This is a genomic window from Kordiimonas aestuarii, from assembly GCF_025574465.1.
Taxonomy (GTDB): domain Bacteria; phylum Pseudomonadota; class Alphaproteobacteria; order Sphingomonadales; family Kordiimonadaceae; genus Kordiimonas; species Kordiimonas aestuarii.
Window position 1 is genome coordinate 1 of sequence record NZ_JAOBPP010000013.1, and the last position, 115,343, is coordinate 115,343.

The 115,343-nt window shown below is 55.9% G+C and carries 102 protein-coding genes and 1 tRNA gene (1 of these 103 running past the window's edge); 59 read left to right on the forward strand and 44 right to left on the reverse strand.

Annotated features, from left to right (window positions below):
• Positions 1 to 775, reverse strand: a protein-coding gene (locus OEU85_RS02820) for an IS5 family transposase (RefSeq protein ID WP_262689381.1) whose coding sequence is annotated in 2 segments (ribosomal slippage) — positions 1 to 460 and positions 460 to 775 — 776 coding nt annotated over the 2 segments. Because the reading frame shifts where the segments join, the coding sequence is not laid out codon by codon here. This gene is flagged as partial in the annotation.
• Between the two features lie 347 nt (positions 776 to 1,122).
• On the opposite strand from OEU85_RS02820, the gene OEU85_RS02825 reads away from it, so the two are divergent.
• The 3 genes from OEU85_RS02825 (at position 1,123) to OEU85_RS02835 (ending at position 3,294) form a co-directional block, all read left to right on the forward strand.
• Positions 1,123 to 1,590: a hypothetical protein gene (locus tag OEU85_RS02825; protein ID WP_262689920.1), complete on the forward strand. Its 468-nt coding sequence runs from the start codon at positions 1,123 to 1,125 to the stop codon at positions 1,588 to 1,590.
• 112 nt (positions 1,591 to 1,702) lie between these two features.
• Complete coding sequence (gene msrP, locus OEU85_RS02830) at positions 1,703 to 2,665, forward strand: protein-methionine-sulfoxide reductase catalytic subunit MsrP (RefSeq protein WP_262689921.1); 963 nt, start codon at positions 1,703 to 1,705, stop codon at positions 2,663 to 2,665.
• The gene (locus tag OEU85_RS02835; RefSeq protein WP_262689922.1) at positions 2,665 to 3,294 is read left to right on the forward strand and encodes a protein-methionine-sulfoxide reductase heme-binding subunit MsrQ; all 630 of its coding nucleotides are present in this window, start codon (positions 2,665 to 2,667) and stop codon (positions 3,292 to 3,294) included. Before msrP ends, OEU85_RS02835 begins: the two co-directional genes overlap by 1 nt.
• 8 nt (positions 3,295 to 3,302) lie before the next feature.
• Here OEU85_RS02835 and OEU85_RS02840 read toward each other — a convergent pair whose 3' ends face one another.
• Positions 3,303 to 3,755 carry a MaoC family dehydratase gene (locus OEU85_RS02840; protein WP_262689923.1) on the reverse strand — a complete coding sequence of 151 codons (453 nt, stop codon included), beginning with the start codon at positions 3,753 to 3,755 and terminating at the stop codon, positions 3,303 to 3,305.
• Between the two features lie 112 nt (positions 3,756 to 3,867).
• Here OEU85_RS02840 and OEU85_RS02845 point away from each other — a divergent pair, with 112 nt between their 5' ends.
• The 9 genes from OEU85_RS02845 to OEU85_RS02885 all read left to right on the forward strand — a co-directional run bounded on the left by OEU85_RS02845 (position 3,868) and on the right by OEU85_RS02885 (position 9,840).
• Entirely contained in the window at positions 3,868 to 4,170 is a 303-nt protein-coding gene (locus tag OEU85_RS02845) for a hypothetical protein (protein WP_262689924.1), read from the forward strand.
• Between the two features lie 19 nt (positions 4,171 to 4,189).
• Positions 4,190 to 4,492: a hypothetical protein gene (locus OEU85_RS02850; RefSeq protein ID WP_262689925.1), complete on the forward strand. Its 303-nt coding sequence runs from the start codon at positions 4,190 to 4,192 to the stop codon at positions 4,490 to 4,492.
• Positions 4,489 to 4,887: a CidA/LrgA family protein gene (locus OEU85_RS02855; protein WP_262689926.1), complete on the forward strand. Its 399-nt coding sequence runs from the start codon at positions 4,489 to 4,491 to the stop codon at positions 4,885 to 4,887. The genes OEU85_RS02850 and OEU85_RS02855 overlap by 4 nt, the downstream gene beginning before the upstream one ends.
• Entirely contained in the window at positions 4,887 to 5,561 is a 675-nt protein-coding gene (locus OEU85_RS02860; RefSeq protein WP_262689927.1) for an LrgB family protein, read from the forward strand. Before OEU85_RS02855 ends, OEU85_RS02860 begins: the two co-directional genes overlap by 1 nt.
• 66 nt (positions 5,562 to 5,627) lie before the next feature.
• Positions 5,628 to 6,515 carry a DUF3108 domain-containing protein gene (locus OEU85_RS02865; RefSeq protein WP_262689928.1) on the forward strand — a complete coding sequence of 296 codons (888 nt, stop codon included), beginning with the start codon at positions 5,628 to 5,630 and terminating at the stop codon, positions 6,513 to 6,515.
• Positions 6,516 to 6,611: 96 nt separating this feature from the next.
• Positions 6,612 to 7,919, forward strand: a complete 1,308-nt coding sequence (locus OEU85_RS02870) for a metal-dependent hydrolase family protein (protein ID WP_262689929.1) — start codon at positions 6,612 to 6,614, stop codon at positions 7,917 to 7,919.
• A gap of 74 nt (positions 7,920 to 7,993) precedes the next feature.
• Positions 7,994 to 8,647, forward strand: coding sequence for a hypothetical protein (locus OEU85_RS02875; RefSeq protein ID WP_262689930.1), 654 nt, complete (start codon positions 7,994 to 7,996; stop codon positions 8,645 to 8,647).
• Between the two features lie 51 nt (positions 8,648 to 8,698).
• Positions 8,699 to 9,331 (forward strand): hypothetical protein, encoded by a 633-nt coding sequence (locus OEU85_RS02880; RefSeq protein ID WP_262689931.1) that lies wholly within the window; start codon positions 8,699 to 8,701, stop codon positions 9,329 to 9,331.
• Between the two features lie 32 nt (positions 9,332 to 9,363).
• Positions 9,364 to 9,840, forward strand: coding sequence for a putative signal transducing protein (locus OEU85_RS02885; RefSeq protein WP_262689932.1), 477 nt, complete (start codon positions 9,364 to 9,366; stop codon positions 9,838 to 9,840).
• On the opposite strand, the gene ychF is transcribed toward OEU85_RS02885, so the two are convergent.
• The 3 genes from ychF to OEU85_RS02900 are packed head-to-tail and all read right to left on the reverse strand — an operon-like array spanning position 9,837 to position 12,349.
• A complete protein-coding gene (gene ychF / locus OEU85_RS02890; RefSeq protein ID WP_262689933.1) occupies positions 9,837 to 10,940 on the reverse strand; it encodes a redox-regulated ATPase YchF in 1,104 nt (367 codons plus the stop codon). The genes OEU85_RS02885 and ychF overlap by 4 nt on opposite strands.
• Positions 10,940 to 11,659, reverse strand: a complete 720-nt coding sequence (gene pth / locus OEU85_RS02895; RefSeq protein ID WP_262689934.1) for an aminoacyl-tRNA hydrolase — start codon at positions 11,657 to 11,659, stop codon at positions 10,940 to 10,942. The genes ychF and pth overlap by 1 nt, the downstream gene beginning before the upstream one ends.
• Before the next feature lie 51 nt (positions 11,660 to 11,710).
• Positions 11,711 to 12,349, reverse strand: a complete 639-nt coding sequence (locus tag OEU85_RS02900) for a 50S ribosomal protein L25/general stress protein Ctc (RefSeq protein WP_262689935.1) — start codon at positions 12,347 to 12,349, stop codon at positions 11,711 to 11,713.
• A 383-nt stretch (positions 12,350 to 12,732) separates the two neighbouring features.
• On the opposite strand from OEU85_RS02900, the gene OEU85_RS02905 reads away from it, so the two are divergent.
• Positions 12,733 to 13,533, forward strand: coding sequence for a substrate-binding periplasmic protein (locus OEU85_RS02905; protein ID WP_262689936.1), 801 nt, complete (start codon positions 12,733 to 12,735; stop codon positions 13,531 to 13,533).
• Positions 13,534 to 13,553: 20 nt separating this feature from the next.
• The gene (locus OEU85_RS02910) at positions 13,554 to 14,279 is read left to right on the forward strand and encodes a hypothetical protein (RefSeq protein WP_262689937.1); all 726 of its coding nucleotides are present in this window, start codon (positions 13,554 to 13,556) and stop codon (positions 14,277 to 14,279) included.
• A 64-nt stretch (positions 14,280 to 14,343) separates the two neighbouring features.
• On the opposite strand, the gene OEU85_RS02915 is transcribed toward OEU85_RS02910, so the two are convergent.
• Together OEU85_RS02915 and pgeF are read right to left on the reverse strand one after the other, a co-directional pair.
• Positions 14,344 to 15,276, reverse strand: coding sequence for a ribose-phosphate pyrophosphokinase (locus tag OEU85_RS02915; RefSeq protein WP_394805377.1), 933 nt, complete (start codon positions 15,274 to 15,276; stop codon positions 14,344 to 14,346).
• Between the two features lie 156 nt (positions 15,277 to 15,432).
• Positions 15,433 to 16,194, reverse strand: a complete 762-nt coding sequence (gene pgeF, locus OEU85_RS02920; protein WP_262689939.1) for a peptidoglycan editing factor PgeF — start codon at positions 16,192 to 16,194, stop codon at positions 15,433 to 15,435.
• A 207-nt stretch (positions 16,195 to 16,401) separates the two neighbouring features.
• Between pgeF and OEU85_RS02925 the strand changes: the two genes are divergently transcribed.
• The gene (locus OEU85_RS02925) at positions 16,402 to 17,952 is read left to right on the forward strand and encodes an amidohydrolase family protein (protein WP_262689940.1); all 1,551 of its coding nucleotides are present in this window, start codon (positions 16,402 to 16,404) and stop codon (positions 17,950 to 17,952) included.
• On the opposite strand, the gene OEU85_RS02930 is transcribed toward OEU85_RS02925, so the two are convergent.
• Together OEU85_RS02930 and lgt are read right to left on the reverse strand one after the other, a co-directional pair.
• The gene (locus OEU85_RS02930; protein ID WP_262689941.1) at positions 17,949 to 19,013 is read right to left on the reverse strand and encodes a class I SAM-dependent methyltransferase; all 1,065 of its coding nucleotides are present in this window, start codon (positions 19,011 to 19,013) and stop codon (positions 17,949 to 17,951) included. The genes OEU85_RS02925 and OEU85_RS02930 overlap by 4 nt on opposite strands.
• 4 nt (positions 19,014 to 19,017) lie before the next feature.
• Positions 19,018 to 19,842, reverse strand: a complete 825-nt coding sequence (gene lgt / locus OEU85_RS02935; protein WP_262689942.1) for a prolipoprotein diacylglyceryl transferase — start codon at positions 19,840 to 19,842, stop codon at positions 19,018 to 19,020.
• 166 nt (positions 19,843 to 20,008) lie between these two features.
• Between lgt and OEU85_RS02940 the strand changes: the two genes are divergently transcribed.
• The 3 genes from OEU85_RS02940 to proC all read left to right on the forward strand — a co-directional run bounded on the left by OEU85_RS02940 (position 20,009) and on the right by proC (position 22,020).
• Positions 20,009 to 20,260: an accessory factor UbiK family protein gene (locus OEU85_RS02940; protein WP_262689943.1), complete on the forward strand. Its 252-nt coding sequence runs from the start codon at positions 20,009 to 20,011 to the stop codon at positions 20,258 to 20,260.
• A gap of 308 nt (positions 20,261 to 20,568) precedes the next feature.
• The gene (locus OEU85_RS02945; protein WP_262689944.1) at positions 20,569 to 21,084 is read left to right on the forward strand and encodes a type III secretion system chaperone family protein; all 516 of its coding nucleotides are present in this window, start codon (positions 20,569 to 20,571) and stop codon (positions 21,082 to 21,084) included.
• A 102-nt stretch (positions 21,085 to 21,186) separates the two neighbouring features.
• Positions 21,187 to 22,020 (forward strand): pyrroline-5-carboxylate reductase, encoded by an 834-nt coding sequence (gene proC / locus OEU85_RS02950; protein ID WP_262689945.1) that lies wholly within the window; start codon positions 21,187 to 21,189, stop codon positions 22,018 to 22,020.
• Between the two features lie 5 nt (positions 22,021 to 22,025).
• On the opposite strand, the gene OEU85_RS02955 is transcribed toward proC, so the two are convergent.
• Positions 22,026 to 22,916, reverse strand: a complete 891-nt coding sequence (locus tag OEU85_RS02955) for a hypothetical protein (protein WP_262689946.1) — start codon at positions 22,914 to 22,916, stop codon at positions 22,026 to 22,028.
• Positions 22,917 to 23,452: 536 nt separating this feature from the next.
• On the opposite strand from OEU85_RS02955, the gene OEU85_RS02960 reads away from it, so the two are divergent.
• Positions 23,453 to 25,156, forward strand: a complete 1,704-nt coding sequence (locus OEU85_RS02960) for a peptidylprolyl isomerase (protein ID WP_262689947.1) — start codon at positions 23,453 to 23,455, stop codon at positions 25,154 to 25,156.
• A gap of 2 nt (positions 25,157 to 25,158) precedes the next feature.
• Here the strand turns inward: OEU85_RS02960 and OEU85_RS02965 are convergent, their stop codons facing one another.
• Complete coding sequence (locus OEU85_RS02965) at positions 25,159 to 26,052, reverse strand: LysR family transcriptional regulator (RefSeq protein WP_262689948.1); 894 nt, start codon at positions 26,050 to 26,052, stop codon at positions 25,159 to 25,161.
• A 113-nt stretch (positions 26,053 to 26,165) separates the two neighbouring features.
• Here OEU85_RS02965 and OEU85_RS02970 point away from each other — a divergent pair, with 113 nt between their 5' ends.
• Complete coding sequence (locus tag OEU85_RS02970; RefSeq protein WP_262689949.1) at positions 26,166 to 26,465, forward strand: MarR family transcriptional regulator; 300 nt, start codon at positions 26,166 to 26,168, stop codon at positions 26,463 to 26,465.
• A 10-nt stretch (positions 26,466 to 26,475) separates the two neighbouring features.
• On the opposite strand, the gene OEU85_RS02975 is transcribed toward OEU85_RS02970, so the two are convergent.
• From OEU85_RS02975 to OEU85_RS02985, 3 genes are all read right to left on the reverse strand, one after another.
• Positions 26,476 to 28,350, reverse strand: coding sequence for a methyl-accepting chemotaxis protein (locus tag OEU85_RS02975; RefSeq protein ID WP_262689950.1), 1,875 nt, complete (start codon positions 28,348 to 28,350; stop codon positions 26,476 to 26,478).
• Between the two features lie 198 nt (positions 28,351 to 28,548).
• Positions 28,549 to 29,517 carry a thioredoxin-disulfide reductase gene (trxB, locus tag OEU85_RS02980; protein ID WP_262689951.1) on the reverse strand — a complete coding sequence of 323 codons (969 nt, stop codon included), beginning with the start codon at positions 29,515 to 29,517 and terminating at the stop codon, positions 28,549 to 28,551.
• 192 nt (positions 29,518 to 29,709) lie between these two features.
• Complete coding sequence (locus OEU85_RS02985; protein ID WP_394805378.1) at positions 29,710 to 30,699, reverse strand: aldo/keto reductase; 990 nt, start codon at positions 30,697 to 30,699, stop codon at positions 29,710 to 29,712.
• A gap of 199 nt (positions 30,700 to 30,898) precedes the next feature.
• Between OEU85_RS02985 and OEU85_RS02990 the strand changes: the two genes are divergently transcribed.
• Complete coding sequence (locus tag OEU85_RS02990) at positions 30,899 to 32,881, forward strand: sensor histidine kinase (protein WP_262689953.1); 1,983 nt, start codon at positions 30,899 to 30,901, stop codon at positions 32,879 to 32,881.
• 6 nt (positions 32,882 to 32,887) lie between these two features.
• Here OEU85_RS02990 and OEU85_RS02995 read toward each other — a convergent pair whose 3' ends face one another.
• The 6 genes from OEU85_RS02995 to OEU85_RS03020 all read right to left on the reverse strand — a co-directional run bounded on the left by OEU85_RS02995 (position 32,888) and on the right by OEU85_RS03020 (position 37,431).
• Positions 32,888 to 33,403, reverse strand: a complete 516-nt coding sequence (locus tag OEU85_RS02995) for a hypothetical protein (protein WP_262689954.1) — start codon at positions 33,401 to 33,403, stop codon at positions 32,888 to 32,890.
• Between the two features lie 35 nt (positions 33,404 to 33,438).
• Complete coding sequence (locus tag OEU85_RS03000) at positions 33,439 to 34,305, reverse strand: SMP-30/gluconolactonase/LRE family protein (RefSeq protein ID WP_262689955.1); 867 nt, start codon at positions 34,303 to 34,305, stop codon at positions 33,439 to 33,441.
• Between the two features lie 88 nt (positions 34,306 to 34,393).
• Positions 34,394 to 35,323 (reverse strand): aldo/keto reductase, encoded by a 930-nt coding sequence (locus tag OEU85_RS03005; RefSeq protein ID WP_262689956.1) that lies wholly within the window; start codon positions 35,321 to 35,323, stop codon positions 34,394 to 34,396.
• 249 nt (positions 35,324 to 35,572) lie between these two features.
• A complete protein-coding gene (locus tag OEU85_RS03010; protein ID WP_262689957.1) occupies positions 35,573 to 36,001 on the reverse strand; it encodes a GFA family protein in 429 nt (142 codons plus the stop codon).
• Positions 36,002 to 36,386: 385 nt separating this feature from the next.
• Positions 36,387 to 36,812, reverse strand: a complete 426-nt coding sequence (locus OEU85_RS03015; RefSeq protein ID WP_262689958.1) for an organic hydroperoxide resistance protein — start codon at positions 36,810 to 36,812, stop codon at positions 36,387 to 36,389.
• A gap of 166 nt (positions 36,813 to 36,978) precedes the next feature.
• Positions 36,979 to 37,431 carry a MarR family winged helix-turn-helix transcriptional regulator gene (locus OEU85_RS03020; protein ID WP_394805379.1) on the reverse strand — a complete coding sequence of 151 codons (453 nt, stop codon included), beginning with the start codon at positions 37,429 to 37,431 and terminating at the stop codon, positions 36,979 to 36,981.
• A 310-nt stretch (positions 37,432 to 37,741) separates the two neighbouring features.
• Between OEU85_RS03020 and OEU85_RS03025 the strand changes: the two genes are divergently transcribed.
• A complete protein-coding gene (locus tag OEU85_RS03025) occupies positions 37,742 to 38,971 on the forward strand; it encodes a DUF547 domain-containing protein (RefSeq protein WP_262689960.1) in 1,230 nt (409 codons plus the stop codon).
• Positions 38,972 to 39,126: 155 nt separating this feature from the next.
• Positions 39,127 to 40,308: a DUF547 domain-containing protein gene (locus tag OEU85_RS03030; RefSeq protein WP_262689961.1), complete on the forward strand. Its 1,182-nt coding sequence runs from the start codon at positions 39,127 to 39,129 to the stop codon at positions 40,306 to 40,308.
• Positions 40,309 to 40,414: 106 nt separating this feature from the next.
• On the opposite strand, the gene OEU85_RS03035 is transcribed toward OEU85_RS03030, so the two are convergent.
• Positions 40,415 to 41,725: a M20/M25/M40 family metallo-hydrolase gene (locus OEU85_RS03035; RefSeq protein WP_262689962.1), complete on the reverse strand. Its 1,311-nt coding sequence runs from the start codon at positions 41,723 to 41,725 to the stop codon at positions 40,415 to 40,417.
• A gap of 208 nt (positions 41,726 to 41,933) precedes the next feature.
• Here OEU85_RS03035 and OEU85_RS03040 point away from each other — a divergent pair, with 208 nt between their 5' ends.
• Entirely contained in the window at positions 41,934 to 43,244 is a 1,311-nt protein-coding gene (locus OEU85_RS03040) for an amidohydrolase family protein (RefSeq protein ID WP_262689963.1), read from the forward strand.
• Positions 43,245 to 43,343: 99 nt separating this feature from the next.
• On the opposite strand, the gene OEU85_RS03045 is transcribed toward OEU85_RS03040, so the two are convergent.
• Positions 43,344 to 43,949, reverse strand: coding sequence for a peroxiredoxin (locus tag OEU85_RS03045; protein WP_262689964.1), 606 nt, complete (start codon positions 43,947 to 43,949; stop codon positions 43,344 to 43,346).
• A gap of 326 nt (positions 43,950 to 44,275) precedes the next feature.
• Here OEU85_RS03045 and OEU85_RS03050 point away from each other — a divergent pair, with 326 nt between their 5' ends.
• Both OEU85_RS03050 and OEU85_RS03055 read left to right on the forward strand, forming a co-directional pair.
• Positions 44,276 to 45,325 carry an AraC family transcriptional regulator gene (locus OEU85_RS03050; protein WP_262689965.1) on the forward strand — a complete coding sequence of 350 codons (1,050 nt, stop codon included), beginning with the start codon at positions 44,276 to 44,278 and terminating at the stop codon, positions 45,323 to 45,325.
• A gap of 230 nt (positions 45,326 to 45,555) precedes the next feature.
• Positions 45,556 to 46,056, forward strand: coding sequence for a DUF2147 domain-containing protein (locus tag OEU85_RS03055; protein ID WP_262689966.1), 501 nt, complete (start codon positions 45,556 to 45,558; stop codon positions 46,054 to 46,056).
• 43 nt (positions 46,057 to 46,099) lie between these two features.
• Here the strand turns inward: OEU85_RS03055 and OEU85_RS03060 are convergent, their stop codons facing one another.
• The 3 genes from OEU85_RS03060 to OEU85_RS03070 form a co-directional block, all read right to left on the reverse strand.
• On the reverse strand, positions 46,100 to 46,318 hold the full coding sequence (locus tag OEU85_RS03060; protein ID WP_262689967.1) for a DUF4287 domain-containing protein: 219 nt from the start codon (positions 46,316 to 46,318) through the stop codon (positions 46,100 to 46,102).
• Positions 46,319 to 46,425: 107 nt separating this feature from the next.
• Positions 46,426 to 47,391 (reverse strand): TraB/GumN family protein, encoded by a 966-nt coding sequence (locus tag OEU85_RS03065; RefSeq protein WP_262689968.1) that lies wholly within the window; start codon positions 47,389 to 47,391, stop codon positions 46,426 to 46,428.
• An 88-nt stretch (positions 47,392 to 47,479) separates the two neighbouring features.
• Positions 47,480 to 49,228 (reverse strand): hypothetical protein, encoded by a 1,749-nt coding sequence (locus tag OEU85_RS03070; RefSeq protein ID WP_262689969.1) that lies wholly within the window; start codon positions 49,226 to 49,228, stop codon positions 47,480 to 47,482.
• 303 nt (positions 49,229 to 49,531) lie between these two features.
• Here OEU85_RS03070 and OEU85_RS03075 point away from each other — a divergent pair, with 303 nt between their 5' ends.
• Complete coding sequence (locus tag OEU85_RS03075; RefSeq protein ID WP_262689970.1) at positions 49,532 to 50,014, forward strand: Lrp/AsnC family transcriptional regulator; 483 nt, start codon at positions 49,532 to 49,534, stop codon at positions 50,012 to 50,014.
• 76 nt (positions 50,015 to 50,090) lie between these two features.
• Here OEU85_RS03075 and greA read toward each other — a convergent pair whose 3' ends face one another.
• Positions 50,091 to 50,564 carry a transcription elongation factor GreA gene (gene greA, locus OEU85_RS03080; RefSeq protein WP_262689971.1) on the reverse strand — a complete coding sequence of 158 codons (474 nt, stop codon included), beginning with the start codon at positions 50,562 to 50,564 and terminating at the stop codon, positions 50,091 to 50,093.
• Between the two features lie 290 nt (positions 50,565 to 50,854).
• Here greA and OEU85_RS03085 point away from each other — a divergent pair, with 290 nt between their 5' ends.
• Positions 50,855 to 51,913 carry a calcium-binding protein gene (locus OEU85_RS03085; protein WP_262689972.1) on the forward strand — a complete coding sequence of 353 codons (1,059 nt, stop codon included), beginning with the start codon at positions 50,855 to 50,857 and terminating at the stop codon, positions 51,911 to 51,913.
• A gap of 73 nt (positions 51,914 to 51,986) precedes the next feature.
• Here the strand turns inward: OEU85_RS03085 and carB are convergent, their stop codons facing one another.
• Positions 51,987 to 55,241 carry a carbamoyl-phosphate synthase large subunit gene (gene carB, locus OEU85_RS03090; protein ID WP_262689973.1) on the reverse strand — a complete coding sequence of 1,085 codons (3,255 nt, stop codon included), beginning with the start codon at positions 55,239 to 55,241 and terminating at the stop codon, positions 51,987 to 51,989.
• 17 nt (positions 55,242 to 55,258) lie between these two features.
• Positions 55,259 to 56,440, reverse strand: coding sequence for a glutamine-hydrolyzing carbamoyl-phosphate synthase small subunit (gene carA, locus OEU85_RS03095; protein WP_262689974.1), 1,182 nt, complete (start codon positions 56,438 to 56,440; stop codon positions 55,259 to 55,261).
• A 264-nt stretch (positions 56,441 to 56,704) separates the two neighbouring features.
• Here carA and OEU85_RS03100 point away from each other — a divergent pair, with 264 nt between their 5' ends.
• The gene (locus tag OEU85_RS03100) at positions 56,705 to 57,160 is read left to right on the forward strand and encodes a GatB/YqeY domain-containing protein (RefSeq protein ID WP_262689975.1); all 456 of its coding nucleotides are present in this window, start codon (positions 56,705 to 56,707) and stop codon (positions 57,158 to 57,160) included.
• Positions 57,161 to 57,278: 118 nt separating this feature from the next.
• On the opposite strand, the gene OEU85_RS03105 is transcribed toward OEU85_RS03100, so the two are convergent.
• Positions 57,279 to 57,494, reverse strand: coding sequence for a hypothetical protein (locus OEU85_RS03105; RefSeq protein WP_262689976.1), 216 nt, complete (start codon positions 57,492 to 57,494; stop codon positions 57,279 to 57,281).
• A 104-nt stretch (positions 57,495 to 57,598) separates the two neighbouring features.
• Between OEU85_RS03105 and OEU85_RS03110 the strand changes: the two genes are divergently transcribed.
• From OEU85_RS03110 to OEU85_RS03125, 4 genes are all read left to right on the forward strand, one after another.
• The gene (locus tag OEU85_RS03110; RefSeq protein WP_262689977.1) at positions 57,599 to 58,531 is read left to right on the forward strand and encodes a LysR substrate-binding domain-containing protein; all 933 of its coding nucleotides are present in this window, start codon (positions 57,599 to 57,601) and stop codon (positions 58,529 to 58,531) included.
• An 86-nt stretch (positions 58,532 to 58,617) separates the two neighbouring features.
• Entirely contained in the window at positions 58,618 to 60,573 is a 1,956-nt protein-coding gene (dnaG, locus tag OEU85_RS03115; protein WP_262689978.1) for a DNA primase, read from the forward strand.
• A 43-nt stretch (positions 60,574 to 60,616) separates the two neighbouring features.
• Entirely contained in the window at positions 60,617 to 62,698 is a 2,082-nt protein-coding gene (gene rpoD / locus OEU85_RS03120; protein ID WP_262689979.1) for an RNA polymerase sigma factor RpoD, read from the forward strand.
• Between the two features lie 4 nt (positions 62,699 to 62,702).
• Complete coding sequence (locus OEU85_RS03125) at positions 62,703 to 63,650, forward strand: aspartyl protease family protein (protein WP_262689980.1); 948 nt, start codon at positions 62,703 to 62,705, stop codon at positions 63,648 to 63,650.
• A gap of 85 nt (positions 63,651 to 63,735) precedes the next feature.
• Here the strand turns inward: OEU85_RS03125 and OEU85_RS03130 are convergent, their stop codons facing one another.
• Both OEU85_RS03130 and OEU85_RS03135 read right to left on the reverse strand, forming a co-directional pair.
• Complete coding sequence (locus tag OEU85_RS03130; protein WP_262689981.1) at positions 63,736 to 64,566, reverse strand: flagellin; 831 nt, start codon at positions 64,564 to 64,566, stop codon at positions 63,736 to 63,738.
• A 110-nt stretch (positions 64,567 to 64,676) separates the two neighbouring features.
• Entirely contained in the window at positions 64,677 to 66,110 is a 1,434-nt protein-coding gene (locus OEU85_RS03135) for a zinc-binding metallopeptidase family protein (protein WP_262689982.1), read from the reverse strand.
• A 130-nt stretch (positions 66,111 to 66,240) separates the two neighbouring features.
• On the opposite strand from OEU85_RS03135, the gene OEU85_RS03140 reads away from it, so the two are divergent.
• From OEU85_RS03140 to OEU85_RS03155, 4 genes are all read left to right on the forward strand, one after another.
• Positions 66,241 to 66,459, forward strand: coding sequence for a hypothetical protein (locus tag OEU85_RS03140; protein ID WP_262689983.1), 219 nt, complete (start codon positions 66,241 to 66,243; stop codon positions 66,457 to 66,459).
• 41 nt (positions 66,460 to 66,500) lie between these two features.
• Positions 66,501 to 66,728, forward strand: a complete 228-nt coding sequence (locus OEU85_RS03145; RefSeq protein ID WP_262689985.1) for a hypothetical protein — start codon at positions 66,501 to 66,503, stop codon at positions 66,726 to 66,728.
• A 121-nt stretch (positions 66,729 to 66,849) separates the two neighbouring features.
• A complete protein-coding gene (locus OEU85_RS03150; protein ID WP_262689986.1) occupies positions 66,850 to 68,421 on the forward strand; it encodes a GSCFA domain-containing protein in 1,572 nt (523 codons plus the stop codon).
• A gap of 72 nt (positions 68,422 to 68,493) precedes the next feature.
• Positions 68,494 to 68,570: transfer RNA gene (locus tag OEU85_RS03155), tRNA-Ile, on the forward strand.
• A 319-nt stretch (positions 68,571 to 68,889) separates the two neighbouring features.
• On the opposite strand, the gene OEU85_RS03160 is transcribed toward OEU85_RS03155, so the two are convergent.
• On the reverse strand, positions 68,890 to 69,585 hold the full coding sequence (locus OEU85_RS03160; RefSeq protein ID WP_262689987.1) for a hypothetical protein: 696 nt from the start codon (positions 69,583 to 69,585) through the stop codon (positions 68,890 to 68,892).
• A gap of 142 nt (positions 69,586 to 69,727) precedes the next feature.
• On the opposite strand from OEU85_RS03160, the gene OEU85_RS03165 reads away from it, so the two are divergent.
• From OEU85_RS03165 to OEU85_RS03220, 12 genes are all read left to right on the forward strand, one after another.
• The gene (locus OEU85_RS03165; RefSeq protein WP_262689988.1) at positions 69,728 to 70,849 is read left to right on the forward strand and encodes a hypothetical protein; all 1,122 of its coding nucleotides are present in this window, start codon (positions 69,728 to 69,730) and stop codon (positions 70,847 to 70,849) included.
• Positions 70,850 to 70,925: 76 nt separating this feature from the next.
• On the forward strand, positions 70,926 to 71,066 hold the full coding sequence (locus tag OEU85_RS03170) for a hypothetical protein (RefSeq protein WP_262689989.1): 141 nt from the start codon (positions 70,926 to 70,928) through the stop codon (positions 71,064 to 71,066).
• A gap of 59 nt (positions 71,067 to 71,125) precedes the next feature.
• Complete coding sequence (locus OEU85_RS03175; RefSeq protein ID WP_262689990.1) at positions 71,126 to 72,268, forward strand: DUF547 domain-containing protein; 1,143 nt, start codon at positions 71,126 to 71,128, stop codon at positions 72,266 to 72,268.
• Positions 72,269 to 72,285: 17 nt separating this feature from the next.
• Positions 72,286 to 73,545, forward strand: a complete 1,260-nt coding sequence (locus tag OEU85_RS03180; RefSeq protein ID WP_262689991.1) for an HlyD family secretion protein — start codon at positions 72,286 to 72,288, stop codon at positions 73,543 to 73,545.
• A 2-nt stretch (positions 73,546 to 73,547) separates the two neighbouring features.
• Entirely contained in the window at positions 73,548 to 75,755 is a 2,208-nt protein-coding gene (locus tag OEU85_RS03185; RefSeq protein ID WP_262689992.1) for a peptidase domain-containing ABC transporter, read from the forward strand.
• 706 nt (positions 75,756 to 76,461) lie between these two features.
• Positions 76,462 to 79,203, forward strand: coding sequence for a TonB-dependent receptor (locus OEU85_RS03190; protein WP_262689993.1), 2,742 nt, complete (start codon positions 76,462 to 76,464; stop codon positions 79,201 to 79,203).
• A gap of 102 nt (positions 79,204 to 79,305) precedes the next feature.
• Positions 79,306 to 80,604 carry a glycoside hydrolase family 27 protein gene (locus OEU85_RS03195; protein ID WP_262689994.1) on the forward strand — a complete coding sequence of 433 codons (1,299 nt, stop codon included), beginning with the start codon at positions 79,306 to 79,308 and terminating at the stop codon, positions 80,602 to 80,604.
• 15 nt (positions 80,605 to 80,619) lie between these two features.
• A complete protein-coding gene (locus tag OEU85_RS03200; protein WP_262689995.1) occupies positions 80,620 to 81,528 on the forward strand; it encodes a DMT family transporter in 909 nt (302 codons plus the stop codon).
• Positions 81,525 to 82,874 carry a Gfo/Idh/MocA family protein gene (locus OEU85_RS03205; RefSeq protein WP_262689996.1) on the forward strand — a complete coding sequence of 450 codons (1,350 nt, stop codon included), beginning with the start codon at positions 81,525 to 81,527 and terminating at the stop codon, positions 82,872 to 82,874. The genes OEU85_RS03200 and OEU85_RS03205 overlap by 4 nt, the downstream gene beginning before the upstream one ends.
• Before the next feature lie 2 nt (positions 82,875 to 82,876).
• On the forward strand, positions 82,877 to 84,169 hold the full coding sequence (locus OEU85_RS03210) for a D-tagatose-bisphosphate aldolase, class II, non-catalytic subunit (protein ID WP_262689997.1): 1,293 nt from the start codon (positions 82,877 to 82,879) through the stop codon (positions 84,167 to 84,169).
• Complete coding sequence (locus OEU85_RS03215; protein WP_394805380.1) at positions 84,169 to 85,359, forward strand: sugar isomerase; 1,191 nt, start codon at positions 84,169 to 84,171, stop codon at positions 85,357 to 85,359. The genes OEU85_RS03210 and OEU85_RS03215 overlap by 1 nt, the downstream gene beginning before the upstream one ends.
• A gap of 6 nt (positions 85,360 to 85,365) precedes the next feature.
• On the forward strand, positions 85,366 to 86,352 hold the full coding sequence (locus OEU85_RS03220; RefSeq protein WP_394805376.1) for an N-acetylglucosamine kinase: 987 nt from the start codon (positions 85,366 to 85,368) through the stop codon (positions 86,350 to 86,352).
• A 1-nt stretch (position 86,353) separates the two neighbouring features.
• Here OEU85_RS03220 and agaR read toward each other — a convergent pair whose 3' ends face one another.
• Positions 86,354 to 87,160: a transcriptional repressor AgaR gene (gene agaR / locus OEU85_RS03225; RefSeq protein WP_394805381.1), complete on the reverse strand. Its 807-nt coding sequence runs from the start codon at positions 87,158 to 87,160 to the stop codon at positions 86,354 to 86,356.
• Between the two features lie 1,097 nt (positions 87,161 to 88,257).
• Positions 88,258 to 89,370, reverse strand: coding sequence for a hypothetical protein (locus OEU85_RS03230; protein WP_262690001.1), 1,113 nt, complete (start codon positions 89,368 to 89,370; stop codon positions 88,258 to 88,260).
• 384 nt (positions 89,371 to 89,754) lie between these two features.
• On the opposite strand from OEU85_RS03230, the gene OEU85_RS03235 reads away from it, so the two are divergent.
• The 7 genes from OEU85_RS03235 to hydA all read left to right on the forward strand — a co-directional run bounded on the left by OEU85_RS03235 (position 89,755) and on the right by hydA (position 97,986).
• Positions 89,755 to 90,057: a hypothetical protein gene (locus OEU85_RS03235; protein WP_262690002.1), complete on the forward strand. Its 303-nt coding sequence runs from the start codon at positions 89,755 to 89,757 to the stop codon at positions 90,055 to 90,057.
• Positions 90,041 to 91,408: a tetratricopeptide repeat protein gene (locus tag OEU85_RS03240; protein WP_262690003.1), complete on the forward strand. Its 1,368-nt coding sequence runs from the start codon at positions 90,041 to 90,043 to the stop codon at positions 91,406 to 91,408. Before OEU85_RS03235 ends, OEU85_RS03240 begins: the two co-directional genes overlap by 17 nt.
• A gap of 159 nt (positions 91,409 to 91,567) precedes the next feature.
• A complete protein-coding gene (locus OEU85_RS03245) occupies positions 91,568 to 92,911 on the forward strand; it encodes an NAD(P)-dependent oxidoreductase (protein ID WP_262690004.1) in 1,344 nt (447 codons plus the stop codon).
• An 8-nt stretch (positions 92,912 to 92,919) separates the two neighbouring features.
• Positions 92,920 to 94,194 carry an NAD-dependent dihydropyrimidine dehydrogenase subunit PreA gene (gene preA / locus OEU85_RS03250; RefSeq protein WP_262690005.1) on the forward strand — a complete coding sequence of 425 codons (1,275 nt, stop codon included), beginning with the start codon at positions 92,920 to 92,922 and terminating at the stop codon, positions 94,192 to 94,194.
• Positions 94,195 to 94,221: 27 nt separating this feature from the next.
• Complete coding sequence (locus tag OEU85_RS03255) at positions 94,222 to 95,106, forward strand: nitrilase-related carbon-nitrogen hydrolase (protein ID WP_262690006.1); 885 nt, start codon at positions 94,222 to 94,224, stop codon at positions 95,104 to 95,106.
• 56 nt (positions 95,107 to 95,162) lie between these two features.
• A complete protein-coding gene (locus tag OEU85_RS03260) occupies positions 95,163 to 96,602 on the forward strand; it encodes an NCS1 family nucleobase:cation symporter-1 (RefSeq protein ID WP_262690007.1) in 1,440 nt (479 codons plus the stop codon).
• Position 96,603: 1 nt separating this feature from the next.
• Positions 96,604 to 97,986: a dihydropyrimidinase gene (gene hydA, locus OEU85_RS03265; protein ID WP_262690008.1), complete on the forward strand. Its 1,383-nt coding sequence runs from the start codon at positions 96,604 to 96,606 to the stop codon at positions 97,984 to 97,986.
• Positions 97,987 to 98,112: 126 nt separating this feature from the next.
• Here the strand turns inward: hydA and OEU85_RS03270 are convergent, their stop codons facing one another.
• The 4 genes from OEU85_RS03270 to OEU85_RS03285 form a co-directional block, all read right to left on the reverse strand.
• Positions 98,113 to 98,385 (reverse strand): hypothetical protein, encoded by a 273-nt coding sequence (locus OEU85_RS03270; RefSeq protein WP_262690009.1) that lies wholly within the window; start codon positions 98,383 to 98,385, stop codon positions 98,113 to 98,115.
• A gap of 31 nt (positions 98,386 to 98,416) precedes the next feature.
• Positions 98,417 to 100,060 carry a glutaminase A gene (glsA, locus tag OEU85_RS03275; protein ID WP_262690010.1) on the reverse strand — a complete coding sequence of 548 codons (1,644 nt, stop codon included), beginning with the start codon at positions 100,058 to 100,060 and terminating at the stop codon, positions 98,417 to 98,419.
• Positions 100,061 to 100,137: 77 nt separating this feature from the next.
• Complete coding sequence (locus OEU85_RS03280) at positions 100,138 to 101,490, reverse strand: ammonium transporter family protein (protein WP_262690011.1); 1,353 nt, start codon at positions 101,488 to 101,490, stop codon at positions 100,138 to 100,140.
• 55 nt (positions 101,491 to 101,545) lie between these two features.
• Complete coding sequence (locus tag OEU85_RS03285) at positions 101,546 to 102,643, reverse strand: glutamine synthetase beta-grasp domain-containing protein (protein WP_262690012.1); 1,098 nt, start codon at positions 102,641 to 102,643, stop codon at positions 101,546 to 101,548.
• Between the two features lie 310 nt (positions 102,644 to 102,953).
• On the opposite strand from OEU85_RS03285, the gene OEU85_RS03290 reads away from it, so the two are divergent.
• Positions 102,954 to 104,852 (forward strand): winged helix-turn-helix domain-containing protein, encoded by a 1,899-nt coding sequence (locus OEU85_RS03290; protein WP_262690013.1) that lies wholly within the window; start codon positions 102,954 to 102,956, stop codon positions 104,850 to 104,852.
• Positions 104,853 to 104,879: 27 nt separating this feature from the next.
• On the opposite strand, the gene OEU85_RS03295 is transcribed toward OEU85_RS03290, so the two are convergent.
• The 5 genes from OEU85_RS03295 to OEU85_RS03315 form a co-directional block, all read right to left on the reverse strand.
• Positions 104,880 to 105,731, reverse strand: coding sequence for a hypothetical protein (locus OEU85_RS03295; RefSeq protein WP_262690014.1), 852 nt, complete (start codon positions 105,729 to 105,731; stop codon positions 104,880 to 104,882).
• A gap of 10 nt (positions 105,732 to 105,741) precedes the next feature.
• Entirely contained in the window at positions 105,742 to 107,580 is a 1,839-nt protein-coding gene (locus tag OEU85_RS03300; protein WP_262690015.1) for a hypothetical protein, read from the reverse strand.
• Between the two features lie 18 nt (positions 107,581 to 107,598).
• Positions 107,599 to 108,789 (reverse strand): hypothetical protein, encoded by a 1,191-nt coding sequence (locus OEU85_RS03305; protein WP_262690016.1) that lies wholly within the window; start codon positions 108,787 to 108,789, stop codon positions 107,599 to 107,601.
• A 163-nt stretch (positions 108,790 to 108,952) separates the two neighbouring features.
• Entirely contained in the window at positions 108,953 to 110,173 is a 1,221-nt protein-coding gene (locus OEU85_RS03310) for a tetratricopeptide repeat protein (RefSeq protein WP_262690017.1), read from the reverse strand.
• Positions 110,174 to 110,565: 392 nt separating this feature from the next.
• Complete coding sequence (locus OEU85_RS03315) at positions 110,566 to 111,945, reverse strand: esterase/lipase family protein (RefSeq protein ID WP_262690018.1); 1,380 nt, start codon at positions 111,943 to 111,945, stop codon at positions 110,566 to 110,568.
• Between the two features lie 275 nt (positions 111,946 to 112,220).
• On the opposite strand from OEU85_RS03315, the gene OEU85_RS03320 reads away from it, so the two are divergent.
• Complete coding sequence (locus OEU85_RS03320) at positions 112,221 to 113,189, forward strand: NAD-dependent epimerase/dehydratase family protein (protein WP_262690019.1); 969 nt, start codon at positions 112,221 to 112,223, stop codon at positions 113,187 to 113,189.
• Positions 113,190 to 113,272: 83 nt separating this feature from the next.
• Positions 113,273 to 114,451, forward strand: coding sequence for a glycosyltransferase family 4 protein (locus OEU85_RS03325; protein WP_262690020.1), 1,179 nt, complete (start codon positions 113,273 to 113,275; stop codon positions 114,449 to 114,451).
• Positions 114,452 to 114,453: 2 nt separating this feature from the next.
• On the opposite strand, the gene OEU85_RS03330 is transcribed toward OEU85_RS03325, so the two are convergent.
• On the reverse strand, positions 114,454 to 115,343 hold the 3' portion of the coding sequence (locus OEU85_RS03330; RefSeq protein WP_262690021.1) for a glycosyltransferase family protein. It continues 334 nt past the right edge of the window; only the last 890 of its 1,224 coding nucleotides appear in the window; its start codon lies beyond the right edge, outside the window; its stop codon occupies positions 114,454 to 114,456.

Here is a 115,343-nt window from a genome sequence, read left to right on the forward strand (position 1 = left end):
TAGGTCGTAGACTCATAATTTTTCAACCAGATACAGACTGAAGCCAGTTTTACAGCGGCGAGGAAATTCTCCGGGTTTTTGTCATAGCGCGTTGCAATGCCCCGATAGTGCTTGAGCTTATTGAAGAAACGCTCGACGAGATTACGGTGTCGGTACAGCCATTTACTGAAGGTAAAGGACTGCTTGCGGTTGGCTTTTGGCGGAATATTGGCCCAAGCTCTGCGCGCTGTGGTGAAGGCACGAAGCGCGTCGGTATCATAGGCTTTGTCAGCGAGCAAGATCGCTTCCTCCTTGATGTCCTCAATCAGATCAAGGGCCGGTTTGCTGTCGTGGGTCTGTCCAGCAGTCAGCGAAAGCCTGATCGGCAGACCATCCGCATCGACGAGGGCGTGGATTTTGGTGGTCAGTCCACCCCGGGAACGGCCCATGCAGCCATCGTCCTGATCCCCCTTTTTGCCGTGGCCCCTTGTTGATGCACACGGACACAGCTGCTGTCGATCATAATGATGTCACCGTCATGGGCTTTGCTCACCGCCTCGAACAGTCGGTCCCACACCCCGGCCTTGCGCCAGCGGACAAACCGGTTGTAGCAGGTGGTGTAGGGACCATATCTTTCGGGAATGTCTGCCCACGGCGTTCCCGCCCGAAAGCGCCACAAGATGCCGTTGATCACCCGGCGGTCATCCACCCTAGGCACCCCGCGCGGCTTGTTCGGCAGCAAAGGCTCTATGATCGACCATTCATAATCTGTCAGTTCATACCGGCGGCGGCGCATCAAAACCTCCTCAATGATTTGAGAAGCGTTGAATCATATCTTCGCCTGTTTGGGAATCCCTTTTATGAGTTTACGGCCTAGTGTAACGCTTGTTCAGAATGGAAAAATGACAATGGACAAGTTGTTGGTCTTGGGAGATAGCCACTCGAACGTGATTGTTAATGTCCTGAGAATGCTCCGGCCCGACATGAAGATACTGGGCGGGCAGGTGCCAATTGATTATCGGCAAGCAGATCCTTTTTTTTCACATAGATGCATTTGAGCGGCTGCGTGTTCATGGGAGCGGGCAGGAGAGGCTTACCCACTATCTGGCGCCGGAAAGTCTTTCTGGCTAGGATCTGCTTGAAGTGGATTTTCCTTTTGTTCTATCCCTGAATCTGTTGCAAAAAATTGACCTTCTGTCGGTACAACCCCTCCCTGGGGGAGCATGTGTGACAAGTCACCAATTTGTGTCCCGGCAGATGATGCAAACGATTGTGGATGATATTCATTTCGAGATATTCGATTTTTTCAAAACCCTGAAGAAGGGGAAGAAAAAGGTGGTGGTGGCCATTAATCCGGGCATGCGGAATAATGAGGGAAAGCAAGGGCTGGGCTTTATCAAAGCCAGAACCTGCCGGTTGAAATCCTTGCGTGAACTTCAGGTTTCAGTTGCCGATGTAACCGAACTTACCCGCAGTGCCGATGGTGTGCTCGAACGCAAATATTGGGGGGACAACCCCGACGATAACATCCACGCAAACGCCCTTTGGGGTGAACTGATGGCAGAAGCTTGTCTTGAACAGGCGGGCACCTATAGAGCTGGTCATGAATGATCTGTCGCAAGATTCGCGTCAAACCTCTCGCGCCGCTCACGCACTTGATACCAAGGCGTGACTGGACCTCGACCGGCGGCATGCTAGGTTGAGGATAAAGGAGAGTTGCGCGATGTTCATCAAGAATAGACAAAACTGGCATATCAGTGAAAATGACGTCACTCCCGAACGGCTTTATCTGAACCGTCGGTCTTTTATTGGTGGTGGCGCAGGTGCTGCTATTCTTGGTGCGTCCGGTTTTGCGCCGGGTGTGTTGGCCACGCCTAAGCGCCAGCTTGAGGAATTGAATTTCACCAAAACGGCCTTTGATCCGGATGAAACGCTTACGCCATATGATGCGGTAACTTCCTATAACAATTATTATGAATTCGGCACTGGAAAATCTGATCCAGCCGAGCATGCATGGAGGCTCCAACCAAAACCTTGGTCGGTGAAGGTGGAGGGCCATGTGGCACGACCGGGCATTTATGATTTTGAAGACCTAATCAACATGAATGCGCTGGAAGAACGTATCTACCGGCTGCGTTGTGTGGAGGCATGGTCGATGGTAATTCCGTGGATTGGTGTACCTCTGTCGTCGCTGATCAAGATGTTCGAACCAACGTCTGACGCTAAATATGTCGCGTTTGAAACGCTTGAGGACAAGCAACAGATGCCGGGTGTTAAAAGTTTTTTCAACGTGCTTGATTGGCCATATCGTGAAGGCCTGCGTATGGATGAGGCCATGAATGATCTCGCTTTCATTGCTGTTGGTCTCTATGGCAAGGAATTGCCTAACCAGAACGGCGCGCCCTTACGGCTGGTTGTGCCGTGGAAATATGGCTTTAAGTCAATCAAGTCGATTGTGCGACTTAACTTTGTCGCGGACCAACCCAAAACAAGCTGGAAAAAATCAGCACCTGACGAATACGGGTTTTACTCTAATGTAAACCCGAACGTCGACCACCCGCGTTGGAGCCAGAAACAGGAACGCCGCATTGGCGAGTTCGGACGCCGCGAGACGTTGATGTTTAACGGCTATGAGGAAGAGGTTACACATCTGTATGCCGGCATGAACCTCAGGAAAAGCTTCTGATGGTGTTGCCGACGCGTGTCTGGCGGTTTGGGATTAAACCGGTTGTCTTTGCCGTTGCTCTTATACCGGCAGCATGGCTGGCGTACGAATGGTGGTTGGCGTTTCAGGGACAGCCTCATGATCTGGGTTTCAACCCGAACGAGACATCAAATCGGTTTTCCGGTGACTGGGCGCTCAGGATGCTACTGATTACACTTGCCCTGACACCGCTTACCAAAATTCTCAAATCACCGAAGCCGATTTTGTTCCGGCGCATGTTTGGTCTTTTCGCCTATTTTTATGTTTGCCTGCATATGCTCAGCTACATCTGGCTTGATATGCTGTTCAACTGGCCTGAGTTGTGGGCCGATGTGCTCAAACGTATATACATCACAATTGGTATGACGGCCTTCCTGATGTTGACCCCATTGGCAATTACCAGCACGAAGGGCATGGTCAAGCGGCTGGGAGCCAAGCACTGGCAGCGTCTTCACAAATTGATTTACCTGATTGCGCCCTTGGCTATCATCCACTTTTTTATGATGCGCAAGGGCTTTCAGTTGGAGCCGCTTGTATATGGTGCCATCCTTGCCGTTCTCCTGTTATTGCGGCTTATGCCCGGACGGCGCAAAAAATTGGCAAAAGCCTGAGCGATACATCAGGATGGGCGTTTGGCTATCATGGCGTTACCACGCGTGATCATCACAGTTTCCCCTTTCTGGTTTTTAACTGTGTAAGTGGATTTCACGAGGCCGATATTCGGGCGTGAGGCAGACTCACGTTTTGCTGTTGTTTCACTTTCCACAGACAGAATATCTCCGGGGAACACGGGGCGTCGCCATTCTATGCCGTCCAAGCCAGGTGATCCCATGCCGGCTACTCCTTGTTTTGTCATATGGTCGACCATCATCCGCATCATCATGGCACAGGTGTGCCAACCGCTGGCGCACAATGCGCCGAAGACAGACTTCTTGGCGGCTTCGTCGCTCAGGTGAAAAGGCTGCGGGTCGTATTTTGAGGCAAAATCCAGCACTTCCTCGCGGGTGACTTTATACGCGCCAAAGGCCTCTTTTTGGCCAATGACAAGGTCGTCGTAGAAAATTTTGAACATAAGATGGGCTCCTTGATTCTTTCTATGAACTGGGTGAGTTTTAAGTGAAGTCAAACCGGTTAACGATTAGACAAGTCACTGTCATTATGGTTGCATGCCTTAGGGGGGGCATATGGATAACCTGTCGACGATTCGGAGCGAAGTCGTCAAAATTCTTCTATCCTTTTTATCGGCTCATATTCCGGCCGCCTTTGTTTATGGCTGGTCGGCAAAAAGTGAAAATACCCTGATGGTTGCAGCCGCCATTACCTTGTTCGCGATCTTAGCAACACTGATAGTACTCATCGCGCCGGAAGAGCGTGAGAACGCAGTTGGAGAAGCTGAACGAGCGAGAAAAGCGGGCGACCATGAAGAACAAGCGGCAATGGAGGGCCGGGCCGCTGCCGCGTTGGCAGGCAACAAGGCAGGAAGATGAAGCTTTCAGGGTGAAACAGGTGGCAAATGAAGCGCAGGCGATCGATGCTATCAATGAGGTAATTAACATGGGTGCGACCACTATCACAGCTGCCGTGGAGGAACAGGATGCTGCTACGCGCGACATCACAGCGTCCGTCAAGAGGGCGCCAGATGGCTCCCGCTCGGCGGCTGAGTACGCCAGGCTGGTTGAGGATAAGGCGCGCCAGTCGGAAACGGGTGCGATGACGGTTCTCGCCACCATTGAACGATTGGAAACACTGGCGAACAGCCTTGCCTGCCAGACGAATAACTTCCTTGTGCAGATAAGGTCTGGCGCGTGACGACTGATGCCCCGATATTGAGAACGCTGCGTGAAGCTGCCGAAGGCTTGGCGGGCGTGGCATTTCTAACGCTTGTTGCACTCGCACTTGGCGGCCTAGTGGAAGGTTTTGTCATACCCATACCTTCGTCGGTGTTGGCGATGGCTGTTCTTACGCTGTTTTTCATCTGGAACAAAGGCGTGCCTCGATTTATTGACACAGGAGCTGGGTATCTGTTCCGCATCTTTCCTCTTCTGTTCATTCCGCCGCTTGTGGCGATTGTGGACCTGATGGAATTGCTGAAGCAGCAATGGCTGCTGCTGTTGCTTATTGTCACCCTAAGTACCTTTTTGAGTATCGTGGTGGCGGCGTTGACCTATCAGGCACTGCAACGACACATGCGGGAGCGTGACTGATGCCCGGTCTTTGGCTTTTGCTGACGATGGGCCTGTTTATTATCGCGGACGCGCTGTACCGCAAAGGCGGTTGTAGGGCTTGGTTGCATCCGACGATGTTGCCGACGATTGTTCTCATAGTGCTCTTTTACCTGACAGACCTTTCCTATGTCGGCTTTGTAGCGGAAACGCACATTCTATATGCGGGCTTGCTCGCGGCGGTGGCAGCGCTGGCGGTGCCATTGTTTCGAAATTTGCAGGTGTTGCGGGCGGAAAAAGCTGCAGTGATCGCGGCGATCACGGCGGGATCAGTCAGCGGTGTAGGGACAGCCACAGGCATCATCTGGCTTTTGAATGGACCGGGTGGCCTTTATGCCAGCGTTGTGACCAAGTCAGTCACAACGCCTATTGCTGTCACGGTGGCTGATGCCATCGGCGGCTCACAGGCGTTGGCTGCGGCGGTCGTGATCGTCACCGGTCTCTCCGCCGCGATCTGCGGACCCTGGATTTTGAACCGGTTGGGTGTCGATGACGAGGCTCAGATGGGCGTGGCACTTGGTACCGCAGGGCACGCCATTGGGATGGCTGAAGCCGTGCGCAGAAGTGAGTTAATGGGCGCGTCAGCGGCCTTTGCCATGGCGGCGAACGGGTTGGCGACCGCGATTGTAATGCCACTTTTATGGCGTGTGCTATGAATTCGCTTTGCCGCTTGCCGGAGTTGCGGCAGATTTGCCGCGTAAGAAAAACAAGGCGAGGACCATATGACGCCATTCATCATACGAACCCTGGTATCTTTGATTGCCATCATTTCCCTGGCAGGTACCGCAACGGCGGAGCGCGTAGAGGCGACCTATAATTTTATCTGGAATGGCTTTGTGGTTTTCACCGCAGAGACCGCCCTTGAGCATTCATCCGCCAATTATACCATCAATATGAATGTCAGAACCCGCGGCATTATGCGGCTTTTTAATCGCGGTGAGGGCGACTTGAGTGCCGTAGGGACTATTGGCCCGGAAGGGCAAATATTTGCTCGACATTATGTCTCCAAGGGGCGCTGGGGCGGCGACGATTATCGTAAGGAATTATTTTTTGACGAGACGGGAAAATTCCTCCGCTGGGAACGCGACTGGCCTGATGAGTGGCTCGAAGATTACGAACGTGCGCCTGTTCCCGAGGCCATGCAGCATGGCCCCGACGGCTTGTCGTTTTTAATGTTGCTTCTTGCGGAAAGTCCCCCGGCCGCAACCCGTGTTTTTGATGGTGATCAGGTGATGGAAATCAGGTTGGCGTGCGCCCGGGGGAGCGAATTAAAGGAAAGCCGCCATTCACCGATCAAGGGGGCAGCAACCAAATGCCAGTTTGAATCTGAAACGGTCGCAGGGGAATTGATTGAGACCGAAGAGCAACAAAAAAAACGATTAAAAGAGGAAGAAAAGGCACGAAAGAAGGCCGAACGATACGCCCGTAGACATAAGGGCGAAGACGAAGATGCCGAAGAGGATGAGGCAGGCTTTCCCATCTGGTTCCAGCATATTGAAGAGCTGGGTTATACCCTGCCGGTGAGGGCCAGCTTCAAGTCAAATTGGGGCACGGTACGCATGTACCTGAAAGAACTGAAGACATCCGACGGTTTGCATATAGAGCGATGAGTGCCCATCGTGGTGTGTCACCACTTTGAATTTTGCAAAGCCTGTGACAGACTGCGCACCAAATCAAAGTCACGTTGATATATAAAGGGGAGAAATATGAGGAATATATTAAGGAACGCAGTGGCAGGGCTTACACTTGCAGCTGTGGGGACGTTTGCGGGTGCTGTCAGCGCCGAGGTCACGGTAATTCACGCGGGTGAATTACTTGCCATGCCTGGCAAAGCGCCAAAAAAGGAGCAGACCGTCGTCATTGAAAACGGCAAGATTAAAGCCGTGGAAGAGGGCTATGTGGCAGCAACCCAGTACGGAGATGATGCGAAACTTGTCGACCTCAAGGGCAGTTTTGTCATGCCCGGCCTTATGGACATGCATGTGCATATACAAGGGGAACTGAGCCCCTCAGGCGACAGCGAAACGTTGCGTTGGTCGTCTGAGGATGTTGGCATGCACAGCGTTTATTTTGCCGATAAAACGTTGATGGCTGGGTTTACCACAGTGCGTAACCTTGGCGCACAATCGCCGCAGCATATCTATGCTCTTCGGAATGCGATTGAGCGTGGCTGGATTGACGGGCCGCGTATCGTGGCATCCGGTGGTGTTTCACCGACAGGCGGCCACGGTGACGTGGACGGCATGCGGCATGATCTGCTCGACAAATACACCAGCAAAACTATCTGCAATGGACCATATGATTGTCGTCGCGCCGTTCGCGAGGCTGTGAAATACGGTGCGGATGTGATCAAAATCACCGCGACGGGGGGTGTACTCTCTGACACCAACACAGGCACAGGCCAGCAGATGGCCGATGACGAATTGAAGGAAATCATGGACACGGCGCATAGTCTGGGTCGCAAAGTTGCCGCGCATGCACATGCTGCGGAAGGGATTAATGCGGCTTTGCGCGCTGGCGTGGACAGTATTGAGCACGGTTCCTATGCGGACGCGGAATCGATCAAGCTATTCAAGAAAACGGGGGCCTATCTTGTGCCCACATTGATTGCCGGCGACACCGTGGTGGAAATGGCAAAAAACAGCGATTTCATGTCCCCTGCGATCAAGGAAAAAGCGCTGCGTGTAGGGGGTGATATGCTGAGCCATTTCGAAACCGCGCACAAGGCAGGGGTGAAAATCGCGTTCGGTACCGATAGCGGTGTCTCGCGTCATGGGACCAATGCACGTGAGGCCATTCTGATGCAGAAGGGGGGCATGAAGCCGATGGACATTCTCGTCGCGGCAACGGTGAATGCCGCCGACCTGATTGATATGTCGAGCAGCCTCGGTACTATTGAGGCAGGCAAGCACGCTGATATCATTGCCATGCATGGTAGCCCGCTTGAGAATCTTGAAGAACTGTTGGATGTCGACTTCGTAATGAAAGCTGGCAAGCCCGTTAAAAACAAGTAGCATTGCTGGGCAACACGTAGCCATTAATGTGTGGTGGCTACGCTGTGTCCTACTGGACCGGGAGGCGGCTCATTTTGCTGGCAAAGATACAGGATTCCAGAGCGTTTCTTGGCGCGTTGGCGCTTCTGATTGTCGGCGTGATCATGGCTTTTAAGGTCGGTTTTTTCTTTGCACCGCACATTTTTGGGGACGGCATGCTGACGTCTCGCTGGTGGTGGGAGATCGTTCTTAACCTGCAGATACTTTGTCTGGCGTTTATGTGGTTCTGCCATCATGATCGCATCGTACAGTCCAAAGGCCGATGGCGCTTGAGGGCGATCATCAACTTTGTTGTCGGCATGATATCTGTAGCCTATCCCGTGATGCTTTTGGTCATCGGGGCATATTTGGACTGGTTCCGTACCACGCCGCCAGAAAGTTCGGTTGTGGCGCTTATGCTTGTGGGGTTGGCGTTATGGGCCGTCGGTTCCCTCATAATACCGATTTTTACGACACTTCTTGTCGGGCATAAGAATGTTGGCAAGGCGGGTGAAAGTCTCGGATTGCGGCCCTTCGCCTGGCTAACCGCATTTTGGCCAAGTTGCATTGTCATGCTGATCATCGTATTCGAGGCGATACGAGATAGTGAGATCTTATATATGTTTGTGCCCGTTTTCATGTATCTTCAGGGCGCGTTGCCTTATCTGAACAAAGCGCGGCACGCATCACCGCGAGACAGCGACATATAAACACTTTTGTTACCTTTGTCCTGCTAAGGTTCTGCCATCTGAAAGGGGCTGATGGCATTGAAAGTCAAAGTATCCAACGACCGAGCCATACTTACGGCTATCGCAATGCTGATTACTGGATGCATTCTGTCGTCCATGAGCATTTCCTTTTTTGATTCCATGCGCGACGCCGGTCTCAGCCGTTCGCGCTTGTGGTGGGAAATCGTCCTGAACCTGCAGATCCTGTGCGGGGCACTCGTCTGGTTTTCCTTTGTCGAGCGGATCAAGTCGGCCTCGGGCGCACGCTATTATCTGAGATGTTCACAATTCTTTGTTGCGCTCGTGGCCACGCTGTTGCCCGTTGAAATTGGTTTGGCTGGCGCAGCCATCGGTTGGTTTGAAAATAAACCCGATATCGCTGACCTGAACTGGATGATCCTGGTGTGTTTGTTGATGTGGTTTACGGGCATGGCTATCCCTCTGGTGACACAGCGGCTTACACAGGGACGCTGGCGTGTGCCGCCCTTTTTTAAGGATGTTGACCTACCTCGTATCCTGCTTCGTCTTTCACCGGTCCTGGCCGCGATTGTGTTGACAATCATTGAAGTAAGTCGAGGCGGGGAACTGCACTATTATTACAGTCCATTTCTGCTTTATCTGCAGGGGGCACTTTCTTATTTGCTCAGGGCGTTGCGTTTCGAATGAGCTGACAGCACGCGTATAAAGAAGGCATGCAGATGAAAATATTGTGCGAGAGCAGCGACTACACCGACATTCTGATCAAGAAATCCCTGCTGGAGCAGGCAGGCTTTCTCGTGCACATGGACAATTTTGAAGCAGGCAGTGTGATGCCGCATCTGGCGCTGTCCCTCGGCTTTCGGCTCTGGGTGCCGGGTGAAGAATATGAGGAGGCGCTTGCTGTCCTTCGTGAAGCAGAAGTGCCTGCGGTGGCGGGTGATACAGATGCGATCGACCCGGTTGATATGTGCCCAAGTTGTGGGTCGCAAAATGTTACGCGTTACAGGTCTCCGCTTTGGCTTCCCGTCCTTGTGATTCTGGAAATTCTAATGCCTGCGCCCGGTGGCAATCGCCGTAAGTGCCGCGACTGCGGGCACAAATATAAAACAAGCGGCCCAGAGCTAACCGGGCCACTTGCATTTCTGATCATCGCGATTGCTGTACTGTCGCTGTTTTCCTGGTTCGCGGTCCCTTAGTTCGCGAAACGGAAGTGCAGCACGTCGCCATCAACGACGATATATTCCTTGCCCTCAAGGCGCATCTTGCCGCCGTCCTTGGCGCCTTGTTCGCCGCCAAGGCTGACGAAGTCATTGTAGGCGACAGTCTCAGCGCGGATGAAGCCCTTCTCGAAGTCGGTGTGGATCACGCCAGCCGCTTGTGGTGCCTTGGTGCCTTTGGTGATGGTCCAGGCGCGGGCTTCCTTGGGGCCTACCGTGAAGTAGGTGATCAACTCAAGAAGGTCGTAGCCGGCGCGGATAACGCGCGCGAGGCCGGTCTGGCCAAGGCCAAGCGTCTCAAGAAACTCGCCTTTTTCGTCCTCGTCTTCAAGCTGGGCAATCTCGGCTTCAACAGCCGCTGAGATCACCACGCAGCCGGCGCCTTGTTTGGCGGCCATTTCTTCAACCGCCCTTGAGTAATCATTACCGGTGGCGGCGTTGTCTTCATCGACGTTGCAGATGTAGAGGATCGGCTTGGATGTCAGCAACTGCATCCCCTGCAGTGTCTGTTCCTCTTCTTCGTTGTTTACTTCAACGAGGCGCGCAGGTTGGCCTTCCCTCAGCAGTGGGATAACGCGGTCGATCATGTCCATGATGGCCTTGGCTTCCTTGTCACCGCCCCGTACGCGACGACCAAGGCCATGAATACGACCTTCAAGGCTCTCGAGGTCAGCCAGCATCAGTTCTGTTTCAATTGTCTCGGCATCGGCAACGGGGTCAACGCGTCCGTCAACGTGTGTGATGTCGTCATCCTCAAAGCAGCGCAGCACATGGCAGATGGCATCGGTTTCACGAATATTGGCCAGAAACTGGTTGCCAAGACCCTCGCCCTTGGACGCGCCGCGCACAAGGCCTGCGATATCGACAAAAGAAAGCTGGGTCGGGATAACTGCCTTGCTTTCTGCGATCGCTGCCAGTTTGTATAGGCGTTCGTCCGGTACTGGCACCTGACCTACGTTTGGCTCAATGGTGCAGAACGGATAATTGGCCGCAGCGGCATTTGCTGTATTGGTGAGCGCGTTGAAAAGTGTCGATTTGCCAACGTTTGGCAGGCCGACGATGCCACATTTGAAACCCATTATTCGTCTCCTTTATCCGTCCGCCCCATCAGGGCTTTGAGGACGGCGGCCATCGGGCCATCATTTGATTTATTCTCTTTAGCAGCCACAGGCTTGGTCCCGGGCGCTTTGGTTTTTTCGGTATTGGTTCTCTTGTGGCCGTTCGGGCGCTGAGGCTGCAGCCTACGGGCAACCTCGGTCATGAAACGGGGATTGTCACGATCGGCGAGAAATCCTGCTTCGTTGGCTATCGCGGCCAGCATGTCCTCAAGTGTGTTTTGCTCGGCTTTGGCAAAATCGCCCAGTACATGCCCGTGCACACGAGCTTTGTCGCCAGGGTGCCCAATGCCGATGCGCACACGGGTGAAATCCGGGCCTATATGTGACGAAATGGAACGAATGCCGTTGTGCCCGGCGGCGCCGCCACCAATCTTCACCTTGATCTTACCAAAAGCGAGGTCAAGTTCGTCATAAAACACCACAATGTCCTCGGGTGTCAGCTTGAAGAAGCGCATGGCTTCGCCAACCGATTGCCCTGAGTTATTCATGAATGTTTGTGGTTTTAGGAGCAGGAGCTTTTCGCTGCCCAACCGGCCCTCGTAGGTATCCGCATGCCAGCGTTTTGGCCCTGCCGAAAAATTATGGCGCTCAACAATCCTGTCGAGCGCCATGAAGCCAACATTGTGCCGGTGTTTTTCATAAGCGCTGCCCGGGTTGCCTAAACCGACAAAAAGCAGCATGGGAAACTCCCTCCGGCCAATGCAAGGGGCGCAAAAAGCGCCCCTCAGGTATTAGTCTTCGCTGTCGTCAGCGTCGTCATCAGCTTCGGCATCATCATCAGCTGCATTTTCAGCAGATTTGAGGCCGGATGGTGCAACGATCGCACAGATGACAAAGTCACGATCTGTAATCGTCGGCGTGCAGCCTTTCGGCAGGTTCACGTTGCTGATTTTCACGGAGTCGTTGATGTCGAGCTCGGAAATATCCGCTTCGATGAATTCCGGAATGGAATCAGCAGGAACGTGCAGTTCAATTTCGTGACGGGTGTGGTTGATGACACCACCACGGCGCAGGCCTGGGCACTTCTCTTCACCGACCACTTTAACCGGCACTTCCATCACGACCTCGGCACCCTTGCCAAGGCGCAGGAAATCGATGTGGATAGGAAGGTCAGTTACAGGGTGGAGTTGCAGGTCACGCGGCAGAACGGTTGTTTTCTTTTTGCCAACTTTAACTTCAAACGTGTGGGACATGAAGCCGCCACGGTTGAGCAGACGGATAATTTCGTTCTGCGGGATCTGGATCGATTCCGGGTCTTTGTTGTCGCCGTAGATTACAGCAGGTACTTTACCTGCACGACGCGCGGCGCGGGAGGCTCCCTTACCAATCCGTTCGCGCGGCTCAGCAACGATAGTAACAGCTTTTGCCATTCTATTTCTCCAAACTATGAACTCAGGGCCAGACCATCCGACCCGGAGACCGCCACTTCCTCCAGGGATGCAAGGGCGGGGTTCCCGATGCAGGCGATCCCACAACGGTCGGGCGCGATTTACCGCGAAATGCAGGGAAATGCAAGGCACAAACGCCCGATTTACGATGTAAACGCGGATTCTCGCAGATTCGCCTCTCCTGAGAGCTTCAACGCAGCTCCAAGGGGGGCAGCACGCGGAGAGTGCCTGTTATTGGTGTCGTTACACCTACAGGGGTTGTCTTGCAGGCAAAGGACATGCTTCGTAGTGAAAAATACGGCAGAATAATAGGAATTATACCGACATTGGGCTACTCTGTTAGGAAGTATTTTGGGAGAATATCTGTGGGCACCAAGCTGCTACGGCACGGAATGCAGTTTCTTGCCGTATTTGTGATCATTGCATATGCTAATGGTCTTTCGTTGGCTGACGATAAACCGACCAGGGTTCAGGTTGGTGGATATCAGTTTGAGCCTTTTGTTGAAGGGCAGGGCGGGCTTTCCGTCGCGTTTGCCCGGTTTTTGAATGAACGTCAAAATAGCTATATTTTCGACTTTGTAGAGATTCCTGCACGCCGTCGCTACGAGTTGTTGACCAGCGGACGGATCGACATGATCTTTTTCGAGATGCCTCTGTGGGGGTGGACGGACGTTGCGGCCGAGATTGAGACCACAATACCCCTTATTCGGGGACGGGAAGTTTTTGTATCTCGGGTCGATCATCCGTTAAGGCAGCAGGTTTTTGACGAGCTGCAAAAACGGAAAATTGCAGTAACATTTGGATATCATTACGCGTTTTCCGGTTTTGAGTCTGACCCCGACGATATGCGTGAAAAGTTTGATTTGGTATTTTCGCAATCTCAGCGTCACACTCTGAGGCACGTATTAGCAGGCAATGCAGATATTGCGGTGGTTAACGATGCTTTCCTCGCGCGCGAGCTGAAAACAAATGCAGGGCTTACCGACAAGATACTCATGGCGGACCGAGTTGACCAACGCTATGAACTGCCGTTGCTGTTGAGGCGAGATAGCCCGGTGGAGCTGAAAGCGTTGAATAATATTTTAGCCAAAGTTATAAGTGATGGCAGTTTCAACACCTTCATGGCGTCACAAGGCTTGGCGTCATTTTCTCTGCCCTCCGACTGATTTAAGAGTTTTCTTAGCCCGTGATTAGTTTTCGATTACCGTTTGCGGTCACCATTTTTTTCTCTCTGTTTACAGGTGTTTCGGCCCATTTCCCGGCAAAGCCGGAGATCGGGCCCGCGTTGGTGCGTGTCGCCACTCATGGCCAGGGGTTTTATGCCCATCCGGGCAAGGGCCTCTCGCTCGAGGGGCGAGGCATCGACTATCTTAAATGTGCTCTCGGCAAGATGAACAGACAGTTCGCGGTAACCGTCATGCCGATGGCGCGGTCGAAAGCGCGAGGAAACGAAGGCCTGTATGATATATGGTTTCCGGTGGTTGACGATGGTCGGCAGCACGTATCCGACCATTTCGTTGGACCAATCGGCACCATGAGCCTTTATTGGATTCTTCGCAAAGGGGCGGCGGCCGTCACACTTGAGAGCAAAGTTTCGGCCTTTCCGGGCTCGGCTGCCGCCGCTTTTCTCAAGCGAGAAGGGTATGATTTGCAAAAGGGGTCTGATGACGCCAACCGGATGGTCTTGAGCGTCCTGGAGGGAGAGGTCGATGCGCTCCTGGCACCGGATTTTCGGTCTCTCCTGGCGCCAGGCGCGCTTCAACTGGCGGATAGCCTTGAGTTTCAGTTGCTCACTGAGGATCCGGTGGGTTTCAGGCTGCAAGCCGTGTTCCAACAAAGTTTTCCCGCCTTCAAGAATGCTTTTCAGCAGGCTGTTACAACGTGCCAATCGAGCCTTGGGTACGGCAACTGATAGCCCCGGACAAAAAAGCCCCGACTATAGGGTCGGGGCTTTGGAAATTTTCAGGCGGAAAGCTTTAGTCGAACAGGCTTGAAACACTTGTTTCATGGGCGATGCGATTCATCGCTTCAGCCAACAACGGCGCCACTGTTACAACCCGAATTTTCGGGTTGGCGTTGCACGCTTCGGTCGGGCGGATACTGTCGGTGATGACAAGCTCATCCATCACGCTGTTCTCAATGCGCTCGTATGCCGGGCCTGATAGTACCCCATGAGCTACATACGCTGATACCGAGCTGGCACCGGCGGAATGCAGGGCCTTGGCCGCGTTACAGAGCGTTCCTGCACTGTCGACGATGTCATCCACCAGCACGCAGTGATAATCTTTCACGTCACCAACGATATGCATCACTTCCGAAATACCGGCGCGTTCGCGGCGTTTGTCGATGATGGCAATAGGGGCATCAAGGCGTTTTGCATATGCCCGCGCCCGTACCACGCCACCAACGTCAGGAGACACGATCATGGTTTTCTTGCCCGCGTATTTTTCCTTCAGGTCACGCACAAGCACCGGCATCGCATAAAGGTTGTCGGTCGGGATATCGAAGAAACCCTGGATCTGACCTGCGTGCAGGTCCATCGTCAGTACGCGGTCAGCGCCCGCTGTGGTGATCAGATTTGCCACCAGCTTTGCGGAAATCGGCGTACGCGGGCCGGGCTTCCGGTCCTGACGGGCATAACCGAAATAGGGAATGACGGCTGTAATGCGGCGGGCAGAGGCGCGCTTGAGCGCATCAATACACACCAGGAGCTCCATCATGTGGTCATTAGCCGGAAAGTTGGTCGGCTGGATCAGGAAAACATCTTCACCGCGGACGTTTTCATGAATTTCAACAAAGACTTCCTGATCGGAAAAACGTTTAACCGCCGCTTTGGCAAGCGGCATGTTGAGATAGGCGGCGATGGCTTCCGCCAGTTCCGGGTTTGAGTTCCCGGTCAGGATCTTCATGCCCATAAAGGCCTCCGTGCAATGAAGATGTTGCGTGTGCGGTTCGTTTAACAGCGTGACGCGGGGCTGTAAAGCCGCGAGGGCACACAGGGGCACATTTGAGCGATGATTGGCGCAAAACAGGACTTCACAACACTAATATTACAAAACTTGGCTTCACGCAGACAGCATGATTGCCGACAGTTGGCGGCCGTAGTCGGTTTCTTTACGGTGAGTCGTGCGCCGATAAGAGAAATGATGGCCGCTTGTGTAAGTGTCGACGCTGGTGTTGACGATCTGGCTCAAGCCAGCACTCTTGAGGCGCATTGTCACAAAGCCAGGTAAGTCGAACTGGAAATGATTTTTATCGTTGCCAGAGGTGAAGAACGCTGCCCAATCGGGATCAGCATCGGTAAAACGTATGTAGAAATCCGTGCCGACTTCATAGCTGGCCTGCTGGATGGTAGGGCCTATCGCGGCGACAATTCTGGCGCGTTGAGCGCCATGTGCTTCCATCAGGCTTATTGTGCTGTCAATAATGCCATCTGCGGCGCCCTTCCAGCCCGCATGCGCGGCACCAATGACGCCCGCAGCGCTGTCCTCAAATAGTATTGGTGTGCAATCGGCCGTCAGGATACCAAGGATAAGGCCGGGCTGGTTGGTCACCATGGCATCTGCCTTTGGCCGGTTGTCTCCCCAGTCTTCGGTGACAAATACCGCGGTGTTTCCATGGACCTGATAGCAGCTGAGTACAGGCGTTTCACGGTCGCCAGAGATGATTTTCGCGGCAATTTTGCGGTTCTCAGCGACAGATTTCACCGCGTCGTGTGAGCCCGGGCCGCAATTAAGGCCTTGATATATACCCTCTGACATACCGTCTTCCCGGCTCAGAAATGCATGGGAAGAGTCAAAAGCTGAAACTCTCAAATGTGCGCTCATTATGTGCCTTTGCAATTACCGTGAATGGCGTGGGTCAACTATAGGAAAACACGTTTCAAAAAACAGATATTTTAGCAAAATGGCTGTTGCTGATCTTGTATTGTTTGACAAAGCGCCATCCGCGCTTTCCTGGTTGGCACAGATAGTATGTTGTAATACGTCCAAAAGTTTCCATATATCGATTTGATATAGTGGGGAGCTAACAGAATGAAAAATATTGTGCGGATTGTCGCGAAAGCCGTCGGTGTTGTCCTGGTTTTTGTGGTTGTCCTGTTTGCTGTGGGAGTACTGTGGCCGCTTGATCGCCCTCAACCCGGTATGCAGCATGACCGACTTGTCATTACCGGTGCGGTTGTTGTTGATACCGAAACAGGGCGTCTGCATGAGGGCCATTCGGTTCTCATCGAAGACGGGATTATCAAGGCGGTCGCTGACGGTATCGAAACCGATGGTGCCGTCGTACTGGATGCCCGGGGTCTCTACGCTATTCCAGGCATGTTTGACATGCATGCCCATACCCTGAAGATGGCACCCGAGTTGATGCATCCACTTTTTGTTGCAAGCGGGGTGACTGCGATCCGCGATATGGGGGGCTGCATCGGCATCGAGGATGCCTGGGTGGCCTGTGCTGACGATAAACGGGCGTGGAATGATGCGGTCTTGCGCGGCAGGATGGTGGCACCTAGATATGATCAGGTTACCAGCCTTGCCATCAACGGCGGGTCGGAGATCCCGGACAGTGTGGATAAGGCGCTTGGTGGGGAAACGGCGGATGGCGCCCGGGCAAGGGTCTCCTATGACAAGGCCCGGCAAATCGATTTTCTGAAAACATACACCCAGTTACCGCGTGCGGGATTTTTTGCGCTCGCGGAGGAAGCGCGCGCACAGGATATGTATCTGGCGGGGCATTTGCCGTTTGGTGTGGCGGCATCCGAAGCCGTGGATGCGGGGCAGCGCAGTTTTGAGCACGCGCTTCTGTTTGTTTGGGATTGTTATCCGGGCATGGCCGAGCTTCGCGAGAAGGGCGACCTTTTTGCCGCTTTCACCAATGACGTGCGCGCAAAAATGATCAGCGACCATGATGCCAGTCACTGTGACCACTTGTTTGCAAAAATGGCTGCTGCGGGTACGGCCTTCGTCCCGACACACACAACAAGAAAACTGGATGCCTTCGCGCTGGACCCCATTTTCCGAAATGACGGACGCCTGAAATACATACCGGGCCCCCTCAGGATGTTGTGGCTGGATGATGCCGACGGCATGGCGGCGCGTGCAGGTGCTGGGGGCGAGGAAAGTTACCGCGCAGTCTATGAGTTTGGTATCGAGCTCACCGGGCGGGCGCACAGGGCGGGTGTCGATGTGATGCTTGGCACCGATGCCCCTGATAGTTTTGCATTCCCGGGGGCGGGCATTCATGACGAGTTTGCCCATCTCACACAGGCCGGCTTGACACCCCTTGAGGCGCTACAGGCCGCGACCACTGTGCCGGCACGCTTTCTGGGGCTGGCGGGTCAGGCCGGTGTTATCAAGCCCGGTGCGCGGGCGGATATCATTTTGCTGCGGGATAATCCGCTGGAGGATATTCAAGCGGTGCGGCAGGTGGATAGCGTTGTATTGGCAGGCGCGATATATGACCGCAGTGATCTGGATGCCATGTTGCGCGCTGTTGAGGCGAATGCCGGTAGCTGGAGCATGTGGCCGAAGTTTGCGTGGCAGGTTGCACGCAGCCCCATCATGCTCAAACAGTTCGCGGATTAGAAGCCGGGCGGCGACGACAGGCCCGGCGGTTGGATAGCAAGCGCCTTAAATAGACTGCCCATTTCATCAGGTGCGGTGAGACGCTTTAGCTCGCTGAGAATGCGGGCTTGTCCCGCATCGTCTTCCCGTGCTGCTAGTGCCTGAGCACGCACGCCAAGGCCGATGGCCATCAGGAATGCACCCTGTTCCGTAATCGTGGACGCGGTGGCGCCTTTCTCGCTTGCGGCTTGTGCGAGCTGGTCAAAGGCCACATGGGCGGTGAGGTCCGCAAGACCGGGCTCCGCGAACGGGTCCACATACTCATGTGCCCTCAGTGCCTGAAAGCTGTCACCGGGGGCTGAGTGCGCGTACCCATAGTCGATGATGAGCGCTGCCCCAGGATGCAGCGAAAACCGCATGGCAATATCGCCTGCAATGCTGAGACCAGCGGGGCAGACCTCGGCGACGCTGCCATTTTTGCTGGCGCGCACATGGTCAGGCACCAAGGATAGCTTGGCACTTGCGGGCACGAGGCTTGGCATCAGCTTTTTGCCGCTGGCGGTGACGGCTCGCTCCGCCCACTTGTCGTCCCGCTTTTCAAACTGATGAATCGGCAGTGCGTCAAAAAATTCGTTGGCGACAAGGATTGTGGGGCCTTCGGGGACATCGGTCAGGCGGCCATACCAGCGGGCTGTGGGAACCTTCTCCGCCTGCAAGCTTTTGAGTTGGGCACTGGCTTCGATGAACACCACGGCTGCGGCGTCGTGAAAACCGGGTACGCTGCTGGTCGCACGTAACATGTCGGCCATCAGGGTGCCGCGACCGGGGCCCAGCTCAATCAGGTAAAAGCTTTCCGGTTCTCCCATGGTGACCCAGCGATCAGCGCACCACAGGCCCAGCATCTCGCCGAACATCTGGCTGACCTCGGGGGCGGTGATAAAATCACCGTCCGCACCAAAAACCGTAGCGGATTGATAATATCCGTGCTGCGGGTGCATCAGGCACTCCGCCATATAGTCCGCAATGCTTATCGGCCCATCATGCGCAATACGTCTGAGCAAAATGTCTGTGAGTGCGGTCATCGGGTCAGTCTCTACCTCGCGCACGTCGGATGCCAACAGACATCAGCCAGGCAGCAAAGAGAAACATGGGCACACTTAACATTTGCCCGCGCGAAATGCCGGCGGTCAGGCCGAGGTGCGCATCGGGTTCCCGCACAAATTCCACCAGGATGCGCGCGAGGCCATAGCCCAGGAAAAACACACCGGCGATAAAACCGGGTGCACGCTTTGCCAGCGGTGTTTTGTGATAAAGAAATTGCAGGATCAGGAACAGCAGCAGTCCTTCCCCGAACGCCTCGTATAGCTGGCTGGGATGGCGTGGCACACCAAGAGGATCGCCGGGGAAAATCATCGCCCACGATACATCGGTTGGGCGGCCCCAAAGCTCACCATTGATGAAATTGGCGATGCGCCCTGTGAGGAGGCCGATGGGCGCGACAATGGCGATAAGGTCAGCTACGCGCATCAGGTCCAGCTTGTGCTTGCGGCAAAACAGGATGATGGCAAGCACAACGCCAAGGGCACCGCCATGGAACGACATGCCGCCATCCCAGAGGCGGAAAATGGCAATTGGGTCTTGGACATAGGCGGGAAGATTATAGAACAATACATAACCCAGCCGGCCACCAGCAATCACGCCAATGATGGCCCAGGTGAGAAAGTCATCCACATGTGCAGGCGAGAGCGGCGCACCGGGTTTTGACGCCTTGCGGCGGATAAACCACCAGCCGAACAGAAGCCCGGCGATATAGGCGAGGCTATACCAGCGGATCGCCAGTGGCCCGATTTTGACAAGGACCGGGTCAATCTCGGGATACGCGATGACAGCAAGTGTGTTGAAGAGATCCATGCAACATTCCTAGCTTTGTTATATGCCGCCATGCTTCGCGCGGTTGCTCATGCAAGTCAACAAGAAGGCGGATTTTATAAAACGCGAAGAGACGTGCGGCAACTCGCCCATTGCAATTCCATGCATTTTCGCCCATATGAAAATCACCAAACCAAAGGAACGGTATATGCAGACCAGCAACAAATTCTTTGACGATATGGCCAAACTCGCGACCGGTGCCATGGGTGCCGCACACAGTGTGAAAGGCGAAATGGAAGAGCATTTCCGCGCCTGGCTTGATCGTCAGCTGGCGGGCCTCGACCTGGTGAGCCGCGAGGAATTTGAAACCGTGCGGGACATGGCTGAAAAAGCGCGGCGCGAAAATGAAGACCTGCGCGCGGAACTTGAACTGCTCAAAGCTAAGTCGGCAAAAAAATAGTTCCGTTTGCGCAACAATCTTGCGAACTATTATTTGCATGAAGAGTGGAATCTAAAGGCTTGCCTAAGCGACATTAATTGCCAGATTAGAACGCTGCTTCATCGTCTTATCCACAAGAAAATTCCGGAAATTCATAATTCTCCCTTGCCACAGACTCCTCGCTTTGGCACGCTAGATATAGTGTTAAGTCAGATTAAGGGAGCCAGATCTCGTGATTCTGGTACTAAGACGACCACAGCGCTAACCGGCGAAACCTGAGATCGCCGGTCCAGCTGAGCCCGGCGGCCTCATCTCAAGGGGGAAACGAGATGACGACGACATTAAGTACCGGGCATTCCGAAGTCCTGAGCCAAAATCCGGTTGACCTTGCTGAGGAGCTTGCCGGCGCCAATGACTGGAGCGTCGAGCGACACGGTGAGGACGAACTGACGATGTTCATCTCCGGCCAGTATACCGACCTTCAGTTCAGGGTCTTCTGGCGTGAAGACTTCAAGACACTCCAATTCGCCTGTCTTTTTGACCTTCGTGTGCCCGAGGGGCGCCGATCCGATATTTACCAGACCATCGGCCTTATCAACGAACGTATGTGGATTGGCCATTTCGAGTATTGGGCCGAAGAAGACGCACTCCTGTACCGCCATGCCAGCCTCGCGAACGACCCGCTTCTTGGGGCCATTGGCGAAGAACACATGAGCACAATGGTTGAAACGGCGCTTGGGGAGTGTGAACGCTTCTATCCGGTTTTCCAGTTCGTCATGTGGGGTGGCCAAACGCCGGAGGAAGCCATTGAATCAGCGATGCTGGAATGCGCGGGTTCTGCCTGACGCTATATATGCGCTGCTATCCTCTTGGCGGACAAGGGGCCATGTCATAGAATACGGGAAGAGGTTGCTCTTCCCGTTTTTGTTATGTTCAGGAGACTTTTGATGCAGGGGTTTAGCGCTGATAAACCGCTTTTGCTTATGGGATGTGGCCATATGGGGCATGCGCTTGCCATGGGTTGGTTGCGTGCAGGGCTCGCGCCTGAGCATCTTTATGTCATTGACCCGGGAGCAGAGCCAAGTTGTTTACCCGCAGTGGCTGAGGGGCACTTTGTAAAAAACACTGGTGCTCTGCCACGCGGCCTTAAGGCACGGGTGATCCTGATCGCGGTGAAGCCGCAGGTGATGGGCGGTATCCTGCCACTGGCGGCGCCCTTTGCCCATGATGGTACTTTGATTATCTCGGTTGCGGCAGGTGTGTCGCTACAGGTGTTGGAGGACGGCATCGGTGTGGATGCAAGTTATGTGCGGGCGATGCCAAACACACCTGCTGCCATTGGCGCTGGCATTACGGGGCTGACTGCGCGGGTAGGGATCAGTGATGAAGACAAGGCGCTGGCGCGAGAACTTCTTCATGCTGTTGGCGAAACCGTATGGATTGCGGACGAGGTGGACATGAATGCGGTGACCGCTGTTTCGGGTAGTGGCCCGGCATATGTATTTCATCTTGTTGAATGTATGGCTCACGCGGGTGCGGAACTCGGCCTTGATGTGTCAACCTCTATGCAACTCGCGCGGCAAACCATTATCGGTGCGGCGCGGCTGATGGATGAGGAGTCAGAAGTGAGCGTGGCTGAGCTGCGCCGAAGGGTTACCAGTCCTGGCGGGACCACGGAAGCCGCGCTTAAGGTCTTGCGCCACCCTGATAAAGGGCTTGTGGATCTTATGGTGCGGGCGGTGACAGCCGCCAAGGCGCGAGGTGAGGAACTGGACGGCTAGGCGCTCTATTGTTTTGACGCCATGGTCATATTGTTGCTTTCGCTTGGCTGCAGCCAGTATTCGTCAGGAATGTTTTTTGTGCGCTCGCTCATGTTTGGGGTATCGATCCAGAAAATTGTCCTTGGATGGGCTTTCAGTTCCAGGAATGCAGCTTTGATAACCGGATGGCTGTTGAATAGTTTGATGTATGTGCCGTTGTCATATGCGGCGCGCAGACCACGTTCCACGATGGCGGCAAGGTGATGTTTCTCGCGTGGCACATAAAAGAAGGTATCATACTTGTAGGCCAGCATATAATTGGGTTCAAGTATGAGCGGGGTGGCCTTGTCCGCGCCCTCGCGGGCAATCTCTGGCATCGCTTCATTCATGCCACGCGGAAAGGCCAGGAAGCGTCCCCGCTTTAACATTCCCCATAAGGCCTCCGATGGCGCTGAGACCACCTCAAGCCCGGCGTTCCTCATGATATCAGCGTCGGGCCATGAATTATTGGACCCCAGAGTCACCAACCGTTGAAAGTCTGCAAATGTGTGGACAGTGGTGAAGATGGAATCATTTTCTGCCTGTATTGCCAGAAAGCGGTACCCAAGCAGCCCGCGTGAAAGCGGAATGTTCACTTGCGTGAAGTCCCGCTCGCGTTCGCGGGAATATCCCGAATAGAAGATATTGAATTTTCCACTTTGCATTTCACGCAAAGTACGGGACTGGGTAACCGGATGTTCGAAGGTTTCGATGCTGTGATCGCCGCCTTCCGCTTTAAGAGCCAGATGCAATACCTGAATAACGAAGCTGTCATCGCCGTCATAGACAGGAATGCGGAACTCCTCTGCGAGAGCGCTTTTCGAAGCTCCCGTGAGCAAAAGTGACAGTATAGCTATAAGGCGGTGTGCTTTTCTCATGTTTTCAACTGTGCAGGGGCGGGCTTGTTATTTTCCACACTGTAGCAACTAAAACGCAGTGCCGTAAGCCATTCCGTTCGTCGCCGGTTTTCCTGATGAGAAAAAAAGAGGCCCCGGCATTTCGCCGGAGCCTTGGTATAAGTTTGTCAACATAGGGAGGTTCGTCGTGTCTCTACTCAAGAGACGAAAGTAAAAGGGCCGGCCCCGGGGGGGAAGTGGGGGGAGGGGGGAGGAACCCCGGGGCCGACCTTTATGACGGAAAACCGTCAAACTCTAAAACTAACCGCCGCGGAGCGATGGCCGGGGGGGAGATCGGGGGGAGTGATCAAGGCCGGTGCTCGTTGGCGTTGACGGGTATATATGCCCCACCCGTCAAATAGAAAACCCATTTTTGTGTCGTGGCAGCCATGCGTTTTTTGCATGTCACATACCTGACACATGATTGATTAACGAATGGCTTGCCAGCGCAGAAATATGTTGCTGCCGTCTTGGCCAAAAAGGCTATAGTCTACAAAGAATTAGCGGGGGAGATTGCCATGAAGCTCAAGCATGCGGCTGTGTCTGTGTTGTTAACACTTGCATGTCCATCGTTGTCATTTGCGGACAAAAAAAATGTTGAGGTTAACGAAATTAATGATTTAGAGGCTCGTTTGTGGGCGGCCACTGACCATCGGGATGGCCAGAATCCCGTTTTTGACGAAGCACTCGCCGCTGAAAAATACCAAGCGCTTGTCATGCTCGGCCAGATCGGTGGTGATGCCTGCGAGAAGATTATCCCTTACCTTGTCTCCAACGATGGCGCCCGGCCCCATGCGCGCAAGGGGGCCATGCTGTGCCATAACGATGGCCTGTCGGAGCCGCTGATGACCTATACAGCCCCTCTCCGCGACAAGGGCGAGATCGACTATCTTTTACCGGCGCTGGGGTTCTCGGGTGGGGAAGCCGCGCGTCCTCTTCTGATCGACAGGGTCAATGCTGTGCTGCCCGGCAAGCCCTTTAATGTGGGCTACCCAGATAACGCACGCACACTGCCGCTCTTTGGCTTGCTGCAATCGGTCGTTTATGACCGGCTGGCACCCGATGCCGTCCCAGAGCTGGATTTTGGCAACCTTCTTAGTCTCAGTCAGGAGATGGGGACCGCGGAGATGGCGGCTTACCTGCTGACGCGCTTTACCAAGCTTGACAGCGTGCTCAACAGGCTCGACGTGGAGGACGCGATTGATTTCGCTGACAATGACCCAGTGCGCATGTCGCTGACGCGTGTATTACGGCAATTCGGCGATGAGGCCGGGCCAAAACTGGTCGAGCTTGCGAACGGAAGCTCCAAAGCCGTTGCGATTGAGGCACTGCGCGCCATGGGCCAACTTTCCGACGAGGTGACGCTGAAGTATCTCGTGAAAGCGACGGGCAAAGGGGACGTACACCGCAGGCAAGTCGCTATCGCGGCCCTTGGCGGTCGCGACAAAGGCGAGGCCGTTGTGGTCAAAAAGCTGAAAGAGCTGGTAGGCGAACACAACTCCTGGCTTGCCGCTACCGCACTTGAAAGCCTTGTATTTCATGCCAATGCTGAGGCTGTCCGCTATGCGGAGGGCTGGCTTTCGGCAGACGAGTATTACCGCGCTTTCAAGGCGCTTGGTGTGCTTGGCCGCTCTGACGAAGGAAAGGCGGTACTGCGAGGCTTTGTGGAAGAGAACGCGGGCACGGCACGCGGACGTGACGCGGCGATCACTCTGGACCCGTCAATAGAGGCGAAAACCACGCCGCGCGCGACACCACGCTTTGACGAGGTGCAAACTTCGCTTGGTCGTGAACTTGTGCTCCAGACGACAAAAGGCACAATCTGCATATTGCCATCAGACGATGCGCCTTTTGCCGCCCATAGCTTTATGGAACTGGCAGACGCGGGCAAGATGGACGGCATGATCTGGCTCAGGGTGATTCCGAACTTTGTTGCCCAAGGCGGGCTTGTGGCCGATACCTCAACAGATGACTGGGGCAGTATCCGTGAAGAATGGTTCGACAGCGACCACCGGATCGGCACGGTCGGCCTGGCGACGGCAGGCAAGGATACGGGTAGCACCCAGTTCTTTATCAATACCGCACACAACATTCATCTCAATAACCGATATACCGTTTTCGGGCATGTTGCTGAGGGGCTGGACGTGGCGTTTGCGCTGGAAGAGGGGGATATTATTGAAAAGGCCTGGACAGCCGCGGCTCCTACTGCTGCCTGCAAATAGTATCAGAGGATATTACTCTCGGCCCTGATCTGGCGGACCATGAAGTCACGGAACAGGGCTACACGCAATGACCCCCGGAGTTCAGGCGCATAACAATAATAGGCGTTAAACGGCGTGCCTTCGACCTTGGGCAACACCCGTACCAGTTTCTTGCGGTCATGCACCAGATAATCAGGCAACACGGCGATGCCCATGCCTGCCTCCACGGCATGCAGCACGCCATAAAGGTTATCGATCTGCAGGCGCGGGATACGGGGCTTGCGGGGGTCGCCGACCGTCAGGAGCCAGTTCAGCCCGCGGATTGTAGGCACATTCGTAAGGCCAAACGTGATCAGGTCATGACTGTCGAGATCATCGGTTGTCACGGGCGTGCCACGCCGGTCGAGATATTCCGGGCTGGCGTATATGTGGCTGTGGAAGGTGGCAAGTGGCCGCTGGATCAGGTCCGCTTGTTCGGGCTCATGCAGTCGGATTGCGGCATCAGCCTCGCCGGCGGAAAGGTCAAGGTCGGCATCGTCAAGAATCAGCTTTATGTTGATATCGGGGTATTCGGTCATGAACTGTTCAAGATGTGGGGTCAGCCAGACGGCCCCGAAGGTTACCATGGTGGTGACGCGCAATAGTCCCGAGGGCCGTTCGCGGCTTTCCATCAGGCTGCGCTCGGTTTCCTCGATGCGCAGAACCACTTCACGCGCGGTGTTATAGAGTTCCTGTCCCTCCTGCGTGAGCACGAGCCCGCGTGCGTGACGCGTGAAGAGCGAAACATTAAGGCTTTCCTCAAGAGCGCGGATCTGGCGGCTGACGGCGGATTGGCTGCAATTGAGGCGTGCCCCGGCGTTGGTGAAGCTGCCGCTTTCTGCCACTGTATGAAAGATGCGTAAGCGGTCCCAATCCATATTGTCCCTCCCGGCGGCTCATGTGATTGCAGATATTGCTGCAAGCCTTTGTTTTGCATACTATATGATGCACCATATGGGGCAAGTCCAGATTAACGGGGCAGGAGCGCACGGTGAGCAACAAGTCAATTCTTGAGCAGGCGTCGGCCTATTTCAAAAGCCACCACCCGGGGCTGGCTGCAGAATCCATCATATGTTTTCTGGTGTTGATCGACCTTGGTGAACCCACAGTGGGTGAGATTGCTCGTGCAGTGGGCATGACCGAACCCCAAGCCTATCAGCATATCTCTACCCTGTCTGCGAGCGGCGCGGGCCTGATTGCCCTGGTGAATGCAGGGGACGGCAGGAACATCATTACCCTCACCGGACCCGGTCAGGCAGCCAGAGCGGCGATCTTGTCCGCCCTGGCATGATGACCGGGTTTTAGGGTTGCCGCTGTTGGCTGCGATAGAGTTGGATGCCTTCCTGGGCATGGCCATCGGCAATGCTGATATTATCCGTCAAGTCTTTCAGGTTGCTGTTGATATCAGCAACAGCGCCGGCTGCGGTATTCATATTGGCTGAAATTTCCCGGGTGACGGTGCTTTGCTCTTCAATGGCGCCCGCGATGCCCGCGACACTGCCCTGCACATTGTTGACAGCCCCATTGATCGAGGTAAGGCGCGTGATCACATCGCTTGAGACGTCCTGCATCCGTTCAATCTCGCCTGAGATCTGACTGGTGGCAGCAGCTACCTGACCAGCAAGGTTTTTCACCTCACTGGCGACGACCGCGAAACCCCGGCCCGCCTCGCCGGCGCGTGCAGACTCGATGGTTGCGTTCAGGGCAAGCAGGTTGATCTGCGCCGCGATGTCATCAATAAGGGTGACAATCTTGTTCATCGCCTCAGCGGCTTCGCTCAGCGCCTTGGTCGATGTGTCTGCGGCGTTTGTTTCGTCGGCGGTTTTTTGCACCGCGTTTCGCGCCATGCTGACGCTGCTGGCAATTTCCTGGAAAGAAGCGTCCAGTTCCTCCGCTGCGGCGGCAACGGTCTGAACCATGGCCTCTGTCTGAGTGGAGGCACCGGCCGCCGAGCCGGATTTGAGGTTGGCCGCGCTGATGGACTGAACGATATTTTCGAGCTTTTCGTCCACGATGGCGGCGATGCGCGCAGTTTCCCGGCGGGCCTTCACAGCATCGGTTATATCGGCAGCGAATTTGACCACCTTGAAGGGGCGCCCATCCGGTCCGACGATCGGGTTATATGTTGCCTGCAACCAGACGGTATCGCCGTTTTTGCCAACCCGCTGGAACTCACCGCTCTGGAACTGCCCGTCCTTGAGGGATTTCCAGAAAACGCCATAGGCTTCGCTGGCGGTCTCCTCCGAGGAGACAAAAATCTTGTGATGTTTTCCTGTAATCTCGTCCAACGAGTAACCAACCGCATTCAGAAAGTTTGCGTTTGCCATCAGAATGTTGCCGTCAAGGTCAAATTCGATGATGGCTTGTGCCTTGTCCAGTGCGGCCAGTTTGCCTAGATAATCGGCGTTACGAAGTTTGTCTGCTGTGATGTCGCTGGCAAATTTCACCACCTTGAGGAGGGTGCCATCACGGTCTATGATCGGATTGTATGTTGCCTGCAGCCACAGGTCAGAGCCATCGCTTTTTTTCCGGCGATATTCACCATTCTTGAAACTGCCGCTACGTAACTCCTGCCAGAATTCTGCATATTTGGCTGAGTTTCTGTCTTCCTCAGACACAAAAATTCGGTGATGTTTGCCCTGTATATCTTTGAGGCTATAGCCAACGGCATTCAGGAAATTGTCATTTGCTGTGATGATCGTACCGTTCAGTTCAAACTCGATCGTGGCCTGCGCGCGATCAAGGGCTGCGAGTTTGCTTTCAGCATCGATATTGTGGTGTTCGGCTGTTGTTATATCGGTCGCGAACTTGATGATTTTTTCAACCTTGCCCCCTTTGTGGCGGACGGGCACATATATAGCTTGAAGCCACAGTTTGCGGGTGTCTTTCCCGATACGCTGAAATGTTCCTGTCCGATACTCGCCACGCCTGAGCGTTTCCCAGAAGCCTTTATATTCAGCACCAGTTCTTTCGGTATCATCCACAAACATGCTGTGGTGTTTACCGATGATATCGGCACGGGTGTATCCCAAGGTTTCCAGAAAGAGATCGTTGGCAGCCAGAATGGTACCGTCCGGCTTGAATTCAATCATGGCTTGCGATTGAGACAGGGCTTCAATGGAAGCCGCGGCGCCTCGATCGGTTGCACGATTAAACTTTTTTATTGTGTCGAACACTCATTTTTCTCCTAAAGCGAGAATAGTTAAACTATTTCAGGCATTTAGTGTTGTTCGACCCCCCCGTTGGTTAGGCACCATAAGCGCTTACACTATAAAAATGCATTAATATTTATGTTAAATTTTATCTATTTGCTGCGGAACGCAAAAAGGCGGCGAAAACCGCCTTCTATATCTATTGATGTTCGGACAGCGGTGTTATTCAGCCGCTTTCGATGCGCTGTGATGCAGCTCCGCGATATATTTTTCGGCTTCCAGCGCTGCCATGCAGCCCATGCCCGCGGCGGTCACTGCCTGACGGTAGACTTTGTCGGTAACGTCTCCCGCGGCATAAACGCCCGGAATATCGGTCTGGGTGCTGTCCGGCTTCTTGATCAGATAGCCCTCATCATCCATTGGTAGTTGATCCTTGAAGAGTTCAGTCGACGGTTTGTGGCCGATGGCGATAAACACACCGTGTACCGCAAGGTCTTCTACCGCGCCGGTTTTTACACTTTTCAGTTTCACACCCGTCACACCCAGCGGGCTTTCGGTGCCGACAACTTCATCAAGCACGGTGTCCCACTTCACTTCGATGTTTTTGGTATCAAAGAGACGTTCCTGCAGGATACGTTCGGCGCGGAATTCATCCCGGCGGTGAATGATGGTCACCTTGGAACAGATGTTCGAAAGATACAGGGCTTCTTCAACGGCAGTATTGCCGCCGCCTACCACCACGACATCCTTGCCGCGGTAGAAAAAGCCGTCACATGTCGCGCAGGCCGATACGCCATACCCGTTGAACTTCTGCTCGCTTTCAAGGCCCAGCCATTTGGCTTGCGCACCGGTCGAGATCACGATGGCGTCAGCGGTATAGACCGTGCCACTGTCACCAACCGCACGTTTTGGCGTGGCCTTGAGGTCCACTTCGGTGATCAGGTCATATACGATATCGGTGCCGACGTTTTCTGCCTGCTGGCGCATGGCTTCCATCAGGTCGGGGCCTTGAACCGCTTCCGCGAACCCGGGGTAGTTCTCAACATCCGTGGTGATAGTGAGTTGGCCACCTGCCTGCATGCCGGTCACGATCGTAGGTGACAGGCTGGCGCGGGCAGCATAAATCGCGGCAGTATAGCCTGCCGGGCCAGAACCGATGATAAGAAGGTTGGTGTGTTTTGTTTCAGCCATTTCTGGTTTCCTACAACATATCGCGCGGGCAATCCTGCCCCCGAACGGGTTCAATCAAGTCTTGGCTACTACATAAAAGCTGCCCCGGCATTTGCCAAGCACTTGAAGCCCATCACGCAATGGAATGTTTCGATCAGGTTGATCGACGAACCAGATAAGAGGGCGGGAGGGGCGATTGGCCCCTCCCGTTTTTTAGACGTCGATGATCGCCATGCCCATGTCGCTGTACCGGTTGCCAGCCACACGGTCAGCCAGCGGCGCCAGTGCGGCACGGTCGTCTTCTGACAGGCTGACTTCATAAGCGCCTAGGTTCGCCTTGAGGTTCGCCAGCTTTGTGGTGCCGGGAATGGCGACGATGTGTTCTCCTTGCGTCAGTACCCAGGAAAGCGCGATCTGTGACGGCGTCACGCCCTTCCTTGCTGCAATCCCGATGACCTCATCCGCCAGTGCGCGATTGGCATCGATATTCTCTTTGCTGAAACGTGGCACTGTTACAGCCCGCCAATCTTTGTCGCCCGGTTCTTTGCCACGCTGGAAGGCGCCGGCAAGCATGCCGCGACCAAGGGGAGAGTAGGCGACAAGGCTGGTGCCCAGTTCCTTGAGCGCGGGGAAAAGTGTCTGCTCGATCCCGCGCGTGAAGATGGAATACTCGGATTGTACCGCTGCGATGGGGTGCACGGCAGCGGCACGTTTCAGGGTATCACCCAGCACTTCGGAAAGGCCAATCGCACCAACCTTGCCTTCTGTCACCAGCTCCGCCATGGCGCCTACTGTCTCCTCCACCGGGGTGTCGGGGTCCAGTCGGTGCAGGTAATAGAGGTCTATATGATCGGTTTGCAGGCGCTTGAGCGAGCCCTCGACAGCGCTACGGCAGTTTTCAGGGCTTCCGTCAAGACCACCCGGCTGATCTGGTTTCGCTACAACCCTGATGCCAAACTTGGTGGCGATTTTCACTTTATCGCGGCGGTCCGCGAAGGCCTTGCCCAGCAGTGTTTCATTGGTGTGGGGGCCATACATTTCTGCGGTGTCAAAATGGTCCACTCCCCGTTCGGCGGCTTCGTGCAAAAGCCTGATGGCCGTGGTCTTGTCGGTTGGTTCGCCGTAAAACGCGGAAAGGCCCATGCAGCCGAGGCCGATGGCGCCTACAGCCATGTCCGACCGGCCGATTGTCCGTTTCTCGATAAGTGATGTCATCATATCCTCCATGCGTTGAGAAAACAAAAGTGGGCCTCATGTCCTGGCCTTCAATGGCGCAGCGCAGTATCGGGCATGCCTTCGCAGCATCCGGTATGAATATATGCGGAAGGCGGCTCCGTTTCGTTTGTGCTGGTGCCCGCGCGTGGCAAGCGATAGGCTAAAAGGGGTGGATGAGGGGAAGACAGTGCCAAGAATTTGGGTTCTTGTATTGCTGATGATTTTACTGGGTGGGCTGACAGTGTTCTCGCCTTTCACGCTTTATCAGCCCCACCATGGTGACGGTCAGCACCTTGCCCATGATTGGTATGCCCATGATGGCAAACTGCTGGCCCCTGAACTGGCGGTGCGGCAGATAGATGATGCCCGGCTGGTGGATGACTTGCCGGACTTCATTCGGGGGCAATCCGGCCCGGACGGCGCCTTTGGCAGCGTGACCTATGTACGAAAGCTCGCGCTGAGGAAGCAAGAGAACTTCGTTGTGCCAGGAAAGATCCGTAGTGTTTACCGTTATTATGCCGTCTATCCGCAAGCTGGTGGCAATGACCGCGTTGAGCTTTTGGGGCAGAACGGAGACCCGTCCACCGAGCAGGCCGAGCAACATGCGTTCGGACCGCCCGGGCCCCTGCAGCTTGACGCCACACAGCCTGAGCTTTTTCTGGTCATTCAGGTTTCCAATGCCTCGCACTTTCAGGCGGGCCTGCTGACGGCACCGACCCTGCGGCAAGGCGCTGCGGCACTGCGCACCGAAAACGGGCGGCTTGCGGCCATTATGGTTTATGCGGGGCTGTTTGTGGCCATTGGCTTGTATACCATCCTGCTTGCGCTGTGGCATGCGGGCGAAAGTTATTATTACAGCGGCGGCTTTGTGCTGGTCCTGATTGCGATCCGCCTTGTGCTGCTGCAGGACTATGAATGGCTTTTTGTCAGCGATGTAAGCTATTCGCTCTCGCTGAGGCTGGAATATATAAGCTTTTTTATCATGCTGCCCTTCTTCTACGGGCTGGCTTACGGCTTGTTTCCAGACGAGGCAAGTAAAGGCGGCATGCTCATGCTGTTTTCCGTTGGCGGGCTTTTTACCCTTGCGGCGATATTTGCGCCGCTTGATTGGATGATCAATACCCGGAACGTCTATATGCTGGTGGCGGGTATCACGGGTATCATGGTGCTGCTTGCCTTTTTAAGGGCACGGTCCAACGGCCGTACCGGCGCCAATGTGGCGCTGGTAGGCTGGGCCATCCTTGTCATAGCGATGATCGCGGACGCGCTTGTCACGTCCACCGGGGTGCTTGAGGGCATGGAAAGTGTACCGGTGGCGACCGTTGTGTTCGCAGTTATCCTGATGTGGCTTTTCACCCTGCGCTACCGGCAGGAACAAGCTGAGCGTGGTGCCCTTTCCAGCCATTTGGCCACGGCGAATGCCGAGTTACAGGCCCGCGCGCATGATCTGCACCAAGCCCAGAAGCGCGCGGCCGATGCGCTGCAGATCAAGTCCAGTTTCCTCGCCAATATCAGCCATGAGATACGCACGCCCCTGAACGCAATCATCGGTTTCTCCGACCTGCTGATCTCCCAGACCCATAGCCCGATTGACGGCAAGAAACTCAGGGATTATCTCCAGCTCATCCGCAATAACGGGCAGGAACTTCTGGTGTTGATGTCGGATATTCTCAGTGTGTCCGACCTGGAGGCTGGCCGCTTTGAGGTTTCACACGACCCGCTTGACCCGGAAGAAGTGGTCACTATGGCGGTGAATCTGCTGGCCCCGGCGGCGCATGAAAAACACCTGTTCCTCGATGCGCAGGCTGAAAGCGCTCTGATCGAGGGAGATATCCGTATCCTCAGGCAGGCTGTTATCAAGGTGCTTTCGAACGCGGTGAAATATGCCCCCGCAAACGGTGTGGTTACGGTGCGTGGGGCTGTGCATGAGGGTGCCTATTGTGTGCGGGTCACCGATACCGGGGCAGGTATGTCGCGTGAGGAGGTTGACGCGATCATGTCTGTTTTTGGCCGCGCGGGCGATGCCTACACAGCTGACGGCAGCGCCGTTGGCCTGAGTGTTGGTTTGCCGCTGGTCAGCAAGCTGTTGTCCCTTGTTGGCGGAAAGCTTGAGGTGGAATCTATCCCTGATGTCGGCACCACAGTCTCTATTACCTACCCCTTGAGCTAAGCTGTATCAGTCGATGACAGGCACGGCGTCTGGCGCTTCTTCATAGCGAAACTCGCTGATTTCGCCCCATTCACCGTCTGTTTTCAGCTGTGCCCAGCCGTGCATCTCACCATCCTTGAGCATGTAGGCGGAGCGGGTTTCGGTTGGGCCTGACTTTGCCCCGCGCACAAACTCGTGCACCTCAATCCCGCCCTCAACCGGGGTAATGATCCCATCGGTGTAAAAGCTGGCTGTTGTCACATAGCGGAAGATGATTTTCTCCTGCTGACCGTCCCAATGGATCAGGCTTTCACCGGCATAGGAGCCACCGTTGACGCTGTGGGTAATGCGGACCGCACGGCCGTGCATCGCCCATTCCCACTTGGAAATGTCAGTGGCATTTTCGGAGCCGTCGACGCTGCCGCTGGCCGTACGCCAGGTTTTACCGGCAAACGGCGAAAGGGCGGCAAGTTCCTTGATGGGTTCACCGGCGACCGCGGAGAAACCTGACAGCACCAGAAGGACAATAAATAGGGTACGCATGGTTCTGCTCCGTATCTCAAGGGTTGGGCGGGACGTTACTGGAAGGTCAGCCGATAGGCGGAAACCTTGTGTGTGCCGTCCGCGGGTATGCGCGGCATGATAAGGAGGCCGGTGACATAATCATACTGGAAATCGACGGCGTCGAACGTTTCTTCGGAGATGGGAACCGCAATACCATCTGCGCCCAGGCGCCAAAGCCTGCGGTCATTGACCATAGAGAAAATGAAGGCTTCACCGTCCCATGCAATGCCGTCGATGTCGCGCACGTTATCCTGCAGGGTAACGGGGCCTTCTGCCAGTGGTTCGCCTGTCACACGGTCCCATATCCATATCTGCCAACCACCGGTCAGCAGCATGTCGCGTGCCACATAAAGCCCGTTCACGAGGTTGAGCGCGGTTGGATTGTCAATGAAGGGTGTCAGGGCATCGTTGTCGAGCCTGTAAACCGCTTTTCGGCAACTGCCCGAGACATATACCGTGCCGTCTTCGGCAATGGCGACATCATTCAGGCAGGGCTCTGGATCGGGGGCCGGATACCGCCCGGTGATTTCCCGGGTGGTGACGTCAACTTTAACCAGTTGATTATAATCAGCAAAATATAAGGAGTTGCCATAGAGCGCCATGCCTGTGGGCGCGTTAAGCCCCTCGATCCATTTCTCGTCGATCATGCGACCTGACATGGAAAGGCGGCTTATATATCCCTTCCCGTTCTGGCCGTAGCCCACGACGTTGGAGACATAAATGACATTACGTTCTTCGTCCATTGCGACGGATTCAGGTTCGAAAAGGCCGGCATCCACTGTCCAGATATGGCGGATGGTGGCATGGTCAGCGTGTGTCTGTCCACAGGGCGCGATTAAAAACGCGCCAAGCAGGGTGGCAAAAATAGTGATGCGAAACATAATCTTCCCGGAACTCCAATCCCACGCACCAGCATAAGCATCCTATCTCAAATTGAAAAGACACCTTCTGGTTTAGCCGCCGGGTTTGTTATGGCAGGCGCGCACCCAGACTGGCTTCGACCACGCGGTACCAGTCAGCGCGGCTGATCCTGACACGCGCGGCCGAGGCGGCTTCCTTGATGCGCGCTGGCGTCTGCGTGCCGACAATAGGCACCACCCGTGCCGGGTGCATCATGGCGAAGGCGAGCGCAGCTGCCGCGCGGGTTACGCTGTTTTGCGCCGCAATTGCATCCAGGATCGCGGCAACAGCATAAAGCCTATTGGCTTTCTCCTCCTCGTCTGTCTTGCCGTGGATCAGCAATCCGCCGGCAAGGGGCGACCATGCCAGCGCCAGCGCGCCGGTTTCCTGACACTGGTCAAAGGTGCCGTCCAGAAGGGGGCCAAGTTCCATTGCAGAGAATTCCGGCTGGTGTGACGCCAGCGGAAAATCAAGGTTTGCTTGCAAGGCGCGGAACTGGCTTGGGCTATAGTTGGAAACCCCCGCTTCGCGGATCTTGCCCTGGGAGCGCAGGGTGCTGAGGGCGTCTGCGACTTCTTCAAACGGCGCGAGCATGTCGGGCCGGTGAACCTGGTACAGGTCGATGGTGTCGGTCCGCAGGCGTTTCAGCGATGCCTCACAGGCCCGCATCAGATATGGTTTGGTTGAATTATAGGGTACGCCGGGCTCAATGCCGCCTTTGCTGGCCAGTACCATATCGTACCTAAGCGCAGGCTGGGCCTTGAACACATCCCCCAGCAATGCTTCCGCACTGCCAAAACCCGCGGGGTTGTCGATGCCGTAAATGTCCGCGGTGTCGATCAGGGTCATGCCGCACGCGATCGCGGTTTCGATTTTGCGTTGCGCTGCCGCCACATCGGTACCTGCAAACCGCCAGCAGCCATAGGCGATGGGACCTATGGGCAGGCCGGACTGGCCCAAGTTATGTTTTGGGTAGGTATGCATCATGGGGTCGGGCATTTATTTCGGTCTCGTAATAAAGTGAAATTGTGAATATAATTCAGTGGCTTACGGACATCCAATTGTGAAGCCATGGTGGTGGTTGTGCCACCAGGGGTTCGTGGCCAGTATCCTCGTGTTTGACAGCGCTGTCAAACGAAGCAAGGCCTGAGTCAGGCAGTTTTAGCGATAAACTGCCAGGGGTGTGGGCTTTAAGCAGCACCGAAGCGCCGCATGGTTTCCGCGGCAGCTATAGGGAGAGGGGCAGGCTCAGCGATAGTCGCCGGTGAACTGGCCATCCGAGGAGCGGTCAAATTGCGGATAATCGTCTGAAATTTCAATAAAATCCGCCTTTTCGCCAACGAAGATATGCCCCATGACTTTAAGCCCCGTAGGGCCGTCAAGGCTACCGGCCAGGATGCCGGTATCGGGGTAGTCGAAGGGCTCCCAGAACAGGCTGGAGCCACAGTTTTTACAGAAGCCGCGGCGGGCCACGTCGGAGGATTTATACCACGCCAGACCTTCGTCGCGTGTCAGGGTGATGTCGGCTTTTGGTGCCTTGGTATGGGCACCAAAACTGCCGTGCAGCTTCTGGCACATGCTGCAGTGGCAATTCACCACATCACGTATTTTTCCTTTGATTTCAAAGCGTACCTGCCCGCAAAGGCAGCCGCCCAGAGTAACCCGGTTATGTGTCATGTGACCTCCCTGTCGTGAAGGCAATAGATGGGAAGTCACCGCGAAAATTTCAAGAAAAACGCCTGCACAGATCTGTGCGAAAACTGTGTGGAAAGTGTGCGGAAAATGCCGGTTTCTGTGCGAAATATGCGCGGAAACCGTACGGCGTTATATGGGCCGAGAAAAAAGCGCCGCGCACAAAAAAAATCAGCGGAGCCTGATGGCGATTATAGCACAAAAATGGGCTGATGATACCCAGTGCGATGCTGTCGGCAAAGTGGGGCATGCATGGCATGGTCGGGCACGCCACACTGATGTGCTAGTGCTGAGGAGCCGCTACGATTTTAGGCACGCCGCGGCCGGAAAGCCGCGGCATGTGCTGTTGGCCTGGTCGCCGGGCAACGCCCTAGACGATATTCAGCGTCACGTCGATATTGCCACGGGTAGCGTTCGAGTAGGGGCAAACCTGATGCGCTGCGGCCACCAGTTTTTCTGCTGTCTCCTTGTCCAGGCCGGGCAGGGAGATATTATGCTCCACCTCGATGCCAAAGCCGTTCGCGATCGGGCCAATGCCCACTTTTGAACTGATGGAAACATCATCCGGCACTTTGATGCCGGTCTTGCCGCCAACGGCTTTCATCGCGCCGATGAAACAAGCAGCGTACCCTGCGGCAAAAAGCTGCTCGGGGTTGGTGCCGTCACCACCCGCGCCGCCAAGGCCCTTGGGGGTGGAAAGTTTCACGTCCAGCGCACCGTCGTCAGATGATGCCTTGCCTTCGCGGCCGCCGGTTGCTGTGGCATGGGCGGTATAGAGTGTTTTGTCCAGTTTCATGGTCTGTCTCCTTCGGGGTTATTATAAATCTTTGCCTATTAAATAGTGCGCGATTTATATTCCTCAACTCATTGTACGGACGCTGGCAGGTGCCTGTGGCAATCTGGTGTCATCGGCCGGTTTTTCCGGCCCGCAGGCCGGGGTGGTTCGGGTTATGTGCTTCGGTTTATTCCCCCGCGTGGCTCATGAGGTCCGCGCGCAGGGATTTGAGCTGGTCCCGCAGCGCGATCAGCTCTTCGGGCGTGCAACCAGTGGCCTGAAAGGCTTCCATCGGCGCTACGCCGGCGTCGTCCCTGAGGGCCTTGCCCTTATCTGTCAGGCTGACAATCACCTGGCGTTCGTCCTCAACGGCGCGCACGCGGCTAACCAGCGCCATGGTCTCCATGCGCTTCAGGAGCGGCGTCAGGGTAGCGCTGTCGAGGAAAAGCCGTTCGCCAATCTCGCTCACCCTCTGGCTGTCCCGTTCCCACAAGACCATCATCACCAGATACTGCGGGTAGGTCAGGCCAAGGTGTGTCAGCGCCGGGCGGTAAACCTTCTTCAGCGCGTTAGACGCCGAATAAAGCGCAAAACAAAGCTGGTCATCAAGCTTCAGCGATAATGCCTGTGGCCCTGTCATCTGTTTTGTCTCCGCCGTTTTGCCGGGCACCATGCCCTGCGCCATGGGAGTTATATAATCGTGCACGATTTAATTTCAAGAGCATGGCGTTCTTTCGGCGTATATTTGTCAATCAGCCCTTCTGCCGAAGCCCTTGATCGCCACAGTCGTCACTCCCGCGCAGGCGGAGTCCAGTGTGACGGACGTAAGCGCGATGTGGCTATCTCCGGATTCCCGCCTGCGCGGGAGTGACGGAGGATGCTCAATCTTCACTTTCCCTGTATTTAGTGCTTAAATACAGGGTAGGGACAGCAGGAAGAGGGGAAGCATCATGCGATACTTATCCGGGAAAATTGTGGCTTTTGGCTTTATGGCGATGGTCGCGGCGGGCACCGCCAGCGCGGCGCAACAGAGGGCCGATGACAGCGCCCGTGCGGACAGCCGCGAGACGCTGGATGTGACTATCAATTATGATGACGTGACCGGACTCCTCAAAAACATTGTGCTGGTCACCGGGCAGTCCACCCGCGAGCGTGCAGCCGATATCAAAAGCAATATCGGCACCCGCTTCAAAGCCAAGCGCAATGTCTACACGGCCTATGAGGGCAACCGGTTTTATGCTGCCGCGCTTGAGGAAGAAGACGCCTATGAAGTGGTCAAACAGATCCGCATGAGCCTTGAAAAAGTGCTCGATAAAACGCCGATCACCCAGCTTTCGACCAATGAGCAGGTGGCCTATTGGCTGAACCTGCATAATGTCGCCTTCCTTGAAGAGCTGATGCGTCACAGCCAGAACAATATGCAGGAGCTCCTCTATGGTGAGGACAGCATGCTGGACCGCAAGTTCATCACCATTCGCGACACCAGTATTTCGCTGAACGACATTCGCTATAATATTCTTGCCCGCAGCCTGTCGCACGAACCGTTGATCATCTACGGGCTTTATGAGGGAGTTATCGGTGGGCCGAATATCCGCAAGGAAGCCTTTACCGGCGAAACGCTGTATGCCCAGCTTGCAGCCAATGCGACGGAGTTCATCAACTCCAACCGGGGTACCTATCTCAAGGGTGGCCGGACCGTGCGGGTTTCAAGCCTTTATGAGCGCTACAACATGTTTTTCCCTGATTTCCAGAAAGACCTGAAAGCGCATCTGTTGAGCTATCTGTACCAGGGTCGGGTCCGCAACAACATTGAGCGCGCCAGCTTCTTGAAACCGGACGTGGATGACTGGACGGTTGCCAGTGTGCGCGGCAACACGCGCGATTATGGTGGCGCGCTGCAAACCAATGGTTCAGCGCTGGCCACCGCGCAGATGTCCGGCATCAATGATGTGCCCGTCAATATCGCCAGCACCCTGGTGACAGATATGGCGGACGTGGCAGAGAACCACATGCGTTTCTCGCCCGAGCAATTGAAGATGCTGATGCAGTTGAACCGCCAGCGTGCCAACCGCACGGGTAATGTGAATATTGAAGAAATTCAGGAGCCTAGGAACCGCACGGCGGGGGAGGGCGCACAGCGGCCCGAACCCGAGCCGGAGGACGATGAGGGCGGGCAATAGCCTGCGGGTATTGATATCCGGGGTTTGATGTGGTCGGAGCAGGCAGGTGCTCCGGCCATTTTTTATTTTATTCTGTTATATTATAGCTTTTTATTGACGTCTTACCGTGTAATTTTTACGCTTATAGTAGAGATTCACTGCGATCCGGGGGGATAATGAAAAAGCTTCTCACATCAGTAATGGTCATGATCTGTGCCTTTTGCGCAGCAATTGCCAGCAATGCGGGGGCTGTCGGCGCGGCGGATGACGGCCCGGGTGCTGCTGCGCCGGGTCATCTGCCGTATCATATCAATTATGACGACCTGACAGCTGTTCTGGAGAACACGGTGCTGATCACCGGTTTGTCGAACCGAGAGCGCGCGCCTGATATCAAGGCATCGCTTGGCTCTCGGATGAAAGCCAAGCGGAACGTTTATACCGCCTATGAGGGCAACCGCATCTGGCTGGAAGCCCTGGAGGAAGAGGGCGTGCTAGTGGTTCTGGCCATGATCCGCAAAAGCCTGGAGAGGGTTCCGGACGACGTGCCCATTACCAGTTTCAGTACCGCGGAGCAGATCGCTTACTGGCTGAACCTGCATAACGTCGCCCTGCTGGAAGAGCTGGTCCAGCATAGCCAGAATAATATGAAGCGGCTGCTCTATGGCCGTGACGGCATGATGAATAAAAAGCTGGTGACTGTGCAGGGTGTGCCATTGTCGCTGAATGACATCAGGTTTGAAATCGTGGCGAGACGGTGGCCTTCGGACCCGCTGATTATCTACGGGTTTTATGAGGGTGTTATTGGCGGGCCCAATATTCGCAAGGAGGCCTTTACCGGCGAGAAACTGCACACGCAGCTAAACGCCAACGCCTTTGAATTTATCAACTCAAACCGGGGTACCTCTCTCAAAGCTGGGAAGACCGCGCGTGTCTCAAGCCTGTATGAGCGTTACGCAATGTTTTTTCCCGATTTTCAAAAAGACCTGAAGGCCCATTTGCTGGCTTATCTTCAGCCTGGCCCTGTCCGCGACAAGGTGGAGAAGGCGCGCAGGCTTGCGCCGGAGGTGGACGACTGGAGCGTTGCCAGTCTGCGCGGCAACACCCGCGATTATGGGGGTGCCTCGCAGAAAAATTCCTCTGCACTGGCGACCGTGCGGATTGCCGGGTCGACGAACGCGGCAATGAATTCATCAATGCTGGCTGACAGCCTGGCGTCCACGGTGCGTAATTTCTCCCGCTTCTCGCTTGAGCAGGAACAGCTTCTCCTGCAACTGAACAAGCAACGCATGGCCCGGACAGGCAACGTCCGCATCGAGGAATTGCAGGAAATTAAGGAACGGGTAGAGAAAAACGAATAAGCCCAAGTACTTATACCTGCAAGCCCTGTTGTGTTTCTGGGTTGATGATTGTGGCGCATGGGCAGAAACAACCCCGGGGGATGCCCGGGGTTGGGGTGGTTGTCTTCTAGTCCTGCCGCATCAGGCGGTACAGCAATACCGCCGCCCGCGCGGTAGCGAACTTCTGTTTCTCAAGGTCCAGCCATTCTTCAGGTGTGTGCCCGCCGCCGCCATAGCCGCCAAGGCCGTCCATGGTCGGCGTGTGGGGGGCGACAAAGCTGGCATCCGCCGCGCCGCGTTTCTCCGGCGGGTACGCCGTCAGCGGGCCCTCGCCCAGTGCGACGTTGATATCGCTGAGGGTGGCCAGCATGGCGCGGTTGGCATCGCTTTCCTGCATGGCGGGATAGCTGTCCTCGAAGGTGATTTCCGCACCGGTTTGTGGCAGGTTCGCGGCGACAATTTCGCGCATTTTGGCGCGGGCGCGCTCCTTCTGCTCTTCACTCATGAACCTGAGGCCGCCGTGCACCACGGCTTTCTGCGCCACCACATTGTCTTTGCCGTACGCGTTTTGTGCGGCGGTGTTCTCTCCTTCCTCGACAAAGGTACCGCCCGCGATGACCCCGGGGTTGAAGGTCAGGCCATGTTCGCCCTGAACCTCGTTATAAAACCGGTGCAGGATGCGTGATGCTTCAAAAATGGCACCGGCGCCCACCCGCTCGCTGAAGACACCGCTTGAGTGCGCCCGCACGCCCGACGTGGTCAGCGACCAGCCGGATGACCCGCGCCGTCCGATCACGGCCATGCCCTCGGTGCTGCCTTCAAAATTAAGCGCAAAGTCGCTCCATTTTCCGGCGTCGATCAGATCCTTGCGGGAAATATCAAGCGGCTTGCCGGTCGATTCCTCATCACCGGTGAAAAAGACGGTATAGCTGCCACGGTCCAGATGGCCGGCGGTCTTGAGCGCCTTCAGGGCATAGAGCACTATGGCGTCACCAGCTTTCATATCGGCGATGCCCGGGCCGGTGATGCGGTTGCCGTCGCGCTCAAACTTCTGGAACGGGCTGGCAAGGGGGAAGACGGTATCAAGGTGGCCGATCAACAGCGCTTTTTTTCCTCCATCACCCATGTGGCGGGCGACAAAATGGCCGCCACGGTCCATCTCCTCCGGCATGGATATCCAGCCGGTCTCGAACCCCAGCGCCTTGAATTCTTCATTGAACACCGCGCCAACCTTGCGCACGCCCGCCGGGTTGCGCGTGTCGCTGTTGATGTTGACAATTTTTTCAAGGAAGGCGATCTGGGCGTCAAAATCCGCCTCGACCGCTGCCACAATGGCTTGTTCTTCTGCGTTCAGGCCGTCTTCGGCGATGGCAGGCATGGCGAGGCTCAGGCTGAGGGTGGTTGCGGCCAACAAATGGCGCATAGGCATGGCTGTCATGGTTAACTCCCCTTTTTTCTGGATGCACCCACGCTAGCGCGCGAACGGACGCTATGCAATTCTCCAGTGATAAAACGGGGCGTGGTCGCGGTGTACGGCATGCCAGCCGGGTGGCAGCGGAATTTCTGCCTTGCAAATAGAGTGCGCTGAACCAAGGTTTATTCAGGGGACAGGCATTAGAAACTGCTCCCAATGCGAGGAGGAACTTATGAAACTTCAATCTATTATTGCTGCGACACTATCATTGACAGGAATAGCCGCATCAGCTGTTTCAGCTGAAGACCTGCTGCTCACCGGCGCCCATATCATTGACCCGGAAAGCAGGGAGGTCGCGGTAGGCAATCTCTTGATCAGGGACGGCAAGATCGCAGGCCGCCCCGATGGCCGACCGGCAGGGTTTGCGGGCAGGGTTGTGGCGCTTGACGCTAAGTGGGTCATGCCCGCCTTTGTGGACCTGCACACTCATTCCTTTGGCGATGCTGTGCCGGGCGGCCGCCCGGACGGTGTTGGCACACCCGTGATCGCCAATCATTATCTTTACGCGGGCACAACAGCGTTTCTTGACCTGTTTGGCCATGAGCAGGGATTGATGGCAATGCGTGCCAGCCAGCGCGCCGGTGAATTTGGCGGTGCGGACCTTTACGCCAGTTTGTCGTGCCTGACGGCGCCCGAAGGCCACTGTACGGAATATGGCGTGCCCACGCGCACCATGAGCAGCCCTGAAGAAGCTCGAGCGTCGGTCGCGGACCTTGCGGGCAACAAGCCGGACGTGGTGAAGTTTGTCTATGCGCAAAATGATGACATGCCGTCCATCGATAAGGCTACGCTGGTGGCAGGCATTGATGAGGCCAGGAAACACGGCATCAAAACGGTTGTGCATGTGCAGACATGGCAGGATATGCGGGACGCTGTCGCGGCGGGCGCGACCGCGGTGACACATACACCCAAGGGGGAAATGCCTGCCGATATCCCGGCGCTTCTGGTGGCGCACGGCACCGTGAGTATCCCGACCATCACGGTGCATAACGAATATCTGAATTATTTCTTCGACTCCGCCGTTCTGGAAGCGCCGCTGGCACAGGAACTGGCCTCAGACCGCGTAAAGGCCGCCTACCGGGATGAGGGCATGATCGCGCGCTATAAGCCAAGCTATGATGAACGTAAGGCGCGCAACATGACCACGCTGCGCTCGGTGGGCGCGCTGGCTGAGGGCGGGGTGACGGTCCTGCTTGGTACAGACGGTGGCAATTGGGGCACGGTGCAGGGCTATTCGGTGCACCGGGAGATGATCAAACTGTCGGAAGCCGGTCTCGATAACTGGCAGGTGCTGGCCGCGGCCAGTACGGGTGCCGCTGACTTTCTCGGCCTTGATTACGGTGTGGAAGACGGCGCGCTGGCAAACCTTGTGGTGCTTGACGCGTCGCCCCTTGACAGCATCGTCAATACGCAGGCCATCGCGCTGGTGGTCAAGGATGGTGAGGTGGTGGACCGCGAAACGCTGTTGGCCCAGCCGGAATGAATGCCCCAGCCGGTATAAATCCCTGAGCCGGGATAAAGCCAACAAAAAAAGCCCCGGAATTTTCCGGGGCTTTCTTGTGTTTGCTTGGAAACGTCAGGCTTAGAGGTTGCCCGCGTTTTTACTGAGGTAGGCAGCAACGCCGTCAGCGTCGGCTTTCATGCCTTCGTCGCCTTTGTTCCAGCCAGCCGGGCAAACTTCGCCGTGCTCTTCATGGAACTGAAGCGCTTCCACGAGGCGGACAAACTCGTCCACGTTACGGCCAAGTGGCAGGTTGTTGACAGTCTGGTGCCAGACGAGGCCGTCCTTGCCAACAAGGAAGGTGCCGCGCAGGGCAACGCCGTCTTCCTCGATCAGCACGTCATAGTCGCGCGCGATCTGTTTGGTGATGTCAGCAACCATCGGGAAGTCAACAGGGCCGAGGCCGCCTTCCTTGGTTGACGTATTGCGCCATGCGATGTGGCTGAACTGGCTGTCGATGGAGCAAGCCACAACCTTGACGCCAAGTTCCTTGAACTTTTTCATGCGGTTGTGGAAGGCCAGAATTTCAGACGGGCACACGAAGGTGAAGTCGAGCGGGTAGAAGAACAGCAGGCCATAGTCGCCGTCCAGATACTCTTTAAAGTTAAATTCTTCGTTGATGCTGCCATCTTCCATGACGGCTACAGCGGTGAAATCAGGTGCTGGTTTAGCTGCGAGAACGGCCATGCGTCCCTCCTTGATCATGTGTGAAAATAAAGGTTCAAACTGAATAGGCTCGGGGACATCATCTGCCTTGCGGCGAAACATCCCGTCAGCCAGCGAGGCCCACTTTATGCTTCCTGAGCGCAATTGCAACCGGGTTTGCTCGATTAGTATTATTCGTTAAATCGATTACTCATGTTTACTATAAGTGTAATGTCCACTTTATAGCGGGGTCATGCCGAATTGACAAGTGACATATGCAGTCGCGCATATCGCCGTGGCTCTGGTTTTTGGGCGCCTGTGTACTTATATGGTAGAGAATTCAAAAAAAATCCGGCGGGGGATGAAGCTTGGAAACGCTTGATGATGTGCTGCGTTATGGCTCAATGAGCCTGCTTTTGTGGCTTTCGGTGCTGGTGCTGCGCGATTTTTGTGGTCACATCCGGGGGCGGCTGGCGGTTGCGCTTGCGATCAGCGAAATTGCCTATCTTCTGTGCTCACAGAGCAATGTTACCATCATTGGCCTTGAGCCCGACGTGGCGCTTTTTCCACTTTGTTTTCTCAGCGGTGTTATCGCGTGGCTGTTTTGCCTGTCGCAATTTGATGATCATTTTGAGCTGAAGCCCTGGCACTGGGGTGTGATCGGCCTGAAGCTTCTGGCTGGCAGCGGGCTGGCGATCAGCCATTTCACCGGGGACGATGCGCTGCACCAGACAGGCATGGTGCTGTCTGGTGCCGTTGCGGTGGGTATCCTCTTTCACCTTATCTATATGATCTGGCAGGGGCGGGCGGATGACCTGATGCCCGCGCGCATGAAGTTTCGCAGCGTGTTTGTCATCTCAGTCGTGGTTATTTCTCTCGGTATCATGATTGCCGAGGTGTGGCTGATTGACATGGGTTGGAAGCTTTATCTGCTGCCGCTGCAATCGGCTTCGTTTTTCTGTATCACCTTTTTTGTCTTGTGGCGGGTTTCGGGCCCTGAGGGCATTGACCTGTTTGTCTTTGGCGACGCCGCGCGCGAAGAGGTGCCAAGGCCCACGCGGCCGGAAGACCGCCATGACGTGAAAGCCCTTGAGGGCCTGATCGCGCGGGAAGCCTATCTGGAGCCCGGGCTGACCATTACAGCCCTCGCCGAGCAACTGCAAATGCCTGAGCACCGCCTGCGGCGGCTGATCAACCAGCATCTGGGCTTCCGGAACTTTTCGGATTTCCTCAATCACTACCGGGTAACGGCTGCCCAGGCGCGCCTGGCTGATGCGAATACCCGCCATGTCCCGGTGCTGACCATTGCCATGGACCTTGGCTATGGCTCCCTCGGCCCCTTCAACCGGGCTTTCAAGGAACGCACCGGCTTGACGCCGTCTGAATATCGCAGGCAAGTGCTGGCACGCGCTGCATAAGCGTTCAAAACCCCTTGTCGATTTCTGCAAAAGCTTGCCGATTATTTAAAAATCAGTCCGATTTCGAAATCGGCAAGTCGCCTTTTGCGTCTTGTGGCTCAATCGTCTCCAGCGAAGCCGCGGCACTACCGGCCCGATAGGTTTGACCCCGATAGGTCAGGCAACAACAATCGGACCTCGCCAGAACCGCGCTCGCTCATATTGGCATGCTGACAGCGAGGAGATAGATCATGCGCACATCAGGTAACAGCAACAATTCTACTATGAAATTTGGGATGGTCTCCCCGGGCACCAAGGCTGCTTTTGTCGGGATAGCGATCGCGGTGGGGGCTTTGTTCCCGTCCGCGGTAAGCGCTGGCTCGGGCGCGGAAGCCGATGTGTCCGACCCCACCGGGTTCTGGCAAACTTCCGGTGGGGAAAGAATGATCGAGGTGGCGCCATGCAGCGGCAAAACTGCCAAGCTGTGTGGCACCATCTTGTGGGCCGAGGATGCGGCGGAAGTCGATGCGGTCGTGCTCAAGCGTTTCCGCCTGATCGGTGATATGTGGGCCGGTGGCCAGGTCTACACGCCCGGCAAGCGCCGGGGCCAGAATGGTCGCCTGACCCTTCTGGATGATGGTAAGCTTGAAGTCAGCGAATGCAAGCGCGGGCTTTGCACCAATGAGGTCTGGGTCCGGGTGGCCGAGACCGAAGTTGCGTCCCGCCGCGCGAAACTGATGGCGCAAAACTAAGGCTTTGCAGGCTTGCCATAGGCGGGTTCGCTGTTGAACCCGTCTATTCGCGCTTGCCTTTCAGGTAGGCGTAGATCGCCATGGCGTGTCCGTGGCCCAGCTCAAAGTCTTCCTTCAGCCAGGCCACGATTTCGCCCGCCTTCACACCGGGGCCCAGTGCGCCCGCATGCGAGAAACCCCTCGCGTCAACCAGGCGCTGGAAGTCTGCCAGGCTGTTGCCGGTCGTTTTCTGGATATTGGTCAGATAACTCTGGAATGACATTGTCCGCTCGCTGCTGTTTCAGGGTCGCCATTCATTGCATACGCCATATATAAGTTGATATCACCCTATCTATGGCTGTTTGCCAGAGTGTGCGGAGGGTGTGGCTTTTATTGTGCGCGGGTAACGGTATAGCCAAGTTGCTCCAGATGATCCTGCACCGACCCGTCGCCCGCCAAATGCCCGGCGCCGACGGCGACAAAGATGGTACCTTCACCGTCCATCAGTTCCTTGATCTTCATCGCCCAGGCCCGGTTCCTGTCCACCAGCAGGCGGTCACGCAGGCTTTCCTGCCCTTCCATGGCACCATTAAGCTTGTGGGAAAGGGCATCGATACGGCCCGCCTGCCAGTCAAGCGTGATCTCGTCCAACAGATCGGGTTCCTCAATCATCTGCCTGAGGCCATCTTCAAAGAACTTCAGTTCTTCCTCGGGCGTCATGGCACCAAACAGGCTGACCTGCTGTTCCATGGTCTCAAAATAACCAAGCATCTTGCCGTCGGCGACAGCTTCTCGCCACAGGATCTTGTCCACACCTGCTTCAGGGTCACCGCCACGAGCCTGTACCTGCAGGGCACCAATGCTGACACCGGCGAGCCATGGTCGGTAGGCTTCAAACTGTTTCATGGTGTCTTCAGGCATGCCGAGGGCTTTTAGTGTAGCTTTGAAATCGGCCTTGCCCTGTTTGCTCAGCTTGTTGGTAAAAGGCACATTTGACCGGTTGATGCCGTGTTTCATGATCAGCGGCTGCATCATCTTGGTATCGGCCTGCACGACGGGCGCTTCGCTATAATAAATCCCGGCATCCTTGAACGCGGCGTCAACCTTGGCGGTGCGCCATTTTAGCGCCGGGTTAAGGATATGCACCGTGCCAAATAGCCAGATTTCACTGTCTTCGTCCGAAAGCCTCCAAAGGGCTGGCTTCGGCATGCTCGCGGGGACTGTCTCCTCTGCTGATGCCTGATCCGCCAAACCAGGCTGGCCGAGCGCAAACCCCAGAAGCAGGGGAAGCACAAGCACCAGATATAGATACGCCGCTTTTGGCATATGGCGGGCAAGGGGACGGGCTGTCGTCATGGTGATGTCCTGATTATTATATGGCTATATGCTAGGCTCGCCCGCGATCATGGCCAAATCAAGGAGTGGTGAAGGCGGGAAGGGCGGCTTAACCCCGGCGTAGCTGGTCCTTGAGGGCCCGCACACATGCCATCGCGATTTCCGACTGCAGGCGCAGTTGGGTGCCATGCCCGGCATTGGCGGCTTCACCGAGGCGTGTCAGCGCTTCTTCAAGAAGCCCAAGTGTCGCTTTCACTTCCGCTGACAGATTTTCGGGCAGATTTTCGGGCAGGTTTTCCGGTGGGTTTTCCGGTGGGTTTTCCGGGGGCGCCGTTTCGGTGGCAGGCTTTTCTTTGACCGCATCGGCCTTTACCTGATAGCGCCTGGCTTCCTCCGATGGTGTCAGGGGGGCGTTCAGGGTTTCGGCCACAGCTTTGCGTACCACGGCCGCGGCCATGCTGCCAATCGCATTGCTTACCGGGCTTGTGCGGCCTGCCTTGTCACGCGCCTCACGCGCCGGGTGTTGTTCATTGCGGGCGGCGGCGCGGGCAGCTTTTTCGGTGGCGATCCTGTCTTCCCGGTCGCGCTCCAGCACACGCTGTTGCACGATGTCTGCCTTTTCAGCGAAGGCGGCCCGTTCACGCCGTGGTGCAGGCTGGGGGTCGTCCAGGAACAACGGGTCCTCATCACCATAATCGGGTACTGCGACGTTGCCGGTGGCAATGACCGGGGTCAGTACACCTTCGTAGCCCTCAAACACACCACCAGCGCCGAATAAAGGTTCGGCTTCAAGCGTCCAGTGCTGGTGGGTTTTGCCCAGGTCAGGCAGGTGGATCGGCGCATCATGGATGGTGCTTCGGCGCTGGAAGGCGCGGGTCACCGGATGCCCAAGCTTGATATTGAGGCCGAGAAGGTCCAGCATGCCCATGCCCAGGGCCGCGTCAATGCTGCCAAGAAGCTTGCAGCCATAAGGCGATATGGCGGTGATGAAACCGTCGCGGTCGCTGCGCCAGCACCAGCCGCCGGGGCCAGGGTCCCTTAGCGGCTCCTCATTGTCCCACGCGGCGGGAATGGTGTCGTCGCCAGTGATCCCCTCCGGTTCCGGGTTCGGGTCTTCGGGATGGTCATCCTGCGATGCTTGCTCCGTCGCGGCTGGGGAGGCCTCGCTGTCGGTGTTTGCCGGTTCGTCGTTGGCGGCTTCAACCATGCGGGTGTCGCCCATGCGGGCACCACTTGAAACACGCTCGGCGATCAGGTCTTCATCGGTGCGCAGGATGCGCAGGCTTGCGGTTTTTTCGGGGTGCAGTGCGGTGACCGTTGCGGCCGGTTGGTCGCTGCCGCCTTCGCGTGCGCCAAGGTCGTCGCGCCATAATGCCAGGGTGGAGCGGCTGTCAAAGGGCGGTGCGGCCGGTGCGGCGCGCGCCAGCGCAATCCATACATTGGCTGACAGGTCGCTGCGGGTGGCGATAAGCTGGTGATGCTCACGCCCCGTCTCGCGGACCAGGGCGATGACATCGTTTTCATCAAACGGTGCAAGCGTCAGCAGGGTTTCCACAAGGCTGGCGCGGTCGCGGCATATCCTGAGCACAAGGTCCATCGGCGGGTTTGACTGGTGGGCCAGAAGCTCGGCAACCGTGCGGCGGCTTTCGCTTTCCACATGCGGCAGAAGGGCCTCGATAACATCAAGGAGCTGGGCGCGTGTCGGCTCTTTTGCCGGGGCTTTGCCAGTGAGGAAAAGGTCAACAAGGTTGCGGAACAATGTCGTGCGGTCTTCGCCGTCGCGCTCACGCGCGTAGGCGACCAGTTCCCTGATCCGACTGTCAAGCGCATTCATGTCGAACGCTGACGCTTTGCCCACTTTTATACCCACTTCAACTGACACACATCACTACACACACGTGGCAATGTGAAGGCCGTCTCGTCCCGATTTGTGACCAGTAATTAGCTTACTGTTGAATTTTTTGAGTGAGGTGAATATAGCTCCCGAATCACCCTGCGCGCATATACTACCCAATTTGATTCATGATGCCAGCGTTGATTAAAGTTAGAAATATAATTGTTTGAATTTGGAACTTTATTTCCGAAACCTGCTTCTGTAGTATGCAAATCAGCCGTCCCTGTATCCCAGCCGGCTAGAGAGTTTTTTCAAGGAGTTTATCTGATGGGGCGTGTCAAACTTGATGCCGTCGACCGCAAAATCCTGTCGTGTCTTCAGTCTGAGGGCCGAATTACCAACGTGGAACTCGCGGAACGCGTAGGCATCACAGCGCCTCCTTGCCTGAGGCGGGTGCGGGCACTTGAGGAAGAAGGTTTCATCAAGGGCTACCATGCCGATCTGGATCAGGAATCCCTGGGCTACGGCCTGACAGTGTTTGCCATGGTTGGACTTCACAGCCAGGCCGAAAGCGACCTGCAGAAATTTGAGCATCAGTGCGAGGGTTGGCCGATGGTGCGTGAATGTTTCATGCTCAATGGCGAGATCGACTTCATTCTTAAAATCGTTGCGCGTGACCTTGCGGCATTCCAGCATTTTCTGACCAGTGAATTGACACCGTCACCCAATGTGGCAAGCGTGAAGACATCGCTGACGATCCGCACAAGCAAACACACGCCGGGTGTGCCATTGCCCGAGGTGGCCGGTTAAGCTGTTGCCGGTTGCAGCCAGAAAAAAAGCCCGCGTGTGAGAGCGGGCTTTTTTGCTGTCGAAGAACAATCGGTTCCTATTTGAACTCAATCTTCAGGATTTCATAATAGCGCTCGCCGCCCGGGGTTTTCACCTCAACCTCGGCGCCGACCTTGCGGCCGATAAGCGCGCGGGCGATTGGGCTTTGATAGCTGATCTTGCCCTTCTTCACGTCGCCTTCATCGCCGCCGACAATCTGGTAAACGACTTCTTCGTCGTCTTCGTCAACGAGCGTCACCGTCGTGCCGAAGACAACCTTGTCGCCTGACAATGCGGTCGGGTCGATGACCTGGGCACGCGACAGCTTGCCCTCAAGTTCCATGATGCGGCCTTCGATGTGGCCCTGGCGCTCTTTGGCGGCGTGATATTCGGCATTCTCCGAGAGGTCACCGTGGGCGCGGGCTTCCTCAATGGCCTGCACCACTGAGGGGCGCTCTACGGATTTCAAATTCTTCAGTTCTGCAGCCAGACGGTCATAACCATCCTGAAGCATGGGGACTTTGTCGTTCATTTATCCCGTCCAATTTCTCTTATTATCGTTCTCTGGGGCTTTTGGACCCAGCGTATACAAAACAGGAGCGCCGACCCAGAGGGCCGGCGCCTTTCAAATCCTCATAGCCACTTTTCGGCTAAAAATCAAGCCTGAAGCGGCTTTGCGCCATTGCGCCTGTTCGCGTTCAGGGGAAAAACGTAGCCCATTTGGGTCATGTCGGAATCCGGGGTGCGAAATACAACATCCCCAAGGTGCGGGCAGTGCCGGAAACTTTGACAAAACAAGGCCACACAAACGGAGCTGGAGCGATGACTGACCAAGCAAAGTGCGATCTCAAAATTTCCGATCTTCAAGGCATATTCGATTTTGCCTATCAAATTATCGGATCATCCGAATTCAGTTGGGATGAACTTCTGGAGCGCCTCCTCGTGTTCCCTCTCGATGAGGAAACCAGGGAGACACTGACGGAATCCATCGAAATTATCAAAAATGACCCCACTCTCGTCGATCTGTCACAAGAGACGGTGAATGAATATCTGGCGGAGTATGGTGATATCCCGCTGTGCGAACTGGCAGAGAATATCGAAGGTGGTTCTGATGGCTCGGGTGGTGACGGCACGGATACCCTGCCGGGGGACATCAACACACTTTATGAACTGATCCAACAGGGCACCAACGGCAACGACGAACTGTTCGGCGATGCCATCCGCGACTGGATTCAGGGCGGTGACGGTGATGACACGCTTGCAGGCGGTGACGGGGCTGACCTCATCATCGGTGGTGACGGGGACGACCTGCTTTATGCCGACGGCCTCAATGAATTTTTTGACGCGCTCGCTAATATCGCAAACGAAATCTGGGCGGGACTTGGCAACGACCAGCTCTTCAGCGGTGACTCGGGCGACATTATGGGCGGCTCGGACGGGGACGATTATCTTGAAGGCAATGCCGGGGATGACACGCTTTATGGCGGTGCCGGGCTTGATGAGCTGGACGGCGGCGCCGGGGATGACGTCATGTATGGCGGTGCCGGCAACGATTTCCTTGAAGCGCGTGAGGGTAATGACACGCTTTGGGGCGGCGCGGGTGACGATAATATGAACGGTGGTGACGGCGCGGACACCTTTGGCTTTATTGCGGGCTCGGGGGATGACGAGATATGGAGCTTCAATGCGGACGAAGACACCCTTGATCTCTCCGCGACCGAGTTTGATTTCACCGATATCGATGATGTCGTGGCACAGGCTAGTGCAGCCACAAACGCACAGAATGTTGCCGGTGTGATGATCGACCTTGGCGGCGGCAACGGCATCTGGCTTGCAGAGTTCGATATTGCGAACGTGGCCGATATCAACGTCGTCTTCTAGGGCGCACAGGCCCAAAACAAAAAAGCCGACCTGGGGTTCAGGCCGGCTTTTGCTTGTCTCGTGGTCCTCGTGGTCAGGCGGCATAATCCTGCAAGCGTTTTACATCCAGGGTCTTCCCGCGCAGGGCCTTCAGCGCCTGAACCGCGGCTGCGGCCGCCGCCATGGTGGTGAAATACGGCAATTTCATCAACAGCGCGGTGTTACGGAGCGCATAGCTGTCCTTGATGGCCTGCTTGCCTTCGGTGGTGTTGAACATCAGCTGTACTTCGCCGTTTTTCATCACATCCAGTACGTGCGGGCGCTGGCCATCCGTCACCTTGAACACGCGCTTCACTTCAAGGTCATTGGCCTTGAGGTAATCGGCGGTGCCGCCGGTGGCGATCACGTCATAACCCATCTCAAGCAGGTCCTTCACCAGTGGCACCAGCGCATATTTATCGCTGTCGCGCACCGAGACAAACACCTGGCCTTCGGTTGGCAGCTTCACACCGGCTGCAAGCTGGGATTTGTAGAACGCCATGGCAAAGCTCTGGTCGATGCCCATGACCTCACCGGTGGATTTCATCTCAGGGCCGAGAAGCACGTCAACACCCGGGAAGCGTGCCCAGGGGATCACCACTTCCTTCACCGCCACATGTTCGGTGACCGGGTCTTTGAGCTCAAATTCCGTCAGCTTGGCACCGGCCATGACCTGCGCGGCGATGGCTGCCACGGGGTAGCCGACAGCCTTGGCGACAAAGGGCACCGTACGGCTTGCGCGCGGGTTGACCTCAATCAGGTAAACCTCACCATCCTTCACGGCAAACTGCACATTCATCAGGCCGATCACGTTCAGTCCCCTTGCCAGCGCTTCTGCCTGACGCTTCACCTCGTTGACGATGCCAACGGGCAGGCTGTAGGGCGGCAGCGAGCAGGCGCTGTCGCCTGAGTGAATGCCTGCTTCCTCAATATGTTCCATAATGCCTGCGATATGGATGTTGGTGCCATCCGATAGCGCGTCCACATCCACTTCAATCGCATCGCGCAGGAATGCGTCAACAAGCACGGGGCTGTCGCCTGATACCTGCACCGCTTCGTTGATGTAGCGGTCAAGGCCTTCCTGATCGTGCACAATTTCCATCGCGCGGCCACCCAGCACATAGCTTGGACGCAGAAGAACCGGGTATCCGATACGGTCGGCAACCTCAATGGCTTCCTTGTGACTGCGGGCAAGGCCGTTTTGCGGTTGCTTCAGGCCAAGGCGTTCGACAAGGTTCTGGAAGCGTTCACGGTCTTCCGCGAGGTCGATGGCGTCCGGGCTGGTGCCCAGGATCGGGATATTGGCAGCTTCAAGTGCATGCGCAAGCTTAAGCGGGGTCTGCCCGCCAAACTGCACGATCACCCCTTTGACGGTGCCAACTTCCTGCTCCTTGCGGATGATCTCGATCACGTCTTCAGCCGTCAGCGGCTCGAAATACAGCCGGTCAGAGGTATCATAGTCGGTTGAAACCGTCTCGGGGTTGCAGTTGACCATGATGGTCTCATAGCCTGCGTCAGAGAGCGAGAAACACGCATGGCAGCAGCAATAGTCAAACTCGATCCCCTGGCCGATACGATTTGGCCCACCGCCAAGGATGATGATTTTTTCGCGGTCGGTCGGGTTGGATTCGCATTCTGCCACTTCGCCAGCCGCAAATGTCTCATAAGCAGAGTACATATAGGGTGTGCGGGCGTCGAATTCAGCGGCGCAGGTGTCGATACGCTTGTAGGTCGGGCGCACGCCCATGTCGTGGCGTGCCTTGAAGACGGCGGCTTCCGGTACACCGGCAAGCTGGCCGAGGCGCGCGTCTGAGAAACCCAGCATCTTCAGTTTGCGAAGCTGGCGCTCGTCCGACGGCAGGCCATTGTCCGCCACGGTTTTCTCGGCGTCCACAATGCCCTTGAGTTGACGCAGGAACCACGGCTCGTAGTGGGTGATGGCGTTGATATCCTCAAGGCTCATGCCTTCGCGGATCGCCTGTGTGATGCGCAGGATACGGTCGGGCTTGGCCACCGCCAGTTCGCGGCGGATTGGCTTCATGTCGCCGGAGCCCGGCACATAACCCTCGAACGTCACCTCATTAAGGCCTGTCAGCCCTGTCTCCATTGAGCGCATGGCTTTCTGCAGGCTTTCGGAGAAGTTGCGGCCCACGGCCATGGCTTCACCAACCGATTTCATCGATGTGGTCAGCACTTGCTGGCTGCCGGCGAATTTTTCAAACGTGAAACGCGGTATCTTGGTCACGACATAATCGATGGTGGGTTCGAACGACGCGGGGGTGACGCCGGTGATGTCGTTATCCAGCTCATCCAGGGTGTAGCCAACTGCCAGCTTGGCGGCGACTTTCGCGATCGGGAAGCCAGTGGCCTTGGAGGCCAGCGCGGACGAGCGGCTGACACGGGGGTTCATCTCGATGACGATCAGGCGGCCATTTTCCGGGTTCACGGCAAACTGCACGTTCGAGCCACCGGTTTCCACGCCAATCTCGCGCAGCACGGCCACCGATGCGTTCCGCATCATCTGGTATTCCTTGTCCGTGAGCGTCAGGGCGGGGGCCACGGTAATGCTGTCACCGGTGTGCACGCCCATGGGGTCGACGTTTTCGATTGAGCAGATGATGATGCAGTTGTCGTTTTTGTCGCGCACCACCTCCATCTCATATTCTTTCCAGCCGAGGATGCTTTCCTCAACCAGCACTTCGTTGGTGGGGGAGGCATCGATGCCCGAGGCCACGATCTCCAGGAACTCTTCCTTGTTGTAAGCCACCCCGCCGCCGGTGCCGCCCATGGTGAACGAAGGCCGGATAATCGCAGGCAAACCAGTGAGTGTTTCCATGATCTCAACCGCTTCGTCGACCGAATGCGCGGTTTTGCCCTTGCAGACCTCAAGGCCGATTTTTGACATGGCTTCGTTGAAGCGCTTGCGGTCTTCCGCTTTGTCGATGGCGTCCTCCGAGGCGCCGATCAACTGCACACCGTATTTCTTCAGCGTCCCGTCCTGCGACAGTGCGAGCGCGGTATTCAGGCCTGTCTGGCCACCCATGGTGGGCAATACCGCGTCGGGGCGCTCTTTCTCGATAATCTTGGCGACCACCTCGGGCGTGATGGGTTCCACATAGGTGGCGTCTGCAAGCTCCGGGTCGGTCATGATGGTGGCGGGGTTCGAGTTCACGAGGATAACCCGGTACCCCTCTTCCCGAAGCGCCTTGCATGCCTGCGTGCCCGAATAATCGAACTCACACGCCTGACCGATCACAATGGGACCGGCGCCGATGATCAGAATGCTTTTGATGTCGGTTCTTTTGGGCATTGGTGGTCCCTTATGTCTTAGGCTGCGGTTTTATGTTTTTGGATCATGTCCATGAACTCTTGGAACAGATAGAAGCTGTCCTGCGGTCCGGGGCTGGCTTCGGGGTGCTGCTGCACCGAGAAGATCGGCTTGTCGGTGCATTCAATGCCGCACACGGTTTTGTCGAACAGCGAGATATGGCTGATTTTCACGTTATCCGGCAGGCTGTCGCCGTCCACACTGAAGCCGTGGTTCATGCTGGTGATTTCCACCTTGCCGGTGCGCAGGTCCTGCACTGGATGGTTGGCGCCGCGGTGGCCCAGGTGCATCTTGTAGGTCTTGCCGCCAAAGGCAAGCGCCAGAAGCTGGTGACCAAGGCAGATGCCGAAGATTGGCAGGCCGGTATCGATCAGCTTTTTGATGACCGGCAAGGCATAGTCACCGGTAGCTGCCGGGTCCCCCGGGCCGTTGGCAAGGAAGATGCCGTCCGGCTTATGTGCCATGATGTCGTCAAAGCTGGCGGTGGCGGGCACAACGGTCACCCGCGCGCCGGTCTCGGCGAGGCAGCGCAGGATGTTGTCTTTCGCGCCATAATCAACCGCCACCACATGGGCCTTGGGGTCCTTGAGGGTGCCGTATCCATTTGCCACTGTCCACCGGGTGCTGTCCCAACTGCGTTCTTTGGTGCAGCTAACGTCTTTGGCGAGGTCCATGCCTTTCAGTCCCGGCCAGTCTTGCGCTTTTTTCATGAGCGCGGGCAGGTCAAATGCACCGGCTTTATTATAGGCAACCACACCTGAGGGTGCGCCCTTGGCACGGATAAGGCGTGTCAGCTTGCGCGTGTCGATGCCCGAAATGCCAACGAGGCCAACGCTTTCTGCCCAGTCGTGTAAATGCCCTTCCGAGCGGAAGTTGGCCGGGTCGGTTACATTTTCGCGCACCACAAGCCCGCGTGAGGCCGCGACATCGCGTTCCATGTCCTCATGGTTGGTGCCGACATTACCTATATGCGGGAAGGTGAAGGTGATGATCTGGCCCGCGTAGGACGGGTCGGTCAGAATTTCCTGATAGCCGGTCATGGAGGTATTGAAACAGACTTCACCCACGGCGTCGCCCTCTCTACCAAAACCATATCCCCAGAAAACAGTGCCGTCACCGAGCACAAGAACAGCAGTGATATCGTCTGCCGGTGGTTTAGTGGGTAGTGTGGATTCGGTCATGGGGGCGTTTTCCTCCTGCCTCTCGGGTCACACATATCCCTTGATTATCAAGGGGTTAGCTGCGAAAACTGCCCGCGTTAAGCGGTTGCTTGGCTGCAGCCAAATTGACGGGACAATAAGCGTAAGCCTCTGGCTGGTCAAGTAAAGATTTTATAAAAATATCTAATAAAATCAATGGGTTAAAAGGACCCTTCTTGTTTGCTTCAGATGCTGGCTTCAGGTATGATCTCGCCTTCCTTTTCGTGGAATTAAGGTGACAGGGCAATGTTACGGGACGAACTCAATCAGGCGATGAAAGCTGCAATGCGGGCGAAAGAAGCGCGCAAGCTGTCGACAATCCGCCTCGTGCTGGCGGCGATTAAAGAAAAAGATATTGAGCTCAGGACCGCCAACGCGGATGAGCGCGACGACGATGCCATGATCACCGACATCCTCTCCAAGATGGTCAAGCAACGCAACGACAGCATCAAGGCTTATGAAGAGGGTGGGCGGTGCGAACTGGCCGAACGTGAGCGCGAAGAGATCGCGACTATTCAGGAATTCCTGCCCAAGCAATTGTCGGATGCCGAGATTACGTCTGCGTGCCGTGAAGTGGTGGCGGAAATCGGCGCAGAGGGCCTAAAGGACATCGGCCGCTGCATGGCCGTGCTCAAGGAGCGTTATGCAGGCCAGATGGATTTCGCCAAGGCCAGCGGTATGATTAAGAAGCTGCTGAGCTAGGCGTCCTGCCTTACCCAGAGATAAAAATGATGCCGGAGCAGGGTTGTCCTGTCTCCGGCATCAGTCGTTCCGGGGGTGAGCCGGGCTGTCGTATGCTGTGGACTGTCGTGAACGGGCGTTAGTCGTAGTTCTGGATGAGCGAAAGCGGTGTGTCGAAGGACGGCGCTGCACGCTTGTGGCGCGCCTGAATAGCGCGCGAACATTCCTCAACCTTGTCCGCCTTGTTGATGATGCGGGTGGTGTAAAGCACGGTCTCGTCCTGCGGGGCCAGCAGGGTGGCCAGTTTGCTCCAAAAGCCTTTTTGCTCAGTTTTGCTGTCGTATTTCTTAGTCATTGTTTGTCTCCTCGATCGCTGTTATCGTTGATTTTGTGCGTATACAGGTTAATTACAAATTCGTTGTTTTAAGTCTGAGGCTTAGATTTTTTAAGGCTATATAAATGAGGTACAAGCTACAGTCGCTCTCAGGGTTAATGGCCTTTGATGCGGCCGCGCGACTTGGCAGCCTGACACTTGCCGCAAAAGAGCTTGGGCGCACGCAGTCCGCCGTGAGCCAGCAGGTCAAAACGCTTGAGGAGCAACTGGGGGTCGCGCTTTTTGCGCGCCGCCCGCGGGCGATAGAGCTGACAACTGCCGGGCGCACGCTCGCGCTCGCGGTATCACAGGCGCTGGAAAATATAGACAGGTCGGTCGCGGACATCAGCCGTAAGCGCGAGGTGAATGTGATCCGCCTGACCGCCTATCATTCTTTCGCGCTTCTCTGGCTCATCCCACGCCTCGCAAAGTTCAGCCTCAAATACCCCGAGATTGATGTGCGCCTGAATGCGGATGACCGCATCATCGACCTCGTGGCCGAGGGGTATGACCTCGCCGTGCGTGGGGGACGTATTGGCCGCCTGCCCGACGGAGTGACCTCGATCCGCGATGAGGTCTATATGCCGGTCTACGCGCCGCAACTCGCGCCGGGGCGGGACCTGACGATTGCAGACCTCGGCGATTATCCGCTTCTTGGCTATAGTGATGGCAGCTACTGGCGGCACTGGTTTGAACTCAATGGCATGGCGGACCGCGGATTTGAAGTCAGCCGCCGCTACAGCCATTCAGGGCTTCTGGTGCAGGCAGCCATGGTGGGCGGTGGTGTTGGTATTGCGCCGCTCACGAACGCGGCGGACGCGCTTTTTGACGGACGGCTCAAATGTATCCGCGGCGAGCCGTTCCGGAGCGGCCAGTGTTTCTACCTTGTGCCAGCCGAGCGGCCGATGCCGAAACAGGTGGAACTGTTCACACGCTGGATTCGCGATGAGATGGTGGAAATGGAAGGCGAGCTTGAGGAAATGATATCGAACGGAGGCCAGACTTTCCGCGCCTTGTAGCCTCGGGCGGATTTGGCTCTATTCTCACGGCGTACCATGCGTTAGAAGGAGAGCCTTCCATGTATGAGCCGGTGGTTGGGTAAAGAATGGCGCTGAGCCCGCAATTTCTTGATGAGTTGAAGCATCGCTTCACCCTGTCCGACGTGGTCGGACGGCAGGTGAAGCTTGTGCGGCGCGGGCGTGAGCATTCGGGCCTGTGTCCCTTCCACAATGAAAAATCGCCGTCCTTCACCGTCAATGACCAGAAGGGTTTCTACCACTGCTTCGGTTGTGGCGCCCATGGCAGCGTGCTTGACTTTGTCATGAACACCCAGGGGCTGGAGTTCATCGAAGCGGTGGAAATGCTGGCGGGCGAAGCGGGCATGGATGTGCCCAAGCCAAGCCGTGAGCAGATTGAGCGCGACAAGAAACGCTCTACCCTCGCCGAAGTGATGGAAAGTGTCGCCAAATGGTATATGGCGCAGCTCAAGGGCCAGATCGGCCGTGCGGCCTATGATTACATCAAGGGGCGGGGCCTGACGGACGAGACGTTAAAGCGCTTCCAATTGGGCTACGCGCCTGCGAGCCGCACCGCGCTCAAGGACGCGATGATCGCGCGTGACATCGGCGAGGACCAGCTTATCGAGACCGGTATGTTGATCAAACCCGAGGGCGGCGGCGCATCCTACGACCGCTTCCGCGACAGGCTGATGTTCCCGATCACCGACCGGCAGGGACGGGTGATCGCTTTCGGTGGGCGGGCGCTGAGTAAAGACGCCAAGGCAAAATATCTCAACAGCCCTGAAACCACGATCTTTCACAAGGGCGCTACCTTATATAACTGGGCCAATGCCCGTGCGGCGTCCTATGACGCGGGGCAGGTCATGGTGGTTGAAGGCTATATGGATGTGATCGCGCTGGCGCAGGCGGGCATTGACTATGCCGTGGCGCCGCTTGGCACCGCGCTGACGGAAGAGCAGATATCGCACCTGTGGCAAATGGCGGATGAGCCGATCCTGTCTTTTGACGGCGACAACGCCGGTATGCGCGCGGCGGGCAGGGCTGTTGAACGGAGCCTGCCCATGCTCAAGGCTGGCAAGTCGCTCAGGTTCATTATCATGCCCGAAGGTGAGGACCCGGACAGCCTTGTGCAAAAAGAGGGCAGGCAGGCGATCGAGAAGTTGATCGACAACGCCAGTCCCTTGGTGAACGTGCTGTGGAACAACCTGACGGGGGGTGTGGCCGCTGATACGCCGGAACGGCGCGCGGGGCTTGAGAAAAAGATTTTTGGCGCGCTTTCGGAGATTGAGGACGAAAACGTCAAGAAACTGTACCAGAGCGAGTTTCGCAACCGCATCTGGGACCTGTTCAGGCCGGTGCGCAAGTCGGGCGGGGGGCAACGAGGCCAAGGCGGTTTTCAGAGTGGAGGATTTCAGCGCAGCGGCTTTCAGGGCAGCGGTTTTCAGGGCGGGCGTGGCAAGGGCGGGTATCGCCCGCGGGAACCGCTGGCGACCGGTCTTCTGGGCCAGACATCCATCGGGCGCGGGCGTGGCATAAGCCCGGTCACCGACCGCATTGAAAAGGTGATTATCCTCACGCTGGTGTACCATCCCGAGATCATGATCAAACATGAAGAGGATGTGGCCCGGCTTGAGTTTACCTATCCGGGGCTTGACGCCATACGCAATGCGCTATTAGAGAAGGCCGCGCTCGCGGAAAGACTTGACCATGAGGCGGTCATTACCCATTTGGAAGACAGGCCCGAAATGGTGACTTTACAAAAGCTCATGAATGAACGCGGATTACGCGATGATTGGTTCGCCTGGGACGATGCTGCGCTCTCTGACGCGTTGACAGGGTTTGAGCATATTGTCTCGCGATTCCAGCATATTACAGCAGCGCATGCAGAATATGTGCAGGCGGAAGCCGACTATGCGGCTGAAATGACGGACGAAAATCACGCACGGTTTGTGGCAGCACAAGAGGCCTACCGTGCACTGGAGGAAAAAGAAGCCGATAAAGATGGCTACCGTCTCGAATCAGGACGGTTTTCTTTCAATTAATATGGTATAGACTGCGATTCGCGCAGATCTGGAGAGAAAATACATGGCAAAAGATGCGAATCAGGACGACGACAAGGACACCGGCGGAGAAGAAAACGCCTCTGGCCCGATCGTCGATTCTGCGGAAGCTGCTGTCAAAAAGATGATCGCCAAGGCGAAGGAGCGGGGCTACATCTCCTATGATGAGCTCAATAACGCCCTTCCGACCGAGGAAATGTCATCCGAGAAAATCGAAGACATCATGACGATGCTGTCCGAAATGGGCATCAACGTCATCGACGGCGACGACCCTGACGAACAGGACGGGGAAGCCGAATCGAAAAAAGATGAGGACGAGGACGAACAGGAAGAGTTCAAGCCCACCGACAAAAAGGAAGCGGGTGACCGCACCGACGACCCTGTGCGCATGTATCTGCGCGAGATGGGCTCGGTAGAACTTTTGTCCCGTGAGGGCGAAATCGCTATCGCGAAGCGGATCGAAGCTGGCCGTGCGACGATGATCGAGGGGCTGTGCATGAGCCCGCTCACCTTCCGCGCCATCATCGAGTGGGCCGAGCGTCTCGAAAATGAAGAGATGCTGCTGCGCGATATCATCGACCTTGAAGCCACCTTGGGCAAAGAGCCCAATAGTGCCGATCTTGAGGACGAAGACGGCGGCGACGTGCTGAAGGAAGGCGCTGAAGGCGAGGCCGCTAAAGGCGCGGACGGCAAGGAGCCTGCCAAGGCCGAAGACAGCAAGCCGCAAGAGACGCCCGCTGTGCGCTCGAAGTCTGACGAAGACGACGAGGAAGACGGTGACAGCGACGGTGAAGCCAAAAGCAGCGATGACGATGAGGATGACGATGACGAGGAAGCGGCGATGTCGCTTTCCGCCATGGAAGCGCACCTCAAGCCGGAAACTATCGAGAAATTCCAGCTCATCACCGCGACTTATAAAAAATATGCCAAGCTGCAGGACGCGCGTCTGGCGGCGGCTGTATCCAACGATACGCTGTCCACCCCGCAGGAGCGCCGCTTCAAGAACCTGCGCGAGGATCTGATTGCGCTCGTAAGCTCGGTCAAGTTCAACAATATGCGTATTGAAGAACTGGTGGATGAGCTTTATGGCCTGAATAAACGCCTGATGAGCTTGTCGGGCCGCCTGTTGCGCCTTGCAGAAAGCCACAAGGTAAGCCGTATTGCGTTCCTTGAGGAATATCAGGGTAACGAACTTGAGGAAGACTGGGCCGAGCGTGTCGGCAAGCTCAAGGGCAAAGGCTGGGCATCGTTTGTGGCTGGCGAAGCGGTTGCCATCAACAATATCCGCGATCAGGTGAGCGAAGTTGTTGGCCGTACCGGCCTGCATGTGGCTGAATTCCGCCGGATCGTGCGCACGGTACAAAAGGGTGAAAAAGAAGCCCGTATCGCCAAGAAAGAAATGGTGGAGGCCAACCTCCGCCTCGTGATTTCGATCGCGAAAAAATATACTAACCGTGGCTTGCAGTTCCTCGACCTTATTCAGGAAGGTAACATCGGCCTGATGAAGGCGGTGGATAAGTTCGAATATCGCCGGGGTTACAAGTTCTCGACCTACGCCACATGGTGGATCAGGCAGGCAATAACCCGCTCGATCGCCGATCAGGCGCGCACCATCCGTATCCCGGTGCATATGATCGAGACGATCAACAAGCTGGTGCGTACTGGACGCCAGATGCTGCACGAGATTGGCCGTGAAGCGACGCCGGAAGAACTGGCGGAACGTCTTTCGATGCCGCTTGAAAAAGTGCGCAAGGTGATGAAGATCGCCAAGGAGCCAATCTCCCTTGAAACACCCATCGGTGACGAGGAAGACAGCCACCTTGGTGACTTCATCGAAGACAAGAACGCTATCCTGCCGGTTGATGCGGCGATCCAGTCGAACCTGCGTGAGACCACCACGCGCGTGCTGGCATCCCTCACCCCGCGTGAGGAACGTGTGCTCAGGATGCGGTTTGGTATCGGCATGAACACCGACCATACGCTTGAGGAAGTGGGCCAGCAATTCTCGGTAACCCGCGAACGTATCCGCCAGATCGAGGCCAAGGCGCTGAGGAAGCTCAAGCACCCAAGCCGGTCGCGGCAGCTCAGAAGCTTCCTCGATACCTAAGGGCATGGACAGACAAGAAACATCAAATGGGGGTAGCCTTCGTTGGCTGCCCCTTTTTGTTTTAGGCCTGTTTGCCTTCACACACAGCCTGCAAGCCAACGAGTATGTGTCGGTGGGCGACAATCATGGCCGTCGCCTTGTGGATGTGCAGGTGGACAGCTATGGCAGCTTCCCGTTCCTTGTCGACAGTGCCGCAAGCCATACCGTGTTCTATGAGCGGCTCGTGAAGGAGCAGGGGCTGACCCCCATCCCCAGCCGGGCCGCGGCGGTTATTACCGCGACAGGGGAACGCCGGATGGATTACTACCGCCTGCACACCTTTGCCGCCTTTGGCGAAATTATGCGCGTTGACCGTACCATCGCGATGCCGGACCCGGGCGGCGGCGCTGATACACCATACGGCATCCTGGGCATGGATTTCCTGCGAGGCAGCGTACTTGTCGTGATTGGCGACAGTGTTCGCTTTTATGTCGACGGCGCCGCGTTCAAACCTGATGAAGACGAAGGCTATGACTGGCAGCGTATTGGCGGCCGGACCGTGGGTAATGGCTCCGTCGCTGTGGATGTCGGTGTGGCCGGGCTGGTGGTGCCCGCAATCATTGACACCGGCGCGGCGGTTACCGTCGTGAACCGCAAGGCGGCGGACAAGCTCCGGCAGCAAGGGACAAGCGGGGTAGAATTCCGCCGTACGACCTTGTCAGCAGCCGGTGGCCGGATGCGGGCGGAAAGCCTGCGGGTCGAACGGCTGCAAATGGGCGAACTCATATTGCGGGACCGGGATATCCTGTCGTCCAACCTGCCTGTCTTCACCACCTATGGTGCATCGCGGGTGCCCGCGATGATCCTGGGCGCTGATATCCTGTTCAGTCGCCCGATTGCCATCGATTTCGGCAATCACGCTCTTTATATCGGTAAACCCAGAGCGAGCGCAGCTGAGACCGCGCAAGAATGAATCTGAATATTAAACTGGAATAAATCCGGACATAAAAAAGCCCGGCACGCTCGCCGGGCTTGGAGTACGCAGAGGGTGACCACTATCAGCTTTCAAACAGGCCAAGGATAGAGGCAGGCTGTTTGTTCGCGATCGACAGACTTTGGATACCCAGCGCCTGACGGACCTGATTGGCCTCGAAGCTGGCGTTTGTGGATGCAAGGTTGGCGTCCACAAGGTTACCGATGCCTTTTTCGGTGGTGTTTGAAAGCGCTTCGGTGAAATCCTTGGTTTCCTGCAACCGGCTGGACCCTGAGCCGATCTCAGCCAGCGCATCTGAAACATTCGCAAGCGAATCTTCGATCGCTGTTACGGCGGCTTGTGCGTCCGTCAGCGTAGCAATGCCCTGTGCGGCGGATAGCGACACGTTCCCGCCGCCCAGCGACAGGTCTTGCGCCGCCACGGTCAGGCTACCGTCCCCTTCCGCGCCACTGAGGGCGACAATATCGTCACCACCGGCCTTGACCGCATTGGTGCCGTTGAATTCAGCGCCGTCGACGATACCGCTGATCTGGTCGCGCAGCGCGGTGAACTCGTCGTTGAGCGACTGGCGGCTGGCGTCGTCCAGCCCGGGATCGGCGGCCTTGACCGCTTTTTCCTTCAGCTCCAGCAACAGTTCAGACACGCCTTGCCCGGCAGCAAGCGCCACGTCGGATGTTGAGACCGCGCGGTCGAGCGAGTTTTTCACGCTGCCAAGGCCCGCGAGGTCACTTTCCAGCAGTTGAGAGACCGCGAGGATCGCCGCGTTGTCCTTGACGTCGTTCACCTTTTTGCCTGTGGCCAGCTCCTTCTGGTCAGTGCGCAAAAGCGAGTTTGTTTTGTTCAACGAGCGAACGCCCTGCAAACCGCCGGCGTTTGTATTGATTGATTCAACCATTTCAGCACCACCTCATGCGCCCCTTGGTCCCCACCAAAGGGCTGTAAGTTACCCAACCGCCAGTATGACAGAAATGGCTGGGTTTTTGAAGCGGTACGTAAAATTGTGCCCTATTTGTCGTAGCTTATGAAAGCCGTGATCCCTTCCTTGAGCGCGAGCACGTCCATTTTGTCGCTGACTGCGTAGGGTGTATGGATCGACAGCACTGGCACACCAAAGTCGATGGTGTCGATATTATAGTGTGCCAGTTCCGAACCAAGGGTACCGCCGCCCGCGCGGCCGACTTTATAGGTGGTGGTTTGCCACGGCACCTTGCGCTCATCAAGTGCAGCGCGCGTCCAGGCGGTGAACTCGCTATTGGCATTGAAGCCGCGGCCATACAGCTTGATGTTCACCCCGAAACCGAGGCGCGGTGCGTTTGTCAGCTCCCACACGCCGGGGCTCATGGGGTTTACACCCGGGTTTACATCAATCGACAGTGCCTTGGATGCACGAAGGGTGCGCGCAAGCAGGGGCTGGCGGTAGCTGTCGCCGACCTCAGCATACAAAAGTTCACCCACAAGGTCGGTCAGGAAGGTCGAGGACGCGCCTGTCACATTCACGTTGCCGCTTTCCTCATTGTCGGCCAGGTGGATGAGTGTCGTCTGTGGCGGTGTTTTGATGTCTGCCGCAGCCTTCAGGCTTGCGAATGCGGCCAGGCGGTCATCTTGCCCATAAGCGGCGGTCAACCTGCGGTCAAAACCCACATCGCGCGGGCGGGTGGCGGGCACAAGCGAGAGTTCGGCCGAGACAAGGTCGGCTGCGTCAACATCGTAGGTTTGCTTCAGGTGCTCAAACACCCAGTCAGCGACAGCGGTTTCGCCGTGCGGGCCGGTGGCCGCGATAGGGTCAAGGTCTTCATGCTCAACAACCTCGCGGGCGTTTTTCTTCATCTGGTCGCGCGCAGTGTGCGGCGACAGGTCCGGGATGATGAAAATGGGGTCGTCGGCATCAAGCCCGACAGCCACATTGATCACCTTTCCGTCCTTGCGGTCGATACGGCCCACGAGCGCAAGCGGGATATTTGTCCACTGATAGGTTTTGATGCCGCCGTGATAATTGGTCTGAAAGAGGGCAAAGCCCTGCGCATTATCGACGGGGCGTCCCTTCAGTTCAAGCCGTGGGCTGTCGATATGGCTGGCAACCAGCCGCACACCCTTGGCGATATCCTCACGCCCACCGATGATCAGTGTCAGCGCCCGGTCGCGGTTATGGATATAATAGCGGCTGCCGGGGGCGACGCGGGTGCCTTCCGTCCATTCTTCGAAGCCCATGTCCTTCGCCATGCGGATCGCTGACGCCACGGTCATCAACTCGGTGCGGGCGCCGTCAAGGAAACGGGCATAGTCTTTCGCGAAATCCATTGCGCTGTCGCTTTTGACCGTGTCGGCCTCTTTCCATACACTCTCGCAGGTGCCCTGGGCACACGGCGCGGCGATTGCTGGCTGCGTGCACAGGCTCGCGCCTAGTATCAGGGCGGTGATAAAGGTGGTTTTGCCGGTCATGGGTTCCTCCTGTCGATTTGCTCTTCTTTGCCTGTCTTAGAATGAGAATTCAGCCATTGCAATCACGTTGGGCTGACCCTATATCGGATTGATACAAGGGGTATAACAAAAGACAGTGGAGGGTGACGCCATGGGCGTATTCGGGATGATTACATCCGTAGTTTTGATTGTCATGATCGCGGTCGTGACAATGGTCAGCATTTCTGCGAAGTCGAAAACCGGCCGCACGCGAGAGCAGGACAAGGCCAGAGACAAACGTATCGCAGCCCTTGAGGAGCGGGTACGTGTGCTTGAAAAGCTTGCCACAGACAGGAGTGCGCGGCTCAAGGAAGAGATCGACGCGCTCTAGGCCAAAAAAATATACAGAGACGACAACGCGAGGACAGACAGATGGAAGACGGCAAGATTTTTGTGCTGATGATCATTTTCGGATCATTTATATTCGCAGGTTTCAGCCAATGGATGAAAGCGAAGACTGACGCGATGAAAAAAGCGACCCGTGAGGGTGACAGTGAACTCCGCCGCGACGTGCGGGCGCTTGAGGAACGGGTGCGGGTGCTGGAACGCATCGCGACAGACAAACGCTCCCGCCTGAAGGAAGAGATCGACGCGCTTTAGAGGCTTGCTGCAAATCCATGTGACGGTGGTGTGAAGGCGTTTGGCTTTACACCCCAATATGGTCAGTATATGCATGCAGGGCACATATCCGGTTGCGGGCAACTAGACAGCACAGGTGCTTATGAGTTTTGAACCAGACCCCGGAATGCTGACGCCCGCAGCAACAATGCTTGCGCCGGACAGAGACATATCGCTAGCCTTTCATCACAGCAGTTTTGATCGCCTTGCACCCCTATGCAGCCCGGAGACGCGGCCTAAGTTCCAGATTGATGGTCGTAAGCCGATCTTTGTCTTTGGCAGCTGTTTTGCGCTTGAGGTTGCTTCCCGCCTGCGTGACATGGGTAGCGAAGTCGCTGACTTCAACTTTCTAATGACTGCAGATGAATGGCATTCCATTCCTCAGGTCATCGTCAATAAGTTCACCCCGGCGGGCATCCATAATGAAGTGAGTTGGTGCCACGGCATCCTCACGCGCGGGAACGGTTTCCGCGAAGCAGATACGGACGACCTGCTTTATGACATTGGTAACGGCTATGTCATTGACGGCGGGCTGATGGGCTTCCGGCCAATCCGTCGTGATCGGGCAATCGAGCGGCGGAAAGCGCTTTTCGAGTATTTCTCGAAAGTATTTGAGGTTGAGACGGTGGTGATCACCCTGGGCCTCATAGAGAGCTGGTGGGATAGCAAGCGCCGCCGTTTCCTTGAGGAAGCTCCGCGCGATAACAGGCTCCTGCAGCTCTATGGCGATCAGTTCCATTTCTGCAAACTGGATTATGATCGGTGCCGGGCCTATCTGCTGGATATTTTCCGCTTGATCGATTCTATTGGCAAACCCAAGAAAATTCTCATCACTACCTCGCCGGTGCCGATTGCACGGACCTTTACGGACGATGATATTATCGTTGCGAATTCTCATGGCAAAAGCGTGCTCCGGGCCGTGTGCGGCGACCTGGTGGCCCGTCTGCCCAACGTGGCATATTTCCCTTCCTATGAAAGCGTTGTGCTGACGCGGGACTGGAGTGTCTATGCTCTCGATCGTCGTCACGTTGCGCGCAAGGATGTTGCGCGCATTATTGCCAAGGTAATCGAGACATATTTTACCAATGTGCCCGAGCCACAGCAAAAACTGATCGCAAGTGTGCTGGCTTTCCATAACGGGGCATTAGACCGGGCTCTGGAGCTGGCGAAAGAGGCTGTGTCCTTGCGGCCGTCATCGCTGGAAGCATGGCACCAATTGGCACAGTGCCATGACAGCATGGGTGCCTATGGTGAGGCCGCGGTTGCGTTTGAGCGGGTCGCCGGTCTCGCGCCAGAAAACGCGCTATCCATCCAGATGATGGCGATTGGCCACTGCAAGGCAGGGACGGCCGATCGGGCAATCGACCGTGTAGAGGGTTTTCTTGCGCGCTATCCCGGCACACCTGTGGTGGAATATGCTCATATGCAATGCCTCCATGCGCTGGGGCGTTTTGATGAATGTATGAGTTTGATCCGGCGTCTTGAAGACCTGAGAATCCTGCGAGCAGAAGGATATACCGTTGCGAGCCAAATCCATCAGGCGCGCGGTGATCTGCCTGCCGCCCTCAACGCGGCGCAAAAAGCGGCCTCAATGAGTTGGCAAAGTGCTGATACGCTTGAGCGGGTAGTCGACCTTGAAATGCTTATGCGGGATGTCGCGCGCCGCGAAGGTTGAGGCGCAAGATATTTCCCGCATTTTTGGGCTACCCAAGCCGCGATCCATTTGCTAAACGAGGCCCCGTGGTTGGGGCCTGTAGCTCAGTTGGTTAGAGCCGGCCGCTCATAACGGCTTGGTCGGGGGTTCGAGTCCCTCCGGGCCCACCACATGAGTGAGAGTTCTCAGAAAAAGCTGGAAATTTCTCAGAAAAAGCCGGACACCGAAATGGTGTTCGGCTTTTGACTTCAGCCTATTCGATCCTGGAACGCTTCAAGCGCACGGCGACATTTGCGGCTTTTGTCTATGCATCTGCCTGTCCGTTTGTGGCGAAAAGCAGATATTGGTGAAGTGCGGATATCCAATAAAGGAATAGTCGCGCTCTGGCCGATAGGTGACTTTCAGTCACCCCCCGCGATATAGGCGCTCCCGCCAGAAGAAGTCTTATACAGATATTGGTTATGCATCTGAATCCGTTGCCTGCCCTGCTTACTGGGGTGAGTTCAGCTCGTTAGACACAAAGCGGTGACGAAGATTTGTCAAACTGCCGTTCTTTACCTCCAGCTCACGGATATAATCGATCAATTCCGCCGTTATGTGTGTATGGGTTTCTAGCTTGTCACCATCAGCAGAAAACTCGGCGACAGAGAGATTAAGGACGTCGCCATCATTCTGTGCAGCATAGCGTTCAACAGCACCTTCAATATGGCGCACCCACACTTCTCTATGCTCATTAAGTCCATCTCTCAGTGTTTTTTGAACGCGCCCTAGCAGCTCAATATATTCACGTGTAAGCGCTCCAACATCCAGCTCATCTTGCTCTGAGTTTAATTCCGATAAAACTTTCTTCAGTCGATCGTTTTTTTTGATTTCAGTGATAATTATCCGCCCACTAGTTGAAAAACGTCTTTGGGAAGTTAATTCGCCATCAACTTCAATTCTTCGAGAATGAAACCAGGCTCCATGCAGTGGGGCAGAGTGATGCTGGGCATGGTTTCTGAGCTGCTCCATAAAACGATATGCGAAGCTGCCCTCATATGCTTCACTGGCCGCTGTCTTAAATACTTCCACTATCCCTTCAATTTCCAGTTTTTGTAGTCGTCCATATACATGGTCCAGATAAGCTCTGCAGCTTTGCAAAAGGTTAGATAGGCGCCGCGAAAATGTCCGACGATACTGCTGCATCGCTGCATAGGAATATCCTCGTACCTTCGTTTGAGCCGAGAAAGTGGCTCGCCTTTATCGATAGTCAAAGTATAATTTTGTAGACATTAAGTTTATATTTATGCAACCTCAGATTAAGTGATTCGATCTCTGGGGGAGAGATATGCAACTTCTGTTCACCGCGCAAGCCGGGGATATGCATGCGTCTGCTGTGGCTTATGTGCTTAGGCTGGCGGGGCATGATGTCAGTTTCTGGTGCACGGACGATATTCCGCAAAAGCAAACGGGTTCAGTTTATCTGGGTAATGATATTGCGCCAGTGATCTCCTGCCAAAGTCCTGATATCACTACAGGAAGTATGGAAAATTTTGATGTCGTATGGCACAGGCGCCCGTCAAGGCCTGTTATGCCTTCACATATGCATCCCGCCGATGTGCCGGTGGCTGAACAGGAGTTTGGGTATTTTCTTGCCGGCCTGAGGAATTGCCTTGCCCCCTATGCGCGCTGGGTGAACCCACTACGCTCCTATGATATCTCAAGTGACAAATTATTACAACTAAAACTGGCAGTGGGGTGTGGTCTCAATATTCCGGAAACCCTGGCTTCGCATGACCCTGAAGCAATCCGTGCCTTTGCGCGAAGGCATGAAAGCGGAGGGCTTATTTTTAAGACCTTTGCACCAGCTAACTGGAGGTTGTCGGACGGAGGCATAGCCGCGGTTTATACAACACTACTGTCTGACGATGACCTGGATGATGATTATGCGCTGCGCCATGCACCTGGCATATATCAGCCCTATGTGCCCAAAGCCTATGAATTGCGGGTCACTATGTTTGGTCGCCATGATGTTAGTATCAAAATCAATAGTCAGAATTCTACTGTCGGCAAGATCGACTGGCGAGGGGAAGCGAACGAGGCGCTCGGTTTCACGCTTTATGAGTTGCCAGCTGTCGTGCGGGACGGCTGCATTCTTCTTATGGAGAAGTTGGGCATCGTCTTTGGCTGCTTCGATTTCATCGTCACCCCGGACAGGGAGTATATTTTCTTAGAGGTGAACCCGATGGGCAACTTCCTGCCCATAGAGGACAACTGCCCTGAAAGCCGCATGCTTGAGACTTTCTGCGCATTTCTTATCGGCGGCGAGGGCTCCGCACAGTACGGCATGGCGGGCGTACCGTCTTTCCCGAGCCTCAAGCAGAACCAAGATTTTCAAGCATGGGTCGAGGCTCTCAAATCGCGCCATATCGTTGCTCCCTATCGAGTAACTATGGAGGCCGCTGAATAAACCAATAGTATAAAAATGCTTGCAAAGGTTTAGTTCTGAGTAAGATACTTAACCAACTCTCATAGGGAGAAACAAAATGGACAAAAAACAGCAAAACCGTATCGCAACCCGCCGCATGGCGCGTGAACTGACGGTGGAAGAAATGAAGACCCTGAAGGGTGGTGGGGTTACTCCGCCAATTCATGACGAAATGGCGCCGGATCACGTTTATCCGTAATCATGTTGCAGGGCGGGATTCCGCGCCCTGCACATCTTTGTTTTTTTAGGAGTTGGACGGTGATCTCGGTAGTAAGAAGTATTTTTGTATGGATGACTTGTGTCGCAGCTACGCCTGCCTTTGCATCTGAGCAACTCTTCGAACCCAGCAAATATGCTGAATCCGAGTCCATTAGTATCTCATACGACGACTGGTCGTATGTGCTGAAGGCGACGGTGTTTGAGGCCGGGCGGTCCGACCGCAGTTATGCCGCGCCGCCGGAGCCCGGTGTCGGTCGCCGCATTATCAAAGGCAATACCGCGAGCACTCGTTTTGAGGGCAACCGGCTTTATTTCCCTGCTTTCGAGGGTAAGAATCTTGAAGCCGTGCTGCGTATCCGCGCCGAGCTAGCCGCAATGCCAGACGCGGTGCCGATGGCGGAATGGACCAAGAACCAGCAATTGGCCTACTGGTTGAATCTCTATAATGTCACGCTCATTTCGGAGCTGGCAAAGCGTTATCCAGAGCAGGAGTTACGCTCGCTGCTGTACGGCAAACGCGGGCTTCTGGACAGGAAGCTCCTCAAAGTGGCCGGAGTGAAGCTTTCCCTGAACGATATTCATCATCACATCATCCTGGAAAACTGGGATGACCCACTCGTAATCTATGGCCTGTTCCACGGCTATGTGGGCTGCGCGAACATCAGGCCCGAGGCCTATACCGCCGACAAAGTGTGGGAACAGCTCAAGGAGAACGCGATTGATTTCATTAATTCGAACCGAGGGGCCCGAATGCGCGACGAAGTGCTTGAGGTCTCGACGCTTTACGAAGAGAATGCGGCGCTTTTTCCAAGCGTGGAAGCTCTCAAGTCTCATATTGCAGCCTATGCAGATCCGGCCTTCGCTACACGGGTGCAGGGCGCTTCACAGATCAAGGCCAGCGTGAAGGACTATTATATTGCCGATCTGTTTCAAGGTGTTGTCAACGACACAAATCCGAATGAGGGCAATGCTAGCGCCGTCGTGCACGGCCTTCGCGGCAGAGACGCCACGTTAGTGGCTGATATGTTTGTTTCAAAAATGCGGCCCTTGGGCTCCGGCAATATTCCTCAAGTTGCATTAGAATATCTTGGTAAAATACGAGAGAAAAAAGCAGCTCGGGAGGGTCAGGTTAGCGTCGAGGAATATGTCGCTTCCGAAGAAGAGGCAAAGCCGGACGAGTGAGCTGGGGTGGGGAACATTTGAGCGACGGCAAATATGACATCCTCGATCGGGAAGCCATGCTTTTTGGTCATCCAACCCTGATGGAGCGCATCGGCGGTTATTTCCTTGGGGCTGCGTTGCTTTTATTCCTGATCTTCGCGGCGACACTTAAAACGCCGGAGAAAATTAGCCTGCCCGTGGTGATCAGCAGCAGCCCTAATGCCGGGCTTGGCGTTGCGCCCCGCGCTGGGCGTATCGAGGCGCTGTTGGCAGGTGAGGGAGATAAGGTGGCAGCAGGTGCGCTGATTGCGGTGCTGGCCAGCCCGGCAGATTTCCAGCAAGTGCTGAACCTCAAAGACTGGCTGGTGGCTTCCCTGCCGCATGAGCTGGCTATGGACGTACCATTATTCCAGCACCTCGGTCCGCTTCAGGCGAGATATGAGAGCCTTCGCCAGGCGGGAGCTCGTTATGAGCGCACCCACGACCCGGAGCCACACACACAGGCTCGTGCCGCGCTCCAGACTGAGCAGCGGCGGCTTGAAACGGTTCAGGGTCTGTTGGTCGAGGCAGGGGTGATCGCGGAAGAAAAACTTGTGGCACTGACCGAGGAAGCGGAAGTCCGTCGCGGCTTGTTGGCGAAAGGTGTTGGGAGCAGGCTGGCGGTGCAGGCAATCGAGACCCAGATTCTCGACCAGAAGTCCCTGATCATCGCAAACAGGCAGCAGCGTGAAGAAAACGCAATTGCCCTGGCCCGACTGGTAAAGCAGCTTGCTGACCTGGAGTGGACCCACAGGCAGGAAACTGAAGCAGCCCACATGGAGCTTGCCGAAGCTTATACGCTGCTGTTGGCCGAGATCGGTGACTGGGAGCGCGAAAATCTGCTGCACGCCAGCGTGGGCGGCAGCCTACTTTCCTTCGGTGACTGGAGCGATCAACGTTTTGTCGTTGAAGGAGAGCGACTTTTCATCGTTATGCCCGACCAGCAGCAACTGTATGCGACAGGGGCGTTCGACGGTGCAGGCGGTGGGCAGGCACATGTCGGCGACAGGGTTCTTGTGTCGCTTGACGACTATCCTTCGCGCCGTTTTGGCAAACATGCCGGAGAAGTTGAGACCCTCTCGTCCGTGGTGGTCGAGGGTAAACGATATGTGCGTGTGGCGCTACGGGGCGGACAAGGGCAGGCCGGTGAGGGGCTTATCCTGTACAGGGAAGGCATGACCGGCATGGCAGAAATCGTGACAGCGCCGGAGAGCCTTTTGTCACGCCTCTGGAATACCTTCCGTCCGGAGGAAACCTGACAATGTTTACTTTCCGGAGCCATCCGCATTTCCGTCAACGTGATGCCATGGATTGTGGTGCCGCCTGCCTGCGCATGGTGGCGGAAAGTTTCGGTATCCGTGTCCCCTATGACCAACTGGTAAAGGCGACCCACAAGACCCGACAGGGTGTGTCGGTTCTCAACCTCTGCACCGCCGCCGAGCAATATGGCCTGCATGCCAGGGCCATGATGTGTACGGTGGATGACCTGAAGGAAACTCGGTCTTTCCCGACGGTGTTGCACTGGAAGCAGAATCATTATGTGGTGTTGCATGATATCCGCCGGGGTATTGCATATGTCTCGGACCCCTATGCCGACGGTGTTGTCAAACTGCCGCTTGATGAGCTTGAACGCCACTGGACCTCCATCAGTGAGGACGAACAGAGGTTTGGTGTCAGTATATTCTTCACGCACGCAGGCAACCGGCAGACATTTGACGGCGATAGGCCGGAGCGCCTTGGTTTGCGCACGGTGCTGCCGCTCCTGTTTAGGGAACGCAGGCCTCTTACGCAGCTTATACTGGTTATGGTCGTTGGCCTTGCCCTTACCGTGGCCTTGCCGCTCTTCACACAGGCGCAGGTAGACGCAGGTGTCGCACTTGGTGACATGGGCATCCTCAAAGTATTGCTCATCGGTCAGTTTCTTGTGCTGGCCGGGCAGGGTGTCGCTCTCTTTTGCCGCCGCTGGATACTGGTCTATGTATCATCGCGCGTGAACCATACATTGATTACACGCTTTATGGCGCGGCTCCTCAACCTGCCGATGAAGTTCTTCGATGAGCGCAATTTTGGCGATATCGTCGGGCGGCTCGGTGACCATATGAAAATCGAGCTGTTCCTGAATTCAAATGCCTTCGAGATTGTTTTCACCCTGCTGTCGGTCCTGCTCTATGGCGTGTTGCTGGCAAGCTACAGCGGGCTGATTTTACTGACTTTTATGGTTGGCGTCTGCTTTCTTGTTTTCTGGACCTGGCGCTTCATGGCTTTGCGCCGCTCGCTTGATTTCAAGCGTTTCGGCCTGATGGCGGAAAGCCAGTTTCGGGAGATGCAGCTTGTCTCCGGCGCACAGGAGATGCGGCTGAGTGGTTGCGAAGCATTGTACCGTGACGAATGGCAAGCGACGCGGGCCGGGCTCTTTCATGTCGGCATCCGGGCGATGAAAGTAGAACAGTGGCAGCTTGTTGGTGCGACCATGGGGCTTCAGCTTATGGCGGTTCTATGCGCCTTCATTGCTGCGAGCCTTGCCATATCCGGTGAGCTTACGCTTGGTGCCATGATGGCGATCAGTCTTGTCATCGGCCAGCTTTCTGCGCCGCTGCTGCAAAGCCTTGAGTTCCTTAAACTTGCGCAGGATGCGTCGATTGCAGCGGAACGCATAGAGGATGTCTATGCCACCGAGACGGAGGTTGAGCAGCAAGGCCATATTGTGAGTGAGCCCGTCCCGGTCGTTACCGGCGATATCGTGCTAGAGGATGTTTGCTTCCGCTATGACGACCCCGATGCGAATCCTGTTATCGATCATCTCTCACTGCGGATCCCCCATGGCAAAACGACTGCAATCGTGGGACAGAGCGGCTCCGGCAAGACCACGCTTCTGAAGCTGTTGTTGCGTCTTTACGACACGGAGGCGGGAACTATCCGGGTGGGAGGTCTCGACCTCCGGACCGTTGATATCCGTGCGTGGCGGGCGGGCTGCGGTACGGTGATGCAGGAAGGGTTCATTTTTTCCGACAGCATTCTACGCAACATTACTTTTGAGAATGAAATAACGGACATGCCGCGCCTCGAAAGCTGCCTGGATATCGCCTGCGTGCGCGAATTTGTCGAGAAATTGCCTTACGGTCTGATGACACGGGTCGGTAATGACGGGCTCGCCCTCAGCACCGGGCAAAAGCAACGCATACTGATCGCGCGTGCGCTTTACAAGGACCCGACTTTCCTGTTTTTCGATGAAGCAACCAGCGCGCTCGACACGGAGAATGAGAAAAAGATTGTCGAGAACCTCGACAGGACCCTGACTGGTCGCACCCGTGTCGTTGTTGCACACCGCCTGAGCACTGTGCGCAAGGCCGACAATATCATCGTGCTCGAATGCGGGAGGATTGTGGAGCAAGGCACGCATGAGAGCCTCATCCGGTCCCGCGGACGATATTACGGCCTGGTTAGCGATCAACTGGCGTTATCTGAGTGACGTCGAACTTTACGTCATTTCGCGATAATATCTTGGAAGCCTGTCACACAGGGTATATCTGGAATTTCCATGTATTTTCGAAAATATGATGGAATTTCCGGTTTTATCTGAGAAAACGTCCACCTATCTCTGAGAAATTCAATCCAGAAATGGCGGAAGCACCAGAGACGGTGTCCAGCTTTTTCTGAGAACTGTCATTGATGTCCGTTCTCAATGTTATTGAGACAGTTCTCAAAATAGTGAGATTTTCCAGCTCTAGATAGTATGAGTGCACGATAAAGCGTCATGGCGACGGCGTAATGGGCTTGGATACCGTAGAACAGCACGCGCGATCCCACTTCGTTCGAAGTGGTATTTTAGCAGGTTGCCTAGGTATTGATGCTATCTTCAAGTTTGAGGCGTGGCTGTGGGAGAAGGGCTATGGGCGTCATCAGGAACGATATTCCGCCTCATGCCATGTAGCGATTCTCAGAGGGCTTCTTTTTGAGATGCTTGCGGACGCCCGGTCCAAAAGCTTCAATCGCATCCTCTTATATTTCATTTTATATCATTTTGAGACTTCATAATATTTCGTTGTGAATATATTTGCATCTCAAGAAGGTTTCATTATCGTTTGTTTCGGGAGGAGGCGCCACCTGTCCGTGTGATGCAAGCACGGCGTCATTTGGCCCTTCAAATGATAAAACACCGGAAACAGGTGGGGAAAATGGTAAGAAAATTCTCTGATCTGGCCTCGCGCACCGCACTTTGTGGCGTCCTCGGGCTCAGCTTTTTCAGTCAAAACATTCTCGCGCAGGATACGGGTGACAGCCCGGAGGACATGCAGCTCGAGGAAATTGTCGTCACCGGCAAACGCGCGAGCCTTGAACGTTCGCTTGCGACCAAGCGCGACGCGAAGCAGGTGCTGGATTCCATCTCGGCCGAGGAACTGGGCAAGTTTCCCGATGCCAACGTCGCTGACTCACTGCAGCATATCACCGGCATCACCATTTCGCGTGCCCATGGCGGCGAAGGGCAATATGTCACTGTGCGCGGCCTGCCGCCGCAATACAGCATCGTCACCCTCAATAATCGCGTGCTGGCAACGGATGACGATGGCCGCGATTTCGCCTTTGATGTGCTGCCGTCCGAAGTGATCTCGGGCGCAGACGTACTGAAATCCGCTTCCGCGAGCGCGCTTGAGGGCAGTATCGGCGGGTCCGTCAACCTGCGGTCCGCCCGCCCGCTGGACCGTCCGGGCTTCAACGCCACTGTGCGCGGGGAGGCGGACTATAACACCCTGTCGGAAGACCTGGGGTACAAGTTCTCCGGCGTGGTGAGCCAGACCTTCTCCGACGATACGGTCGGCGTGCTGTTCGGGTTTACCTATTCCGACAAGACCACCCGTTCCGACGGCCTTGGCGAAATGCACTTCAACCAGGACTGGCCGTCCGCAGGTGATGTGGGTGCGGAAGCTGCGCTTGGTGACGCCGATGTGCTCACCTCGCCCTGCTGCTATTCTATTGGCACATGGATCGAACAGAAGAAGCGCTGGGCAGTTTCGGGCGCGCTGCAGTTCCGCCCGAACGACAGGTTCGAGATGACCTTTGACGGCTTGTTCACCCGGCTTGACTCACCTGCAGTGGGCTACACCGAAGCTTTCTACGTAGAATACTATGACGAAAGCGATGCGGGCGAATATGGCAACTGGAGCGATCTTGTCATCGATAACGGCCTTGTCACCGGCATGACCGTACACGGTCTGGTGCCCGAGCAGGTAACGCGCAACGAACACCGTGTGGTTGATACCTATCAGGTGGGCTGGAACGGCAAATATGACGTGTCGGACAGTTTCCGTGTCACAGGTGACCTTTATTATTCGAATGCCAAACGCCTCTCGGGCGGCAAGGACAGTTGGGTTGTGGCGGGCGCGGCGGGCGACCATACCGGTTATTTCAGCCTGAACCCGAACGGCCTGCCCAGCATCATCATGGAGCTTGGAGACGGGCGCACGCTTGCCGACCTCGGCAACGACGACTACGGTGTTCACTGGGCGGAGCTGGGCGGCACAGATGTGCATGACGAGGTTTACGGCTCTACCCTAGACCTTGAGTTCACTCCGAATATGGATGTGGTTTCCGCCATCAAGATTGGCGGCGCCTATACAAAGCGGAACAAACGCCGCGATACGGTCGACAATCTCGAGAACGCCTGTAACTACTGTGACTACCCGTTCACTTTCGGTGACGTCGGCGTTGATGTGGTGCGCCCGATGCCGATCGATAATTTCATGTCCGGGGTGGACGGTGATTTCCCGCGCACTTTCGTCGTGTTCGATATCGATGCCTACTGGGAAGCGCTGCGCGCATCCGACGGGCAAACCATCAACGGTGTAACCTATCCCGAAAACTATTCAGACCTGATGACGCCGGTTCGCAATGCCGTGAAATCCTACGCGGTTGCTGAGGAAACATGGGCCGGGTACGCGCAGGTGGATTTCGAAGGTGACAACTGGTTTGCCAATATCGGAGGCCGCCTTGTACACACCAAGACCAGCGTCGATTACGCGGTGAACGAGATCACCAGTATCGTGTTTCAGGACAGCGGTGGGGCCACCAGCCACTATGAGGTGACCTATAGTGAGGCGGTGCCCCAGTCCGACAGCGGCAGCTACACCAAGTTCCTGCCCAGCCTGAATGCGGGCTATTGGCTGCGGGATGATCTGATCCTGCGCTTCGCGGCCGCGAAAACCATGGCGCGGCCGTCCCTCAACCAGCTCGCACCCACCCGGGAAGACTATGCCTATGATGGCGACTTCTCGATGTATGTCGACGGCAATGTGGACCTGCAGCCGATCACCGCCAAACAGATGGACGTGGCGCTTGAATGGTATCTCAAGGAAGGCTCGGCGCTGACGGCAGCGGTGTTCTGGAAGGATATCGACGGTTTTGTCACCTCGCAGGCGACCTATGACGTGCCGATCGCGGGTCAGGATTTCTATGTCGAGCAGCCGGTCAACGGGCAGAGCGCCAAGGTGACGGGTTTCGAGGTCGGCCTGCAGTATTTCTTTGAGAACGGTTTCGGCGTGGTTGCGAACTATACCTATACCGACACCAAGGCGAAGATTGACGGCGTGGAAGAGGGGCTTGAAGGTGTCTCCAAGCATGCCTACTCGCTCGCCGGCATCTATGCGAACGACAAGTTCGAAGCCATGGTATCGGCTGACTATAGCGGCAAGACCATTGTCTCCCTCTACAGTCCGATCGAGGGTGTGCCGTCAACCGGCGAGGCTGTAACCTGGGTCTCCGCGTCCTTCAACTATCACCTGACGGATGACATCGACGTCTATGTGAAGGGCAACAACCTGACAAACGCGCAGGAACGGGCCTACCTTGGCGACCCGCGCCTCGTCTCCGGGTTCGAGAGCTGGGGCCGCAGTTTCTTCCTTGGCGCGAGCTATAATTTCTGAGGATCGCATGAGGCGGGGTCTCCCACTCTCCCCGTCGTTTCCTCAACCACAGGGCCGGCACTTCGGTGCCGGTCCACGTGATGAAAGACCTGTTGGAGCAGCATGATGACCTTACTGAAAACCGTTCGCCTCACCGGCATGGCAGCCTTGGCGGCGCTTGCACTCGGAAGTGGAGTGCACGCGACAGAACCCGCCTCGCCTGAGAAGATAACGAACTTCGAAGCGCTGAACATGAGCAATGGACTGGCGAAAACGCCGCCGATGGGCTGGAGCAGCTGGAACGGTTTTGGTGTCGCCATCAATGAGAAACTCGTTATCGAGACCATCGACGCCATGGTCGAAAACGGCATGCGCGACGCGGGGTATGTCTATGTAAATCTTGATGACGGCTGGCAGCGTTATGAGGGCAGCCGCGAGGATCACCCGCTGGAATATGACCCCGAGAAATTCCCGCGGGGCATCAAATATCTGGCGGATTATGCGCACGAGCGCGGCATGAAGCTTGGCATCTATTCCGGCCCTGGGAAGGACACCTGCGCGGGCTATACCGGCAGCGCGGGCCATGAGGCCGAAGACGCAGCCATGTTCGCGAGCTGGGGCATCGATCACCTGAAATATGACGCCTGCTGCTCCCACGTGAATGAAAGCGCGGAAGTCGTGCGGCGGGATTTCCTCACAATGTCCAAGGCGCTGATCGCGGAGAAGCAGGATGTGGTCTACCATACCTGTCACTGCGGCTGGACCAATGTCTGGGAATGGGCGGGCGACATCGGCGCCAACCACTGGCGCATTGGGCAGGATATCTCGGACGATTTCGATTATCCCGAAAACCGGGAGCAATATTATTTTGACGTGCTCGACATGATCGACCGCGGCGTGGAGCTTGGCCGTTATGCCAAGCCCGGCCAGTGGAACGATTTTGACATGTTGATCGTCGGCCTTGACGGCAAGAGCAAGACGCTTGTGGGCGCAGGTGCCTCGAACATTGAATACCGCACCCACTTTTCCATGTGGGCGATGCTGGCCTCGCCGCTTCTTGTCGGCTCGGACATTCGCGACCTTGACCGCTACACGCTGGAGACGCTGACCAACAAGGAAGTGATCGCCATCAGCCAGGACGCGCTTGGCCTGCAGGCGGAGAAAGTGCGCGACGACGGCGACCATGAGATTTACGCCAAGGAACTGTCGGACGGCAGCTGGGCAGTCGCGCTTCTCAACCGCAACGGCACGACGGTAGACATGACGGTGAGCTGGAAACGCGACCTTGGCCTGCAGTGGGAGAGAGCGACCGTGCGTGACCTCTGGGACCATGAGGACAAGGGCACCTACGACATCCCCTATACGGTCGAGGTCATAGGGCATGAGGCCAAAATCCTGCGTCTCAGCAAACCGGCGAACTAGGGCGGGAAGAGAAACATGACCTCCAAACCCTGGCTTGTCTACGCCCTTGTCACCGTGATCTTCTGGGGCCTGTGGGGCGCTTTCACCGGTATCTCGTCCGAGCATGGCTTCCCTGAAACCCTGGTTTACTGCGTCTGGGCGGTGACGATGGTGCCGCCCGCGCTGTGGGCGCTTGCACGCATCAAATGGCAATTGCAATATGACGCAAAGTCGATTTTCTACGGTTGCATCATCGGCTTTCTCGGCGCCGGCGGGCAGATGGTGCTGTTCCACGCGGTGCAGACCGGTCCGGCCTATCTCATCTTCCCGGTGATTTCGCTCTCGCCTGTAGTCACAATTGTATTGTCCTTCTTCTTTCTCAAGGAACGCACGACGGCGCTGGGCTTTGTCGGCATCCTGCTCGCACTCATTGCGCTGCCGCTTTTCGACTATAGCGGCACGGAAGGCGTGGCGGACTATGGCACAAGCTGGTACTTGCTCGCGCTCATCGTGCTGGGGGCATGGGGTGTTCAGGCCTTTTTCATGAAGCTTTCGAACGAGAGCATGCATGCCGAAAGTATCTTTTTCTACATGATGGCGACGGGCCTTGCGCTTATCCCCGTCGCGCTTGCGATGACCGATTTCAGCCAGCCGATCAACTGGGGTTTCGGCCTTGGCGGGCCTTATTTTGCCGCGCTCATCCAGATCCTGAATTCCATTGGCGCGCTCTGCCTCGTTTATGCCTTCCGGTTCGGCAAGGCCATGGTGGTTTCTCCCATGACCAATGCCGGTGCCCCGCTCACGACCGCGATCATCTCGCTCGCGCTTCTTGGTGTGGTGCCGGGCGGCTACCGCCTGGCGGGTATTGTGCTCGCGCTTGTGGCCGCAGGCCTTCTGGCGGCGGAGCCCGAGGAAGCCCATCCGTTGCAAGGCGAAAACGAATGACGCACGCGGGACCAAATCGCAGGCAGTTCCTCGCTGGTGCCGGTGCTGTGGGCACGACCCTTGTGGCGGCGCGCGGGGTAACGGCTGCGCAAAGGACGAACGCCGGGCCGCTCCGGGCCAATGCGCTCGACGAAGTGCGCTTTGGCCTGATCGGGGTCGGTGAGCGCGGGTTTGATCACGTGCGAAGCCTCATCATGCTTGACGGCGTACGCATCGTCGCGCTCGCGGACCTGTATGACGACGTGCTTGAAAAATCGGCGTCGGAGGTGGAAAGCACGCGTGGCTACCGCCCCGATCTCATCAACGGGGACGAGCACGCCTACCGCCGCCTGCTCGACCGTGACGATATCGACGCCGTGATCATCTCAACCCCGTGGTCATGGCATGTGCCGATGGCGGTGGAGACGATGAAAAGCGGCAAACACGCCTTTGTCGAAGTGCCCGCCGCGCAAACCGTTGAAGGTTGCTGGGCGCTTGTAGATACAAGCGAAGCCACCGGCAAACACTGCATGATGCTGGAAAACTGCTGCTACGGCAGGTCCGAGCTGATGGTGCTGAATATGGTGCGCCGCGGCCTTTTGGGGGAGCTGACCCACGGCGAAGGCGCCTATATCCATGAACTGCGCTTCCAGATGAAGGATATGGACCGCCACACCGGGTCATGGCGTACGCCGTGGCACACAAGGCGTGACGGCAACCTGTACCCGACCCACGGTCTGGGCTCCGTCGCGCAATATATGAACATCAACCGGGGTGACCGGTTTGACTATCTGACATCCGTCAGTTCCCCGGCCCTTGGCCGCGCGGCCTATGCGGCGGAGATTTTTCCCGCCGGCCACCCACGGCGGCAGGCGCACTTTATCGCGGGAGACATGAACACCACCCTGATCAAGACGGTGATGGGCCGCAGCATCATGGTGCAGCACGACACCACAACCACGCGGCCCTACAGCCGGTTGAACCTCATCCAGGGCACAAAGGGCGCCTTCGCGAGCTTCCCCGACCGTATCGCGCTTGCTGGCGCGGAGGATGAGCATGCCGATTGGGACACCGACATGGCGCCTTGGCAGGCACGCTTTGATCACCCGCTCTGGACGGGAACGGCGGACCTCGCCGCACAACACGGGGGGCACGGCGGTATGGACCTCGTGATGATGTGGCGCATTGTCGCCTGCCTGCGCGCAGGTGAGGCACTTGACCAGAGCGTCTATGACGCTGCCGCATGGTCGGCCATCGGCCCCTTGTCGGCGGAGAGTGTGGCCAACCGCAGCAACAGTGTCGACATCCCGGATTTTACCCGCGGTGGCTGGGAAACAGCAAAGCCGCTTGACGTTGTAGGAGTATGAGTATGCAGGTGATGCAGGATATCGTATCCGCGCACAAAGGCGGCAGCCCGGTCGGCATCTATTCCGTCTGTTCGGCGCACCCGCTGGTGATCGAGGCGTCCCTGAGGCACGGCGAGGCCACGGACAGCATCGTGCTGATTGAAGCCACATCCAATCAGGTCAATCAGGACGGCGGTTATACCGGCATGCGCCCGGCCGATTTTGTCGCGCGGGTATATGCCATTGCCGACAAGGTCGGGTTTGACCACAAGGACATTCTTTTTGGCGGGGACCACCTGGGCCCCAACTGCTGGCAGCATCTGGATGCGGATGAGGCCATGGACAGGTCCGACGTGCTGATCGATGCCTATGTGCGTGCAGGCTTCAGGAAAATCCACCTGGATTGTTCCATGTCCTGCGCGGGCGACCCGGTGCCGCTGACAGACGAGATTGTCGCGTCCCGTGCCGTGCGCCTGTGCAAGGTTGCGGAAGCCGCGTGGAAGGGCGTGGGCGGCGAACCGCCGGTCTATATCATCGGCACCGAAGTGCCGGTGCCGGGCGGCGCGACCGAAGACCTGGACAGCCTTGCCGTCACCTCGCCCGAAGCGGCGGAAGCCACCATCTATGCCCACAAGCGCGCGTTCGAGGGCGCAGGGCTTGCCTATGTCTGGCCGCGCGTGGTGGGGCTTGTGGTCCAGCCGGGGGTGGAGTTCGACCATCACAAGGTGGTGGATTATGTGCCCGGTGAGGCCAAAGCACTCAGCCGATTTATCGAACAGTTCCCCACGATGGTGTTCGAGGCGCATTCAACCGATTACCAGAACCCCTCCGCGTTGGCGGCACTGGTACGCGATCATTTTGCCATACTCAAGGTTGGTCCGGCGCTCACCTACGCGCTCCGGCAGGCGCTTCTGGCGCTTGATATGATCGAGCAGGCACTGGTGGCGCCCGGGGATGCGGCGAACGTGCGCCAGACTGTCCTTGATGCCATGAAAGGAAACCCCGCCCACTGGCAGAAATATTACGCTGCCGAGGGGCCGCAACAGCGCCTCGATCTTGAATATTCCTACAGCGACCGCATCCGCTACTACTGGGCCCAGCCCAAGGTGGAGGAAGCTGTGGCCAAACTGGTGGCGAGCCTGAATGCCTCACCACCCCCCCTGACGATGATCAGCCAGTATATGCCCGAAGAATACCGCGCGGTGCGGGAAGGGCGGATCGGCAATACAGCCGAAGAGTTGATCATCCACCGGATTGAAACCGTACTTTCAATGTATTCCGCCGCCAGTCAGGCCGAAGCGATGGACCCCGCATGATGTATTTGAATATTCCCGAAGATGTCCTTGAAAGCCAGAACGCCGTCTGGACCGCCCGCGAGATTTCACAGCAGCCCGAGACCTGGCAGGAAACCGCACACTTGCTCGCGAAAGTCCGGCCCGCTCTTGACGGTTTTCTCAAACCCCTTCTTGACGATCCCCGGCTGAGGATCATCCTCACAGGCGCCGGAACATCCGCTTTCATCGGGGAATGCCTTGAGCCTGTGCTGGCGTCGCGGCTGGGGCGCCGTGTGGATGCGATCGCTACGACTGACCTCGTTTCCGGGCCGGGAGACTATTTCCAGGCCGATATACCGACGCTTCTGGTGTCCTTCGGCCGGTCGGGCAGCAGCCCCGAAAGCATGGCTGCTGTTTCCCTTGCCGACGAATGCGTCGAGAGAACCTACCATCTGGTGGTGACATGCAATACGTCGGGCGAGCTCTATACCTTGTGCCAGAAGCGGGCCAACTGCTTTGCCATCGCATTGCCTGAGCGCACCCATGACCGCAGCTTTGCCATGACCTCCAGTTTTTCTTGCATGATGCTGGCGGCACTCGGCACCTTCCTGCCACAGTTTACGACAGAGGCGAACATTGCAGCGCTGGCTACTGCCGGCAGCGCCGTGCTCGAGCATTTCGGCGGCGAGCTGCAGAAGATTGCCGACATCAACTTTGAACGTGTGGTCTATCTGGGCAGCAAGGGCTTGAAGGGTCTTGCACGGGAAGCATCGCTCAAGCTGCTCGAACTCACGGACGGCAAAACGGTCACCACCTTCGATAGCCCGCTTGGCTTCCGGCACGGCCCCAAAACCATCATCAACCGGGAGACACTGGTGATAATGTTTGTCTCGAACGATCCCTATACCCGGCAGTATGATCTCGATCTTCTTGACGAATTGCGGGCGGATGGTGAAGTTGGCCGGGTGATCGCGATCGTGGCGCAGGCATGCCCTCGTGTAATGGCAGGCGATTATATGCTGGTGGAAGGGTTGCCGGACGCAAATGATACGTTGCTTTTATTCCCCTACATTCTGTTTGCACAGGTTTACGCCTTTTATCATGCGCTTTGCCTGGGAAATGCACCCGACAGCCCCAGCGCCTCGGGTACCGTGAACCGGGTGGTCAAGGGCGTGACAATCCACGACCATAGCGGTAAGGCCAAGGGACGGGCAGTCTCGGAAGTCGGATAAGGGAACATGCGCGTGTTTATCGGAGTTGATGGCGGCGGAACCAAAACGGCCTTTGCGCTTGTGAGCGCGGAGGGGCATCTGCTTGCCCGGCATGTCGGCCCGACATGTTCCTATCTGAGCGCCGGCTATGACGGGGCGAAGGCGGTGCTGGAACAGGGTGTGAAGGCCCTGTTGGCTCGTTCTCACATCCCGCTGGCAGACGTTGAGTTCGCCTTTTTCGGCTTGCCGGCTTATGGCGAGGACAGCGAGACATCGCCGCTTCTGGACGCGCTGCCAATCGACCTCTTTCCTCTCGGCAACTACCGCTGCGACAATGACATGATCAATGCCTGGGCAGGATCACTTTCCTGCCGGGACGGTATCAATATCATTGCAGGCACCGGCTCCATAGCCTATGGCGAAAATGCCGGGAAATCGGTGCGGTGTGGCGGCTGGGGCGAACTGTTTGGTGACGAAGGCTCTGCCTACTGGATCGGCCGGGCTGGTCTTGCGCGTTTCTCGAAGATGAGTGACGGACGCTGTCCGCGCACGCCGCTTTACGATATCTTTCGCCGCCATTTTGCTGTGCGGGATGATCTTGATATCTCCGGCATCGTCCTTGGCGACTGGCGTGGGGAGCGGAACCGGATTGCGGCCCTTAGCCAGCTTGTCGCAACGGCGGCCCGGGCGGAAGACGGTTACGCACTCGGTATCTTTGCTGACGCGGCGACCGAACTGGCCTCAATTGTTGACAGCACAAGGCGGTCGCTGGAATTTACGGAAGAAGAGACCGTTCCGGTGTCGTATTCGGGTGGTGTGTTTGAGGCCGGCGATCTCATCAAGCAGCCATTCCGCAGGGCATTGAGGGCACGGTATGCGCATTATGAGCTGGTGGAGCCGCGCTTTGCACCTGCTGTCGGCGCGGCCATCTACGCGGCGAAGCTTGCCGGGGCTCCGCTTTCTGCGGAAGCGTTAGGCGCTCTTTCCGCAGATACACTCGCCATCGCCAGCTAGCTTATTCCACCGGATTCGTGGTGATCACCTCGACGCCCATGTCACGCAAGCGGTGGGCAAAATCCGCGGGGATATTGGAGTCCGTGATAAGCCGGGTGATGGCGACGGGGTCCGCAATCTTGTGAAGGCATACGCGGCCGAATTTCGAGCTGTCGGTCACCACAATCACCTCGTTTGCGGCCTGGCACATCATTCGGTTGAGCGAGGCCTCGGGCTCATAATGCGTGGTGATGCCCTTGTCGATATCGAAGCCATCCACGCCGAGGAAGAGCTTGTCGATCAGCAGGTTCTTCATCGCATATTCGGCCTGTGTGCCATAGAAGGCCATATTCTTGCGCCTCAGGCTGCCACCCAGCATGATGAGTTGCAGCTTTTCGCAGCGCGTCAGTTCCGACATGATGCCGAAATCGTTGGTGACGGCGACAATTTCCATGTCGTCGTCGATACTCGCGGCAATCTTGTGCGTGGTGGTGCCGGAATCAAGAATGATACTGTCCCCGGGGGAGATATAGCTGGCGGCCAGTTTGCCGATCATGCTTTTCTCATCCGTATGACGCTGCTGCTTTAACTCCAGCGCGGCTTCGCTTCGGGGGCCGTGGCTGTCGTTCAGCAGCGCACCGCCATAGGAACGGGTTGCGATGCCCCGCTTGGCCAGAAACTCGAGATCCTTGCGGATGGTCTGCGTCGACACCGAAAAAATATCCGCCAGTGTCAGTACCTGTACGCTGCCTTGCCGGCGCAGCATATCGATTATTCGTTCGCGTCTGCTGCTGGTGTCCCGCACTGCCTGCAATTCCCGTAAAGCCAGATATCCTACTGCCAGTTATGGCGTGGGGCTTGAAGGTATAACCTCTGTTTGGGGATGTAAATTCAATACTCGAAGACCGCACAGACCTCAGTTCAGTTTTAGAGCATTGTTGCGGGATAGCTTTTTGGATAGACCTTGGGGAATTTTGGGCGTTTGAAACGAGATGTTTAGCTGCTTCGATACGCTCAAGCTACGCTGGGGTGTTTATAAGGTATTGAAATATAAGGGGGTATGGTGCTGGTGCCAGGTATGTTCGCGGTGCTTTCAAGCGATATACAGAGGATGTGTCGCCCGCGAAGCGTGGAGAGCGCTGGGAGACAATTCGCCTGACCTCACTGTCGAAGGACCCGCTTAGCAAGGTCAAGATGCCCGAGCTTACCATGCGATACTTGGCAGAATTTCGGGACTAGAGGCTGAAAACGGCCAGCGGTTCGATGGTGAACCGGGAACGGATCCTTATATCTGCTGTGCTGGCCACCGAGCTATTTCAGTGTTCGATAGAGGTCGATCCCCTCAGTAGAAAGTTTGCTTGCGGCTTCTGTGTTTTCGGAAAGGTCCGTCAAGTTGTGGTTGATGTCACTAACCGCTCCTGATGCTGTCTGCATGTTGGAAGATATCTTCTGAGTCACAGCGGATTGCTCTTCGATGGCCCCCGCAATATCCTTCTCACGTTTCTCCAAGGCAGTCTCGTGTAGGGGCAATATGAATTTCCAACTAATTCTGAGAACCATTGCAAATTTCCAGATATTTGTGAGAAAACGTCCACCTATTTCTGAGAATAGCATAAGGGAAATGGCGGAAATGCAGGTGGCCGTGTCCAGCTATTTCTGAGAACCCTCATTGAGAGTTCTCAGAAAAACCCGGAAGATTCGCAGAAATACCTGGGTTTTCTGAGATGCCACTTTCCAAAATCCGAAAAGTTGTTTTTTACAGTGTTGGGCGGGCCACATGCCTGCCGACCCATCATCGCTCGATCCTCCCGCTTCTGACAGAAACAAGTGAATCAGAGCCTCAAACAGCATTCAACAAGAGTTTTTCAACGAAATAGGTCATTGTCGGTCAGGATGCGGATATTGAGGGGAATACCAAGGCACCGTTCAGGCTGTTTCCCGCACAGGTTCCCTTTGGTTGAGGCTCTGGTATATTTCGGGCAAGGGATACAGAAAGATCCTGCCGAGCACCTCCAGCATGTCGAGCCATCGTTCAAAGGCGGTCGGCGAGGTCAGATATTGGGCTTCCGGCACAAATTTGCTCGACCAGCCCCCACTGTAGAGCCGGCATTCCGAGCAATCGATGTCAGGCGTACAGCATTTTGGCGTTATACTTTCAAGCTGGGCGTTGTGATAGCGCAAGGGGCGGCGTATACGCGACGCGCAATTGGTGGCAACGCCTTCTTCATCAAGTTGATACAGTGGACCGGGCTTGCAAATCCAGTCGGCATAAGCTTCCGAAAACAAAACTGTGTCGGCGAAATTATCGAGAGACCAATAAAAGCTGTCCTTCAGCCTTTTCAGGCCATCATCATCAAAAACCGGCGCGCCCCGGCTGGCGGCAACCCGGTAAAAACGGTTGTCAGGTGCCTGATGCGCCTGAATTTTTTCCATATAGGTCTGCGTCGGCGAGAAAATGCTGAACGTAAGCGGGATGCCATGGTCCCTGCACATTTTAAGTACCTCTGGCACAGTGTGCAGGTTCCAGGGAGACAGGGTGAACAGCATGATGGCGCGTGGATCGCCTTCATAGTTGCGCAGCGCTTTTTTTAACACCGACCCGCCCCGCAACTGGGTGTCGGTTTCCTTGTCACCCCATACAGATACCCCGATCCGGAACGGAATGTCCTTGTCGATCGGTATTGTGCCGTTGGTGCCGATCTTGCCGTAAGGAATTCGCCCAGCGGCGGCCCGAAGTCGGTCTTGCTCCAGCGCGGGCTCCGCCCCGACAAAATAAGCCATGGAGACATTCCGCAGCTGCTCAGCTTCAAAAAACGCCTGCCAGGATTCGATTTTCTGTTCATCCTGTCGGGCGTTTCTATCCTTGTTCTCAAAATAATAACAACCTTCGCACCACAGGTTGCACCGTTGGCTCATTTCATAAAAGGCAGGTACCCTGAAAGCCCTCACTACCTGTTTGGCAAGGTCATGGCGGACAGCCAAATCGGGACGGGCGTCAAGAATCCGGCGAATAGCTTCCAAGGTTTCACGGTAGTTCACGAAAGTATACTTTCCCAAATGGCTGCTTTTAACCGGTGAACAGCGCCCCCCAATATCTTGGTCAAAAGCTTTAAAAAGTCAAAGCGGCGCAATTAGATAAGATTATCATACAAGTAGGCATAAATTCTGTGGCAGATCAAGCTATGTGCAGATGGAACAGCCAGTTATCAGCACCATGCCTGCCTGTCAGGGTCGTGGGGTCCGGACGTAAGGTATCGCCAGGCATAAGCGCGCCTCAGATTCAGGCTTTCCGGCCTGCCGATGACCAGGCGTTCCAGTTTCAACAGGTAAGCGACAGTCCATCCTTTAAGACAATCCGCGTCGCAGGACGAATTAATCGATAAGGTGATGTGCGCGACCTCAAGAACAGCGGTGCCGTGGGTCATGGCGGCTGACCATTTGCCTTGTGCGGTGGTCCTATCGGGGATTCTCGTGCCCGGCGCGAAGGGTGATGGCTATTATATGGTAGGCACCATGAAAATACCGGGAATGTTGATTGAAAGATCAAGAGAGCTAAACACGCTGGCAAAAATGACAAATCAGCCCGGCAATCAACCGTTTATTATTATCCTGTTGAAATATCGGTCCTTGCTGAAATTAGTTTTTGAAAACGAGCAGGGTGCCTTAGGGTGGGCTAAATTGAGGACCGACAATTTGAGAGATTGTTACCATGATAGCCCAAGCTGATCAGGTTGGACGTGCAAACCAGCGTGCCCGCGCGGCCGCAGGTCAGCGTGACTGGGTTACTGCTGCCGAAATGTGGGCGCTTTGGCGGCAAGAAAACCCGGCGGATGCTGAAGGGTATCTGGGGGGCATGGCCGCACTGCGTGGCCAAATGGATTCCGGGATGGAAAAAGAGGCATGTGCAAAAGCGTTCCGGTCTTTTGCCTTGGCTGTCACAGGTGTGTCAGTTGAAGACCATATCCGAATGGGCGACTTTGCACGCCATCTGAAGGATTGGAACACGGCAGCCCGCATATATGCCGCTGTGAGGGCAAAATGGCCGGGCAGGCCCGAGCCGTATATCGCCGAGGCGCGCTGTCTGGAGAAACTGGGCCAATATGATCAGGCTTTTTATGTGCTTAGCTTGAAATTACGAACTGGCGATCCGGCCTTCCGGGACAAGGCGCGTGGCCTTCTTGCCGAATGTTTCAGGCAAATCGGACAAAACAGGTATAGGCACATGGTAGACGGCGTCGCACATGACCCGGCACGATATAGCGGCGCCAAGGTCGTGCTGCTTATGTATGCCGATGGTGAGCCTTATAGGAGCACAGCGCGGAAGCTGAAGGACTCGTTCCTCAAGCTTTGCCGGTTTGATTGCGAGGTCAGGATACTGGATCAGGTGGCAATACAGAAGCGCCCCTGGTTCGCTGAGCTGGAGCGCTGCAAAAATAATCCTGAACAAATTGGAAGCCGGGGCGGGTTCTATAATGCATGGAAGGCCTATATCGTGAGAGATACCCTGAGGGACGTCTCCGAGGGTGATATGGTTTATTATGTCGATGCTTCGCGCCACTTTCTTCTCGGCTTTTACGAGGACATCAATTCGCTGTTCCGGCTGCAACACGATCATGATGAAACCCTGTTCGCAGGCGCGTTCAATGCGCGGCTCTCGCATGGTATCGGATGGATGGGGGACCGGCCCGAACTATATGACGCGCTCGGGCTAGCGCAAGAGTATGATACCTACATGGCCTATCCTGCGCGGCTCAATTCATCTTTCCTGCTCAAGAAAAATGCTGCCACGATGGCCTTTGCTGAAGAATGGGCCTTGCATGCGGTTTACGAAACCATATCGCTTCATCATACCGCCGATCAGGCTATTTTTTCGGCGCTGGCTTATAAATACGGATTTTACGGCTACAATATTCAGGCGGATTCCGTGGCACAGTTTTTGGAAGATTCGCCCCATGTGTGGGCGAAAGACCCAAATGTCGTGCATCGCATGGTCAATTCCTGTGTACCCTATTATGAGCTGTTTCGCGACCCGCGTCGCCCTGAGTTTTGGCCGGGCAATCTGGCGATATGTGTCTGACGTGCAGCGGGGGATGTTGACGGCGCTGTGATAACGACACTGGGCTTTGGTCACTGGCCGACTATGCAATGGCATCGGATCGCAAGCACGCTACCTATTCTTGACTAAACAGTCAGGAATAGGTAGCGTGCTATCGGGAGTGATCATGTGGGGGTACTTATGACGCATAAGCTATGCGCTGCCGCTGAGGGTGTGGTCCTGACGGATGACGAGATTGCAGCCAATTTTGGCGACCTGCACAAACCCCTGAATGCGATTCAGGCTATGGCTGCTGCCGACCACTGCATCTATTGTTATGATGCGCCGTGCATTACGGCATGCCCCACCTCCATCGATATCCCCACATTCATTCATCAGATACGCACAAAAAATGTGGACGGTGCCGCGCGCACAATCCTGAGCGAAAACATCATGGGCGGCACCTGTGCCCGCGCGTGCCCCACCGAAGTGCTGTGCGAACAGGCCTGCGTGCGCAACCATGGTGGCGAAGAACCGGTCGAAATAGGCCTGCTGCAACGCTTTGCGATAGACCACTTGATGGCCAAGGGGGGCAAGCACCCGTTTGAACGCGCGTCCGCCACGGGCAAACGCATTGCTGTGGTTGGTGCGGGGCCTGCCGGGCTTTCCTGCGCGCACCGTACCGCCATGCTTGGGCATTCAGTAACAATATTCGAGGCCAAACCCAAGGCGGGCGGATTGAATGAATATGGCTTGGCCGCCTATAAGATGATTGATGACTTTGCCCAGCGTGAGGTCGACTTCCTTATGGGAATTGGCGGGATTGAGATTAACTATGCCCACCCGCTGGGCGGCAACCTCTCCCTGAGGGAGCTGCGCGACACCTTTGATGCAGTTTTCCTTGGCGTCGGGCTTGGTAATACCAACAGGCTTGGGCTTGACGGCGAGGACAAACATGGCGTCCTCGACGCCATCGACTTCATCGAAGAACTGCGCCAAAAGCGCAAGAAGGCCGACATGACGGTCGGCCAGGATGTCGTTGTCATTGGCGGCGGTAATACGGCGATTGACGCGGCGGTGCAGGCGCGCGCGCTGGGTGCGGCCCATGTCACCCTTGTCTACCGACGCGGCGAAGATGCCATGGGCGCTACAAAGTTTGAAATTGATCTGGCGCGCACCAACGGCGTGGTGGTGGAGCCTTGGGCCAAGCCGACGGCCATTCTTGGTGGCAAGGCGGTCACCGGTATGGTGTTTGAGCGCACGGCACGGGATGCCAAATCTGGCAAATTGTTCGGGACGGGGGACACCTTTGAGGTGAAAGCCGACATGGTGTTGAAAGCCATTGGCCAGAAACTGGATGCGACCGCGCTTGACGGGCTTGACCTTGCCGCAGGCAAGATTTCGGTTCTTGATGGCTTTGTGACGAATATATCCGGCGTTTTTGCTGGTGGTGACTGTGTAAAATCTGGTGAGGACTTGACGGTACAGGCGGTGGAAGACGGCAAGCAAGCTGCTCACGCCATCGACGCCTATTTAAAAAGCTAGGAGCGGACATGGCTGATCTCGGATGTACGATTGCCGGAATTGAGAGCATTAATCCCTTCTGGCTGGCCTCAGCCCCACCGACAGATAAATATTATAACGTGGTGCGCGCGTTTGAAGCAGGCTGGGGCGGTGTGGTCTGGAAAACACTGGGCGAAGACCCGCCTGTCGTGAATGTCGCCAGTCGATACGGTGTGCACCATGATGCGGGCCGCGGCGTTATAGGCATCAATAATATCGAATTGATCTCCGATCGTCCGCTTGAGGTAAACCTGCGCGAGATTGGACGTACCCGCAAGGAATGGCCCGATCGGGTGATCATCGGTTCCATGATGGCGCCCATTGACGAACAGGCTTGGAAAGAGCTGGCAATCAAGATCGCAAATTCAGGCGTGCATGGTATAGAACTGAACCTCGGTTGCCCGCACGGCATGTGCGAGCGTGGCATGGGCTCTGCCATCGGGCAGGTGCCCGACATGGTGGAACAGACCACGCGCTGGGTGCGTGAAGCGGTGGACCTGCCGGTTTTCACCAAGCTGACGCCCAACATCACCAACATCCTGTGGGCGGCTGAAGCGGCGAAAAAAGGCGGGGCGCATGCGGTCTCGCTTATCAACACCGTAAACTCGATTGTCTCTGTCGACCTTGACGCAATGGCACCAACACCTGTTGTGGGCGGCAAGGGAACGCACGGCGGCTATTGTGGGGCGGCGGTCAAGCCCATCGCGCTTAATATGGTCGCTGAGATCGCACGGTCGCCTGACACCCGGGGCCTTGATATTTCAGCCATCGGCGGTATCGAGAACTGGCGCGATGCTGCGGAGTTTATCTCACTTGGCGCCAACGCGCTTCAGGTGTGCACGGCGGCCATGCTCTATGGCTTCCGCATTGTCGATGACATGATCGCGGGCCTGTCTGCCTTCATGGACGAAAAAGGCTATCGCAATATTGAAGAATTCCGAGGGCTGGCGACCAGAAACACGGTTGACTGGAATGCGTTGGATATGAACTTCGACACCAAGGCCTTCATCAACCCGGACAAGTGCATCGAATGCGGGCGCTGCCATATCGCGTGCGAGGATACGAGCCATCAGGCGATTGAATATCACGTTGCCGCCGACGGCAAGCGCAGTTTCACGGTGGTGGATGAAGACTGCGTGGGCTGTAACCTGTGCGCCATGATCTGTCCGGTGCCGGATTGTATCGAGATGCGGCCCGTTGATAACGGCAAACCCTATGTTTCCTGGCCCGAACACCCGCTCAACCCAATGAAAGCGGCACAATAAAGCCATAAAGCCTCAGGAGGACGATACATGACAATGAATTCACCGGCCACGCTCAGGGGCGGCTTGATCCAGATGGCTCTCAAGGCCTCAACCGACAATGACCCCGAGACGATCCGCAAGGCGATGATTGACGCACACATCCCGCTCATAGAAGAAGCCGGAGAGAAGGGTGTGCAGGTTCTGTGTTTTCAGGAGGTTTTCACCCAGCCGTATTTCTGCCCAAGCCAGGATGCCAAGTGGTATGAAAGCGCCGAGCCTATCCCGGGCGGCCCTACGACAAAGCTGATGCAGGAATACGCTAAACGCTATAAAATGGTCATCGTGGTGCCGATCTACGAACGGGATGATGTGACGGGCATCTATTACAACACCGCGGCGGTCATTGACGCTGACGGCAGTTATCTGGGCAAATACCGCAAGACCCATATCCCGCAGGTGGCAGGTTTTTGGGAAAAGTTTTTCTTCAAGCCTGGCTCATCGGGCTGGCCGGTGTTTGAAACCCGGTATTGCAAGCTTGGGGTTTACATATGTTACGACCGTCACTTCCCCGAAGGATGGCGTGCGCTGGCGCTAAATGGGGCCGAGTATATTGTGAACCCGTCGGCGACTGTAGCGGGCCTGTCGGAATATCTCTGGAAGCTGGAACAACCGGCCTCCGCCGCTGCAAATGGATGCTGGATCGGGGCGATCAACCGTGTCGGCCACGAAGGGCCATGGGATATTGGAGAGTTTTACGGCCAGAGCTATTTTGTCAATCCGCGCGGGCAGATTGAAAAATGTGCCAGCCGGAACGAGGATGAACTGATCATCCATGATATGGATATGAGCATGGTTCAGGAAGTGCGAAATGGTTGGCAATTTTTCCGCGACAGGCGGCCAAGCACTTATGGGCGGCTGACAGACGGAGAATGATTTGAGGGCCCCGACCTTGGGGAAGGCCAGGGCTTTTGTTTTATCGGAGGGGGAATATGAGCAAGTTCGACGCAGACCTGTGGAACGAAGATCTCGCGCCCATAGCTGACAGCGCCCGCACATGGGACTGGAAAGCCTTTGCCGCCCTCTGGGTGGCGATGGTGGTTTGTGTGCCCACCTATATGCTGGCAGGTGGGCTTGTCTCCGAGGGCATGTCCTGGTGGCAGGCGGTGCTTACTGTGCTCTTGGGCAATGCCATAGTGCTTGTTCCCATGATTCTGATCGGGCACGCAGGTGCCAAACATGGGGTGCCGTTCCCGGTGCTGTTGCGCTCCGCCTTCGGGACCAAGGGTGCGCGCATCCCGGCCATGGCCCGTGGCCTTGTAGCCTGCGGCTGGTTCGGCATCAATACATGGGTTGGAGGTTCCGCGATCTATGTGATTGTCAATGCGCTGACAGCGAATGGCATTGCAGGCGATGCGCTGCCCTTCCTCGGCATCAGTATAGGGCAGTTCCTGTGCTTCATCGCCTTTTGGGCCATGCACCTCTATTTCATCAAAAACGGTACGGAAGCGATCCGCTGGCTGGAGACATATGCCGCGCCTTTTCTGCTGGCGATGGGGCTTGCACTGCTTGGCTGGGCATATGTCAATGCAGGTGGTTTTGGTGAGATGCTTTCCACACCGTCCCAGTTTGTTGAAGGTGGTGCCAAGGAAGGGCTTTTCCTGCCCACCTTTATCGCGGGGCTTACCGCTATGGTCGGCTTCTGGGCGACCATGGCGCTCAATATCCCTGATTTCACCCGTTTCGCAAAATCGCAGCGGGATCAGATTATCGGCCAGGCCCTTGGCCTGCCGCTACCGATGGCGCTCTTTGCATTCATCAGCGTCGCCGTGACATCAGCCACGGTGACGGTATACGGCGAAGCGATATGGGATCCGGTTGTGCTGGCGGGCCGTATGGGCGGCTTTGGCGTGGTTGTCGCGTTGGCTGCACTGGTAATCGCCACTTTGACGACCAATCTGGCCGCCAATGTGGTGGCACCGGCTTATGGCTTCTCCAACCTCAGCCCGTCCAAAATCAGCTTTACCATGGGGGGCTATATTACCGCCGGTATTGGCATTGCCATCTTCCCGTGGCAACTGCTGGAAACCGCGGGCGGCTACCTGTTTGTCTGGCTGGTTGGCTATTCGGCGCTTCTCGGGCCCATTGCGGGTATCCTGATCGCCGATTATTTCCTGATCCGTAAATGCAGCCTCGACAAAGACGCGCTGTTTACCCATGAGGGAGGCTATGGCCCCTGGAACAATGCGGGATTGACCGCTCTTGTGATCGGTGTGTTGCCCAACTTGCCAGGCTTTCTGCATGCGGCGGCCATCATTGACGCGGTGCCAGCCGTCTTCGATGCCATCTATAGCTATGCCTGGTTTGTGGGGCTTTTTGTGGCCGGCGGGCTTTATCTCATCGTGGCGAAAAAAAACCTAGTGGGGATGTGACATGACACTCGTGATCCGTGGTGGAACCATAATTAACGCCGACGCCAGCAGGCGCGCCGACATATTGGTTGAGGATGGCACCATCAGGGCCGTGGGTGATGATCTGGAGGCGCCTGCGGGTGCGGAGGTGATTGACGCAGGCGGGCAATATGTCATGCCGGGCGGCATTGATCCGCACACTCATATGCAATTACCGTTCATGGGCACCGTGGCAAGTGAGGATTTTTATACCGGCACTGCGGCAGGGCTTGCCGGCGGCACCACGATGATCATCGATTTTGTTATCCCAAGCCCCGATCAGGCGTTGATGGAAGCATACCAGACCTGGCGCGGTTGGGCTGAGAAGGCCTGCGCGGACTACAGCTTCCATGTGGCAGTTACATGGTGGGGAGACGGTGTTGCCGACGACATGGGTACGCTTGTGCGGGAAGAGGGCATCAATAGCTTCAAGCATTTCATGGCCTACAAGGGCGCGATCATGGCTGAGGACGAGGTGCTGTATAACAGCTTCTGCCGTGCGCGGGAGCTGGGCGCTATCGTCACCGCACACGCGGAGAATGGTGAGCTTGTTTACCAGTTGCAGAAAAAGCTGCTGGCGGAAGGCCGTACAGGCCCTGACGCGCATCCTCTGTCGCGCCCGCCCGCCGCAGAAGGTGAAGCAGCCAACCGCGCCGCACGCCTTGCCGAGGTGATCGGCGTGCCGCTCTATCTGGTGCATGTGTCCACCGAGGATGCGCTGGATGAAATTGTGCGTGCGCGCCTCGCGGGCCAGCGAGTTTACGGTGAAGCGTTGGCGGGGCATTTGCTCATTGATGACAGTGTTTATAAAAACCCTGATTTTGACGCAGCCGCGGCGCATGTGATGTCGCCACCTTTCCGGGCCAAGCTGCATCAGGACGCGCTGTGGAAGGGCTTGCAGTCCGGCAATTTGCAAACAACAGCGACGGACCATTGTTGTTTCTGTGCCGACCAGAAAGCCATGGGCAAGGATGACTTCACCAGAATTCCCAATGGCACAGCCGGCATCGAAGACCGTCTCGCGGTGCTGTGGACACATGGCGTGAACACGGGGAGGCTGACGAAGGAGGAATTTGTCGCGGTGACCAGCGCTAACGCCGCCAAAATCTTTAACATCTACCCGCGCAAGGGCCGTATCGCGGTGGGGGCGGATGCAGATATCGTGGTGTGGGACCCGGCGGCCAGCAAAACCATATCTGCCAAAACGCACCACCAGAATGTGGACTACAATATTTTTGAAGGCATGCAAGTGACTGGATTGGCATCCCACACCATCAGTCAGGGCAAGCTAAGGTATGCAAACGGTGACCTGCGTACCCACAAGGGTGATGGCCGTTATATCAAACGCCCCGCGTTTAAAAGCTGATGTGAGTCCCCGGTCGAAAAAAAGAGGCTGCCTGGGGAAGGCAGCCTCAAGGGGCAGCATGTCAGGGAAATACGCACCACCCTTCGGAGGTCGTAAGGGGACATCCCTGACGGGGTGTTATCTGATTTAACCGCGGGAAGGCTGCGTCTCGTCGTCTTTACTCAGCTGAATTTGGGCATTCACGCAGGATACGCTGCGTTTGAACGGTGGACGTAGTGAAATTGTTGCGTTGTAGTCCGGGCCCAGTGTGCAGGCAGACACATTTTCACCAGCATTCACAGTCTGCTGGTTAGTTGGTTCCGCCCACGCCGGATATTTGTATGGTTTTGCGTGGGCTGCGGTGGCAAGAAATACGGCTGTCATGGCCGCAAGAGCATTCATGGCTTTCATGTTCGACATTGTTTTGGTCCTGAAAATTGAGAAGGTTTTATCAAGCGGCTGCTGACTTTTTTAACCGCTGCTCGATCTCACTATGGTTGTGTCGGTTTGCGTCTTCCACCGGGGTGGCTCCCCAACGGTCTTTTGCTTGCGGGTTTGCACCACGGGCAAGCAGGTAGGCGACCGCCAGTTCCCGTCCTTCTGCGGCTGCAAGATGGAGAGGGGAACGGCCGTCATAGTCTGCCGCGTTGATATCGGCACCATGGGCAACAAGCCGGGTAATTTCGGCGAGGTCGCCAAGGCTGGCGGCATGGATAAGCTGGTAGGTAAGGTCGCTGCGGTATAGTTCCTGCGACCGGATCGGATCTTTCTTGGCCTCGCCTTCGGAAAGGCCGTCATAGTTGTGGAAGCTATAGCGCTCCACCAGCTTACGGCAAAATTCAATGCCCCGCACGCTGTTGCCAAGCTTGTCCAGGCGTGGTGACCAGATGGCAAAGCCCATCCGGTTCGGCACCACCACCATCAGGGCGCCCGACACGCCGGACTTGGCGGGTAGGCCGATGGTAAAGGCAAATTCGCCGGAGAAATCATACATGCCGCATGAATACATCAGCGACAGGCAATGTTTGACGGTCTCGCTTGAAAATACGCGCTCGTTCGTCAGAGGGTTCACCCCTGCGTTGGCAAGCGTGGCCGCGGCGATGGACATGCGTTCTGCGGTGGTTTCGATCGAGCAGGACTGGAAGTAGAAATCCAGCGTTTGCAGGAGGTCCGTGTGCGCCGGAAACGCCTTCTTTTCCTGCATGAAATAGGCAAGCGCGAAATTGCGGTCTGCTGTCGCTTTTTCTGAAAGATAAACCGGGTTGTTGTAGCCCGGAGCCGCACCACCAGAAAGTGCTGTCCATGTCTTGATGACATGATCGAAGCGGTCAGAAAGCGGCAGGTCGGGATGGATCAGAGAACACGACATGATCGCGCCTGCGTTGATCATGGGATTATGCGGCAGGCCCCGGTCATTTAGCGCGAGTTCATTAAAGCTGCGACCGCTCGGTTCCCGCCCGACGTGCGCGTGTACCTTTTCCTCGCCGTTTAGAGTCAACGCCATGGCATAGTTGATGGGCTTGCAGGTGGATTGCACACAAAATGGCACATCCTTGTCACCGAATGAGGCTCGCTGGCCATCGATAGTGCACACCCCCATGCCAAACTGATCGGGTGCTACTCTTGCGAGCTGCGGAATATAATCGGCTACCGCGCCGTCGCGTATTTCCCGGCAGTCTTCAAACATGGTGCTCATTTCATCGCAGAATTCGTTGAAGCGAGGCACAATGAATTGGTCCTTGGCGATACGGTTAAGGAACCCGATGTCATGGCCAAAGAGCTTTGTAAAGGACTCCAGATCGATCGCTTCATGGGAGCGTTTGAGCGCTTCCAGCGTGTCCTTTACGCGCGGATCGTCGGTGTGGATACCCTTGCTGTTGAATGCCGCCAAAAGGCCATCGCGAGGGATGAAGCCGTCTCGCGACCGATCAAGCGCACGAAAGATCTTGGTTATCTCTTCTGCAGCGGTTGACGACAGAAAAGGTGCTGTCGCATCATTTGCTGCATTCGCCTTGACATGAGGCGACCGCTTTTTCTGGTTCGCGGTGCGTTTTGGCGCAGTCTTCTTTGCTGTGTTTTTTACCGAGGAAGCCATGATCTGTCCTTCGTGCGAGAGTTTTCATGCAGGACGGCCATATGCCGTCCTAGTGTTATTTGTCTGCCGCGCTTCACTTAGCGGCTTGGCGCTTCTGAATCGGTCTGGTCGCGTGTCGTTTGCGAAGAAAGTGAGTTTTTATCTGAAGGAAGCAGCGCGTCGATGAAGTCGAAGTTATAGGCACGGGTGCCCATTTCAGCGAGGTCGGCACCAACTTCCTCTGCCTGTGTGTCGAGACGAATGCCAAAGGACAGTCGCATCACCCACCAGATCAGGAAGCTAAGCACAAAGACAAAGGCACCGATGCTGGCAACACCAAACAGTTGCACACTGAGCGAGGCACCTTCGTTGGTGACAGAAGCTACCACGGTGCCCCAGATGCCGGCGGCAAGGTGTACCGGCACGGCACCAACGACATCGTCGATACGGAAGGATTCAAGTAGCCAGGCTGCAACCAGCATTACCAATCCGCCACCGGCACCAATCAGGAGCGCTGCACTGATCGAGGGTGCCGATGGTTCCGCTGTGATGGCGACGAGGCCCGCGAGGGCGCCGTTCAGGGTGAGCATAAGGTTAGGCCGCCTGAACAGGAGCTGTGTGGCCAACAGCACAGCCAGTACACCACCGGCCGCGGCTGCGTTGGTGTTGGCAAATATATTGGATATAGCGATCGCATCTTCCACAGAGGAAAGCGACAGTTGTGAACCGCCATTAAAGCCCAGCCAGCCGAACCAGAGGATCAGCACCCCGATTGCCACCTGAGGAGCCGACGAACCCGGAAGCGGCTTCGGGCGACCTTCACTGCAGAACCGACCTGTGCGTGGCCCAAGTAACAGGGCGCCGGCGAGGGCTGCCCATCCGCCCACGGAATGCACAACGGTTGAGCCTGCAAAGTCGGTGAAGCCGAGACGCGCCAACCAGCCGCCGCCCCACGTCCATGAGCCCACAACAGGATAAATAATACCGGTCAGAATGGCAGCAAATGTGAGAAATGGCCAAAAGCGGCTGCGTTCGGCGAGAGCACCGGATACGACGGAGGCTGCGGTCGCAACAAAAACCATCTGGAAAAACCAATAGGCATTCGCAGCGTGACCGCTGCTGAGGTCGCCACCAAGGGCTGCGGTGTCATCTGGTATCCATGTCCCAGGAGTGCCTGGGGCAAACATGATATTATAGCCGATAACGTAGAAGGTTATGCCAGCGATTGCGTACAGGCTGATGTTTTTGGTCAGGATTACACCCACCGACTTGGAGCGTACCGAGCCAGCCTCAAGCATGGTAAATCCTGCTGCCATGAACATGACAAGCGCACCACAAAGCAGCATCAACAGAGAATTTAATACAAATGATGTTTCACTGGACATGGCCGCATAAGCAGGGCTTGCGACGAACAGGCAAGCAGCACCACCTGCGAGAAATTTCTTAAGCATAACAAAACTCCAAAATAAATTGAGCTGCGCCCACCTGAGGTGGGCGCAGACAAGCTTATGCAGCTACAGATTCAGGGTGATTTCCGCTTTGGAGAATGGCCTCGATGGCGGCCTGCTCGATGTCACAAACGGTGGCAGCGATTTTTGCTGCGACTTCGTATGGGTCAGCGTTGGCGCCTGGGCGACGGTCCTCAAAGTAACCGTGGCCTTTTTCCTGAACGGGAAGCGGGATGCGAATGGAGGCACCACGGTCCGCTGTACCGGCACGGAACTCGTTGATCGAGCATGTTTCGTGTTGGCCTGTCAGGCGCTCAGCAAGGCCATCACCATAAATGGCGATGTGCTCGGCGTGTTTGCTGCCAAGGCGCTCGACAGCTTTTTCGATTGCCTTCATACCCTCTTGCGCGCGGGTGGCTTCGGTGGAGAAGTTGGTGTGCATGCCTGCGCCGTTCCAGTCACCTTTGACCGGTTTGTTGGCAAAAGAGACGCTCACGCCGTGGTCTTCAGCTACACGGTGTAAAATCCAGCGTGCGAGCCACACATGGTCTGCGACGTTCAGGAGGCCAGGGTCTTCATTACCAATGCCGCGGAAGCCGATCTGGAATTCCCATTGGCCTGGCATGACCTCTGCGTTCAGGCCGTAATACAGCAAGTCTGCGTCAAGACATTTTTGAGCGTGTTCCTCCGCAATGGCGCGGCCAAAGGCAACGTCCGCACCAACACTGCAATAATAGGGTCCTTGGGCGTCAGGTTCACCGCTCACAGGCCAGCCGAGGGGACGTTCGTCCTGAAACAGTGTGTATTCCTGCTCAAAACCAGCCCATGGGCGTTGACGCTCGGCGCCGGCTTTCAGTGTCGCGCGGAGCGACGCTCGGGTATTGCTTTCGTGAACCTTGCCAGCGGCGTCGTAGACTTCACAAAGCACAAGATAGTTGTTGCCTTCGCGGAAGGGGTCACGAACAACGCAAGCTGGTACCAGCAGGCAATCGGAATCAGATCCTTCAGCCTGACCCGTGGAGGAGCCATCAAAGCTCCAGATCGGGAAGTCTATGGCTTTGGGCGATGCATTGTCAGCGCGGACAAAGCGGGTTTTGGAGCGAAGCTGACGGGTAGGTTTGCTGCCGTCGAGCCAGATATATTCTGCAAAAGACATTTTGTTTCCTTGTCAGTTTATTTCGTCAGTTTATTTCCGCCGTACGTCAGACCGGAACATGTCCATATCGGTGTGGGGACCCCGATGGTTTGGACAAGTGTGTCCGGCCTGACGTCGGCTTGAGGGGAAATAACCAGAAGCCGCGCAGAAAATCATAAGGAAGGTTTGAAAAGGTTCTGATTTGTTTCGCTCGAAACTGATTTTTGGAAAATCTTTATTTTTCAATAAGTTGTATTTATTGCAATTGATTGTAACCTCAGTTATTAAGGAGTTCTTAAGTAGCCAGCAGCGACGAATTGCGGAGATTTGCATGTCTCAGGATGGACATTCGGGTCGACAGATCATCGGCATGTCGAGTATGGACATCTCTGTCGACTTGGTGAACGAGGTTGTCACTTTGAAAGACAAGCCCGTGCACCTGGGGCGAAAGTCGTATCGTTTGCTGGTGGAGCTGATGCTCAGGCCGCAAGCGCTGCTCTCCAAAGATGCGCTTATTCTAAAGGTTTGGGACGGCCGTGCGGTATCAGACGCAGTCCTGACAACAGCCATGCATGAGGTGCGACGTGTTCTGCGCGATCAGGCGCGTACCCCTAAATATATAGAAACCGCCCACGGTCGTGGGTACCGTTTTTTGCATTCGGTGGAGACACTGGAAGATTCAGGCGATCTGGATGAGCTCGGGGAGCGCTCCTCCGCTGAAGGCGCGCCCTATTTACCGGTGTCGGACACATCATCCCCGGATCTGGTGGCCAGCGGTTTTTCGCGTAGCAAACGAGCTTTGGAGATTACAGCGTTGGGCGCCTTCATTCTGGCCTTGATTGCCTTCATCGCCTTGGCTGGAAGCAACCCCAACGATGGTGGCGCGGGTACGGATCGCCGTCCGCAAAAACTCGTCTCAGAGGCGGGTGACGACAAACCTGTTCGGGGGCGTCCCGCAGGATTGACTACCGATGGTACGGACGAGGCAGGCAAGGTGGCGACCAGCACAAGCATCGCCGCCTATGACGCTTATTACCGTGGGGTGCGTCTTTTTGAAAACGCGAACTATGAAGAACAACTGCTGGAATCATTGGCTGCCTTTGAAGAGGCGCTGGTGCTTGACCCCCAGTTTGTACCTGCGTTGGCAGCGAAGGCCAAAACATTGCTCGCGATAAATTGGGCGGGAAGCTTTGATCCGACATGGCGCGTGCGGGCACGGAAAACGCTTGACGAGCTTGAGGCAATAGCGCCTGAAAGTGTCGAAACGTATCTCACCAAAGGTTATTATCACTACTGGGGGTTTCGGGATTATCAGGCCGCCAGCGCGGCGCTGGAGCAGGCGGCTGCGGTGGCGCCCAAACGCTCGGAGGTTTGGGAGTTGAAGGGCTATGTTGCGCGTCGGCAAGGCAAGTTCAAGGAGGCTGCGGCTGCGCTCGAGCGCGCCTATGAACTGAACCCGACCAATATAACGCTTCTCACGGAAACCATAGAAACATACGCCCCCCTTGGTTTTTTTAATAAGGTGGATAAGCTCGTGCAGGCTGCGCGGGTCCTCGACCCAATGTATAACGATCTCGTCTACACCGAAGCGGTAATCTGGGCCATGCGCGGCGCGCCTACGAAAGCCTACGCGGCCGTGACGAGCAAAATGACCGCGCCGCCGTCCGATCACGGTATCTGGGTTCTGGAATATGCACTGCTGACAAGGGATGCCGGGCTGATCGAAGAAGCGTTGGCTGGTTTGCCGAACGCGACGGATGTCAATGTAGATAGACAGCTATATGCAGACAGGCTTGTAGTGGAAGCATATATGGCTCTCGGTCGGGGTGAGGACGCAGCAGAAAAACTCAACCTGCTGGCAGAAAAAGTTGCTGAACTGTTTCCTGACGGAAGCTTGCGTTGGCACCCAAACGGCGCATTCACGCCAGTTGACCTGCCGGGCCTGCAGCAAGACCTGACAAAAGTTGAGCGGATTGTTAAAGATTATGAAGCATTTGTTTCCAATGATCTGTGGCAGTCCCGGCGGCATTGGTACGCTATCGCGCGGGCCTTCGTGCGGGCAGGTTCACCCGACCGGGCCTTTGATTATATTGACCGGCTCACCGCCGTTTATGGCCCGCAATATTATCTTCGGTTTTCGGTAGATCCAGCCTTTGACAGTATTCGCGACCACAAACGTTATGCTGCGTTGAAAGCAGACTTTCATAAGTGGGAAGCCGACCAGCCCTGAGACCGGTCGCTTCTGTCGGGCAGGTGCTCACGTGCCTTCGCATGCCTTGGTATAGGTGTTGCTTGCCGGGGCCGGTGTTGCTTGCCGGGTAGCTTGATCTACCGTGATCGGCAGTTGTGTACCGGAGGGTGCCCCCCAATAGGTCTCAACCATCGCCAGATAGACACCCGCGCTGTCCAAAAAGGCCTGCGCCATTCTATTCGTATTGCTGCAGTAATAAGCCTTGATATTATCCGGTACTCCACCAAAATCCGTGGCCACCTTATAGGCTTGGGTAACAGCGGCCTTCATGCCGACCAGAGCATCCGCGATGGTGGTGAGATCTCGCGCTTCCTGCTGTGTCGCGCCATCGGCCATGTTAATGCCTGAAAATAGTGACGACCCACCCGGGCTCATAGAGCGCCTCGTTTCCTCATAGCCTGCGTATGGCGGGATCAAGGGCAGCAGGAAACAGTCCCGGTCTGGACTGTTTTCGCCCATCTTCTGACAGAGCGCCTTGCCGTCTTCAACCACGTTACCAAGGGCGGTGTTTACCGAGGGATCATAGCTTTGCCAGTAAGCCATTGCGGCGATGCGGTAATAACTTAGGGCTTCAGGGAGAGTGTCAGACTCGGCTGCTAGTTTCTGGGCTTTGTTGGCGGCCTGATTGCCGATGTCGGCAAGATTTACAAAATCAAGGGACTGCACACCAGCAGGGTCGCGTTTGTCTGTGGGTATTTGCTGTGCATGTGCCTCAGCTTGCCGGTGACGAATGCGTTGCTGGATGCCTTGTTGCAGGTCATTGTCCAGTTTGATGATATTTGAAGCTGTGCGCACCTGATCGATGGTGACACAACCGCCAAGAGCGATAGCGAGGACTAAGGGAGCATATGTTTTCATTGCTTGTCTCCTAGGACGCAGCCAGTGCGGCAGAGATGTCGCTGTCCGTTGGCAGGGTTCCGGTCGCAAGTACCTTGCCCAACAGAAGGCGGATAAGTTTTTTGACAGTATCGGCGCCGAATGTTTGCGGGTCAGCTTGGGTTCTATCGTTGATGTCTTTGATGAAATTTTTCACCAGATCAGGGTTTCCGGCCGCCGCGCTGACGTTTCCGCCAAGTCCATGGACGACCTCAATGATAGCGTCGCGCAGGGTGTTGCCAAAGAGGCGCGGGCTGCCTGCACGCCCGCCGTCACTCCATGCCTCGCCAGCTACAGTCAGTATCGATTTGATCGCCGTGGTTGCCAGCGAATTTGCGTCGGTACCAAAAAGTCGACCGGGATTGGCGGACGCTTCTTCAACTGCCGCCGCAGCGATTTTGAGCCATCCGTCGCTGGTCAGTAGCAAGTGTGTGTCCGCGGCCATCGCTTTGGCTATACCGCTGGCAATGTCCTGAAGTTCCGGCTTGTCAATGCCAAGCATACCGGGCGTCTGGGCCGCCTGCTGCAACAGAATGCGACCGAGATCGAGAAGTTCTTTTTCGTTGAAGATGCCAAGCGCCCCAGAATTGCCGCTGGTTATGGCGGCGCTTAGCGAACCGGTCACTTGCTCAAGCGCCTTTTCAGCTACTTTTTCCCAGGGCTCATCGGGGTTCAGTTTTAGAAGCTTCGGCGCATTGCTGCCGACCACCTCGATGGCCATCGCGGCAAGCGCGGTACCCACCTGACCCTTGAATGTCGGGTTCTGGCTTAGCACTGTTGCCGTGCCTTTCAACAGGTCCCTGAAAAGCTCGTTTTTCGGGCTGTCGCCCGAGATGAACAGTGAGGGGTTGTCGACCGCGACCTTAAGCCCCGATTGATAGAGCTGAATGAGGCCTTCCTTTTTGAACTGGTCGAGCACATTGCCGTCGGCGGCGGTTGATTGCAGTTCCGAGAAGAGGGCGGTGGTCACGGCACCGAGAGCTGTGTCGTTGGCGAAATCCTTGCCGAGATAGTCGCTGGTATTTTCAGCGAGTATCTTGAATGCGGCTTCGGCGGCTGGCCCCGCAAGAGCATCGACCAGGTCGCGGTATACCATCTGGTCGGTAATCGATGTTGGCATCGCGTCGATGATAGGTTTTGTGACGCCCGCCACCAGCTTGGCGATGTTTTCGTTTTTTATTACCAGCGACGTATTGGCTTCCAGTGTACCGAGCCCAGCGCGCAGGAAAATGCCGAGGACACGGTCCGTAAACCCGTCCCGCGGTCCCATATCGCCGACATCGTTGGGAATAAGTTCATTCATCTGCTTGGCAAATGAGGTGACGAGCGTCTCGCCCTTGCCTCCGATACCAAAAAGGGAAGGGTTGGTGCCGACAAACTCAAGACCTACGTCTGTAATTGTCAGGGCCATGCGTGCCCATGCGCTGGGTGGTTTCCGTGATTCGCGCCATTGTTCCACCATTCGGCCGCCTGCGAGCATTTCAGCTTCACGTTGGGCATCGACGGCGTCTTTTCCGTCGGCTACAAGCTTTTCCTGCGCTTGGTTTTTCAACATCAGGGCGCTGCATTGGTCAATAATGCTGGGGCTGATCGGCGAGATGCGAGGAACCGGTGTCTCCTTCCAGTAGTTTTTCAGGACAGGGTCAGCCTTGATGACATCTGGATGCGCCCGGAAATAGGCCACCACGGTCTCGCCGGTTGAGGAGGCTGGCCAGCTGAGGTCTGGCAGGAAAATCGCCCGGTCGCGTGCATGTTCTGCATAAAGGTTCACGCCCGCCTGTCCGGCCCGCAATACGGCTTGGATACCTGCGATGATCATTGAGAGCGACATATCCGTTCCTTTCTACGCCTAGAGGCGGAGTGCCTTGGGCCCGCGCCAGTTCTGGCTTGGCGGCTTCTCTGTGTGCGCAAGGAGGTTATTTGCCCGAGTTACGGTTTTAAACGCGTCCCGGGCTGCGCTTTTGGCGACCGTTTCCTTGCTCAACGCTTCGGCCGGTACGTTTGTGCCGCCGTCTTGGGAGGCCTTGCTGGTCAGGGCTGATGCGACCTGAGTGACGGCCGATAGCCGTTGGATCATGTCGTACCAGAAGGGACCACCCAGTCCGATCAGCAAGCCGGTTGCAATGGTGGTGAAAAGCCACGCCCAGAATGCCTTGCTTAGGAAGTCAATACTATCCCTGGAGACGGTCTGATTGGGTGACAGGAAGTTATTGATGTCGCTGCCGTTAAACAATTCATTGTCTGTCCAGCCGAAAGGCAAACCCAAGTCTTGCGCATCAGCAATGCCCTTTCGCAGGTCTGCCAGTTTGTCTTCAATTGCTTTAAGTTGTGACTCCGAGACGGACTGCCCGTTGCTGGCGGCACGTGTGGCCGCCAGTTGCGCCTGGTAGTTGGCGGTGGCCGTGTTGGCGTGATTGATGATGTCCGTGGTCAATGTTTCGTCGTTTTGGAAGGCGCGGACGAGGGACACCACATTGGCGTTCATTCCCAGTGCAAAAAGCACGGCGATAATCACTGAGATAATCTGCGAACGGCGTTTGAAGTAGGCTGAAACCTGGCGCCCATAGTCCTCAAACCGTGTGGCAAGGTCGTCGATCAGGATATCGATATCAACTGGCGCCTTCTGGCCAATTTTCCTGCCAATGTCAGTTTCCGCCAAACGACGGAAAAACTCTGCTACGTCCATCCGATCGACGCTGCCATCCAGCATGGGCAGGGGAAACTTTGATGCGAGGGTATTTCGTGAAACCGTGGCGTAGGACCCGTCCTCCGGTGGTTTTGACTTTAGCCCCGACCACATCTGGAACAGGAATTTTCCGCGGTATTCCCGGCCTGGCTCCTCCTGCCCGCGGGCGTGCGCAGGTATGAGATTTTGCAGTCGGTCCATTACCTCCTGCTCGTAGAATTTCTCAATAAGGACCTTCATTCCGTGTTTGCGCAGTGTAAACGCCCGGTGCAGGACCTCGACAATCGCGCTTACGAATGTGGAAAAAACCAACATGCTGACAGCAAGCGCCAGAGCAACTTGCAGTTCCCCCATTTTCCCCTCCTGTGTGACAGAAAACTCCACACATAACCCGCCGCAAGTATACGTATTGGGTGTATTTTCGCAACCTATAATAACTTTAGGTACGAGTGCTGAACGTCGCGCCAGAAAGGTCATGGCAGAATAGAAGGGATGACTTGTCTGCTTTCATGGATGCTTACCAGTAGCAGCCGCGCTCAACCTTGTCTGCGAGGTCAGGTCGCTCCTCTGGTGCGGGGCGCACCCAGCCGTCTCCCAGAATGCCTGCCCTGGTGTAGTGCTCTTCCCAGCGGCGACCTATGATGCCAAAAAGTGTCTGGATCGCGCCACCGAGCACCAGCACTTTTTTGTTTCTCAGTCTTAAGTCACTGGCCAGAGGCACGCTATATGCACCACAGCCGATGAGGGCAACGTCGAAATCGATCGCAGCGAGGTCTTCGCGCATCCGGTGATATTCGTCCATCCAGTTTTTGCCCACATTGCGACTGGCCGAGGTCTGAGCTGGCTTATAGGTTTTCAGTTGGAAATCCGGAATTATATCCTTGATGACATTGATGTTTTTTCGGTTTTTATATTGTTGCTGGATGGAGGCGTCAAACACGTGAACCACTAACACTTTTTTGCCTCTGAGGCTGAGTGTCCATGGTTCAAATGCGTGGCGGTCAACCCCACGGAATGCGATAAGGTCGAGCGGATTATACCAGCCATTTTTAGTGAGGTGAGGGTTATCAAGTGTCTTCAGGAGTGTCAGCTCATTTTCAAATCCGACCACACCAAGGAGATCCATGTTTTTGGATGCTTCAAAATAGATTTGCCCGAACTGAGCGAAAGTATCCGCGTTTCGGGGGGTAATACCTGCATTCAGTTCCCCTTGCTCGTAAAGGTCAGCATTGATCGGCCGGGCGGACAAAATATGCCCAACAATACGCCCTTCAACCCGGCCCATCCGGCCCGCAAAAAAGCCAGCAGGCCCATTCAGTCGGTCGGAGAGAAAGGGTTGCAGCCTGTCACGGTCAATAAGTCGGCTTTTTAGCGGCTCCGATTCCAGCGCTTTTTTCATCTCGGCGCTGGCCTTGGGCAGGTTGCGCCGTGCGACGACTGAGCGGCGCAAGAGTTTTACGCGTTCAGGTGATGCACCTAGTTTGACGGCAGTTTTCAAAAACTCCTCGGCAGTTTGTGGTTGGTCATCAAGGAAATATGCTCGGGCTGACCGCATATACCCATTTACCCTGTCAGGCGTAAGTTCAACCAGTCGTGCGGCGTGCTGCTTCGCGCTTTCCACATCGTTCTCACGCAAGGACAACTGATACAGCCGGTCTACCGTTTCCGGACAGTCTGGGAATTTGGTCTGTGAAGTTTCAAGCGCCTCCCGGGCGCCTGGGTTTTGGCCTGTTGCCATAAAGGCTTCAGCTTGGCGGACGTAAGGAAAGGAATGTGCCGGAAATCGCTCAATATATTGACCGCAAAGCTTCAGGGCGCGGGGCCAGGCTTTCGCCGCTATTTCACATAAAATTTCCTGTCGCAAACCAAGGTAAGGCTCTCCGGTGGAAAGATAGTCATTGATTGCATGTCGGGCGTCTTGAAATTTCGCTCCTGCTATCAACTTTTCTATCCGCGTGATACGTGGGTCGCTCATCTACTTGGTCCGTTCAGCCTTCCGGTGGATGTCTTTCATGCGCGGTGTATGCGTGGATACAGACAGCCGTTCCAAAAAAATCGCGCTGCTCTGGCTTTGTTGCGCAAGTACCGCCGGAATGCAACATGGTACCCGGGTAATTTTGATGATGCCTGCTACGCTTCGGGGGGGTAGTCAAGTATCTGCGGAGAGGGCTTGAGCTTTTTGAAGCTCATAGGTTTGCTGCTCATGCCACCAAGCTCAAAGGTGTTCTTTGATATCCGGCGCCTGAGTATGACTTCGATATAGTGGCTCTCATTTTCCTGCAACAGGTCTTCAACTGCTCGCTCTTCCGAGCGAAATTCGGCGCAGGCGTAATGAGAAAAGCCGGAAGTCGGCCGGGCGACGACCCGAAAACCTATCTTGGTGAGCTGACGCATCAGGGTGGCGTCGACATAATAAACCAACCTGCCGGATTGCGGGTTGTATTGGCGGTCGACAAAAAAGCCCTTCTTCAGCTTGGAGGGTGAATAGTTACCGCCTGCCAGAATGAGGAGATCATAATCCCTGATAGTTTCACCACGATCGTCTTTGACCTCAAAAATAATCATCTGGTATTTGGAACTGTTCTGTTGTGATACCTCGGTCAAAGCAGCGAGTTCCTGTTCGCGGCTGCTGTAATCTTCCTCGTTATCAACTTTCAGGCATTTTACGATTTCCGCGACGACGGGTTTATCCTGCATGTTCTGCGTCGTGACGCTGTTCATGATGCCGATCTTGGTGCCGGAGTGAGAAGCGTCAGGAATAACACCGAGCGGCGCGGCCTTGGGCCGTTGCACACCGCCAGAGAGCTTAAGCGAATAGGTCATCGGTTGTTTCCTGATCACCTCGTCACTCTGCTCCATGCGAATGAAGTTATAATTCATATTCCCTCCCGCGACGCGTATGACACCATCTGAGCCCTTCTCCACCAGGTAGCTGTTCAGGAAATCATAGAATGCATGGTCGATTGTTTGCCCAATGAGTACGAACGGGAAAAACCCTGCTTTTGCGCTGTCGTAGTCAAGGGTGGCCTTGTTCAAGGTGTGCTGGCCATCACTTCCGAGTGACAGCCAGTCAAGGATACGCTGTCCGGGCTCGACCCCCTGAAACCACGCCTTTATACGGCCGACGCGTTTTTTCCCCAATGCCGCGAGCGCGGACCCGTGGTTGGCAGGAGCCAGCATGACCAGATGTTTGAGCGGCATATGAGCGATGCCATCTTTGCCATAAAACAACTCTACCCACGCACGCACTACGGGCCCCCCGGTGGAATGTGTGATACAGGAAAAAGCGCCAATAGTGCCATCGTCGTCGGCAAGGTGGTCATGCAGTGATTGGTTAAACGCCCTCGCGACATCTTCCATCGAGACCTCATCATGGAAACTGATATATCGCCCAAGGTGGATATGGTTCAGTTCAATCGGGAAGTCTGCCAGCCTTTGAATGGCTTCCGGCAATTCGCCGTATGTGTCGGTATTTGTCACGCTCCAGCCATGGACAAAAACGAGTTTCATAGCAGCCTCCCCGGTACATTCATTGCCTGCGAGTAACGCTACACTTATAAGCTGCGCTTCGCAATCACCCAAGCCCTCCTGGTGCTGAATACTTCGCCTGAAACTGCAGCGCGGGCCTGCCGTAACACCTGTCAGCGGATTGTCAAAACCCTCGCCAGACTGCTACTTGAGTGGCTCTGTCAGGGTAATAAGACATTGCTCGAAGACTAAACTTTCGCTAACGTCTCGCCGAATGATTTTTAACTGATTCACTGTCTGTTCTGGGGATATTAAGAATGCAGAAACAAGCTCTTGTTTTAGGAGCCGGCGGCTTTATTGGCAGCCATCTCGTTAAGCGCCTTAAAAAAGAAGGTTTTTGGGTTAGGGGCGTGGACCTCAAATTCCCTGAATTTGCCGAAACCGAAGCCGATGATTTTGTGATTGGCGATCTGCGCGAACAGTCAATTTGCCGCGAAGTGATCGATCGTCGGTTTGATGAAGTTTACCAACTGGCTGCCGACATGGGCGGCGCCGGGTATATTTTTACCGGTATGCATGACGCCGACATCATGCACAACAGTGCCACCATCAACCTGAATGTGCTGGACCTTTGTCACAAACGCAACATCAAGCGGGTTTTCTACAGTTCTTCGGCTTGCATGTATCCGGCGTATAATCAGGAAGACCCGGACAATCCAAACTGTGCCGAAGATTCAGCGTATCCGGCAGCACCAGACAGCGAATACGGCTGGGAGAAACTGTTCAGCGAGCGTTTGTACCTGGCGTACAATCGGAACTTTGGCATGCAATGCCGCGTGGCGCGCTTCCATAACATCTTTGGCCCTGAGGGCACATGGACGGGTGGCAAGGAAAAAGCTCCGGCGGCTATTTGCCGCAAAGTCGCGTCAGCGCAAGCCAATGGCGAGATCGAAATCTGGGGTGATGGCAGCCAGACCCGGTCTTTCCTCTATATCGACGAATGTGTTGAGGGTGTGCTCAAGCTGACCCGGTCCGATTTTGAAGGGCCGGTGAATATTGGTTCTGATGAAATGGTCAGCATAAACCAGCTTGTTGATATGGTCACCGACATCGCGGGCAAGCCGTTGAAAAAACGGCACATTGATGGCCCGCAAGGTGTTCGCGGCCGTAATTCAGACAACCAGTTGATTGAACAAAAACTGGGCTGGCGCCCTAATCAGCCGCTTTATGACGGCCTCAGGGAAACATTTGCATGGATTGAGCGCCAGGTAAAAGGCAACAAATAAGCAGATCCCAGGGGCGCACCTGTTTTGTGCGTCCTTTTTTTATTCCGGTCCTCTCAGGGGCCTTGGGTGCCGAGAGAAACAGCGTGAAAATTTTCCTGCATGATAACAGTGGTCACCCCTTTCAGGTGCAGTTGAGCCGTTCGCTCGCCGCGCGGGGTTTTGATGTGATCCACTCAAGTTTTGCTGAATTCCAGACGCCGAAAGGCAACCTGCAGAAACAGGCTGATGACCCTGATACCCTGAGAATTCATGAGTTCCGCCTCAACGAACCCTTTGCAAAAAGCTCGCTTGTCAAACGCTGGACACAGGAACGTCGGCTGGGCGGAAAACTGGCTCAGTTCATCATCGCCGAGCGCCCCGATGTGGTGATCGCCAGTAATACCCCGCTTGATGCCCTTGCGCCGATGCAGAAAGCCGCCAAAAAGGTTGGCGCGCAGTTTATTTTCTGGGTGCAGGATATCTATAGCGAGGCTATTGGCCGTATCCTGCAGCGCAAATCACGGCTTTTGGGGGCTGTCGCGGGCGGGTGGTACCGACGGCTTGAGGCGGGCCTCTTGAACCGAAGCGATGCCATCGTGGTCATCTCCGCAGACTTTGTCGGCCATTTGGGCACGATGGGGGTGGACACCACCAACACGCACGTCATCGAAAACTGGGCGCCACTTGATGAAATGGTACCGACCACGCGGGTGAACGACTGGTCTGAAAAACTGCCAGACGACGGCACATGCCGCTATGTTTACGCGGGCACCCTTGGCAAAAAGCATAACCCGGAGCTCTTGGTGGGTTTGGCACGGCAGGAAAACAGCCACCTGTATGTCTTTTCTGAAGGCGAGGGCGCGGACTATCTGAAAGCCAAGCTGGACGGCGAGCCCGGGCTGAATATGACCGTCGCACCCTGGGTGCCGTTCGAGACCCTGCCCAAAGTGCTGTCAAGCGCTGATGTGTTGGTTTGTATTGTTGAGGAAGAGGCGAGCATCTTCTGTGTGCCGTCGAAGGTGCTGACCTACCTATGTGTGGGCAGGCCGCTTTTGTTGGCAGTGCCTGCAAGCAATCTTGCCTCGCGGATCGTGGGGGATACTGGCGCGGGCCTTGTGGCCCCGCCAAATGACATGACCGCTTTTCTAGATAATGCCCGCACGCTGGCGGGAGACGAGGCCGCACGGCAGCGTATGGGGGAAAATGGCCGGCGTTACGCGCTGGAGACGTTTGAGATCAGCCGGATAACCGACCGTTTTCAAGAGATTATCACGCAGCCATAAGCTTAGGCCCTTGCCCCACAAAGATGATCGAGTGTTTGGCGTGCAAATTCGTCCGGCGTGTGCCGCCTGCCATAAGCAAGACCCTGTGGCCCCAGCTTTTTCCCCGGCTGCGCACATAGTGTTTCTAGACCTGCCGCGATGGCGGCCGGACTTTCGCTATCCACTGTTATGCCCAAACCGTGTTCGTCGACTTCGCGGCCGACAAGGCCAAACGCTTGTGCTAGCACGGGGACCCTAACATGGGCCGCCCAGCAAAGTACCCCGCTTGACCCCCGGTGGCGTTGATAGGGCATCATGATCGCGGTTGAATTGCGGCACAGCCACAGTATTTCCGCGTCATCGACAAAGCGGTCAATGACCGTGACTGAAAGGGCAGGATGCGTTTGCCGGAGAGAGGCCAACTGTGTCTCAAATTCGTCCTGTATTGCGGCCTGAACCCGGCCCATAAAGGCAATGGATACCTGCGTCGTCAGTTCAGGTTTCATAAGCCTGAGCGCGGACAAGAGTGGGAAGATGCCCTTGCGAGCGTCTATGGCACCAAACATGGCAAAGCGGTTGGGCGTTGATAACCAGCCATCCGCTGCGTCGGGGCGACGTTCTGTCGTCGGCATAGGCGCGAAGTCCGGTATAGCAACTATTTTCCAGCCGTTGCGATGGGCGGCGTAAAATGCTGGGCAAAATTCGTCAAACACATGGATTGCTGTTACTCGCGCACATGACAGCAACCGGGAGACGACCCACTTTTTGACACGGGCAAACAGCTTTTCGCCACGGCTTAGTCTGGCGCCAAACAGCTTTTGGTAATGTTCGGTCGGGCACATATACATGCCGCTGACGGTTTTTTCCAAGCCCGTGAACGTGGCAAAAAACAGTGCAAGGACAACGGTGTCAA

Bases quoted from the DNA above. Each gene is read 5' to 3' on its own strand.
- msrP (WP_262689921.1), top strand. From the start codon at position 1,703: ATGTTCATCAAGAATAGACAAAACTGGCATATCAGTGAAAATGACGTC.
- OEU85_RS02835 (WP_262689922.1), top strand. From the start codon at position 2,665: ATGGTGTTGCCGACGCGTGTCTGGCGGTTTGGGATTAAACCGGTTGTC.
- OEU85_RS02840 (WP_262689923.1), bottom strand. From the start codon at position 3,755: ATGTTCAAAATTTTCTACGACGACCTTGTCATTGGCCAAAAAGAGGCC.
- OEU85_RS02845 (WP_262689924.1), top strand. From the start codon at position 3,868: ATGGATAACCTGTCGACGATTCGGAGCGAAGTCGTCAAAATTCTTCTA.
- OEU85_RS02860 (WP_262689927.1), top strand. From the start codon at position 4,887: ATGCCCGGTCTTTGGCTTTTGCTGACGATGGGCCTGTTTATTATCGCG.
- OEU85_RS02865 (WP_262689928.1), top strand. From the start codon at position 5,628: ATGACGCCATTCATCATACGAACCCTGGTATCTTTGATTGCCATCATT.
- OEU85_RS02870 (WP_262689929.1), top strand. From the start codon at position 6,612: ATGAGGAATATATTAAGGAACGCAGTGGCAGGGCTTACACTTGCAGCT.
- OEU85_RS02880 (WP_262689931.1), top strand. From the start codon at position 8,699: ATGGCATTGAAAGTCAAAGTATCCAACGACCGAGCCATACTTACGGCT.
- OEU85_RS02885 (WP_262689932.1), top strand. From the start codon at position 9,364: ATGAAAATATTGTGCGAGAGCAGCGACTACACCGACATTCTGATCAAG.
- ychF (WP_262689933.1), bottom strand. From the start codon at position 10,940: ATGGGTTTCAAATGTGGCATCGTCGGCCTGCCAAACGTTGGCAAATCG.
- pth (WP_262689934.1), bottom strand. From the start codon at position 11,659: ATGCTGCTTTTTGTCGGTTTAGGCAACCCGGGCAGCGCTTATGAAAAA.
- OEU85_RS02900 (WP_262689935.1), bottom strand. From the start codon at position 12,349: ATGGCAAAAGCTGTTACTATCGTTGCTGAGCCGCGCGAACGGATTGGT.
- OEU85_RS02915 (WP_394805377.1), bottom strand. From the start codon at position 15,276: ATGAAGATCCTGACCGGGAACTCAAACCCGGAACTGGCGGAAGCCATC.
- pgeF (WP_262689939.1), bottom strand. From the start codon at position 16,194: ATGAGCGCACATTTGAGAGTTTCAGCTTTTGACTCTTCCCATGCATTT.
- OEU85_RS02925 (WP_262689940.1), top strand. From the start codon at position 16,402: ATGAAAAATATTGTGCGGATTGTCGCGAAAGCCGTCGGTGTTGTCCTG.
- OEU85_RS02930 (WP_262689941.1), bottom strand. From the start codon at position 19,013: ATGACCGCACTCACAGACATTTTGCTCAGACGTATTGCGCATGATGGG.
- lgt (WP_262689942.1), bottom strand. From the start codon at position 19,842: ATGGATCTCTTCAACACACTTGCTGTCATCGCGTATCCCGAGATTGAC.
- OEU85_RS02940 (WP_262689943.1), top strand. From the start codon at position 20,009: ATGCAGACCAGCAACAAATTCTTTGACGATATGGCCAAACTCGCGACC.
- OEU85_RS02945 (WP_262689944.1), top strand. From the start codon at position 20,569: ATGACGACGACATTAAGTACCGGGCATTCCGAAGTCCTGAGCCAAAAT.
- proC (WP_262689945.1), top strand. From the start codon at position 21,187: ATGCAGGGGTTTAGCGCTGATAAACCGCTTTTGCTTATGGGATGTGGC.
- OEU85_RS02955 (WP_262689946.1), bottom strand. From the start codon at position 22,916: ATGAGAAAAGCACACCGCCTTATAGCTATACTGTCACTTTTGCTCACG.
- OEU85_RS02960 (WP_262689947.1), top strand. From the start codon at position 23,453: ATGAAGCTCAAGCATGCGGCTGTGTCTGTGTTGTTAACACTTGCATGT.
- OEU85_RS02965 (WP_262689948.1), bottom strand. From the start codon at position 26,052: ATGGATTGGGACCGCTTACGCATCTTTCATACAGTGGCAGAAAGCGGC.
- trxB (WP_262689951.1), bottom strand. From the start codon at position 29,517: ATGGCTGAAACAAAACACACCAACCTTCTTATCATCGGTTCTGGCCCG.
- OEU85_RS02995 (WP_262689954.1), bottom strand. From the start codon at position 33,403: ATGCGTACCCTATTTATTGTCCTTCTGGTGCTGTCAGGTTTCTCCGCG.
- OEU85_RS03000 (WP_262689955.1), bottom strand. From the start codon at position 34,305: ATGTTTCGCATCACTATTTTTGCCACCCTGCTTGGCGCGTTTTTAATC.
- OEU85_RS03005 (WP_262689956.1), bottom strand. From the start codon at position 35,323: ATGCCCGACCCCATGATGCATACCTACCCAAAACATAACTTGGGCCAG.
- OEU85_RS03010 (WP_262689957.1), bottom strand. From the start codon at position 36,001: ATGACACATAACCGGGTTACTCTGGGCGGCTGCCTTTGCGGGCAGGTA.
- OEU85_RS03015 (WP_262689958.1), bottom strand. From the start codon at position 36,812: ATGAAACTGGACAAAACACTCTATACCGCCCATGCCACAGCAACCGGC.
- OEU85_RS03020 (WP_394805379.1), bottom strand. From the start codon at position 37,431: ATGACAGGGCCACAGGCATTATCGCTGAAGCTTGATGACCAGCTTTGT.
- OEU85_RS03025 (WP_262689960.1), top strand. From the start codon at position 37,742: ATGCGATACTTATCCGGGAAAATTGTGGCTTTTGGCTTTATGGCGATG.
- OEU85_RS03030 (WP_262689961.1), top strand. From the start codon at position 39,127: ATGAAAAAGCTTCTCACATCAGTAATGGTCATGATCTGTGCCTTTTGC.
- OEU85_RS03035 (WP_262689962.1), bottom strand. From the start codon at position 41,725: ATGACAGCCATGCCTATGCGCCATTTGTTGGCCGCAACCACCCTCAGC.
- OEU85_RS03040 (WP_262689963.1), top strand. From the start codon at position 41,934: ATGAAACTTCAATCTATTATTGCTGCGACACTATCATTGACAGGAATA.
- OEU85_RS03045 (WP_262689964.1), bottom strand. From the start codon at position 43,949: ATGGCCGTTCTCGCAGCTAAACCAGCACCTGATTTCACCGCTGTAGCC.
- OEU85_RS03055 (WP_262689966.1), top strand. From the start codon at position 45,556: ATGCGCACATCAGGTAACAGCAACAATTCTACTATGAAATTTGGGATG.
- OEU85_RS03060 (WP_262689967.1), bottom strand. From the start codon at position 46,318: ATGTCATTCCAGAGTTATCTGACCAATATCCAGAAAACGACCGGCAAC.
- OEU85_RS03065 (WP_262689968.1), bottom strand. From the start codon at position 47,391: ATGACGACAGCCCGTCCCCTTGCCCGCCATATGCCAAAAGCGGCGTAT.
- OEU85_RS03075 (WP_262689970.1), top strand. From the start codon at position 49,532: ATGGGGCGTGTCAAACTTGATGCCGTCGACCGCAAAATCCTGTCGTGT.
- greA (WP_262689971.1), bottom strand. From the start codon at position 50,564: ATGAACGACAAAGTCCCCATGCTTCAGGATGGTTATGACCGTCTGGCT.
- OEU85_RS03085 (WP_262689972.1), top strand. From the start codon at position 50,855: ATGACTGACCAAGCAAAGTGCGATCTCAAAATTTCCGATCTTCAAGGC.
- carB (WP_262689973.1), bottom strand. From the start codon at position 55,241: ATGCCCAAAAGAACCGACATCAAAAGCATTCTGATCATCGGCGCCGGT.
- carA (WP_262689974.1), bottom strand. From the start codon at position 56,440: ATGACCGAATCCACACTACCCACTAAACCACCGGCAGACGATATCACT.
- OEU85_RS03100 (WP_262689975.1), top strand. From the start codon at position 56,705: ATGTTACGGGACGAACTCAATCAGGCGATGAAAGCTGCAATGCGGGCG.
- OEU85_RS03105 (WP_262689976.1), bottom strand. From the start codon at position 57,494: ATGACTAAGAAATACGACAGCAAAACTGAGCAAAAAGGCTTTTGGAGC.
- OEU85_RS03110 (WP_262689977.1), top strand. From the start codon at position 57,599: ATGAGGTACAAGCTACAGTCGCTCTCAGGGTTAATGGCCTTTGATGCG.
- dnaG (WP_262689978.1), top strand. From the start codon at position 58,618: ATGGCGCTGAGCCCGCAATTTCTTGATGAGTTGAAGCATCGCTTCACC.
- rpoD (WP_262689979.1), top strand. From the start codon at position 60,617: ATGGCAAAAGATGCGAATCAGGACGACGACAAGGACACCGGCGGAGAA.
- OEU85_RS03125 (WP_262689980.1), top strand. From the start codon at position 62,703: ATGGACAGACAAGAAACATCAAATGGGGGTAGCCTTCGTTGGCTGCCC.
- OEU85_RS03130 (WP_262689981.1), bottom strand. From the start codon at position 64,566: ATGGTTGAATCAATCAATACAAACGCCGGCGGTTTGCAGGGCGTTCGC.
- OEU85_RS03135 (WP_262689982.1), bottom strand. From the start codon at position 66,110: ATGACCGGCAAAACCACCTTTATCACCGCCCTGATACTAGGCGCGAGC.
- OEU85_RS03140 (WP_262689983.1), top strand. From the start codon at position 66,241: ATGGGCGTATTCGGGATGATTACATCCGTAGTTTTGATTGTCATGATC.
- OEU85_RS03145 (WP_262689985.1), top strand. From the start codon at position 66,501: ATGGAAGACGGCAAGATTTTTGTGCTGATGATCATTTTCGGATCATTT.
- OEU85_RS03150 (WP_262689986.1), top strand. From the start codon at position 66,850: ATGAGTTTTGAACCAGACCCCGGAATGCTGACGCCCGCAGCAACAATG.
- OEU85_RS03160 (WP_262689987.1), bottom strand. From the start codon at position 69,585: ATGCAGCAGTATCGTCGGACATTTTCGCGGCGCCTATCTAACCTTTTG.
- OEU85_RS03165 (WP_262689988.1), top strand. From the start codon at position 69,728: ATGCAACTTCTGTTCACCGCGCAAGCCGGGGATATGCATGCGTCTGCT.
- OEU85_RS03170 (WP_262689989.1), top strand. From the start codon at position 70,926: ATGGACAAAAAACAGCAAAACCGTATCGCAACCCGCCGCATGGCGCGT.
- OEU85_RS03185 (WP_262689992.1), top strand. From the start codon at position 73,548: ATGTTTACTTTCCGGAGCCATCCGCATTTCCGTCAACGTGATGCCATG.
- OEU85_RS03190 (WP_262689993.1), top strand. From the start codon at position 76,462: ATGGTAAGAAAATTCTCTGATCTGGCCTCGCGCACCGCACTTTGTGGC.
- OEU85_RS03195 (WP_262689994.1), top strand. From the start codon at position 79,306: ATGATGACCTTACTGAAAACCGTTCGCCTCACCGGCATGGCAGCCTTG.
- OEU85_RS03200 (WP_262689995.1), top strand. From the start codon at position 80,620: ATGACCTCCAAACCCTGGCTTGTCTACGCCCTTGTCACCGTGATCTTC.
- OEU85_RS03205 (WP_262689996.1), top strand. From the start codon at position 81,525: ATGACGCACGCGGGACCAAATCGCAGGCAGTTCCTCGCTGGTGCCGGT.
- OEU85_RS03210 (WP_262689997.1), top strand. From the start codon at position 82,877: ATGCAGGTGATGCAGGATATCGTATCCGCGCACAAAGGCGGCAGCCCG.
- OEU85_RS03215 (WP_394805380.1), top strand. From the start codon at position 84,169: ATGTATTTGAATATTCCCGAAGATGTCCTTGAAAGCCAGAACGCCGTC.
- OEU85_RS03220 (WP_394805376.1), top strand. From the start codon at position 85,366: ATGCGCGTGTTTATCGGAGTTGATGGCGGCGGAACCAAAACGGCCTTT.
- OEU85_RS03235 (WP_262690002.1), top strand. From the start codon at position 89,755: ATGGCGGCTGACCATTTGCCTTGTGCGGTGGTCCTATCGGGGATTCTC.
- OEU85_RS03240 (WP_262690003.1), top strand. From the start codon at position 90,041: ATGATAGCCCAAGCTGATCAGGTTGGACGTGCAAACCAGCGTGCCCGC.
- OEU85_RS03245 (WP_262690004.1), top strand. From the start codon at position 91,568: ATGACGCATAAGCTATGCGCTGCCGCTGAGGGTGTGGTCCTGACGGAT.
- preA (WP_262690005.1), top strand. From the start codon at position 92,920: ATGGCTGATCTCGGATGTACGATTGCCGGAATTGAGAGCATTAATCCC.
- OEU85_RS03255 (WP_262690006.1), top strand. From the start codon at position 94,222: ATGACAATGAATTCACCGGCCACGCTCAGGGGCGGCTTGATCCAGATG.
- OEU85_RS03260 (WP_262690007.1), top strand. From the start codon at position 95,163: ATGAGCAAGTTCGACGCAGACCTGTGGAACGAAGATCTCGCGCCCATA.
- hydA (WP_262690008.1), top strand. From the start codon at position 96,604: ATGACACTCGTGATCCGTGGTGGAACCATAATTAACGCCGACGCCAGC.
- OEU85_RS03270 (WP_262690009.1), bottom strand. From the start codon at position 98,385: ATGTCGAACATGAAAGCCATGAATGCTCTTGCGGCCATGACAGCCGTA.
- glsA (WP_262690010.1), bottom strand. From the start codon at position 100,060: ATGGCTTCCTCGGTAAAAAACACAGCAAAGAAGACTGCGCCAAAACGC.
- OEU85_RS03280 (WP_262690011.1), bottom strand. From the start codon at position 101,490: ATGCTTAAGAAATTTCTCGCAGGTGGTGCTGCTTGCCTGTTCGTCGCA.
- OEU85_RS03285 (WP_262690012.1), bottom strand. From the start codon at position 102,643: ATGTCTTTTGCAGAATATATCTGGCTCGACGGCAGCAAACCTACCCGT.
- OEU85_RS03290 (WP_262690013.1), top strand. From the start codon at position 102,954: ATGTCTCAGGATGGACATTCGGGTCGACAGATCATCGGCATGTCGAGT.
- OEU85_RS03295 (WP_262690014.1), bottom strand. From the start codon at position 105,731: ATGAAAACATATGCTCCCTTAGTCCTCGCTATCGCTCTTGGCGGTTGT.
- OEU85_RS03300 (WP_262690015.1), bottom strand. From the start codon at position 107,580: ATGTCGCTCTCAATGATCATCGCAGGTATCCAAGCCGTATTGCGGGCC.
- OEU85_RS03305 (WP_262690016.1), bottom strand. From the start codon at position 108,789: ATGGGGGAACTGCAAGTTGCTCTGGCGCTTGCTGTCAGCATGTTGGTT.
- OEU85_RS03310 (WP_262690017.1), bottom strand. From the start codon at position 110,173: ATGGCAACAGGCCAAAACCCAGGCGCCCGGGAGGCGCTTGAAACTTCA.
- OEU85_RS03315 (WP_262690018.1), bottom strand. From the start codon at position 111,945: ATGAAACTCGTTTTTGTCCATGGCTGGAGCGTGACAAATACCGACACA.
- OEU85_RS03320 (WP_262690019.1), top strand. From the start codon at position 112,221: ATGCAGAAACAAGCTCTTGTTTTAGGAGCCGGCGGCTTTATTGGCAGC.